A 110298-nucleotide genomic window follows, 5' to 3' on the forward strand; every position below is an offset into this window, starting at 1 on the left:
ACGGCGTGAGCATCCTCGGCGTAGACCACCACATAATTCGATCGGACGACCATTTCCCGCGTGCCGGCGATGCGATCACTCCGGTAGAGCCGCGGGTGCTCCGACAACCGCGCGACCTTGACCTCGATGTCGTCCTTCAGGCGCTGGGCGGCATCCGGATTGTCGTCCGAGACGTAATCGACGATCGCCAGCAGGTCCGCACGGGCGGTCTCCCGCCACTCAAGAGCGGGCACGACGCTTGCGGTCGATGATCGCCTGAGCCTCGTCCATGACCTGCCGGTGCGGGACGGCTGGGCGCGCGTCCGCCAGCGCCTCATGGACCTTGGCCCGGAACCAGGCATCATAGGCTTCCGGGTCGGCCGTCAGGCCGACCGGCAGCGCGCCCTCCTTGGCAATGCGGGTCAGGAGAATGCGCACGGCATCCGAGAGGGTCAGGCCGAAATTCGCGAGCGTCTGCGCCGCATCCGCCTTCAGCTTGTCGTCCACGCGGATGTGGAGCATCGAGGTGTGTGCGACCATCGACCGGTTCTCCTTACGGCTCCTGGCGTCTATATCGCATTTGAGATACAGCCGCTCAGCCCTTGTTCAAGGTCCTTGGGCCGGGCTTCGGCTGGGGCTGACCTCCATCCGCCGGCGGATCGCGCTCGGCGGCAGGCGGTAGACCTCGGCGAAGACGGCGTTGAAGCGGCGCAGGCTGCCGAAGCCCGCGCGCATCGCGACCTCGGTCATCGTCAGGTCGGTGCCGTCGAGCAGGCGCTTCGCGCGCTGCACGCGGGAGGTGCGAAGGACCTGCATCGGGCTGGCGCCGACATGCCGCGCGAAAAGGCGGCTGAGGTGCCGCGCGCCGATGCCGACGCGGGCGGCCAGCGCCTCCACCGAGGCGCCGTCGTGGTCGAGCGCGCCTTCGGCGATCAGCCGCAGCGCGCGCTCGGCCGTGGTGCGGGAGCCGTTCCAGGCCGGGGAGAAGGGCGCGGTCTCCGGCCGGCAGCGCAGGCAGGGGCGGAAGCCGTCCGCCTCCGCCGCGGCGGCGGAAAGGAAATAGGTGACATTCTCCGACCGTGCCGGCCGCGCCGGGCAGACCGGGCGGCAATAGATGCGGGTGGTGCGCACCCCCGTGAAGAAGCGCCCGTCATAGCTGGCGTCCCGCGCGAGCCTCGCCCGGTCGCATTCGGTGAAGTCCAGCATTGCTCCCCCCTGTCGCGTCGCGGGGCATGCCGGGGACGGAGTCCGATTCCGGCGAGCCGCGGGCGGCCGTCAAGGCTACTCGTCCCCTGCGATCACCGCGAATGAGGCGTTCGGCATGGGAGATGCGCCCAATGATCAGGGCAGGGCGGGCGCGCTGCGGCCCGCCGCGCCGCGCCCCGGTCCCTTCTTCGGCTGGCGGGTGGTGGGGGCTGCCTTCATCGTCGCGGTCTTCGCCTGGGGCGTCGGCTTCTACGGTCCCTCGGTCTTCCTGCATGCGCTGCATGCGGAGCGTGGCTGGCCGGTCTGGCTGATCTCGGCCGCCATCACCTGCCATTTCCTGCTCAGCGCCCTCATCGTCGCCCGCCTGCCGGCACTGCATCGCCGCTTCGGCCTGGTGGCGGTGACGCGGGCCGGCGGCATCGCGGCCGGGCTCGGTGCGCTCGCCTGGGCGTTGGCGCCGGTGCCCTGGCTGCTCTTCCCGGCAGCGCTCATCAGTGGCGCGGGCTGGGCGGCGACCAGCACCGCCGCGATCAACGCCATGGTCGCACCGTGGTTCGAGCGCCGGCGGCCCGCCGCGCTTTCCATGGCCTATAACGGCGCGAGCATCGGCGGCGTGGTCTTCTCGCCGCTCTGGGCGATGCTGATCGCGGGCCTCGGCTTCGCCGCCGCGGCGGCGATCATCGGCGCCGCGATGGCGCTCTGCCTCTGGTGGCTCGCCGGTCGCTATTTCCAGCGGACGCCGGAGGCGCTCGGGCTGCGGCCGGATGGCGAAGAGGCGGGCGCGGCGGGGGCTGCGGCGAAGGACGGGGAGGAAGGGCGGCGATCCCTGGCGGCTGATAATGCGGCCTGGCGGGACCGGCGCTTCGCCACGCTCTCGATCGGTTTCGCGCTCGGCCTCTTCGCGCAGATCGGCCTGATCGCGCATCTCTTCTCATTGCTGGTTCCGGCGATGGGCGAAGCAGGCGCCGGCGCCGCGATGAGCCTCTTCACCGGCTGTGCGGTGCTTGGGCGCCTGCTGCTCGGCGCCATGCTGCCCGCGGGTGCGGATCGCCGCATCGCCGCCGCGCTGAATTTCGCGGTGCAGATCGCGGGCAGCCTGATGCTGCTCGCCTCGGGCGGGACTTCGGTGCCGCTGCTGCTCGCGGGCTGCGTCTTCTTCGGCCTCGGCGTCGGCAATCTCGTCTCGCTGCCGCCGCTGATCGCGCAGACGGAATTCGCGCGGGCCGATGTGGCGCGCGTCGTCGCGCTGGTGACCGCGGTCAACCAGGCGGCGTTCGCCTTCGCGCCCGCTGTCTTCGGCGCACTCCGGGACCTGGCCGGCGGGAACACGACCTCCATGCTCGCCGCGGCACTGGTGCAGGTGGCCGCGGCCGCGGTGGTGCTGGCCGCGCGGCGGACCAGGGCGTGACTGGCGCTTGCCTGGAGCGGAGCGGTTCCCCGATATCGAATACCCTGGCAGTCTTGCGGCCTAGAGGAGATCGCCATGTCCGCCGCCGCAGCCCTTTTCGCCATCCTCGGCGCCTTGCTGGTCGGCGTGATCAGCCCGGGCCCGAGCTTCGTCCTGGTCTCCCGCATCGCCGTCACCCGCTCCCGCCTGCACGGGCTGGCGGCGGCGCTCGGCATGGGCATCGGCGGCACCATCTTCGCGGGCCTCGCGCTGCTCGGCCTCGCGGCGCTGCTGAGCCAGGTGGAATGGCTCCACCTCTCGCTGAAGATCGCCGGCGGGCTCTATCTTGCCTGGCTCGGCATCCGGATCTGGCGCGGCGCCGGGGACCCGCTGGCGCCGGCGCAAGCCGATGCGCCGCAGGGCGCCTCGTTGTTCCGCTCCTTCTCCTTCGGATTGCTGACCCAGCTCAGCAATCCGAAGGCGGCGATCATCTATGGCAGCGTCTTCGCCGCCATGCTCCCGGCCTCGCCACCCACCTGGCTGGTCTCGGCCTTGCCGCCGCTGGTCTTCGCGATCGAGACGGCCTGGTACGCGATCGTCGCGCTGGCCTTCTCGGCCCGCCATCCCCGCGCGCTCTACCTGCGCGGCAAGCTCTGGATCGACCGGCTCGCCGGGGGTGTGATGACGGCACTCGGCCTTCGCCTCCTGCTCGATGCGGTCGGAACCCGGAGGCCCTGACGCGCGTCAGTCCACGGTCGCGCCGGAGGCGCGGATGATCGGCGTCCAGGTCGCGATCTCCTCCCGCACGAAGCGCTGCGCGTCGTCGAGGAAGAGGCGTCCGGGCGCGGTCGCCGTCTCGGCATAGCGGCGCTGCACCTCGGGCGTCGCCAGCGTCTCCCTGACAGCCTGCGCCAAGCGCTCGAGGATCGGGCGCGGCGTCCCGGTCGGGGCCGCGATGCCGGACCAGCCATCCACCACCAGGTCCGCAAAACCCTCCTCGCGGAAGGTCGGGATGTCCGGGAAGGCGGGCACGCGCTCGGGCCAGGTATGAGCCAGTGCGCGCAGCGCACCGCTGCGGATATTGGCACTCGCCGCCGTCAGGCTGTCGACCATCATCGGCAGCACGCCGGCCGCGATGTCGGTGACGACAGGCGCCGCGCCGCGATAGGGCACATGCGTCATCTGGATCCCGGCGGCCTGGAGGAAGCGGACCATCACGAGATGCGGCATGCCGCCGGTGCCGCTGGTGCCGTAGCTCAGCCCGTCCGGTCGCCGCCGCGCTTCCGCCACCAGCTCCGCCAGGCTGCGGATCGGCAGGTCGGGGCGCACCAGGATCAGGTAGGGCGTGCTCATGACCATCGCGACCTGGGCGAAATCCCGATCCGGGCTCCAGGCGGCGCGGTCGCCGTACAGCACCTTGCCGACCACCATGGCGCTGATAAGCGAGAGCACCAGCGTGTAGCCATCCGGCGCGGCGCGCGCGACCTGCCCGGTGCCGAGGGTGCCACCCGCCCCCGGGCGGTTCTCCACCAGCACCGTCTGGCCGATCCGGCGGGAGAGCTCGGCACTCAGGATGCGCGCGATGATGTCGGTGGTACCGCCAGGCGCGAAGGGCACGACGAGGCGGATCGGCTGGGCGTTCGGCCAGGGCGCCTGCGCGAAGGCCGGCGCCGCGAGGCCGGACAGCGCGGCGGCGCCGAGGCCACGGCGGGACAGCGTCATGATATCAGGCTCCTTGGCGAAGGTCATGGCGCGTCGGCCAGGATGCGCAGCACCGGCGCGACGGCGACTGCCGCGAAGACAGACAGTACGGGCATCTGGGCCTCGTCGTAATGGCCTGCGCCATGCAGCAGGTTGAGGGCGCCGAGCGTCTGCCCGTCCCAGCGGATTGGCAGGTTCACCGCGCCCTCGCAGCCAAGCGAGAGGATCAGCGCGTGATCCGGGAAGGCGCGGATGATGTCCGCGCGGTCGCGGCAGAAGCGCGGACGCCCTTCCTCAACCACCAGGCGGTGGAACTCGGTCTCGCGCCGCAGCGGTTTCTCGCCGAGGATCGGATAGGCCTCCGGCCGGCTGCTATAGGCGCGGCGGCTGACGCCGCGCGTCGCGTCCAGCACCAGCACGGTGAAGAGGCGATGGCCGACGGCCTCCGCCAGCGCCGCATCCAGCGCCGCCAGCCCGGTATGGGGCTGGCCCGCCGCCGCGAGCCCGGCCGCCGCGCGGCTCAGCGCCTCCATGCTCACGCCACGGTCTGCGCGGCGAGGTTCTTCGGCGCGCGCGTCAGCACCTCCGGCTTCGCCCCCACCACCACCGTGTCGTCGTGGCGGAAGCCGCCAAGGCCCCATTCATAGAGGCCCGGCTCCGCCGAATAGACCTCGTTCTCGAGCAGGGGGCGGGTGTTGAAGGCCATATCCTCGGGGAATTCATGGCCGAGCGTGCCCATGCCATGCCCGGTGCGGTGCAGGATGAGCTCGGCGCAGCCGGCGCGTTCGATCACCGCCTGTGCCGCGGCGTCGATCGCGCAGACCGGCTGGCCCGTGATGGCGGCCTCGCAGGCCGCCTCGTTCGCGGCGCGCGCCGTCTCGAACAGGAAGGCCTGGCGCGGGCTCGGCTTGCCGCAGAACCAGGTGCGCTCGTTCTCCACCACCAGCCCGTTCAGCCTGGGGATGACGATGTTGACCAGGCCATGCCCGGTCTCGATACGCTGGCCGGAGGAGCGGCCATCGCCATGCGGCGCGCAGCTCGGCGGGCCCGAGAGCGTCCAGCAGCGCAGGATCTCGAGCTGCTCGCCCGGGAAGCGGCGGGCGGATTCCTCGGCCATCGCGGCGGCCATCGCCATGTCCATCTCCTGCACCAGGCGGCCGGGGCGGATCGCTTCCCGGTAGCGGTCCTGCACCCAGTCGGTGAGGGCGGCGATCTCGCGCAGCAGGGCGATCTCCTCCGCATGCTTCACCCAGCGGAGCGCGCGGCAGCCGGCCGTGGCATTCTCGAGCTTCGCCTGCGGCAGCAGTGCTGCGGCGCGCGCCAGCATGCCGCCGGCGGCATCCGCGCCGATCCGTGCGCGCGCCAGGCCGGCGCGGCGCAACCGGTCCGCCACCATTTCCGGCCATTGCGTTACCAGCGGCAGGCGGCGGGCGAGGCGCGGATGCTCGGCGTAGAATTCGGCGTCCGCGACCCAGAGCTTCCCGGCCTCGGCGCCGAAGCGCCAGTGGTTGGTCGAGAGCTCGTTCAGGATGACGAAGGGCGCGCCGTTGCGCGGCACGATGCAGGCGATCGGCCGTTCCCAGGGCTGCACATCGGTATGGAAGTTGGTCACGAACTGGAAGAAATCGCTCTGGGTGAAGGCGAGGGCATCATAGCCTTCGCGGTCCATCAGGGCCTGCATGAGGCCGAGGCGGTGGTCGCGAACGGCGGTGCCGAGAAAGGCCATGGCGGCGGGTTCCCTTTCTTGTGGTGGGGTGTTCAGCCCAGGCGCAGGCCGCGCCGGCGGATGAAGGCGCCCCAGATCGCGCTGTCGCGCTCGAAGCTCTGGCGGATGGTCGCGGGGGAGCCCTCGATGGGGTCGAGATAGACCTCCCGCAGGCGCTGGCGCACCGCCGGGTCCCGCAGCGTCTTCTGCAGCGCTGCGTTCAGGCGCAGCACCGGCTCCTCCGGCATGCCGGCGGGGCCGACCAGCGCGTACCAGCCGGGCATGGTCGGCGCCTGCAGGCCAGCCTCGTGGAGCGTCGGCACATCGGGCAGGTCCGGCAGGCGGGCGTCGAGCAGCACGGCGAGCGGCACGATCGTGCCGCTGCGGATATGCGGCAGCAGGGACCCCACCACGCCGAGCATGCTGTCGGTCTCGCCCGCGATCAGGCTGTTGAAGGGCGAGACGGCGCTATAGGGCACATGCGTCAGGCGGATATCCGCGGCCTCGGCCACCATCTCCATGGCGAGATGCGTCGAATTGCCGTTGCCGGCGCTGGCGTAGGTCAGCTCCCCCGGCCTGGCGCGGGCACGTTCGAGGAATTGCGCCACCGTGGTGATGCCGCTGCGCTTGCTCGCGACCAGCATGAAGGGCGTGTCGACCACCGGCGCGACATAGGTGAAGTCCCGCACCGGGTCGTAGGAGAGGCTGGCATAGAGGAAGGGGTTGAAGGCGAACATCGAGACGCCGGCCAGCATGACCGCGTGGCCGTCCGGGCGCTGCTGCTTCAGGTAGGCGGCGGCGAGGTTGCCGTTGGCACCGGCGCGGTTCTCGATGATGACGGGCTGGCCGAGCTCGCGCGCCATGGCCTCGGCCAGAAGCCGCGCGACCACATCGGTCAGCGTGCCGGCGGCGAGCGGCACCACCATCCGGATGGGCTGGTTCGGGAAGCCCGGCCTGCCTTGCCCGAAGCCCGGAGAGGACGCACCGAGGGCCGCGGTGATGGCGGCGACGGGCAGGAGCCGGCCGAAGTCACGCCGTTGCATGGCTGCGGTTCCTTGTCAGGGGCTGCGATTGGCGAGCGGCACTACATTCTGGAAGCTCAATAAAAAACAGACTGACCTGTTTTTATTTTTCGGTCAAGATGCGATTCCGGGCCTCGGATCACGGCGGCTTGCGCGCCGCCCCGGGGTATTCGCGTCGTGCGATCCGCGGGAGAAGTGGGGATCGATGACAGGCACGGCGATGGATCAGGCGACGCGGCCCGAAGCGGCCATCGGCAAGCAGGCGCGCCGATCCGCGGAGATGCGGCGGCGGCTCTGCCAGGCGGCACTCGATGCCCTCTGCGAGGTCGGGTACGATTCACTGACCACCCCGATGATCGCGGCGCGCGCCGGCGTGTCGCGCGGCGCGCAGACGCATCACTTCGCCACCAAGGCCGACATGCTGGTGGGGGTCCTGGAATACCTGGTGCAGATCTGGGACGAGGCGCGGCTGGCCGCCTTCGGCGGCAAGGATCTCAGCGACGTGCCGTTCGACGTCTATCTCCGCTTCGCGTGGCGGGAGATCTTCGGCAAGCCGAGCTACATCGCGGCGCTGGAGCTGATGCTGGCGGCGCGGGTGGACAAGGCGCTCGGCGAGCGGCTGCGGCAGGTGCTCGATTCCATCGTGGGCGATCGGAACCTGCGCTGGCGCCAGTTGCTGCGGTTTCCCGATGTGCGGCGGGAGGAGCAGTTCCAGTACATGACGCTCTGCCTGCTCCGCGGCATGGCGATCCACGCGAGCTTCAACCGCGGCGACGACGTCAACGAAGCCGTCCTCGAAGCCTGGATCGAGATCGCGGACAAGCTGATCGCGATGGAGCGGCCTGGCGCGGGTGCGAAGTCCTCGAGGCGCGCGCGGAAGCCGGTGCCGCGCTGAACCTCAGGCTGGTATGCTCCGCCGCCGAGGCGCACGCGATCACAGGCGCTTTTCGAGCACGATGAACCGCAAGGCGCTGGGCAGCCCCGCGTCGCCACCGCCGAGGCCGGCGGTATGTGCCTCTCGCCTGCCGGTTGGCCGATAGCCGCGACGCTCATACCAGGCGACCAGATCACGCCGCGATTTGCTGACGACTATCCTCGCCTGGGTCGCGCTCCGGTCGGCGGCGAACTGCTCCGCATCTTCCAGCAGGGCGCGGCCGATCGCCGTTCTCCGGAACTCCGACGCGACGGCCAGCATCGAGATCGTGCAGGCCCCCATATCGTTCATCTCCACGGCGATGCAGCCAAGTAGCATCGGGAAGGTGCCGGCCCTCCGCACCAGGATGATTGTCGAAGCCCTGCCGATCATGGCTGCGGCCTCCTCCGACGTCATGCCCGGAAGCGGTTCCGCCGCTTCGATCCCTCCTCGGCGCGGCAGGCTCCAGTCAGCGCTGTCCAGGAGCTCCGCCACGGCTCGGGCATCGGCTGCCGTCGCAATCTCCGACCGCATGACCTTCTCCTGCCAGCCGTTACTCGCGGCTACGCATGGTCCCGGAACGCTTGCGGCGGCGCCATTGCCAGGCGAGCGCAAGGATCACCTCCGTCGCGAGAAGGAGGACCAGCACCTGGACGGCCAGGATTGAGGCATTGGCGTTCGGTGCGATGGATGCCGCGACATGTCCGACGCCGATGAAGAGCATGTTCCAGACGGCGATCCCCGCCATCGTCGCGGCGGTGAAGGATCTCATGTCGGCGCGGAACAGTCCGGCGATCACCGGAGAGATCAAACGGACGGTCGGGACCAGTTGCGAACCAAAGACCAGAAGCCGCTGGTGGCCGCGGAAGGAGACGAGCACGCTGTCGACCCGCTTCGACGACATCCCGGCGAGGCGGCCGACGGTCGTCAGCAGCCGATGGCTCCGGTCTTCATTGAGGGCAATGGTGAGTCCATAGAGCAGCAGGCACCCCGCAACACTGCCACCCATCGTTGCCGCAACGGCGGATGCCACCGGCCAGGCGCCGTCGGCGGCGGCGATGCCGATGGCGACGAGAACACCGTAGGAGGGCAGGATCGGCACGAAGCGCTCAGCCAGGCCAAGGGCGAAAAGGCCGGCGATGCCGTATGCCGCGATGCACGTCATGAGGACGCCGAGCGGGTCCATGGGACACTCCCATCCTTTCAAAGCGGCTTGCCGCTACGCCTGATCCGGCGCCGTCCGCGGATGGAACGGATGCCCTGCGGCCAGGCGTGGCTGGCGCCGGCTGATGCGGTAGACCGCAGCGGGCGGGATATTGGCGAGTGCCCGGCCGATATGGGTCGCCTTCAGTCCCAGCCGGTCGAGCAGCGCACGCGGTATCGGACAGGTCGGGCCATAGGTGAATTGGTAGAAGGCGCCGTCCGGCCGCAGCTTGGCGAAAGCGCCGTCCAGGATGGCGATGACCTTGCGCGGCGGCATCGACAGCACCGGCAGGCCGCTGACGACGGCACCGGCCGGCGTGCCGCCAAAGAGCTCGACGCCCTTCAGCCGGGAGGCATCCATCCAGAGGGTGCGGGCACGCGGAAATCGGTGGTGCAGCTTGACCGCGAATTCCGATCCGTACTCGATCAGCGCCAGCTTCTCCTGCGCCACGCCCCGCGCAATCAGGGCGCGGGTGAAGGCGCCGGTGCCGGGCCCGAGCTCCACGACCGGCCCCGTCTCCGCGGAGATCTCCGAGGTGATGAGGCTCGACAAGGCTCGCCCGGACGGCAGCATCGCCGCAACGCGCAGCGGATTGCCGAGCCACGCCCGGAAGAAGCCGAATGCATCGGCGAAGGTGCTGTCGCTCATCGGTCCGCCCCTGGTCTATCGTTGTGATCGGCATCGTCATGTCGAAGCCTGTCGTCCGGCTTCGGCGCGGCGCCCATCGCGCCGCCATGGCGCGCGAGCCGGTAGGTCCACACCCGCGCCGGCCAGAGATTCCACCAGAACAGCCCCGCTGCCCTTGCCCGAAGCCCGCGCCTTGGCATCGGAATGGGAGAGCGCGGGATGCCGGCGATCTGGACGAAGGGCGCGCCTGACAACGCGGCATGCAGGCAGCCCAGCACCAGGCGCAGCCGCTGTCGTGCCGGACGGAGCATCAGAGGCGTGCCGGAGACGATGGCAGCCGCGGGCTGCCGCAGCCTTCGCAGCAGGCCCGGCGCGGCATAGGCATCCGTCTGCACCACCCGGGCGGCAGGCCAGCGCCTGCGCAGCGACGCGCAAAGCCTGGGATCGGCCTCGATCAGCACGAGGCGCGCGGGGATCACCCCGTGCTCCACGAGCGCTGCCGTCATGGCGCCGATGCCGGGCCAGAGCACGACCACCGGCCCGGATCGGCCGGGATCGATCCGCGCCGCCACCGCCCGCGCCAGTGCGGGGCCGGTCCAGTCGAACATGTCGTCGTCCAGAGCACTGGGCCGGGCCCGGAGGAGGACGCCGCCGGTGCACCGCGGCAACTGCGCGCCAGGGACGGAACTCATGCCGCGTTCTCGCGCAGGACGCTGCGGGTGCGCCTCTCGCCGATGGTCTCGGTGACCGCGAGCGGCAGCGAGCGCAGGCGACGACCGGTGGCGGCGTGGATCGCGTTGGCGATGGCCGCGGCGACCGGGACGATGCCGGGCTCGCCGGCCCCGCCCGGTGGCAGGTCGCTCGGCACCATCTCCACCACCACCTCGGGCGCGTTGCGAAGCCGCTGCATGGGGAAGTCGTGGAAGTTCGATTCCACCACGGCGCCGTCTTCGATGGTGATGGCGCTCATCAGCGCCGTGGTGACGCCGAAGAGGATGCCGCCTTCCATCTGCGCGGCCACGGCATCGGGGTTCACGACGATGCCGACGTCGATCGCGCAGAACACACGGTCGACGGTGACCTCGCCATCGGCCGCCACGGTGACCTCGGCGACCTGGGCCACCACGCTCTCATAGGCTTCCTCGATGGCGATGCCGCGTCCGCGCCCGGGCGGCATGGGCATGCCCCACCCGGCCAAGGCCGCCACGCGGTTCAGCACGGCGAGGTGGCGGGGGCTGTCGCGCAGCAGTGCCCGCCGATAGGCCACCGGGTCCGCCCCCGCAGCGGCCGCGCATTCGTCGACGAAGGATTCGGCGAAGAAGGTGTTGAAGGAAAAGCCGTTCGAGCGCCAGGCGCCGATCGGCATGTGGCTTGGCACATGCTGGCTGCGCACGCGCCGGTTCGGGAAGCTGTAATGGGCCTTGTCCAACCCCTCGAGCGTGAACCGGTCGCCGCGCGCGCTGCCGCCATTGCCGAAGGGGAGATTGCGGCTGGCTGCGGATTGCTGCATCGCCTGGGCGGCGACGCGGGCATCATAGGCGATGGGCAGGCCGTCCGGCCCGAGGGCCGCGCGCAGCCGGGCGGCGGCATGGCTGCGGAACACGCCGCGCCCGATATCCTCCTCCCGCGACCACATCAGCTTGACGGGACGTCCCCGGTGCCGCGCCGCCAGGAAGGCCGCCTGGACAACCACGTCCATTTCGCTCCGGCGTCCGAAGGCACCGCCATTCATGGTGATGTGGCAGGTGACGGAAGATGGATCGACATTAGCCAGGCCGGCGCCCCTGTTGACGCCCCAGCGCATGAACAGCGGCGACTGCGAGGGACACCAGGCTTCGGCGGCGCCATCGCCATGGATGATGACGGTCGCGTTCATCGGCTCCATGCAGGCATGGGCCAGGAAAGGGGCCGTGTAGGTCGCTTCGACCACCCGCGCCGCGCCGGGCCGGAAACCCGCTTCGACATCGCCCTCCGCCAGATGGATATACGGGTCGTCGCTGTCGAGCGCGGCGTGAAGCGACGCGGCGAGGCCAGCGCTCGTCACCCCGTCCGCTTCGGTGCGCGTCCACTGGACGTCCAGACGCTGTGCCGCCGCCTCGGCCTGCCACCAGGAGCCCGCGACCACCGCCACGCTCCGCCCGTCGATGACGGCGACGTCGATGACGCCCGGCTGGGCGCGGACCTCGGCCGCATTGACCAGGCGCGCAACGCCCGCCCCGAACACAGGTGCCTGTCGGATCGCCGCGTGCAGCATGTTCGGCAGCACCACATCGGCGCCGAACACCGGCTCTCCCCTGACCTTGCCGGGCAGGTCGACGCGGGGCTGCGACCGGCCGATCAGTCGCCAGGCGGAAGCCGGCCTGAGGACGGGCTCGCGCGGCGGCGGCACCGCGGCGGCATCGCGTGTGAGAGCGCCATAGGGGATGCTGCGACGGGAGGCGCCGTGGTGGACGAAGCCGTCGGAGGTGGTGAGTTCGCCAACCGGCACGCCCAGGCGCGCGGCGCCTGCCGTGACCAGCATGTGGCGCGCCGCGGCACCCGCGATGCGCATGGGGAACCACAGGCCCATCGTCGAGCTGGAGCCAGCGGTGTTCATCAGGGGCAGCAGGCCCAGCGCACGCTTGGCCGCCCACATGACGGGGCCATGCGCATCTTCTGGGCGTGTCCGCAGCGGCGCGGCGTAGTTGGTGTAGACCGCCAGTTGCTCGACCGGGTGCTCGACGCTGATGAGGTCGTCGAAGGGGATGTCCAGCTCCTCGGCCACCAGCATGGCGAGCCCGGTGTGGATGCCCTGGCCCATCTCAGTCCGCGGTGCCTGGATCACCACGCGGCCGTCGGCGTGGACGGCGACAAAGGCGTTGAGCACCGCGCGATTGCCGTCGACGAAGCCGTCAGGCCCGTCCATGTCGACGGTCGCGAGATAGCCGACACCACCCACGGCGGCGACCAGGGCGGTGCCGCCCACGGCCGCGCCGGTGAAGAGGAAGCCGCGGCGGGAGAGGAAGCGGGGCATGGCGGGCTCCTCAGCCCTGGGCCTGCGCCGCGGCGGCACGATGGATGGCGCGACGGATGCGCGGATGGGTGCCGCAGCGGCAGATGTTGGTGATGGCCTCGTCGATCTCCGCGTCGGTGGGCCGGGGCGTGTGCGCCAGCAGCGCCGTGGTGGCGATGAGGAAGCCCGGCTGGCAGAAGCCGCATTGCGGCACCTGCTCGTCGAGCCAGGCCTGTTGCACGACGGACAGCGTGCCGTCCGCACGCGCGAGGCCTTCCACCGTCACCACCGATGCACCGGCGATCGCGCCGAGAGCGACCGTGCAGGAGGGCGTCGACTCGCCGTCGATCAGGACGCGGCAGGCACCGCATTGGGCGACGCCGCAGCCGTATTTGGGGCCAAGCAGGCCCAGATCTTCGCGCAACACCCACAGGAGGGGCTTGTCGTCTTTCCCGGAGATATCCACGGGAGAGCCGTTGACCGTGAGGGACACCATGATGGCCTCTGCTGTCTCGCTGCTGCTCATGCGCCGTCGGAAAGAACCGCGGCGAAATTCCGAGGGATCGCTGACTGCGATTGGTTACTCGAAGCGGGCTTTGGTCAGCCTCTCGGAGATCTGCCAAAGGCGCGCAGCCGCGGCGGCGTCCTTGGCCAGCGGCGGCACCTTCGCTTCCGCCGGATGCCCGCGCATCTCGCTCATCTTGTCCGGGCCGTAGTAGGTGCCGCCCCGCGCCTCGGGTGAGGTGGCGGCGAACAGCGTCGGGAGCGCGCCCTGATCGGCCGGCTGGAACAGGAACCACAGGAATGTGCGGGCCATGCCGGGAGCGCTCCAGCGACCGGCGCCGTTGTGCAGAAGGTCCGTCCGCGAGATGCCGGGATGAGCGGCGGCGCTGGCGATCCCCCAGCCATCGCGGTCGCTGCGGCGCTGAAGCTCGAGCGCGAACACGAGTTGCGCGAGCTTCGATTGGCCATAGACCGCCATCGGCTGGTATCGGCGCTGCGCCTGGAGATCGTCGAAGTCGATTTTGGCACTGCGCGCCGCGAGGCTGGAGACCGTCACCACGCGGGGCTTGCTGCCCTCCCGGAGCAGGGGGAGGAGCTGCGCCGTCAAGGCGAAGTGACCGAGATAGTTGGTGCCGAACTGCAGTTCGAAACCGTCAGCGGTTTCCTGCCGCTTCGGCGGCGTCATCACCGCGGCGTTGTTGATGAGCACGTCGAGACTGGTGCGCTTCGCCCGAATTCTCTCTCCGAAGACGGCGATCGACGCCAGGTTCGCGAGGTCCAGCTGCTCGAAGCTGACCTTCGCGTCGGGGACAGCCTTGCGGATAAGGCCTATCGCCTCGGTGCCCTTGGCGGTGTTCCGGCCGGCCAAGATCACCTCCGCACCGGCACGGGCGAGGGCCAAGGTATCCTCGAAGCCGAGGCCGCCCGTGCCGGTGACGACGACGGAGCGTCCTCGCTGGGGCGGAATGTCGGCTGTGGTCCATTTTGCCATGTCGCTGTCCTTGCTGGGGCGCCTTGCCAGCCCGGGCGAGGCTTCCTGCCGCCTTGCCGAAACTTAATATATAGAAGAGTGACTAGTCAGTCAATAAGGGAGCAGGATTGCCCCGCTTCAAGGACCCAATTTCCTGGCTGGGCATCAAAGGAGCCGAGGACGTTGGAATGCGCTGCGACGGTGCAGACCGCGCGCGGCACGCCGCCGCGTCCGTCGAGCATGCAAGGCGGGGTGACGCTGCGGCATGGGCGGGATAGGCCTGGGCTGATGTAGGCGGCAGGGCTGATCCACGGCTGACCTATAAGTCTAATTGCGCGACCAGACACTCTCTTATGTGTTACGGAATGTGAGGACGAGCGGCATGGCGAGGCCGAGAAGCGACGAACGGCGAAGCGCAATCCTGGCGGCGGCGATCCGCGTCATCGCCGCCGAGGGGCCGAGTGCGGCGACGGCGGCGATCGCCAAGGAAGCCGGCGTCTCCAACGGCTCACTCTTCACCTACTTCGGGACGAAGGCCGACTTGCTGAACCAGCTCTATCTGGACATCAAGAAGGAGATGGGCGCCGTCATCCTGGAAGGGCTTTCGACCGAAAGCGACCTCCGCAGCCAGATGCTCCACGTGTGGCGCCATTGGCTCCGCTGGGCTATGTCCTGCTCTGAAAAGCGCCGGGTTCTCGCGCATCTGAACGTATCGGACGATATCACCCCGGAGACCCGAAAAGTCGGCCACCAGGCCATGGTCGGCATCGAGGCGCTGCTGGAGCGGAGCCGCCAAAGCGGCGCGCTGCGCAATGCTCCACTCATATTCGTCGCGGCGCTGGTGAACTCGATTGCGGATACGACGATCGACTTCATGATAAGGGATCCCGCCAATGCCGGCGCGCATTGCGATGTCGGCTTCGAGGCGGCATGGAAGGTGCTCTCGTAGTGTCCTGAGTGGCCCGCCTACACCGCCGGCGGGTTGAGCCGCGCGAAGCCCTCCTGCCGGTAGTAGGGAAAGTAGGGGTAGGGCGCGGTGACGGCGCTCGCCGCATCGAGCCGCGCGACCTGCTCCTGCGTCAGCGACCAGCCGACGGCGCCGAGATTCTGGCGGAGCTGCGCCTCGTTGCGCGCGCCGATGATCACCGAGGCGACGGTCGGGCGCCGCAGCAGCCAGTTGATGGCGATCTGCGGCACGCTCCGGCCGGTCTCCTCGGCCAGCGCATCGAGCACGTCGATGATGTCGTAGAGCTTCGCGTCATCCACGGGAGGGCCGAGCGTCGCCGTCTCGTGCAGCCGGCTGCCCTCCGGCAGCGGCTGACCGCGGCGGATCTTGCCGGTCAAGCGGCCCCAGCCCAGCGGGCTCCAGGCGAGCGCGCCGACGCCCTGGTCGAGGCCGAGCGGCATCAGCTCCCACTCATAGTCGCGCCCGACGAGCGAATAGTAGACCTGATGCGCGACATGGCGCGGCCAGCCATGCCGGTCCGCCAGCGCCAGCGACTTCATGAGCTGCCAGCCGGCGAAGTTGGACGCGCCGATGTAGCGGAGCTTGCCGGCGCGGATCAGCGCATCCAGCGTCGACAGCACCTCCTCGATCGGCGTGCGGGCATCGAAGGCGTGGAGTTGCAGCAGGTCGATGTAATCGGTGCCGAGGCGGCGCAGCGCATCCTCGACCGCGCGGATCAGGCGCGGGCGGGAGGAGCCGGCATCGTTCGGCCCGTCGCCCATCGGCAGCGACGTCTTGGTGGAGATGATCACCTGGTCGCGCCGGCCCTTGATCGCCTCGCCCAGCACCGTCTCCGACGCGCCGTTGGAATAGACATCGGCGGTGTCGAAGAGAGAGACGCCGGCGTCGAGGCAGATATCGACCAGGCGGCGGGCTTCCGTTGCATCGGTGGTGCCCCAGGCGCCGAACAGCGGCCCGCTGCCGCCGAAGGTGCCGGCGCCGAAGCTGAGCGCCGGGACCCTGAGGCCGGAGGCGCCGAGATGACGGTATTCCATGATGTGCAGTCCTGATGACGGAGGGGATTCAGGCTTCGGCTGCGCGTGGGCCGGCGTCCGCCGCGCTCCGCGCCCGCTCCAACCGCAGCGCGAGGAGGGCGACGGCGAGGGCGGCGATCGGGAAGATGACCGCGACCCAGGTGACGGCATGCAGGCCGCCGGTATCGAGCGCGACGCCGCCCACCCAGGCGCCGAGGGCGTTGCCGAGGTTGAAGGCGGCGATGTTGAAGCTCGACGCCAGGCTCTTCCCCGCGCCCTCGGCTTTCTCCAGCACCCAGAGCTGCAGCGGCGGCACCGTCGCGAAGCCGGCGGCGCCGAGAAGGCCGACGAAGAGCACCGCGGCGATGCGACTTTCGATGGTGACTGCCATCAGCAGCAGCACGACGGCGAGTGCCGCGAAGCTGCCGAGCAGCGCCGGCACCAGCCGCCGGTCGGCGGCGCGGCCGCCGAGCAGGTTGCCGATGACGAGGCCGCCGCCGAAGACCAGCAGGATCGGCGAGACCGCGTCGATGCCGAAGCCGGTGATGCCGGTCAGGATCGGCGCGATATAGGTGAAGACCGTGAAGACACCGGCGAAGCCGAGCACCGTGGTCAGCAACCCCAGCAGCACCGGCAGCCGGCCCATGGCGCGGAAATCGGCGCGCCAGTCGGACGCCTCGGGCGCCGCGCGGTCGCGCGGGACCGCGAGCGCGATGATCGCCAGCGCCACGACGCCGACCAGCGTCACCGCCCAGAAGGTGGCGCGCCAGCCGAGATGCTGGCCGAGCCAAGTGCCGAAGGGCACGCCGAGCACGGTCGCGACGGTGAGGCCGGTGAACATGATGGCGATCGCGGAAGCGCGGCGATCGGGCGCCACCAGGCCGGTCGCGACCACCGAGCCCACGCCGAAGAAGGTACCGTGCGCGAAGGCGGTCAGCACGCGGGCGCCCATCAGCAACCCGTAGCTCGGGGCCAGGGCGCAGGCGAGGTTGCCGATGGTGAAGATCCCCATCAGCACCAGCAGCGTCGTCTTGCGCGGCCAGTTGGCGGTCAAGGTGGTGAGCAGCGGCGCGCCGGCGACGACGCCGAGGGCGTAGCCCGAGATGAGCAGGCCGGCCGCGCTGGTCGAGACGCCGAGATCGGCGCCCACCTCGATCAGCAGGCCCATGATGACGAATTCGGTGACGCCGATGCCGAAGGCACCCGCGGTCAGCGCATAGAGGGCGAGAGGCATGAGGATTCCCCGGAGCGGCTGTGTTGCGGTGCGAGATGGACCCAGGGCTTCCGGTGCGCTAGACGCCTGGTAAGAACATCATTTGTGAGTTGAGTGCATCAATGGAGCCGCTCGAGCGTCTGACCGGAGGGCCGAATGGCCCGGAGGTCTGAATCGGAGGCGCCATCGACCAGGCGTCCGATGACCGGAGGGCCGAATGCCCGGAGGTCTGAATCGGACGCGCCATCGACCAGGCTCAATCGCTCCGGGGAGATGGAGGTCTTCGTCCGGGTGGTGGAGGCGGGCGGCTTCTCCGCCGCCGCGCGGGATGCGGGCATGACGCCCTCCGCGGTCAGCCGGCTGGTGGCGCGACTGGAGGCGCGGCTCGGCGCCCGTCTGGTCAACCGCTCGACCCGGCGCCTGCAACTCACTGCCGAGGGCGCTGCCTTCCACGAACGGGCGATCCGGGTGCTGGCGGACCTCGAGGAGGCGGAGCGGGCGGCCGGCGCCGGTGTGCGGCCGGCCGGACCGGTCCGGATCAACACCAGCGCCTCCTACGCCATCCATGTGCTGGGACCGCTGCTGCCGGAGCTGATGGCGGCCTGGCCCGGCATCACCTTCGACATCGTACAGACCGACCGGGTGGTCGATCTGCTGGCCGAGCGGGCCGACATCGCGATCCGCGGCGGGCCGATGAAGAGCTCGGCCCTGGTGGCACGGCGGCTCGGCGAGACACCGCAGATGATCGTCGCCTCGCCCGCCTACCTCGCGCGCCACGGCATGCCGGAAAAACCGGCCGATCTCGCGCGCCATGTCCGGCTCGGCTTCGGCTATGCGCGGGCGCTGGAGGGCTGGCCCCTGGTGGGCGAGGCGGGGCTGCTGCCGGCCGGGCAGCGGGTACGGTCCAGCGATGGGCACGGCCTGCAGCAACTCGCGCTGGCCGGGGTCGGGCTGGCGCGCCTGTCGCTGTTCACGCTGCGCTGGGACCTGGCAGCCGGGCGGCTGGTGCCGGTGCTGGAGGCCTACAACCCGGGCGACCGGGAGCCCTTCCACGCCGTCCATCTCGGCCAGGGCGGCCCGCTGCCGGCGCGCATCCGGGTGGTGCTGGATTACCTGGCGGAACACGGACGTGTCGGTTGAGGATTGGCTGGCCAATGAAACGTGACCGGCCATTGTGGTCGCGGCACGATTGATTCATGCGCCGGTTCCTGCTTGCTTCGCCGCCCGAAGCACCAGGGAACCGCCAATGCCCCGCTATCCGAAGGCGCGACTCGTCGCGCTGCCGATCCTGGCCTCGCTCGTTTTCTTGCCGGCAGCGCCGCCGGCGATGGCGCAGCAGGGACCGGCGGCCGGCATCCAGGGCGGTGCGGCCCCCTTCGCGGTGCGGCCGCAGGATGCCGCGAACTTCCCGCCGCTACAGCCGGACCAGCCGGTCGCGGTGCAACTCCGTCCGCGCCAGTCGGCCTTCTTCCGCATCGCCCCGGAGGCCGGGGGGGATGTGGTGGTCATCACCCGCCGGCTCGGCCGCGGCACCGACACAGTGCTCCAGGTGCTGGACGGGAACGGCCGCAGCATCACCGAGGATGACGATGGCGGGGACGAGCAGCTCGCTTCCCGCGTCGAGATCGCGGCCGGCGACCGCGCTGCGCTGGTCCGGGCGGGCATCCTGGGCGATGGCGGCGGCAGTTTCGAGGTGCTGCTGACCCGCGCCGCGCCGGCGCCGCCGCAGAATTTCGCGATGACGCTGGGGCAGGCGGCGGCAAACCAGACACCGGTCGCCACCGGCCAGGCGATCCCGATCCGGCTGCGGCGCAACCAGCAGGCCTTCTTTCGCCTGCCGGAAGGCGACCTGCTCGCTTTCACCCAGAACCTCGCCCGCAACACCGACACCGTCCTCGCGCTGCTCGACGGCGCCGGGCGCGTGCTGGTGGAGGATGACGATGGCGGGGAAGGGCTCGCGTCGCTGGTCGAGGTCGCTGCCTCCCAGCGGCGGCCGTTGTTCCTGCGGGCGGGCATCCTCGGCAATGGCGCCGGCCAGTTCGAGCTGATGGTGCAGGCCGCGCCGCCGGCGCCGCCGGCCGATTTCCCGACCACCCTGGTCGAGGCGGCGACGCGGCCGGCGCTCTCGGTCGGCCAGACGACGCGGCTGACCCTGCGGCCAAGGCAGGCCGCCTATTTCCGCCTGCCGGAGGGGGAGCGCGACCTGGTCGCCCTGACCCGCGGCCTGAGCCAGGGCGCCGATACCGTCCTGGCCCTGGTCGATGGCAGCGGCCGGATGCTGTCGCAGGATGATGACGGCGGCGATGAGCAATTGGCGTCCCGGGTCGAGATCTCGGCGAGCCACCGGCAGCCGCTGTTCCTGCGCGCCGCGCTGCTCGGCAACGAGGGCGGCAGCTTCGACCTGGCGCTGGAAGCCTTCGTCGCGCCGCCACCGCCCAATTTCCCGACCAGCGTCGAGGCGGCCAATGCCGCGCCCCCGCTGGCCGTCGGGCAGCAGGTGCCGATCCGGCTCACCGCCGGGCAATCCGCCTATTTCCGCCTGCCGGATGGCGATCTGATCGCGCTGACCCGGGCGCTGGTGCGCAACACGGACACGGTGCTGGCGGTGCTGGACGCGCAGGGCAATGTGGTCGCCGAGGATGACGATGGCGGCGGCGGCCTCGCTTCCCGCATCGAGATCACGGCCGGCGAGCGGCGGCCGCTGATCCTGCGTGCCGGCACGCTGGATGGCGGCGCGGGCGGCTTCGAGCTGGTGCTGGAGGGCGATGCGCCGCAGGCCGGCGGCGGCACCGCCTTCCCCACCTCGCTCGCCGCCGCGGCCGCGGCGCCGGTGCTGGGGCTGGGCGAGCCGGTGGCGATCCGGCTGCGGCGTGGCCAACAGGCCTTCTTCCGGGTGCCGGAGGGTGCGATCGCGGCCTTGACCCGCAACCTCCAGGACAATACCGACACGGTCCTGGCGCTGCTGGACGAGACCGGTGCGGTGCTGGTCGAGGATGACGATGGCGGCGGCGGCCTCGCCTCCCGCCTCCTCATCGAGGCCGAACGCAAGCGGCCCCTCTTCATCCGCGCCAGCGTCTTCGGCGACAGCACCGGCGGTCGTTTCGAACTCATGTTGGAAAGGGCGATGCCCCGCTAAACGACCCGGGGACCGAAATGACAACCGGTCCTCAATCGCGTGAAGGGAACCCGGGCGCGCACGGCGCGCCCCGCGCGCGACGGACCGTTTGCGCCGGAACCGCCCTGGATGCGCGAAGCCAAGGGCGGCGGATGCCGCCCGCCCGGCGTCTGAGGGTTGCACTATAGGTTTCCGGTGGCTATCTGGAGGGTTCGGCGGCACCCGCCCACCCATTGCATTCCGGAGCCTCCATGGCACGCGTCACGGTCGAAGACTGCATCGTCAAGGTCCCCAACCGGTTCGACCTCGTTCTGCTGGCGGCGCAACGCGCCCGCAACATCAGCCGCGGCGAGGAGCCGACGCTGGAGCGGGATGATGACAAGAATCCCGTCATCGCGCTGCGCGAGATCGCCGACGAGACGATCGAGTTGGCCCCGCTGGAGGCCGACCTGATCAAGTCGCTGCAGCGGGCCCCGGAGCCGGAGCCGGCCGAGGAGGAGGTGCTCGACCTCATCGCGACCGACGAGAATATCTTCGGCGTCATGGATGTGAACGAGGAGCAGCTTCCCGAGGCGAGCGCCGAGGACCTGTCCCCCGACGACATCGAGGCGGCGATCGCGGCCGAGCTCGGCGGCAAGCGGTAACCGAGCGTCCGATGACCGGAGGGCCGATTGGCCCGCAGGTTTGAATCGGCCGCTCGACCAACTCAGGCATGGCCCGCGATGCGGGCCGGTGAGGAGAAGCCTTGAGGACGGGTGACGCGATGGCCGGTGGATCGCCTCCGCCCGCCCGCGCGCCCGAAGGCCTGGCGGCGGGGACGGTGCCGTCCCCGGGCGTCGCCCTGGCCCGGATCGTCGGCGCCTATGACCCGCGCGCCGACCTGCCGCTGATCGAAGCGGCCTATGCGCTGGCCGAGAAGGCCCACGCCCCCCAGAAGCGCGAGAATGGCGAGCCCTATATCGTCCACCCGCTGGCGGTGGCCGAGATCCTGGCCGGCTATCGGCTGGATCAGGGCAGCATCATCACCGCCCTGCTGCACGACGTGGTCGAGGACACGCCGATCGGCCTGCCCGAGATCGAGAAGAAGTTCGGCCGCGAAGTCGCGCGCCTCGTCGACGGCGTGACCAAGCTGACCCGGCTGGAGCTGCAGTCGGAGCGCACCAAGCAGGCCGAGAATCTCCGCAAGCTGGTCCTCGCGATGAGCGAGGATATCCGCGTGCTGCTGGTGAAGCTCGCGGACCGGCTGCACAACATGCGCACGCTGGCCGCGGTGCCGAAGCCGGAGAAGCGGCGCAAGACGGCGCGCGAGACGCTCGAGATCTACGCGCCGCTGGCCGAGCGCATCGGCATGGATGCGCTGAAGACCGAGATCGAGACCCTCGCCTTCCGCGAGATCGACGCCGACGCCTGGGCGACGATCGCGGCGCGCCTGACCTTCCTGCGCGGCCAGGGCGCCGACCTGATCGAGGCGATCGAGGCCGATGTGAAGCGCGTGCTGGGCGATGCCGGCGTCACCGTGCTGGACGTGATCGGGCGCGAGAAGTCGCCCTATTCCATCTGGCTCAAGATGCAGAAGAAGAACGTGGCGTTCGAGCAGCTCTCGGACATCATGGCCTTCCGCGTGATCGTCGCCGACAAGGCGGATTGCTATGCGGCGCTGGGCGCGATCCATTCCGCCTATCGCGTGGTGCCCGGGCGCTTCAAGGACTACATCTCGACGCCGAAGACCAACGGCTACCAGAGCCTGCACACCGGCGTGACGGTGCCGGAGCGGCGCAATGCCAAGATCGAGGTGCAGATCCGCACCCGCGAGATGCATGAGGTCGCGGAATTCGGCGTCGCGGCGCACTGGATCTACAAGCAGGGCGATACCGCCGCGAAGGACCGGAAGCGCTTCACCTGGGTGCGCGACCTGCTGGAGATCCTGGATGCCGCGAACGATCCGCAGGACTTCCTGGACCACACCAAGCTGGAGCTGCATCGCGACCAGGTCTTCTGCTTCACGCCGAAGGGCGACCTGATCGAGCTGCCGCGCGGCGCGACGCCGGTCGACTTCGCCTATCAGGTGCACAGCCAGGTGGGCGACGCCTGCGTCGGCGCCAAGGTGAACGGCAAGATCGTGCCGCTGCGCCACCAGCTCGAGAATGGCGACCAGATCGAGATCATCACGGCGCGTGGTGGTACCCCCAATCCGCAGTGGGAACGCTTTGTCGCGACCGGCAAGGCGCGGGCGCGGATCCGCCGCTTCGTCCATGCCCAGCAGCGCAGCGAGCACCAGGACGCCGGACGGGCCGCGATCGCCAAGGCGGTGCGGGCGGAAGGGCTCGACTATTCCGAGAAGCTGATCGAGCCGGCGGTGAAGGCGCTGAAGCAGCCGGATTTCGCGACGCTCTGCGTCGCGGTCGGTGCCGGCAACCTCTCGGCGCGCGAGGTGGTGCACGCCGCGGTGCCGGAGCTGAAGGGCCCGCCGCGCGCCGTCGACACGCTGCCGCTGGCGCGGCCGCGCGGGCGGCTCGGCGCCGGGCCGGCGCTGATGCAGCCGGGCAAGGGGGAGAAGTCGAGCTCGGCGCGCCGGGATTCGGCGATGGGCATCAGCGGGCTGGTCGCCGGCATGGCGGTGCATTTCGCCGGCTGCTGCCATCCGCTGCCGGGCGACCGCATCGTCGGCATCGTGACCACCGGGCGTGGCGTCACCATCCACAAGAACGACTGCCATTCGCTGGAGAGCTTCTCGGCGACGCCGGAGCGTTTCATCGACGTCGACTGGGAATACGACGCCGCGCCGCGCGGCGTGCATGTCGGCCGCATCGAGGTGGTGACCGAAGGCAGCACCGGCTCCAACGCGCTGGCCGGCGTCACCACCGCGATCGCCAAGCAGGAAGGCGCGGTCACCAGCCTCAAGATCACCAATCGGGCCGCCGAATACTGCGAGCTGCTGGTGGATGTGGAGGTGCGCGACCTGAAGCATCTCGGGACCATCATCGCCGCACTGCGCGCCTGCCCCGGCGTCACCGGGGTGGAACGGGCGCGGAGCTGATCGCCGGTCCGATCGCGGAGCCCCGGAATGCAGCGCAGCGGAATGAGGAGCGGAGCGTGAATCGGCCCGGCCAAAATACGCCATGATCATCGGCCTCGGCAGCGACATGGTGGATATCCGCCGCATCGAACGCGTCATCGGGAAGCATGGCGACCGCTTTCTCGAACGCATCTTCACGCCGCTCGAACGCGCGAAGGCGGCGAAGCGGACGGAGCGCATCCGGGTCGCGACCTACGCGAAGCGCTTCGCGGCGAAGGAAGCGGCATCCAAGGCGCTTGGCACCGGCTTCCGTGCCGGGGTGTTCTGGCGCGACCTCGGCGTGGTGAACCTTTCCTCCGGGGCGCCGGCGATGCGCATGACCGGCGGCGCGGCGGCGCGGCTGGCCGCGATCACGCCGCCGGGGCACGCGGCCCAGGTGGCGCTGACCATGACCGACGAATATCCTTACGCCCAGGCGATGGTGGTGATCACCGCCGTGAAGCTGCCGTAAGAATGGGCCGCCATTCCTTGACATCGCGGGCTTGGCAGGGCTTCCCTCCGCCAGACCGTGGCCGCGGCTGGCATCCAGGAGCCTGTCTGGGAATGGCGCGAGGAGGACTGGCGAGGGATTTTTCGCGCATGTCGTGCCGGTCGACGCAGCCGATGCTGGTGGCATCGGCGAGGCGGCCGGTGCGGCAGGGGCGGAAAAGACCCGGCAGGCCGACCCGCGGCCATTCCCAGACAGGCTCCTAGCCCGCGCAGCGCGGCTGAAACACGGGCGAATCACTCATGCGGGCGAAATCCTCTTCCATGGCGAAGAAATCGGGCGGCTGGGGCGAGAGCATCAAGACGGTGCTCTATGCCGGCCTCATCGCGATCGGCGTGCGCACCATCGCCTTCGAACCGTTCAACATCCCCTCCGGCTCGATGATCCCGACGCTGCTGGTCGGCGACTATCTCTTCGTCTCCAAGTACAGCTACGGCTATTCGCGGCATTCGATACCGTTCAGCCCCAACATCTTCTCCGGCCGCATCTTCGGGCGGTTGCCGGACCGCGGCGACGTCGCGGTGTTCAAGCTGCCGCGCGACGGCACCACCGACTACATCAAGCGCATCGTCGGCCTGCCCGGCGACCGCATCCAGGTGCGCCAGGGCATCCTCTACGTGAACGGCGTGGCGGCGCGGCGCGAGCCGCTCGGCCCCTATACGATCGAAGGCGATGGGCCGCGCATGACGGTGCGCTGGTACCGCGAGACCTTCCCGGGCGCCGGGCAGCAGCCGCACCAGATCCTCGAGACGTCGGACGACATGCCCTTCGACAACACGCCGGAATTCGTGGTGCCGGCGGGGCATGTCTTCGCTATGGGCGACAATCGCGACAACAGCCTGGACAGCCGGGCGCAGAGCGCGGTGGGCTTCATCCCGGTCGAGAACCTGGTCGGCCGGGCGGAGTTCATCTGGTTCTCGGTCGACGGCTCGACCTCCATCTGGGAGGTGTGGAACTGGCCCTTCGCCATCCGCTGGGGCCGGCTTTTCACGCCCGTCCGATGACGCCGCTCGAGGTCCGGATCGGGCATCAATTCGCGCAGCCGGCGCTGCTGGAGCAGGCGCTGACCCATCGCTCGGCCGCCGATCCGCGCCGGGCGCAGCTCGATTCGAATGAGCGGCTGGAGTTCCTGGGCGACCGGGTGCTCGGCCTGGTCATGGCCGAATGGCTGGCCGAACGCTTCCCGGAGGAGCGGGAAGGCGCGCTGACGCGGCGCCTGTCGCAGCTCGTCGCCTGGGAGATGCTGGCCCGGGTCGCCGAGGAGATCGGGCTGCGCGGTGCGCTCCGCGTGCCACCTTCCGAGGGGCGCGCCGGGCTGCTGGACCGCGCCAGCGTGCTGGCCGATGCGATGGAGGCGCTGCTCGGCGCCGTCTATCTGGATGCCGGGCTGGACGCGGCGCGCGGTGTCGTGAAGCGGGTGTTCGGCGCGCATCTGGAAGCCGCGCTGAAGCCGCCGGTCTCGGCCAAGAACCGGCTGCAGGAATGGACGCTCGGCCGGGCCAAGGGGCTGCCGGACTACACGCTGGTGTCCGCGGCGGGACCGGCGCATGCGCCGCTGTTTGTCGTGCGGGTGACCGCGGAAGGCCGCAGCGCGGAAGGCCTCGGCAGTTCGAAGCGGGAGGCGGAGCAGGCGGCAGCCGAAGCCTGGCTGGCGGAGGTACCGGCATGAGCGACGAACAGCGGACGCGCTGCGGGCTGATCGCCATCGTCGGCGCGCCCAATGCCGGCAAGTCGACATTGGTGAACGCGCTGGCCGGGACGAAGGTGACGATCGTGTCGCCCAAGCCGCAGACCACGCGCTTCCGCATCCGCGCCGTGGTGATGCGGGATCGGGCGCAGCTCATCCTGGTGGACACGCCGGGCATCTTCCAGCCGCGCCGGCGGCTCGACCGCGCCATGGTCGCGGCCGCTTGGGGCGGGGCCAAGGACGCCGACGTGACCTTGCTGCTGGTCGACGCCAAGACCGGCATCACCGAGCGGCTGGAGGCAATCCTGGAGGGGCTGGCGAAGCAAAAGCACCGGGTCTGGCTGGCGCTGAACAAGACCGACCTGATCGACCCGCCGGCGCTGTTGCCGCTGGCGGAGAAGCTGAACGCGGCGCTCAATTTCGAGCGCACCTTCATGATCTCGGCCGAGAAGTCCCGCGGCCTCGATCGGCTGCTCGACGACATGGCGGCGGTGGTGCCGGAAGGCCCCTGGCTGTTCCCGGAGGACGAGCTCTCCGACCTGCCGAACCGCATGCTGGCCGCCGAGATCGTGCGCGAGCAGATCCTGCGCCAGACGCATGAGGAAGTGCCGCACCACGCGACGGTCGAGACCGAGAGCTGGCAGGAGCGGGACGACGGCAGCGTGCGGGTCGATTGCACGATCTATGTCGGGCGGGCCACGCAGAAGGCGATCATCATCGGCGACAAGGGCAGCCGGGTGAAGGAGATCGGCCGCCGCGCGCGGGCCGAGCTGGTTGCGCTGCTGGAACGGCCGGTGCACCTGTTCCTCAATGTGAAGGAACGCACCGGCTGGGACGAGGAGCGGGCGCGGATCCGCGCGATCGGGCTGGAGGACGAGGGGTGACCGAGCCCGATGGCCGGAGCGCCGAAGGGCGCGGAGGTCTGAATCGGGCGCACACTACGCAGCACCCCGCGCGCCCGGCCTGGATCAAGGCTTGGGCCGTGCTGGCGGCGCTGGCCTGCGTCTGGGTCGCGGCGATGCTGCTGACGCCGGAGCATTGCAACATCCTCAGCCGCTGTGACTGGTACAGCGACATCGGCATCGGGATCATCGGCGCACCCATCATCCTGGTGGCGCTGCTGCTGGCGCTGATCCTGTCTGCCGTCGCATGGTGGCGGAAGGCCTGAGCGTGGAGTGGAGCGCGCCGGCCATCATCCTCTCCGCCCGGCCCTACGGGGAAGGCGGCGCGGTGGTGAACGTCATCACCCGCGAGCACGGGCGCCACGCCGGGCTGGCGCGGGGCGGCGCCTCGCGCGGGCAGGCAGCGCTCTGGATGGCGGGGAACATGATCGAGGCGCGCTGGGTCGGGCGCCTGGCGGAGCAACTCGGCACGCTGTCGGGCGAGATGGTGCATCCCGCGGCGGCGTTGGCGATGGAGGATCCTCTGGCGCTGGCGCTGCTCTCCTCCGCCTGCGCGGTGGCCGAAGCGGCGCTGCCGGAGCGCGCCCCGCATCCGGTGCTGTTCGAAGGGCTGGTGCGGGTGATCTCGCTGCTGGTGCGGGGGCCGGAGGCCGCCATGCCGGATTATGTGCGGTGGGAGGCGCTGCTGCTGGCCGAGCTCGGCTTCGGGCTCGACCTCTCCTCCTGCGCGGCGAGCGGGGCGACGGAAGGGCTCGCCTATGTCTCCCCAAAATCGGGCCGTGCGGTCAGTGCGGAGGCCGGCGCGCCCTGGGCCGACCGGCTGCTGCCGCTGCCGAGGTTCCTGCGCGACGATGCCGTGCTGGCGATGCCCGCCGACTGGCATGCCGGGCTGCGCCTGACCGCGCATTTCCTGGAACGCGACGTCTTCCACGCCCAGAACCGCGCCGTGCCGGAAGCGCGGCAGCGGCTGCAGGACCGCGTCGCGACCCTGGTCTAGGCAGGTGACGCCAAGGGCTTTCCCTTCTCGACGGTGTAGGTGATCGCAAGTTTGGTCGCGCGCGGGCCGTTCTTCACCCCGTGCGCGGTCTCGGCAGGGATCTGGAAGCCCTGGCCGGGGCCAACCACGCGATCGGGGCTGCCGGCGACCTGCACCGTGCATTCGCCCTCCAGCACATAGGCGGATTCGATGCCGGGATGGGTGTGGCGCGCGACCTCGGCGCCCGGCGCGACCTCGGCCGCGACCAAGATGACGACATGGGTGCCGCCCGGCAGCTCCGTCTGCTGGAGGATCGTGCGGGTGACGCCGGATGTCGCCTGGGCCGCGGCCTCGGTGGCCGTGAGGCTGGCGACGGCGGCGCAGACGGCGCAGCCGATGACGAATCGTCTCGAACGCATGGATGGACGCTCCCCGTGTCCTGCCCCCGGTTCCGGGAGATTGAAGTGCTGCCGGCAGGCTAACACGTGGCGCGCAGCGCGCGCTTGGTGTATCCCCGCGCCCGGACGAGAACGAAGCGCGAATCACCCCGGATGCCCGACGACCTGCCCACTCTTTCCGATGGCGGCGAGACCCGCGAGACCAAGCTCTCCGACGCGCTGTCGGAGCGGTATCTCGCCTATGCCATGTCCACCATCACGGCGCGCTCGCTGCCGGATGTGCGGGACGGGCTGAAGCCTGTCCATCGCCGGCTGCTCTGGGCGATGCGCCAGCTCAAGCTCGATCCCGCTTCGGGCTTCAAGAAGTGCGCGCGTATCGTCGGCGATGTGATGGGCAAATACCATCCGCATGGCGACGCCGCGATCTATGAGGCGATGGTGCGGCTCGCGCAGGAATTTGCGTCGCGCTACCCGCTGGTCGAAGGCCAGGGCAATTTCGGGAATATCGATGGCGATGGCGCCGCGGCCATGCGCTACACCGAGGCACGGCTCACCGAGGTGGCCGAGGCATTGCTCGCCGGGATTGAGGAGGATGCGGTTGATTTCCGCACCACCTATGACGGCGAGGAGAAGGAGCCGGTGGTGCTGCCGGCCGCCTTCCCGAACCTGCTCGCGAACGGCGCGAACGGCATCGCCGTCGGCATGGCGACCAGCATCCCGCCGCACAATGCGGGCGAGCTCTGCGACGCGGCGCTGCTGCTGATCGAGAATCCTGGGGCGACGGTCGATGAGCTGCTGACGCTGGTGAAGGGGCCGGACTTCCCGACCGGCGGCGTGCTGATCGAGCCTGCCGAGAGCATCCGGGAGGCTTATGCGACCGGCCGTGGCGGCTTCCGCCTGCGCGCGCGCTGGGAGCGGGAGGAGATGAAGGGCGGCAGCTACCGCGTCATCGTCACGGAGATCCCCTATCAAGTGCAGAAGTCGCGGCTGATCGAGCAGGTCGCGCAGCTCATGGAGGAGAAGAAGCTGCCGCTGGTCGGCGACATCCGCGACGAGAGCACCGATGTGGTGCGCGTGGTGATCGAGCCGAAATCGCGCAACGTCGATGCGCCCGTGCTGATGGAGAGCCTGTTCCGCGCGACCGCGCTGGAGAGCCGTATCAGCCTCAACATGAATGTGCTGGACGCGGCGCGCACGCCCCGGGTGATGAACCTGCCGGAGGTGCTGCGCGCCTGGCTCGACCACCGGCATGTGGTGCTGGTGCGCCGGACCGAGCATCGGCTCGCCGCCATCGCGCGGCGGCTGGAAGTGCTCGGCGGCTATCTGATCGCCTATCTCAACCTCGACGAGGTGATCCGCATCATCCGCGAGGAGGACCGCCCGAAGGAAGCGCTGATGGCACGCTTCGAGCTCACCGAGGTGCAGGCGAATGCCATCCTCGACATGCGGCTGCGCTCGCTCCGCAAGCTCGAGGAGATGGAGATCCGGAAGGAGCACAAGAAGCTGACCACGGAGCAGAAGTCCCTGCAGGGGCTGATGGGCTCCGAGGCGAAGCGCTGGCGCGCGATCGCGGATGAGATCGCGGCGACGCGGGAGAAGTTCGGCAGCGGCGCGCTGGGCGCACGGCGTACGGCGCAGGGCGCCGCGCTGCCGGCGGTGATGGTCGACGAGACCGCCTTCGTGGAGCGCGAGGCGATCACCATCATCCTGTCGGAGAAGGGCTGGATCCGCGCGCAGAAGGGGCATCTGCCTGAAGACGCGGAGCTTCGTTTCAAGGAAGGCGACGAGCTCAAGATCGCGGTGCATGCGGAGACCACGGACCGCCTGGTGCTGATCGCGACCAATGGGCGCGCCTTCACGCTGAAGGCGGATGCGCTGCCGCGCGGGCGCGGCGACGGGCAGCCGGTGCGGCTGATGCTCGACCTGACGAACGAGGACGACATCGTCACGTTCTTCGTCCACCGAGATGGGACGCGCTACCTGGTCGCGGCGACCGATGGGCGCGGCTTCGTGGTCAAGGGCGAGGAGTTCCTGGCCGAGAAGCGCACCGGAAAGCAGGTGCTGGTCGTCGAGGCCGGCCGCGAATGCGCGCTCTGTGTGCCGGTCGAAGGCGACCATGTCGCGGTGACCGGCAGCAACAACCGCTTGCTGGTCTTCCCGCTGGAGCAAGTGCCGGAGATGGCACGCGGCCGCGGCGTGCAGCTTCTGGCGCTGAAGGATGGCGCCGAACTGGTCGACGCCGTGATCTTCACGCTGAAGGACGGCCTCTCCTGGCGGCATGGCAACGGGATGAAGGTGGAAACGGACCTGCGCCTCTGGCGGGGCCAGCGCGCCGGCGCCGGCAAGGCACCGCCAGACCGCTTCCCGCGCAGCCGTCGCTTCGCCGGATAACCGGGGCCGGAACCTACCCCGCCGCGCGCAGCCCGAGCCGCTGGATCACCGCGATCCAGCGCGCGGCCTCGCGGGCCTGCAGCGCCGCAAATTCCTCGGGCGTGCTGCCGACGAATTCGATGCCCTGCATGTCGAGATTGGCGCGGCCTTCCGGTACCGCGATCGCCTGGCGGATCGCATCCGCGATCGCCCGCGCGCGCTCGGCCGGGAAGCCGGCCGGCGCCACGACGCCGGTCCAGCCGAAGCATTCCGCGCCGGGCTCGCCGGCTTCGGCGACGGTCGGCACATCGGGCAGCAGCCGGTTGCGCACTTCGGTCGTCACCGCCAGGGCACGGATGCGGCCATCCTGCGCGAAGGCGAGGGATTCGGCGAAGGTGTCGAAGCAGACCTGGATGCGGCCGGCCGCAAGGTCGAGAGTCATTTGTCCGAAGCCGCGATAGGTGACGTGCTCAATGTCGAGGCCGTGGCGCGCCTTCAGCTCCTCCATCGCGAGATGGGTCACAGTGCCGGGGCCGATCGATCCGTAGGAGAGGCGGCCCGGATTAGCGCGGGCGTGAGCGATGAAGCCGCCGAGGTCGGTGACCGGCAGGGCAGGATGTACGGCGATCACGAAGCCGGTGCGGAAGATTTGGGAGATGGCGGTGAAATCGCGCGTCGGGTCGTAGGCGAGCGCCGGGTTCAGCGCGCGCGCGGTCGTGGTCGGGCCGCCGAGCACGGCACCTAGCGTATGCCCATCGGTCGATTGCGCAACGGCCTGGGCCGCGATGGCGCCGCCGGCGCCGGGGCGATTCTCGACCACGAAGGGCCGCCCGAAGGTGGCGCTGAGCGCCGGCGCGATGGCACGCGCGATCAGGTCGCCAGCGCCACCGGCTGGGAAGCCGACCAGCATGCGCACCGGCCGGTCCGGCCAGGGCGCCTGGGCAACAGCGACGCGGGAGGTCATGGCGACCAGCGAGGCGCCGACGATACGGCGGCGGCGGAGATGGCCGAGGGCGGCCTGCTGCGGGCGAAGGGCGGGAAGGGGCATGGTCACACCTATGGTTTCGCGGCTGGCGCCGCGGATTGGGGTGTGCCTCGCGCCTTGATGGTTATTGCTTGCGAAGCGCGCATGACAATGCCCGACGGCGTCGCGTGCTGTCCATGGTCCAATAATGACGATGGCGCCGAGCCTCGACGCTGCCGATGCCGTGCTGGGCCATTGCTTAACGGACCAGCTCCTCGGTCATGGCCGGCCCTCCACCGGCGCGGCGCATCGCGATGCCGGGAAGTCTACAGCACCGCGTCGACGTAGTAGGCAACGCCCTCATACTTGAAGTTCGGAAGATGTTCCTGGACGTTTGCCTTCTCATTCGGGTCGGCCGTATAGAAATGGACCCCGGCGCTTGTATTGTAAAATCGATGCAAGGCCATGTGGGCGTCCCCGTCACCATCTGTCGGCTGCGAGAAAGCCTTGTATGCTGTACCCTCATATTGATAATTCGGCAGATTCTTCATGACATCGTTGGCCTCCGCAGCGCTCGCCGTGTAGAAATGGGTCCCGGTCGAGCGATTGTAGAAGCGGAATATACTCATATCGCCGCCGGCATCGCTGGTGCCGGCGAATGAGGGGCCTTCGAACTGGTAGTTGGGAAGGTTCTTCTGAATACTGTCACGCTCGGATGCCGACGCGGTGTAGAAATGCGTTCCTGTCGATTTATTCAAAAAGCGAAATATGATGACCTCGTCGGCAGGAGAAACCGTGCTGGCGGAAACGCCGAAGAAATCCTGCACGGTGACATCCTGATCGCGGAAGATCAGAACTTCGACATTCCTGAAGACATCCGTCCCGTCGCGTGAGGCGACGCTGTCCTTGATCGTGAAGGTGCTGCCGGAGACCGAGAATTCGCGGTAGTCGGAGCGATTGCCCAACAGCACCAGCGTATCCCTGCCGGATCCGCCGTCGATGGTGTCGTTGCCGGCATTCCCTTGGATTCTGTTGTTCAGGACATTGCCGATGATGATGTCGTCCGCGGTGCCGGCCACGACATTTTCGATCAGGCTGGCGGTATTGCCCTGATGCAGCAGCGCATTGAAGACATTGCCGCGCGCGTAATGGCCGTCGCCGAGATAGGCGAGCTGCGTGTTCGAGATCTTCGACCACCCCCCGGGATTGAGGTCGACGTTCAGGGCGGTCGTGTAGTTGGAGTAGTCGTAGGTGTCATTGCCGCCGCCGTCCCAGATCGTCAGGAAAACGCGGTTCGAGGCGCCACCATTGCCATCACCCGGCGCACCCTGTCCGGCACCGTCGATGAACATCTCGCCGGTGATGGGCGACCATTTGTAGGTCGTATTGCCGCTGTTGGTGCTGTAATTGGCACCATACATGAACTGCAGTGCCGCGATATCCAGCATCATGTAGCCTTGCGGAAAGCCATAGGTCTCGTTGCTGACACCGCCAATCGCCTTTCCGGGGTAGCTCCGGTAGGTCATGATGCTGAATTCATGGCTGTCCAGGTCGGCCGGTAACGCGACGCCGGATGGGCCACCCGACTCATGCCCGTGCTTCAACCCCAGGCCGTGGCCCAGTTCGTGGAGGAGGGTGTGATAGGCGTAATTGCCGATCTTCACCTGCCGGTAGTCGGCCGAGGTCCCATCATACTGCTTGCCGAACCAAACATCGCTGCCCTGGGCGCCATTGTAAGGATAATAGGAAAAGGCCGTGCTGGGGATGGAACTGGCGGCCACGCGAATCACGGCGTCGCCGTTGCCATTGTCAACGAAAGTCAAATTCGCAAAGGACGAAATCGATCCGTAGCGCTGGACGAATCCGCTCCGCGCGGAATCACCGGTCAGTATCCAATCCGTCGCTGCAGCCTGGCTTTCCGATGCGGCCCTGAAGCCAGTCACAGCTTCGCTGTAATCGGTGCCGTATACTGCTGCGCTGGTCGGGAAGCTGAAGGTGATGACGGTCGTCGCATATTTCTGGCCGTAGAGAATGCCGTCGATGCCGTTGTTGAAGCTGCGTCCGGTAGAGATCACGGCAAGGCTCGGACCGGCCGGGGCATTGGCGGACTGGATGGTTTCTTCGCCTCCGGCCGCGTTGTCGCCGTCGGCTTGGCTCCGGAAGCACCCGCATTGGCATCCCGACCCGTGATCAGGCCAAGGAATACTGACATTGTCTATGGAAAAACTATCAATTTGAAATTTGGAGACGTTCGAAGTCATGGCTACGCCCGCCTTTCGTCGCACCTGACGCATTAAAACAAAAAATGGTTTGGAGAACGTAAAAGACATTCGAAGAGTCGTAAATCCATGTCTCGATATCAATTTTGAGTCGGAATGATGCCGGCGAATTTAGGCGGGCGTGACCGCGCAAGCCCGAGGCAGGGATGGGCTGCGGAAGCCCGCTGCCGATCACGTCAACGAAGGGGAAGGGATGCCGGGCCGCTCTGGCTCAGGGCGTCGAAACCCGCCCTTGGAGCAGATACCGATCAGGTGGAATCACCTGATCGGGTGAAGACGCCACTGCAGCATAAGGGCGGGATTGGTGAAGCGGAGCGATTCCGCTGGAGCATGATCGGTTGCAGGGAAATCACCAAAAAGCGTGAATCACGCCGCCAAATAAGTGGCTGGGGCGCGATCGCCTAGCGCACCGCTTCGTGCGCGCGCACCGGCAGATCCGAATCCTCGAGTGGCCGCCAGGCACCGGCGGTCAGGATCTCGCTCGGGCGGAAGCGCTCCTTGTAAGCCATCTTGCGGCTCTGCGGCACCCAATAGCCGAGATAGACATAGGGCAGTCCCAGCGCGCGCGCGCGGGCGATCAGCCAAAGGATGGCGTAGGTGCCGAGCGAGCGACGGTCCTCGCCCACATCGAAGAAGGAATAGACGGCGGACAGGCCATCGCTGAGCCAGTCGGTCAGGCAGGCCCCGATCAGACGGTCTGCGGCATCGCGGAACTCCACCATGCCGGTGGTGATCGGCGTGTCCTCGACCATCGCGCGGTAGTCGTAGAATCCCATTGCAGCCATGTCGCCATCGCTGTGGCGGATGCGCTGGTAGCGCTGGAACAGGGCGAATTGCTCGGCGGTGACCCGCGCCGGGGTCTCGCGGCCGATCAGGTCGGCATTGGCGCGGCGGATGCGGCGCTGGGTGCGGTCCGGGGCGAAGGCGTCGGCGACGATGCGGATCGGGATGCAGGCCTGGCAGCCTGGGCAGACCGGCGAATAGGCGATGTTGTGGCTGCGCCGGAAGCCGGCACGGGAGAGCCGGTCATGCAGCGTCTCCGCCTCGCCGCCCGAAAGCTCGGTCACAATCTTCCGCTCCGTCCGCCCGGCCAGATAGGGGCAGGGAAGCGGGGCGGTGGTGTAGAAGAACTGCGGACGTTTCGTCGGGCGCTGATGCATGGGTCGTCGGGCAGTTTCGGGCGCGGCGGCGCGCAAATCAACAGCCTCCGTATCCCGGCCGCATCATGGCCGCAGCGCGGCCGCAGCACCGCCGCTGCCCAGCCCATCAAGGCGCAGCACCAGCCCGTCACGCCAGGCCGGCAACAGGTCGCCCCAATGGCGGCTCATCGGATGGCCGGACTGGCCGGTGGCGATGACCGCGAGCGTATCGTCGGGGTCGGAAAGGTCGAAGACGGCGCGCAGCCCGGCGCCATGGATGGCGCGGAAATCCCCCTGATCCGTGCGGAAACCGGCGCGCAGCAAGGTTTCCCCATCGCCGGCGGTGGGCGCCTCCAGCCGGGTGAGGGCAGCGAGCGCGGGGATGAAGCGCAGCAGCGGGTGCTCGAAGCGGGCGGCATGGGCCATGCCCCAGCGCCAGGACGCAGGATCGGCGCCGTAGGTGGCGGCGAGGCCACTGACGGCACGGGTCAGCGCTTCGGTCCCGAGCGGGCCGCAGCCGCGGCCGCCGCACCAATGCGCCAGCCGCCCGTCCAGCACCTGGGCGAGGAATTCATGGGATGGGATGTGGGCATTCTCCGGCAGGCCGGCGCGCGCCATCACGGCGCGGCCGAACTCCCGCAAGAAAGCGTTGAAGATCAGCGGCTGCGGCAGGTCGGCGCCCATCCGCCCATCCCAGGCGAGGAGCAGGTCGTGGGCGGCACCGGCGGCGCCCGCCGGCCGCGGCAGGGCCGCGATATGCGGGATCAGGTCGCGGGCCAGCACCGACAGGGTATCGACCTGCATGGCGGCGAAATCGGCCGGGCCGTGGCGGTCCCGCTCCGCCAGCAGCTCGCCGATGCGGCGGAACCGCCAGTCGCCGGGGAAGGCGTGGCCGAGGAAGACCGGATGGCCGGGCGGCGCCGGGCGGCTGTTGGCATTGGCGATCCAGCCGGAGGCCGGGTTCTCGACATGCGGCATGGCATCGAAGGGGACGAAGCCGGACCAGCCCTGGGCGGGGTTCCAGCCTTCGAAGGGCCCGGTGCCGTCGCCGGAGCGCCGGACCGGCGTGCGGCCGGTCAGATACATGGCGATGTCGCCCTGCCGCGTCGCGACCAGGAGGTTCTGCGGCGGCGAGGTGATGAGCGCCGCGGCCGCCCGCGCCTCGGCCAGGGTCGCGGCGCGGTTCAGCGCATGCAGCCCGGCGGCGGCGGTGTCGCGGGGCGCGAGGTTCGCCATGGCGAGCGCGATGAGCGGGGCGGGCGGAGCGCCGGGCTGCGGGGTATCCAGGTCGTTCAGCACTGGGCCATGTATGGTCTCGCGCACCGTCAAGGTGACCGGGGCGGCGCCGCGCACGGCGATGGTCTCGGTGCGGGTGGCGAAGGGCCGGGGGCCGCCCGGCGCGGCGTAGCCGCCCGGCACCTCCCGCTCCAGCGCCAGGTCCTGGGTGTCGGAGGTGGTGGTGGTGAAGCCCCAGGCCAGGTCGCTGCTGCGGCCGATGACCACGAAGGGCACGCCGGGCGCGGTGGCGCCGGCCAGTACCCGGCCGCCCGGCAGCTCGATCCGCACGAGGTACCAGAGGATCGGCGCGCCGAAGCCGAGATGCGGGTCGGAGGCGAGCAGAGGCGTCCCGGTCGTCGAATGCGCGGCGGTGACCGTCCAGGCGTTGGAGGCGGTGGCGGGCAGCGGCGCATCCTCCCCGAAGCGGGGGACCAGGCCGGCGAGGCGATCGAGTGCCGCGGTGCCCGCCGGGGCCAAGGCCTGGCGCTCCGGCAGGTCGGGCCGGCCGGGGCTGCCATCCGATGGCCAGAGCTCGGCAAGGCGCTCCGGCGGCAGCCGGGCGGCAAGGCGCATGCGGTCGAACTCGGTGCGCCAGTCGCCCGAAAGCCAGAGGCCCATCACCTTGCCCCAGAGCAGGCTGTCGGCAGCGCGCCAGGGCTCCGGCGCGCCGAGGGCGATGAATTCCGGCGCGCTGAAGCGGCCGTGCTCGCCGATCCAGGCGTTCACGCCCTCGGCATAGGCATCGAGTGCGGCGCGGGTCTCGGGTGGCAGGCTGGCGAGATCCGCTTCCGCCCGTTGCGCGAGGCCGAGCAGGCGGGAGAAGCGGTCGACGCGCAGGGTGGCGCTGCCCGCGATCTCGGACAGGCGGCCGGCGGCACCGCGGCGCATCATCTCCATCTGGAACAGCCGGTCGCGCGCGTGCAGCCAACCGACGGCGCGCCAGGCATCGGCCTCGTTCGCGGCGCGGATCGTCGGGATGCCATGCATGTCGAAGGCGATGGCGACCGGGCGGTTCAGCGCCGGGATGCGGGCCTCGGCACGGTCCGGCGGCAGCGTCCACCAGACCAGCGCCAGCGCTCCGCCGATCGCGAGCACGAAAAGGAGTGCAAGCGCGAGGATGCCCCGCGCGAGCCAGGAGAACAGCGTCCGCATGGCGCGCAAGATGGGGCCGGGTGCGGCCTTGCGAAAGCGCGGGTTTGCGAAGTTCCTGCCCTGGCGGGCAGGATGGTGGGGAAGGAGGCCTGCCATGCGCCGCACTCTGTTCGCCTTCGCGGTCCTGATCCTCGGTGGTTGTGCCAGCGCGACATTGCCGTTGCCTTACACGCCGGCGGCGGCACCGGCGCAGGAGCCCATCGCGCGCGCGAGCCTGGCGATGGGGGAAGTGACCGATCGGCGCGACATCCGGGACCGCCGCTGGGTGGGCAATATCCGCGACGGCTTCGGCACGCCGCTGAAGCGCCTGCGCTCGGACCTGCCGGTCGACACTGCCGTGGACCGTGCCTTCCGGGAGGCGCTGCTACGGCGCGGGCTGCTGGCGCCCGTCCAGGGTGCGCGTCTTCGCCTCGACATCGTGATCGACGCCCTGGATGCGAATCAGCTCTCGCGGCGGGAAGCGCGGGTGGTGCTGCGCCCGGCGCTGGTCGAGGTGGCGAGCGGGGCGCATCTCTGGACCACGGAAATGCGGGTGGAACGGGTGGAAGGGCGGGCGACGCTGACGCCGGCCGGCGTCTATGGCTCGCTCGAGGATCTGCACGCGCTGATGGTGCGGGTGCTGGCGGAGGCGGTGGACAAGGTGCTGGACGATCCCGGCCTGCGCGAGGCGCTGCGGCGGGCGCCGCGCGGAGGCTGATCCCGGCACTGCGCCAGCGGCGGCGCGAACGGGGCCTTGCCGCATCCGTCGCCATGGCCTGAACTCCGCCTCCGATCCGCCCCCGAAGGCAGGACAGGAGGAAACCGCCGATGCCGTCCACCCGACGCGCCTTGCTCGCCGCCATGCCCGCTGCCCTCGCGGCGCCCGCGATCTGCGCACAGGAGGGCTTTCCGAACCGGCCGGTGACGCTGATCGCCGGCGGCACCGCGGGGGGGCCGACCGACGTCATCACCCGGCTGGTCGCCGAAGGCATGGCCCGCCATCTCGGCCAGCCGGTCGTCGTGGAGAACGTCGCGGGGACGGTGTTCTCGGCCGGGCGGGCGCGGCAGGCGCGGGCGGACGGCTACACCATCCTGAACACCAATGTCGGCTTCGCGGCGAGTGCCACGCTCTACCGCCAGCTTCCCTACAGCGTCACCGAGAGCTTCGCCCCGCTCGGCCTCGCCTCCAAGGCGGCGATGATGCTGGTCTCGCGGCCCGGCTTTCCCGCGGAGAACGTCGCGGAATACGCGGCGGTGATGCGGCGGGAGGGCGACAAGCTGAACCTGGCGCATTCCGGCATCGGCTCCTCCTCCCAGCTTTGTGCCATGCTGCTGCAGCAATCGGTCGGCGCGCAGGCGACCGCGGTCGCCTATCGCGGCAGCGCTCCGATCACGACCGAGCTGATGGCCGGGCGCGTCGATATCTTCTGCGACCAGGTGACGAACACACTGCCTTTCATCCAGCGCAACAGCTTCCCCGCCTATGCGGTGACGAGCGAGGCGCGGGTGCCGGGGATCGAACGGCTGCCGACCATGACCGAGGCCGGGATGCCGGGCGCCACCATGACCACCTGGCACGGGCTTTTTGCCCAGGCGGAGGTGCCGGAGCCGATCCAGGAACGCCTCTCGGAGGCGCTGCGCGCGGCGCTCAGGGAGGCACGGCTGCTGAGCCGTTTCGCGGATCTGATCACCGCGCCCGCCACCCAGCAGGAGGCGACGCGGGAATTCCACCGCCGCTTCCACGCCGAGGAGGTGGCGCGCTGGCGCCGCGTGGTGGAAACGGCGGGCGTCTACGCCAACTGATCGTGTCGGCTCAGCCGTCCACGCTGACCCCCGCGTCGCGCACCACCGCCGGCCACCTCGCGGCTTCGCGCTGCACGAGGTCGTCGAGCGCCGCCGGCGTGCTGCCGACCTTCTCGAAGCCCTGGCGTGCCAGGAAATCGCTGGTCCCGGGTGTGGCCAATGCGGCGAGAACGGCGGCGTTGATCTGTCCGATGATCGGCGGCGGGGTGCCGGCGGGCGCGAAGAGGGCCTGCCAACTGTCCACCACGACGCCCGGCACCACCTCGCGCAGCGACGGCACCTCGGGCAGGAAGCGGGAGCGCTCGGTCGCCGTCACGCCGAAGGACCGCAATTGGCCCTGGCGGATATAGCCGAGCGCCGCCGGCAGGGTCATGATTCCGGCCTGCACCTGGCCCGCGAGCACCGCCGCGGCCGCCGGCCCGCCACCGCGGAAGGGGACATGGACCAGCGGCACGCCGGCCGCGCCGAGCATCGCGACCGCCAGATGGCCGGAGGTGCCGGGACCCGCCGAGGCGACGTTGATCGTCCCCGGCCGGGCGCGGGCCAGCGCCACCAGCTCCGGCAGGTCGCGGGCGGGGACATCCGGATGCACGATCAGCACCTGGGTCAGCAGTGCGATCAGGCTGATGCCGGCGAAATCGCGCACCGGGTCGTAGGTGACGCGCATCAGCGCCGGGTTCACGGTCAGCGGCTCGCTGGCGAGCATCAGCGTATGGCCGTCCGGCGTGCTGCGCGCGGCGGCCTCGAAACCGATATTGCCGCCGGCGCCGCTGCGGTTCTCGACCACGATCTGTTGACCGAGGCGCACATCATTGGCGAGGCCGCGCGCCAGGATGTCGAGGCTGCCGCCCGGCGCGAAGGGCACGATGATGCGCACCGGCTTGTCGGGATAGGTCGCCGCGCGGGCGCGTCCCGGCAGGGCCGGCAGGGCGGCGCTGAGGGTCATCAAGGCCCGTCGTGTCGTTCGCATCATTCGCTCTCCGCGTGTCGGTTCGTGCCGCGGCGTGCGTTCCTCCGTCGCGGCCGCGCATGGCGGCCATCCGTCGTCAGTCAGTCATCCCGCTTGCATCACGGCCGGGCAATGGTGCGGATAAGCTCGACCACCGCCTTGTGGGCGGCGAGTGCGATGCCATCGACATTCGGATCGATGATCCCATCCACCGAATTGATCAGCCCGATCTCGGCGCCGCGCAGCAGCAGCCGCTCCTCGAGCTCGGGCGTGTGCATCAGCGCCGGATCGCCGAGGCGCCTGGCCATGGCGGCGACGATGCCGTAGCAGCCCCAGTTCGAGCAGGCGGCGGTGACCAGCACATCGGCCGACGTGACGGCGCCGATGCGCTCGCCGTGTGGCACATGCCGCTGGACGGCCTCCGGCACCAGCCCCATGCCGATCTCGTTGCCGCCATCGCCGACCGCGACCGAGGGGATGCCGCGCCGCAGCGCCTCGTCGAAGACATGGTCGACACGGGCGCGGCCATGGCCGAAATCGACCCCGCGCATGTTGCAGTAGATGCCCTGCGCGTTGCGCCCGACGCGTTCGGTCGAGAAGACCAGCGCCGGCTGCAGCTCGTCGAGCAGCGGCGCGGCGGCGGCGAGGCCGGCGGCGTCCTCGATCGGGTAGTCGCGCAGCACCGCGACGGCGAGGCGGCCGCCGGGCTGGGTGGTGCGCTTCGCCTCCTCCATGGTCACGATGCTGAGGCCGGCACTGGTCAGGATCTGGCCGATCGGGCTGAGCAGGGAGTTCTCGGCGATCAGCACCGGGATGGCGCGGCGCGCCAGAGAGAGCGCGCGTGCCACGGCCGCGAGGCCCGCCGGGCCGTCATTCTCCCCGATCGCGGGCGAGACCCAGGCGCGCGAGACCGACCCGGTGGTGACCAGGACGGTGGCACCTTCCGGCACCGCGAGCAGCGCCTCGGCCGCGGCGCCGACCAGGGAACGGCCGAGCTTGCCGCGCGCCGCCCGGTACAGCGCCTCGACGCCGCGCCCACCGATATCGATGTTCACCAAGCGGTCGATCCGGTCCTCGAAGGTCTCGGCGCCCATGCGGTTCAGGCTCCGGAGGCATGCATGCCGCAGCAGCTATGCGCGGCGGGGCCAAGCAGCAGACGGGTGACCTTGCCCGGTGCGGCGATGAGCGCCGCCAGATCGGTGAGCCGGGCATCCACCGCCTCGGCCACGGCCTGCGCCCCACCGGCCCGGCGCATCGCCTCGGCGGCCGGCTTCAGGCGCAGCGACACCTGGGCGCCAGGCTGGCCGCTGGTGTTCACCGTCAGGATGCCGTTCTCAGCCAGCAGCAGCATCCCGAGCGCGGCCGAGGCCTCGCAGGGGACGATGGCGGGCCGCGTGCCGGCGCGCTCCCGCGCGATCGCGAGGATGTCGTCCTCATGCACCAGCGGGCCGATATCCGTGGCCCGCACCCGCAGGGCGCCGAGGCGGGCGGTCAGCGCAGCGGTGATCTCGAGGCCGGCCGCGACCTCCTCCCGCAGCCGCGCCTCGCTGTAGCGTTCGAGCGCCCGCAGCACGGCGAGCGCGATCGGCGCGCGCGCTTCCTGTCCCAGCTCGCCCGCCTTGGCCTCGACCCGGGCGACGAGGTCGGCCCGGCCGGCCATGAAGCCGGCGCGCGGCCCCTCCAGCCCGGCCTTGTCGCAATTGCTGATCGCGAGATCGACGCCGAGGGCAAGGCTGCGTGGGCCGCCATGCAGCGTCGGGCGCAGCCGCGCGCCGTAGCCGTCGTCCAGCATCACCGGGACGCCGGCGAGGCGTCCCAGCGCCACGGCCGCCTCCAGCGCGGGGATCGGCAACCAGGCGAGCGTGTTGGTGACGCTGGTGACCAGCAGCAACTGGACCTCCGGATCGGCCAGCGCTTCTTCGACCGCGGCGAGATCATCGGTTTCGATGAAGCGGGCGCCGGCGAGCGCCGCGCCGCGTGCCGCCGAGGTGTGGGAGCGGGCGCCGCGCGGCACGAAGGAGACGACCGAGCCATCGCCGACCAGCGCCAGCATCGCCGCCACCATGCCGGCGCTGGTCCGGTTGAAGACCGCGACGCCGCTCTCGGCATCGCCGCCGAGATGCGCGCGGATGGCGGCGTGCAGCTCGGGCTCGAAGAGCGCCGATCCGATCCATTCCTCGGAGAGCAGGTCGAGATCCTCGGGGCGCAGCCGGAAGTCACGCTGGTTGCCGGTGAAGATGCTGATGGAATCACTCCCGAAGCGGGCGATCCGGTCACGGATGACGCGCTTCGTCTGGGTGAGCTTCAGCGCCTCGTCCGTGGAGGAGCTCAGGATGCGGCCACGCGCATAGCCGACGATGCGGTCGATCGGATTGCCGAAGCGGTCCGATCGCGGCGCCGCGGTGATGGACGGGTCGCCTTGCAGGATGGACATCCTATCGCTCCTCACCGGCCCCCCCGGGGGCGCTGTTTGTGACAGGCGAAAGATCGACGCTAGGGATGGGGGACATTAAGGTCCATCACATTCGGCTTGACCTTCAGTGAAGCAAAGCTTCACGTTTTATGGGAAAGGGGGCGATCGATGCTCGACGCTGGACGCCTGCGCCTCCTGTGGGAGCTGGCGCATCGCGGCACGATGGCCGCGGTGGCGGAGGCACGGTTGATCTCGACCTCCGCCGTGTCACAGCAACTCGCGCAGCTCGAGCTCGAGTGCGGTGCCGCCTTGCTGCGGCGGGAGGGCCGGCGCGTGCGCCTGACGCCCGTAGGCGAGCGCCTGGTCCGCCATGCCGAGCGGCTGATGGCGGTGATGGAGGAGGCGGAGGCCGATCTCGCGACCGGGCGCCGGGAGATCGCGGGCAGGGTGCGCGTCGCAGCCTTCCCGTCGGCGGCGGCGGCGCTGATGCCCAGGGCGGTGCTGGCCCTGCGGCAACGCCATCCACTGCTGGTACTGGAACTGCGCGATGACGGCGCCAGGGTGGGCTTGCCGGAGCTGCGCGGCTGGCAGTTGGACATGGTCCTGGTCGACCGGATCGGCCGCTTGCAGGAGCCGCTGGACCCGCAGATCGAGCTGCTGCCGCTGTTCAGCGACGCCTTGCACGCGATGCTGCCGCGGGATCATCCGCTGGAACGGCGCCCTTTCATCGCGCTCGCCGACCTCGCGGATGAGAGCTGGTCGCTAAACGATGGCAGCAGCGTCTTCCATCGCGCGCTGCTCGACGCCTGCCGGGAAGCGGGCTTCACACCGCGGATCGTCAGTGCCTGCCGCAGCATCGAAGTGACGATGGCGATGGTCGGTGCCGGTTGTTCGATCTCGATCCAACCCGGCCTTTGGGCGCGGCGCTACCAGGGTGCGATCGGCGTGCGCCCGTTGCGGCCCCTTATCGAACGGCATGTTTCGGTCGCGATCCGGCACGGCAGCCTGGCGCAGCCGGCCATTGCCGCTGCGGTCTCGGCCTTGCAGGATGCGGCCGCCGCGCTCGGCGGCGGAGCATCGGCGGAACCGGGCCCGGCGTGGCTGCCGGATGCCGCGACGACAGGACCCTGCGCATGAAGATCCCGACGCTGCCCTTCACCGCCACCGACTGGTCGGCGGTGCCGGCGACGCGCCATGCCGGGGAGACCGGGCATGCGCTGTGGCGGACCTTCACGATCGGCGATCTCAGGGTGCGGGTGGTGGAGTATTCGCCGGGCTACCTGGCCGACCATTGGTGCGACCGCGGCCATGTCCTCTATGTGCTGGAGGGCGAGCTGGAGACCGAGCTGCGCGACGGGCGGCGCTTCACGCTCCGGCCGGGCCATGGCTACCAGGTCTCGGATTTCGGCGACGCCGCGCACCGCTCCTCGACCCGGGACGGCGCCAAGCTCTTCATCGTGGACTGATACCAGCGGTCGCAATCATTGACACGATTGCGACCCCCTCAAACGCCGGGCGGGCGGCATCCGCCGGCCTTGGCGTCGTGCGAAGAGCACGCCTCATGGCGTGACGCCGCACTTGCGGCGGGCCGCATTCGCGGCCTCGGACCGGTCAAGCGACCGGTCCGTTGCTATGAGATCGGCACCCGGTCCGGAGCGGACCGGGCGCTGCGGGCTCTCAGCCCATGTTCACCATGATCGTCTTCTTGTGGGTGAAGTGCTCCAGCATCGCCTCCAGCGAAGCTTCCTTGCCGAGGCCGGAGGACTTCACGCCGCCATAGGAGAGGTTGGCCTGCACCACCAGGTTCTGGTTGATCTGCACGAGGCCCGCCTCCAGCCGGTGCGCGAGGTCGAGCCCGATCTTCAGGTTGTTGGTCCAGAGGCTGGCGGCCAGGCCGTAGTCGCTGTCATTCGCCTCCGCCAGCACCGCCTCCGCGTCGTCGAAGGGCTGCATGACGGTGACCGGGCCGAAGATCTCCTCCCGCACCAGCCGGCTCTGGCCGGTCAGGCCGGTGAAGATCACCGGCTGGATAAACAGGCCCTTCTTCAGCGCGGGATCGGTCGGCATCGCGCTGCAGACATGCGCGGTGGCGCCCGGCGTCGCGGTGCCCTCGGCGATGAAGGCCTTGACCTTCTCGAGCTGGCCTTCGCTGACGATGGTGCCGATATCGGTCTTCTCGTCCAGCGGGTCGCCCATGACCATCTTGTTCACTGCATCCTTCATGGCGGTGACGAAGCGGTCGAAGATCGGGCGCTCGACATAGATGCGGCTGGCCGCCGTGCAGCTCTGGCCCTGGCGGGTGAAGCGCATCGAGGTCAGGGCGCCGGCCACGGTCTTGTCGAAGTCGCAATCGGCGAAGACGATCATCGGCGACTTGCCGCCGAGCTCGAGCGTCAGCGGAATCAGCTTCTCGGCCGCCGTGCGGGCGACGATCTTCCCGGTCTCGACGCTGCCGGTGAAAGTGACCTTGCGGACCAGCTTGTGCTCGACCAGCGGCGCGCCGCATTCCGGGCCGAAGCCGCTCACCATGTTGAAGCAGCCGGCCGGCAGGATGCGGTTCAGCAACTCGCAGATGCGGAGCACCGCGAGCGGCGCTTCCTCGGCCGACTTCACCACCACCGTGTTGCCGGCGACCAGCGCGGGCGCGATCTTCAGCGCCATCAGCAGCATCGGCACGTTCCAGGGGATGATCGCGCCGACGACACCGAGCGGCTCCCGCACCGTGACCGAGAGGACGTCCGGGGCGAAGGGCACGCTCTCGCCCTTCAGCTCGCCGCCGAGGCCGCCGAAGAATTCGAAGATATCGGCGACGACATTGGCCTCGACCCGGCTTTCGGTGCGCAGCGCCTTGCCGGTCTCGAGCGCGATCAGGCGGCCGAGCTCATCGGCATGCGCCTTCAGCAGCGCCGCGCATTGATGCACCAGCGCGCCGCGCTTGCGGGCGGGGACCTTCGCCCAGGCCTTCTGCGCGCGGGCGGCGTCCTGCACGGCGGCGTCGACATCCGCGGCATCGCCCTCGGCCGCGGTCGCGACCTCGGCGCCGGTCGCGGGATTGACCACCGGGAAGGTCTTGCCGGAGCGGGCGGGGACGAAACGGCCGCCGATGAAATGAACGCCGGAGAGCGCCTTCGCCAGCGCGAAGGGGTCTGTGGACGGCGCTTCGGGCGTCTTCAATGGCGTGTCGAGCATGGCGGATCCTCCGGTCGATCGGTCGGGAAGATGCGTCCGCCGGCGCGGCGGCGCAACCGGGCGAAGGGCGGGCCGTTTTCCGTGGATGACCTGTGGAGGACAGATCATGGCGAAGCCGATGACCGACGACGAAGCCCGCATCAGGGTCCGCGAGGTGATGGACGAGATCGGGACCGCGATGTTCGTGACCGTGGACGAGCAGGGGCGGCTGCGATCGCGGCCCATGCAGCAGAAGGGCATTGGCGAGGATGGCCGGACCGTCTGGTTCTTCACCGCTTCCGGCAGTCCGAAGGCGGAGGAGATCGGTCACGACGGCCGCGTCCTGCTCGCCTATGGCGGCTCGGGCCGCAGCCATTATTGCTCGGTCTACGGTCAGGCGCGGATCGAGCGGGATGTCGCGCGGCAGAAGGCCCTCTGGAGCGAGGCGGACCGGGTCTGGTTTCCGCAGGGGCCGGAAAGCCCGGATCTGGTGCTGATCGCCGTCGAGATCGATGGCGCCGAATACTGGGATCCGGCCTCAAGCGTGGCGCTCTTCGCCTATGGCTATCCCAGGGCGCTGCTGACCGGCCGTCCCGCGGAGGGCGGCGAGGCGCGCAAGGTCGCCTTCCGCCACTGATCCCTGCGGCTGGATGCCGCACCAGGGATAATCCCGCCCCCTCGGGCTGCTGTACCAGAGGCCGCTGCAGCAGCCGCACAGGGTTGCGGAGGCGAGGGCAAGGACCGCCAGACGACAGAGCATGTTTGCGGGCTCCCGGGTGACGGGCGATGATACCGGGATCAGTTCGATCCGGCGACGTCCTGAGCGGCGCCGCATGGACAGGGGCGCGCGAGGTGCTAAACGCAAGGCGGAACTCCTTGCCGAGAGAAGCATCATGAGCCAGCAACCAGCCGGTCCCCTTGCGGGTCTGCGCGTCCTCGACCTGACCCGCGTTCTCGCGGGCCCGACCTGCACGCAGATGCTGGGCGACCTCGGCGCCGAAGTGATCAAGATCGAGCGCCCGGAAGCCGGCGACGACACCCGCGGCTTCGCGCCGCCCTTCTGGCCGGAGACCAAGGAGAGCGCCTATTTCCTCGGCGTGAACCGCAACAAGAAGAGCGTCACCCTGGATATCGCCAAGCCCGCCGGGCAGGCGATCATCCACCAGCTCCTCGAGAGCTGCGACATTCTGGTCGAGAACTTCAAGGTCGGCGCGCTGGCGAAGTATGGCCTCGGCTGGGAACAACTCCACCCCAAGTACCCGCGGCTGATCTACTGCTCGATCACCGGCTTCGGACAGACCGGCCCCTACGCCCCGCGCCCCGGCTATGACAGCCTGATCCAGGCGATGGGCGGCGTGATGTCGCTGACCGGGGAGCCGGATGGGCTGCCGCAGAAGGTCGGCGTCCCGGTCGCCGATCTCTTCGCCGGGCTCTATGGCTGCGTCGGTGTGCTAGCGGCGGTGAATCATCGCCACGCGACGGGCGAGGGCCAGCAGGTCGATATCGGCATGATGGATACCCATGTCGCCTGGCTCGCGAACCAGGGCATGAACTACCTGGCGACCGGGGAGAACCCGCCGCGGCTCGGCAACCAGCATCCGAACATCGTGCCCTACCAGGTCTTCCCTTCGAAGGATGGGCACATCGTCCTCAGCGTCGGCAACGACCCGACCTTCGAGCGCTTCTGCAAGCTGGTCGGGCGCGAGGACCTGCTCGCCGATCCGCACTTCGCGACCAATGCGAAGCGGGTCGAGAACCGCCAGCTCGTGACCGACACGCTGACGCCGGTCATGCAGTCCCGCACCACCAAGGAATGGGTGGAGACGCTGGAGGCGGCGAAGATCGGCTGCGGGCCGATCAACAAGCTGTCGGAAGTCTTCGCCGATCCGCACATCGTGGCCCGCAACTGCGTGGTCGAGATGGAACATGCGAGCGGCGCCACGGTGAAGGTCATCGCGAACCCGGTGCGGCTCTCGGCGACGCCGCCGACCTATCGCGCCGCGCCGCCGACGCTCGGGCAGCATTCGGATGAGGTGCTGGCGGGGCTCGGCCTGACGGCCGAGGAGATCGCGACATTACGTGCCGGCGGCGTGGTGTAACGCCTCATGCGCCATGGCGCGGTGCGTTGGCTGGCCGCCACCGGCTTCCACACCCTGCGCTGGGTGGAATGGGGGCCGGAGGATGGTGCGCCGGTGCTCTGCGTCCATGGCCTGACGCGCAACGGGCGCGATTTCGACCCGCTGGCCCGGGCATTGGCAGCCGAGGGCCGACGGGTGATCTGCCCCGACCTGCCGGGGCGCGGCGCCAGCGACTGGCTGCCGCGCGGCGACCTCTACCAGCCGCCGGTCTATGTGGGCGCGCTGGCGCATCTGCTGGCGAAGCTCGACGCGCCCGCTGTGGACTGGGTGGGGACCTCGCTCGGCGGCATCTGCGGGATGCTGGCGGCGGTGATCCCCGGCCATCCGATCCGGCGAATGGTGCTGAACGATGTCGGCGCCTTCATCCCGAAGGCCTCACTGGAGCGCATCCGCGACTATATCGGCGTCGAGGGCGACTTCCCGGACCTCGCCGCGCTGGAGCGGCACCTCAGGCGCGTGCATGCGAGCTTCGGGGCGCTGAGCGACGCCGAGTGGGCGCATCTGGCCGGGCATTCGGCGCGGGCCGCGGAAGGCGGCGCGGTGCGGCTGCACTACGACCCCGCGATCGCGGTCCCGATGCTGAAGGGGCCAGTCGAGGCGCTGGAGCTCTGGCCGATCTGGAATGCCATCACCCTGCCGGTGCTGCTGATCCGCGGCGCCGAGAGCGACCTGCTGCCGGCCGACACCGCCGAGCGCATGGCGACGCGTGAGGGCGTGCGGCTGGAAGTGATCGAGGGCGCGGGGCATGCGCCGGCGCTCATGGACCCGGCGCAGATCACCATCGTGGCGGATTTCCTGCGCGGCTGATATCGGCGGGCGTTACGCCTTCGGCCCCTCCATCGAACGCCATTGCCGCGCCGCCTGCAGGGCCTCCCAGTTCGGCGGGATATCGGGTGGCGACCAGATCGGCATGCCCGCGATCAGGCTGCCGAGGAAGACCAGCTTGGTGAAGACCGCCAGCACCAGGCCGCAGAGCCCGATCCAGAACTGGGCCCGGCGCTGACTCCAGCGTTCTTCGATCAGGCTGTGCAGCAGGCGCCCGCCGTCGAGCGGATAGGCCGGCAGCATGTTCACCACCGCGAGCCCGATATTGATGCCGCCGATCCAATACAGGGCCCGCGGCACCACCGGTGGCGGCAAGGGCGGCGGCCTGGTGAAGATCGCCTCACTTGGCACGTTCGGGGCAGCCACGAAGACCTGCATGAGCAGCCAGGCCAGCGCCAGGCAGGTTCCACCGAGCAGCAGGTTGACCAGCGGGCCTGCCAGGATGATCCGCCGCTCGATGGCGCGGCTCCATGCCCAGCCACCGATCACCGCTTCTCCGCCGCTGGCATGCAGCCGGATCTGGGTCGGGATCAGGCCGAGCCGCCGCGCCATCAGCGCATGGCCGAGCTCATGCGCCAGCACTGACAGCATGATGGCCGGCGCCACCAGCGCCGCGGTCCAGCGGCCGTTCACCCCATGTGTCCAGAGCGGCAGCGTCAGCAGCAGGGCGACGAGGGGCGCGCTGGCATGCACCCAGATCGGCGGGAGGCCGGGCAGGCTGAAAGCCAGCCCATCATCCTTCCAGCGCATCAGCTCCTCAGATAGGGCGGCACCTTCGCCAGCTCGGCGCGGAACCGGCCGAGCTTCCGCAGTAGGCGCTGCGCGAAGGTCAGTGCGCCCGGCGGCGGGGCGGGCAGGGGGGCCAGGCCCGCGGCCTCCATCGCGCCGAGCAGCCCGAGCCGCGCGCTCCGGGCACGGACCAGGCGCCACCAGGCACGGGCGGCATCATTGGCATCCTCGGCGTGGCGGAAAGCAAGCAAGGCATCCACTTCGGCGCGTTGGGCGCGCAAGGCGGTGATATCGCGCGGGTCGCCGCCCGGGATCGGCGGGTGCCACGGCGGCGTGTAGCCAGGTTGCATGGCGCGGGGGAGTTTCTCTTCTTCGTCGTCAGGGCGCGTGGTGCTGTTCACGCTCCGCCGCGGCCTGTCTGGGCGTGCTCACGCGCGTCTGTCCGTGTGCGGCTATCCACGTCTGCTTGGGCGTGCTCACGCACGACGCAAAACCTCCGCCGCCTCCACCGCGAAATAGGTCAGCACGCCGGCGGCGCCTGCCCGCTTGAAGGCGATCAGGCTCTCCAGCACCGCGCGTTCGCGGTCGAGCCAGCCATGGTCGGCCGCACCCGCGATCATCGCATACTCGCCGCTCACCTGGTAGGCGAAGGTCGGCACGCCGAAGCGTTCATGCACGCGCCGGACGATGTCCAGATAGGGCATCCCCGGCTTCACCATCACCATGTCGGCGCCTTCGGCGAGGTCCATCGCGACCTCCCGCAGCGCCTCGTCGGAATTAGCGGGGTCCATCTGATAAGTCTTTTTGTCGCCGCGCAGCGTCTTGCCGGCGCCGAGCGCGTCGCGGAACGGGCCATAGAAGGCGGAAGCGTATTTCGCGGCATAGGACATGATGCGGGTATGGATCAGCCCCTTGGCATCGAGTGCCGTGCGGATCGCGCCGACACGGCCATCCATCATGTCGGAGGGCGCGATGACGTCGATGCCGGCCTCGGCCTGCACCAGCGCCTGCACGGTCAGGATCTCCAGCGTCTCGTCATTGGCGACGTAGCCGTCGCGGATCACGCCGTCATGGCCATGGTCAGTGTAGGGGTCGAGTGCGACGTCGCCGATCAGGCCGAGATCGGGGAATTCACGCTTCAGCAGCCGCGCCGCGCGGCATATCAGGTTCTCGGGGTTCTTGGCCTCGGTCCCCTCGGCGTCCTTCTTCGCGACGGGCGTCATGGGGAAAAGGGCGAGTGCGGGGATGCCGAGCTTCACCGCGTGTTCGACATGGCCGGCGATGCGGTCGACCGTGACCCGCCTCACCCCGGGCATGGAAGGGACGGTGCTTTCCGCATTCTGCCCTTCCATGACGAAGATCGGCCAGATCAGGTCCGAAACGGTGAGCGCGTTCTCGGCCACCAGCCGCCGCGTCCAGCCATCGACGCGGTTGCGGCGGAGGCGGGTGCTGGGAAACTGGCCGAGGGGCGTGCTCATGGTCGTTCAGGCCTTGGTTGCGGCATCCAGCGCCTGCGTGAGGTCGGCGAGGATGTCGTCGATATGTTCGATGCCGACCGACAGTCTGACATAGCCGGGGGTCACGCCGGAAGCCGCCTGCTCCTCGGCGGTGAGCTGGCTGTGCGTCGTCGTCGCCGGATGGATCGCGAGGCTTCGCGCATCGCCGATGTTCGCGACGTGGTACAGGAGCTTCAGCGCCTCGATGAAGGCGCGGCCGGCGGGCGCCCCGGCCTTGAGCTCGAAGCCGAGCAGCGCGCCATAGCCGCCGCGCAGCGTCGCGTCGGCGCGGCGCTTCGCTTCACCATTCTGAAGGGAGGGATGGATTACGGTGGCGACCGCGGGGTGTTCGGCCAGGAAGGCGGCAACGCGATTGGCATTGGCGCAATGGCGTTCGATGCGCAGCGGCAGCGTCTCCAGCCCCTGCAGGGTCAGGAAGGCGTTGAAGGGCGCGAGCGGGGCACCGAGATCACGCAGCAGGCAGGTACGGGCACGGATGATGTAGGCGATCGGACCGAGCGGCTTCACCGCCTGGGTCCAGACCGCGCCGTGATAGCTGGGGTCGGGCTTGTTCAGGGTCGGGAAGCGGTCGCCATGGGCCTCCCAGTCGAAATTGCCGCCGTCGACGATGATGCCGCCGATCGAGGTGCCATGGCCGCCGATGAACTTGGTGGTCGAATGCATGACCACGGCCGCGCCGAGTGCCAGGGGCTTGCAGAGCACCGGCGCCGCCGTGTTGTCCATGATCAGCGGGATGTCCATGGCGCGGCCGATGGCCGCGACCTCCGCGATCGGGAAGACCTGCAGCTTCGGATTGGGCAGGGTTTCGGCGTACCAGGCGCGGGTGCGGGCGTCGGAGGCGCGGCGGAAGGCATCCGGGTCGGCGGGATCGACGAAGCGGGCCTCGATCCCGAATTGCTTCAGGGTATTGGCGAACAGGTTCCAGGTGCCGCCATAGAGGTCGGTGCTGCTGACGATGTTGTCCCCCGCCTGGCAGAGGTTCAGCACGGAGAAGGCGGTGGCGGCCTGGCCGGACCCGAGGGCAAGGCCGGCGACGCCGCCTTCCAGCGCCGCGACGCGCTTTTCCAGCACGTCGACGGTCGGGTTCATGATCCGCGTATAGATGTTGCCGAGTTCGGCCAGCGCGAAAAGGCGTTCCGCGTGCCCCGTGTCCTGGAACTGGAAGCTGGTGGTCTGGTGGATGGGGACCGCGACCGAGCCCGTGGAGGGATCGGCGCGCCAGCCGGCATGCAGCACCTGGGTTTCGGGGTTCGTGCTGTCGGTCATGATCGCGTTGCTCTCCCTGGGGCGTTCGAGGCGGAGACTAGGTGTGGCGCGAGCTGCGCGCCAAGCCTTCTGGCACGGTGGAGAAAGGTTTGGCGTGACCGTCGTCACCCCCAGGACAGGCTTGCGCCCGGGCGGCCGCTTTGCGAAGGGTTGCGTATGCATCTTCTGCGACTCTTGGTGGTGGCGGTGCTTGCCTTCATGGGCTGCTCCGCCGCCGCCCAGCCCGGCGCCGTGATGGGCGACGGGCATGTCGCCATTCCCGGTCCCAATGGCATCACGCTGCGGGCCCTGCTGCTGCCGGCGCAAAGCGGTGAGCCCGGCGTGCCCGTGCTGGCCTTCCACGGCTGCGGCGGCCTGGGGCGGGCGGATCGCCCGATCCGCCTGCCGGCGCGGGAGCGCGATTGGGCGACGCGGCTGACCGCGCTCGGGCATCCCGTGCTCTTTGTCGACAGCTACGGCAGCCGCGGCCGGCGCGAGGCCTGCGAGGGCGGCAGCCGCGGGGTCGAGCCGGAGACGGTCCGCCGCGCCGATGCCCTGGCGGCCGCGAACTGGGCTTCAGGCCAGCCCTGGGCGGAACCGGGCGGGGTGGTGCTGCTCGGCTGGGCGCATGGCGGCAGCGCGGTGATCTCCGCCGCGGCACCGCCGCTGCCGGAAGGCGCGATCCGCGGCGTCATCGCCTTCTACCCCGGCTGCAACCGGCTGTTGCAGGACGCGCCGGAATGGCAGGCCGCGGTGCCGCTGCTGATGCTGCTGGGCGAGGCCGACGACTGGATGGCCGCCCGCTACTGCCAACGCCTGGCCGGGCGGGCGCCCGCCAATGTGGATGTCGTGGTCTATCCCGGCGCCCATCACGGCTTCGATGCCGCCAATGCACCGTTGCGGGAGCGGATGGGTTTGGCGGGCACCTCCCGCGGCGGCGGCGTCGCCACCACCGGGACCGATCCGGCGGCGCGGGCGGACTCCCTGCGCCGGGTACCGGAATTCATCGCTGGGCTGCGCCCCGTAGGCGGCTGAATCGGTTTTGCGCGCGGTAACGGCGTGTTAGACCCCCGCCATGAAAGCTGCGGAAACTCCCATCGCGATCGGCGCCGACCATGCCGGCCTGCCCTTGAAGGCGGTCCTGCGCGCAGCGCTGGAGGAGGCCGGGCACCCGGTGCTCGACCTCGGCACCCATGGGCCGGAGAGCGTGGATTACCCGGATTTCGGGCGGGCGGTGGCGGAGGCGGTGGCCGGCGGGCAGGCCCGCTTCGGCGTCGTCGTCTGCGGCACCGGCATCGGCATCTCGATCGCCGCCAATCGCAACCCGGCGATCCGCTGCGCCCTGGTGCATGACGTCACCGGCGCGCGGCTGACGCGCGAGCACAATGACGCCAATGTCGTCGCCTTCGGTGCCCGGATGATCGGCCCCGAGGTGGCGCTGGACGCGCTCCGCACCTTCCTCGCCACCCCCTTCGCCGGCGGCCGCCACGCGCCGCGCGTCGCCAAGCTGAGCCCGGACCGGAACGAGACGCCATGAACGAACAGAGTCCCGCCTTCACCCATGCCCGCTTCTTCGAAGCGTCGCTGTCGGAGACGGATCCGGCGCTGTTCGATGCGGTCCGCCAGGAGCTGGCGCGCGAGCAGGACGGCATCGAGCTGATCGCGTCCGAGAACATCGTCTCCCGCGCGGTGCTGGAAGCGCAGGGCTCGGTCCTGACCAACAAGTATGCGGAAGGCTATCCGGGCCGCCGCTATTATGGCGGCTGCGAGGCGGTGGACATCGCCGAGGAATATGCGATCCGCCGCGCCTGCGAGCTGTTCGGCTGCGGCTTCGCCAATGTGCAGCCGCATAGCGGCGCGCAGGCGAACCAGGCGGTGTTCTTCGCCCTGATGCAGCCGGGCGACACCTTCATGGGCCTCGACCTCGCGGCCGGTGGCCACCTGACCCATGGCTCGCCCGCCAACCAGTCCGGCAAGTGGTTCAAGGTGGCACCCTATACGGTGCGGCGCGAGGACCAGCAGATCGACATGGAGGAGGTGGCGCGCATCGCGCGGGAGGCGAAGCCCAAGGTCATCGTCGCCGGCGGGTCCGCCTATTCCCGCTTCTGGGACTTTGCCCGCTTCCGGGCGATTGCGGACGAGGTCGGCGCCTATTTCATGGTGGACATGGCGCATTTCGCGGGCCTCGTCGCCGGTGGCGCGCATCCCTCGCCCTTCCCGCATGCGCATGTGGTCACCACGACGACCCACAAGACGCTGCGCGGCCCGCGCGGCGGCATGATCCTGACCAATGACGAGGCGCTGGCGAAGAAGTTCAACAGCGCCGTCTTCCCAGGCCTGCAGGGCGGGCCGCTGATGCATGTGATCGCCGCCAAGGCCGTCGCCTTCGGCGAGGCGCTGAAGCCGGAATTCCGTGCCTATGCCCGCCAGGTCGTGAAGAACGCCCAGGCGCTGGCGGAGACGCTGAAGGGCCAGGGCCTCGACATCGTCACCGGCGGCACCGACAACCACCTGATGCTGGTGGACCTCAGGCCGAAGCGGCTGACCGGCAAGGCCGGCGAGGCGGCGCTGAACCGCGCCCACCTGACCTGCAACAAGAACGCCATCCCCTTCGATCCCGAGAAGCCGATGGTGACGAGCGGGGTGCGCCTCGGCTCCCCCGCCGGCACGACCCGCGGCTTCGGGGAGGCCGAGTTCCGCGAGATCGGCGCCCTGATCGGGGAGGTGCTGGATGGGCTCGCCCGTGCCAATGACGCGGCCGCCAACTCGGCCGTGGAAGACAGCGTGAAGGCCAGGGTGCTGGCGCTCTGCGGCCGCTTCCCGATCTACGCGGGCTGAGCGGGAAAGGCGCCGCACCATGCGTTGTCCCTTCTGCGGCGCCGAGGATACCCAGGTGAAGGACAGCCGTCCGGCGGAGGAGGGCGGCGCCATCCGGCGCCGGCGCTTCTGCAGCGTCTGCAGCAATCGCTTCACCACCTTCGAACGCGTGCAGCTCCGCGAGATCACGGTCATCAAGACCGATGGCCGCCGGGTGCCCTTCGACCGCGAGAAGCTGGCGCGCTCCGTCCGGGTCGCGCTGCGCAAGCGCCCGGTCGAGGAGGACCGGATCGAGCGCATCGTCAACGGCATCCAGCGCAGGCTCGAGACCGAGATGGAGGCGGAGGTGAATTCGCGCCAGATCGGCGAGATCGTCATGGAAACGCTGCGCGGCGTCGACCAGGTCGCCTACGTGCGCTTCGCCAGCGTCTATCGGAATTTCAACGAGGCGAAGGACTTCCAGTCCTTCCTCGGCGAGCTGGGCAAGCCGCCGAAAGGATAGGGCAGGGGTGCGATGATCGTCGTCATCCCGCTGCTGGCCGTGCTGGCGATCGTCTTCGGCCCGATGCTCTACGTGCGCTGGACCATGGCGCGGCATGGCAGCGACCGGCCCGACTTCCCCGGCACCGGCGGCGAACTGGCGCGCCACCTGCTGGATGAGGCCGGGCTGCAGCATGTGCCGGTGGAGCGCGTCGCCGCCGGCGACCACTACGACCCCGTCGCTCCAGCGGTGCGCCTCGGGGAGGACCATTTCGACGGCCGATCGATCACCGCCGTCGCGGTCGCGGCGCATGAGGTCGGGCACGCCGTGCAGCATCGCGACGGCATGGCGATGTTCGGCCTGCGCATGCGGCTGGTGCGGATCCTGATCGCGACCGAGCGCACGGCCTATGTGATCCTGCTGCTGGCGCCGGTGCTGGCCTTCTTCACCCGCTCGCCGCCGCTGATGTTCGCGCAACTCGCGCTCTTCGTCGCGGTCATGGCGCTCTCCGTCATCGTGCATCTCGTGACGCTGCCGGTCGAATTCGACGCCAGCTACCGCCGCGCATTGCCGGCGCTGGCGGCCGGCTATCTCGCCGGCCCCGACGTGGGACGGGCGCGGTCGGTGCTCCGGGCCGCGGCCTTCACCTATGTGGCGTCCGCGCTGATGTCGCTCCTGAACATCGCGCGCATCGCAAGGGTGTTCCGTTGAGTTTGGGCCTGCCGGGGGCCAGGCCTTCCGGCTAGTAAGTCCCAACGATGACGGCGGATGATCTTTCCCACATGCGGGCGGCGCTGGCGCTCGCCCGGCGCGGGCTCGGCAATACCTGGCCCAATCCGGCGGTCGGCTGCGTACTGGTGAAGGACGGGCGGGTGGTCGGGCGCGGCTGGACCCAGCCTGGCGGCCGGCCGCATGCGGAGACCGAGGCGCTGCGCCGTGCCGGCCCGGCGGCGCGGGGCGCCACCGCCTATGTGACCTTGGAACCCTGTTCCCATTGGGGGCGCACGCCGCCCTGCTGCGATGCCCTGACCCAGGCCGGCGTCGCCCGCGTGGTCTGCGCCATGCGCGATCCGGACAGCCGTGTCGATGGCCGCGGCTTCCTGCGGCTGCGCGAAGCGGGCATCTCAGTCGAGGAAGGCCTCTGCGGGGCCGAGGCGCGGGCGGTGAACGCCGGCTTCATCAAGCGGATCCTGCATGGCCTGCCGCTGGTGACGCTGAAGCTGGCGACCACCCTCGATGGCCGCATCGCCACCGGCACGGGCGAGAGCCGCTGGATCACCGGGCCGGAGGCGCGCCGGGCCGCGCATGGGCTGCGGGCGCAGCATGATGCGGTCCTGGTCGGCTCCGGCACCGTGCTGATGGACGATCCGGAGCTGACGACGCGGCTCCCTGGCGCCAAGCCGGTGGCCGATCTCCGGGTCATCGCCGACGCCCGGCTGCGCACCCCGGCCACGGCACGGCTGGTCGTGACCGCGCGGTCCGTGCCGACCTGGCTGATGACCGCGCCCGGGCACCCGCCGCCGGCCCTGGCCCCTTTCCAGGACGCCGGGGTCGAGGTGCTGAAGGTGCCCCGCGCCGAAGGTGGGCTGGAGCTCCGGGAGCTGTTGCGGGCGCTGGCCCGGCGCGGCGTGACCCGGGTGCTGGCGGAAGGTGGCGCCGGCATCGCCGCGGCCCTGCTGCGGGAAGGGCTGGTCGACCGGCTCGCCTGGTTCCATGCACCGGGGGTGATGGGGGGCGACGGCATGCCCGCCGCCTATCCCCTGCCGGTGACAAGCCTTGCCGGGATGCCCAGATTCCGCCGGATCGCGAGCCGGGCGCTCGGGGCCGACCTGCTCACTGAATTCGAAGCCGAGGAGCGATAAGGGATGTTCACGGGAATTATCGCCGCACTCGGTACCGTGCGGCAGGTGCTGCCGATCGGGGAGGGGCAGGACATGCGCCTCGTCATCGGCGCCTCGCCGGAGTTCCTGGCGGAGCCGGCGCCGGCGCTGATCGGCGCCTCCATCGCCTGTTCGGGCGTCTGCCTGACCGCGGTGCGCTTCGGCGCCGACGAATTCGACGTCGACGCCTCGGCCGAGACGCTGTCGAAGACAGTGCTGGGAAGCTGGGTCGCGGGCACCCGGGTCAATCTGGAGCGGTCGCTCAGGGTCGGCGACGAATTGGGCGGGCACATCGTCTCCGGGCATGTGGACGGGGTGGCGGAGGTGATCTCGGCGACGCCCGAGAATGCTTCGGTCCGCTGGCGCTTCCGGCTGCCGAAAGGGCTCGCGCGCTTCGTCGCTTCCAAGGGCTCCATCGCCATCGACGGCGTGTCGCTCACCGTGAACGAGGTTGACGGCGACGTTTTCGGGGTGAACATCATCCCCCACACCTCGGCCGTGACCACAATTGGCACCTTGCAGCCGGGAGCCCGGGTGAACATCGAGATCGACATGCTCGCGCGATACGTCGCGCGCCTGCAGGAGCACCAGGCGTGACCAGCATCACGACGACGCGCACAGCACTCTCCGACTTCGTGGCCCCCACCGAGGACCTGCTGGAGGAAGCGCGGGCGGGGCGCATGTTCATCCTCGTCGACGACGAGGACCGCGAGAACGAGGGCGACCTCGTCATCCCCGCGCAGTTCGCGACGCCGGATGCGATCAACTTCATGGCCAAGCATGCGCGCGGGCTGATCTGCCTGGCGATGACCAAGAATCGGGTCGAGCAGCTCGGCCTGCCGCTGATGGCCCAGGCCAACGGCACCCGGCATTCGACCGCCTTCACCGTCTCGATCGAGGCGAAGGATGGCGTCACCACCGGCATCAGTGCGGCCGATCGCGCGCGCACCGTCGCGGTCGCGATCAACCCGGAGCTCGGGCCCGAGCATATCGTGACGCCCGGCCATGTCTTCCCGCTGGTGGCGCGCGAGGGCGGCACGCTGGTGCGCGCCGGCCATACCGAGGCGGCAGTCGATTTCGCGCGGCTTGCGGGGCTCAATCCCTCGGGCGTGATCTGCGAGATCATGAACGACGACGGCACCATGGCGCGCATGCCGGACCTCGTCGCTTTCGCGCAGCATCACGGGCTGAAGCTCGGCACCATCGCCGACCTCATCGCCCATCGCCGCCGCACCGAGCGGCTAGTGAAGCGGGTCGAGGAAGGCACAATCGAGCATGCGGTCGGCGGCGACTGGCGCATCATCGTCTATGCCTCTTCGATCGAGGATGGCGAGCATGTGGTGCTGGTGAAGGGCGACATCACGACACCCGGGCCGGTGCTCACCCGCATCCACGCCGCCGGGCTGCTGGCCGACCATATCTCCGGCCGCGGCATCGCCGAGCTGCACAGCGCGATGCGGATGATCGCGGAGGCCGGGCGTGGCGTCGTCGTGCTGCTGCGTGATTGGCGGCTGACGCATCTCTCGGAACAGGTGCGCGCCGGGCGGGAACGCAAGCCGCTGACGCCGCGTATCCGCGACTACGGCATCGGCGCCCAGATCCTGGCTGATCTCGGCCTGCGCGACATCATCCGCCTGTCCAATTACCCACGCCCGGTCGTCGGCCTCGAAGGCTACGGCCTGACGGTCGTCGAATCGCGGCCGATCCCGCTGGAGCAGACATCATGAGCACCGCTGACGCCCCGGAGCGTAAGGCCGCGACCCTGCCTGGCGATCCGCCGCGCATCCTGGTGATCGAGGCGCCCTATTACCGCACCGTGGTCGAGGGCATGCGTCACGGCGCCGAACGCGTGCTGGCCGAGCTCGATGCTGAGGTCGAGGTGGCGGAGGTCGCCGGCGCCTATGAGCTGCCGGCGGCGCTGCGCCTGGCGCTGGAGGCGCAGGGCGTGGAAGACGGGCCGCAATGGGACGGGTTCCTGGTCCTCGGCTGCGTGGTAAAGGGCGAGACCGACCACTACAGCTTCATCTGCGACGCAGTCTGCAAGGGCATCATGGATATCGCGGTCGAGACCGGGGCGCCGATCGGCTTCGGGTTGCTGACCGTAGACAACTTGACGCAGGCCGAGGCGCGCTCCGCCGACGATCGGCACAACAAGGGCATCGAATGCGCGCATGCGGTGATCGGCCAGATCGCACTGGCGCGCCGCTGGGGGCTGCAATGACCGAACGCCGCCCGAAGCCGGCGGGACGCCCACGCACTGGCGCCCGCGTCGCTGCCGTTCAGGCCCTGTTCCAGAGCGAGCAGACGGGCGAGAGCCCGGAGGCGGTGATGGACCAGTTCGTGCGCCACCGCCTGGGTCCGATGGAGGATCGTGGCTTCGAGGACGGGCGGGTGACGGATGCGCATGTGCCGCTGTTCACCGCCGTGGTCCGCGCGGTGGCACGCGATGGCGATCGCGTCGATGCGCTGATCCGCGACCGGCTGGCGCGCGACTGGACGCTGGAGCGGCTGGATCCGGTGCTGCGTGCCTTGCTGCGCGCCGCGGCGGCGGAGCTGCTGACGCCCAAGGACCCACCGGCGCGCGTCGTCATCAACGAATACCTCGACATCGCGCGCGGCTTCATGGACGAGCAGGCGGCACGCTTCGCGAATGGCGTGCTCGACGCGCTGGCGCATGAACTGCGCCCGGCGGAGTTCAAGGTTGTATGATGACCTCAAGCGCCGGCATCCGCCGGCTTGGCTTGCGCGCTGTCAGGGCGGTATTGGCGGCAGCGGTCGGTCGCGCGCGGGCCGCATTCGCGGCCTCGGGGCATCGGCTTCGCCTCGCCGCCGCATGAGCGGGTGGCGGCCTGCGGCCGCGGGGTGTTGGACGCGGATGGTGCGGGTGCTTCGTCGTCGTGAGTGATCTTCCTCCCGAATTCGCTTTGATCGGGCGGCATTTCCGGCCGTTGGCCGGGGAGGGGGCGCTCGATCTGACCGACGACGCGGCGGTGCTGGCGCCACCGGCGGGGCGGGAGCTGGTGATCGCCGCCGATGCGATGGTCGCCGGCGTGCATTTCCTGGCGGACGACCCGCCGGAGACCATCGGGCGCAAGCTCCTGCGCGTGAACCTCTCCGACCTCGCGGCGATGGGCGCGGTGCCGCTCGGCTACCTGATGACCACGGCCTTCCCGAAGGATATCGAGGATGGCTGGATCGCCCGCTTCGCGGCCGGGCTGGCGGCGGATCAGCGCGAATTCGGCTTGTCCGTGTTGGGCGGCGACACGGTCGGTACCCCGGGGCCGATGACATTGTCCCTGACCATTCTCGGCCATGTGGCGCCGGGGGCCGCGCTGCGTCGCGCCGGCGCCAGGCCCGGCGATGATCTCTGGGTCTCGGGCAGCATCGGCGACGGGGCGCTCGGGCTGCGCGCGGCGCGTGGGCAATTGCCTGATACGGACGGGTTCCTGGCCGGCCGCTACCGGGTGCCACAGCCGCGCGTCGCGCTGGGTCTGGCGCTGGTCGGGCTGGCAACGGCGGCGATGGATGTCTCGGACGGGTTGATGCAGGACCTCGGGCATCTCTGCCGCGCTTCGGGTTGTGGCGCCGAGGTGCTGGCCGATGCGGTGCCGCTGTCGGATGCGGCGCGCGCTGCCATCGCGGTCGATCCGGGACTGAGGCCGCTGCCTTTCGGCGGCGGCGATGACTACGAACTGCTGTTCGCCGCGCCGCCCGCCAAGGCGCAGGAGATCCAGGCCGCCGCCGCTGCCGTCGGCATCGCTGCCACGCGCATCGGGCGCTTCGTCGCGGGCCATCCCGCGGCGAGACTGCTGGACGCGAAGGGGGCCGAGGTTGCGCTTCCGCGCGGGGGATGGAGCCACTTCTGATGCCGGGTCAGAACCCGAGGACCACCGTCTGGCTGCTCTTCTTCTGCCAGGCGCTGATGAACGCGACCATGGTCGGACAGGTCGCGATGGGCGCGCTGATCGGGCATTCGCTGGCCGAGGACAAGGCGCTCGCGACCTTGCCCATGGCCGTGCAGATGACCGCTGTCATGGTGGCCTCCATCCCGGCCAGCTTGCTGTTTGCCCGCTTCGGGCGCCGCGCCGGCTTCGTGCTCGGCGCGCTCTTCTCTATCACGGGATCGCTCACCTTCGCGGCCGGCGTCTGGCAGGGCGACTTCGTCCTCTACTGCGCCGGCGCGGTGCCGGCGGGATTGGGCTTCGGCATCGCCCAGCACTACCGCTTCGCCGCCGCCGAGGTGGCGCCGCCCGATTATCGTGCGCGGGCAATCGCGCTGGTGATGGCAGGCGGCGTGCTCTCCGCCATCTTCGGGCCGGAGCTGGTGAAGCACACGCGGGAGCTCGTGGCGCCGACGCTCTTCCTCGGCACCTACCTCGTCATCGCCTGCCTGCCGCCGATCGTGCTGCTGCTGCTGACCATCACCCGGCTGCCGCCTGCGCCGGCCCGGCCGAAGACCCGCACGCCGCTGATCGAGATCATGCGCCGGCCGGCCTTCATCGCCGCCGCCGGCAGCGGCCTCGTCGCCTATGGCACTATGAACCTCGTCATGACCTCGACTCCGATCGAGATGATGCTCTGCGGCTTCGGCGTCGACGCCAGCGCGACGGTCATCCAGATCCATGCCTTCCTGATGTTCGCCCCGGGCTTCGTCACGGGACGGCTGATCCAGCGCTTCGGCATCCGCCCCATCATCGTCGCCGGCGCACTGCTGACCATGGGCTGCGTCGCCGCCAGCGTCGCCGGCGTCAGCTTCGCGCATTTCGGCATCGCGCTCGGGCTGCTCGGCATCGGCTGGAACTTCATGTTCGTGGGCGCGACCGCGCTGTTGGCGACCAGCCACACGGCGGAGGAGCGGGTGCGCGCCCAGGCGGCGAATGACTTCATCGTCTTCGGCACCGTCGCCTGCACCGCCTTCCTCTCGGGCGCGATCCACGCCAAGGCGGGCTGGGCCGCGCTGAACCTGATGCTGCTGCCGGCGCTCGCGCTCGCCCTGGGGCTGGTCGCCTGGCAGGCCATGCGGTCCAGGCGGGCCGCGACCGCCTGACGGCGCCGTCTGCATCACCTTGTCCGTATATCTATGATGCAGACCTGGAGCGGCTCGCCCTCCCGGAGCCGGGCGTGTTGCTGGGCATTTTTCGCGGGCAAGGATCACTGGTAGAGCCATCCCGGTGGGAAATGGCGGCTCGAGATGTCCTGTCAAATTCCACTTGACCGGACAACACGAATGGCTCCTCTATCCCGGCAAACGCTTGGGGCAGGGGAGGAAACAGTGCGCAACCGTACTCGTGCGGGAAGCGAACCGCCGTCGCGGCCGCGCCTCCCGGCGCTGCGCCGTCGGGACGTCCTGGCGGGGCTGCTCGCGACGCTACCAGTGGCGGGCCAGGCGTCGGCGCAGGCCTATCCGTCGCGGCCGGTCAGGCTCATCATTCCCTTTCCGCCGGGCAACCTCGCGGATCTCACGGCGCGGCTGGCCGCGGAGGAGGTCCAGCGCCGCCTCGGCCATGGCTGGGTGGTCGACAACCGCGCCGGCGCCAGCGGGGCCATCGGCATCCGCGCCGTCATGCAGGCGCCGCCGGATGGCTACACGCTGCTGCTGAGCTCGCTGTCGCCCATCGTGGTGAACCCGGTACTCACAGCCAATCCGGGCTACGACCCGCTCGCTGACCTCGCGCCGATCCTGCTGATGGGCTGGACCGGCTATCTGCTTGTGTGCAGCCCGGACTTCCCCGCGACGACGCTCGCCGAAGCGGTGCGCGTGCTCCGCGCCGCGCCGGCCGGCCGCTATGCCATGGCGACGCCCGGCACCGGCACGGTGACGCATCTCGCCTCCGAGCAGTTCATGCTGCAGACCGGGACGCGGATGGAGACGGTGCCCTATCGCGGCAGCGGTGCGGCCCTGATGGATGTCGCGAGCGGCCGCGTCGCACTGATGATCGACGCCATGAGCACGTCCCTGCCGCAGGCCCGCGGCAGCCAGGTGCGGGCGCTCGCGGTGGTGCAGCAGCGCCGCTCGCCCCTCGCGCCGGAGATCCCGGCGATCTCCGAGCTCGGCGTCCCGGAGGTCGCTGGCATGGAGGTGCGGGCCTGGACCGGCCTGCTCGGCGCGGCGGCGACGCCGCCCGAGGTGGTGGACTACTGGAACCGGGAGCTCGGCAAGCTGCTCGCCGACCCCGCCGTCACCCAGCGCTTCGCCGCCCAGAACGTCGAGGTCGCGCCGCCCGCGCCGGCCGCAGGCTTCCGCGCGATGATCGAAGCGGAGCTGGCCCGCTGGCGGCAGGTGGTGCGCGACGCGCGGATCGAGGTGCAGTAGGCGACCCCGGGCTGAATCGCGATTCGCCTAAGCTCTCCGTGGCGACCAGCCGTAAGCCTTCGCGCAGGCGCCGCCCATGAGCATGGCCCGCTCGTTGTCGCTCAGGCGGTCCGTGCGGAGAAAGGGCTCGACGGCCTGCTCGTAGTTGACGACGGCGAAGGCGCGCGTCCAGTCCGTGCCCCACAGGCAGCGATCGAAGCCCCAGGCATCGAACACGCGGGCCAGCGGGTCCCAGATGTCCTGAAATGGATAGGGCTCCCGGGACAGCGTGCAGGCGCCGCTGACCTTGATCACCGCGTTCGGGCGCTTGGCGAGTTCCAGCACCTTCGGGAGGTCGGCCCAGGGCTGCGGCGGCGCGGGCGGCACGCGCGGTTGCAGGATGCCGAGATGGTCGATGATGAAGCGCGTCTCGGGATGGCGGTCGATGATGGCGGTGCCCGCGTCCAGATTGTCCCAGCACAGGATGTTGACCGGAAAATCGTGACGCACGGCGGCACGCAGGATCCGGTCGAGGCCCGGGTCGTTCGGGTCGCGCCCCGCCTCCTTTGGCAGCATGATGCGGATGCCGACCGCACCCGGCGTCTTCTTCCAGTCAGCGATGACATCGGCCACCGCCGGATCATCCGGATCGACCGGCTTGACGATGGCGAGCCGGCCGGGATGGGCGCGCTGCACCTCCACCGCATAGCTCGCGTCGTAGCGATACATGGAAAAGGCGGAGATGAAGATCGCGCCATCGACGCCGACCTTGTCCATCGCCGCCACCATCTCGTCACCCGTGACGTGATCGGGCCAGTTCGGCACGGTGTGCCAGGGTCGCTTCGCGGTGTTCGCCTCATAGGCGTGGACCTGCGAGTCGATGATGGTCATCGGGGACGCTCCTCCTCTGTGCCGCGCAGCTTGGCGAGCACGGAAGGTTTGTGTCCAGAGGGCCCAGGCTGCAGGCTGCGCGACAAGCCGCTGCAGGAGCCATCCCCATGCAATTCTTCGGACCGCCGGATACCGGCGAGGCACGTCCCTTCAGCCGCGCGGTGAAGACCGCCGGCATGGTGTGGGTTTCCGGACATTCGGCACCGCACGATCCGGCGCGCGGCATCCATCGTGGGGAGACCGCGGCCGATGAGGTGCGCAACGCGCTGAATTTTATCGCCGGCCTTCTGGCCGAGGCCGGCAGCAGCCTCGATCGGGTGGTCCAGGTCACCATGCTGATCAGCGATCGCGCCGACTACGCCGCCTGCAACGCGGAATACGTGAAGCATTTTCCGAATGGCCTGCCCGCGCGGCACACCGCCCTCTTCGGGGTACCGACCGAGGCGAAGGTAGGCTTCGCCTGCATCGCCCTGGCCGATTAGTCGGCGGCCCTGGTTCCTTTGGACAGGGCTCTGATCTAGGCTGCCGTCGAACGCCCCATCACCGGCTCCACGCAATGCAATTGCGAAGGATGTCGCATGAGATTAGCGGACAAGGTCGCCGTCATCACCGGCGCTGCCTCGGGCATCGGCCAGGCCAGCGCCCGGCTCTTCGCGGCCAACGGCGCGCGCTTGCTGCTGGTGGACCGCGAAGCGGCGCTGCTGGAGGATCTCGCCACGGAACTCCGCGCGCAGGGCCATGAATGCCTCGTCCGCGCCTCCGACGTCGCCGCCCCCGGTAGCGCGGACGCGGATGCCGGCGCCGCGCTCGAGGCCTGGGGTCGGATCGACGTTCTGCTCACCGCGGCCGGGATTTCCCCGGGCGGCACCGCGACCACCACATCGATCGAGACCTGGCAGGCGGTGATGCGCACCAATGTGGAGGGCACCTGGCTCTGGGCGCGCGCGGTGATCCCCGCGATGCAGGCGCGGCGTGCCGGCAGCATCATCACCATCGCCTCCCAGCTCGCGCGCGCCGGCGGGCGCAACAACATCGCCTACATCACCTCCAAGGGCGCCATCCTCGCCATGACCAAGACCATGGCGCTGGACTACGCGCCGGATGGCATCCGGGTGAACGCGCTGCTGCCCGGCGCCATCGAGACACCGCTCCTCCGCCGCAGCTTCGGCCGCGCCGCCGATCCGGATGCCGCGCGGGAGGCCTCCCGCGCCCGCCATCCGCTGGGCCGTCTCGGCCGGCCGGAGGAGGTGGCCGATGCCGCCCTCTACCTCGCCGGCGATGCCGCCGCCTTCACCACGGGGCTGGAGCTGGCGGTCGATGGCGGCTGGCTTGCCGGCTGATGGATCAGGGAGAGCAGCAATGAGCCGACTCATCACCCCGTCTCAGGTCGAAGCCTATCGGCGGGACGGCATGGTCTTCCCGCTCGACGCTTTCCCACCGGAGGAGGCGGAGCGCTATCGGCAGGCGCTGGTCCGCTGCTGTGCCGAGGCCGAGCGGCCGACCAGCGAGGCCGGCATCCGCCAGCCCTCCAACCGGGTCAAATCCTACCTGCTCTTTCCCTGGGCCGCCGAACTGATCCGCCACCCCGCCATCCTGGATGCGGTCGAAGCGGTGATCGGCCCGGACATCCTCACCTTCCACAGCACCATCTGGTGGAAGCCCGCCGGCAGCGCCGGCATCGTGCCCTGGCACCAGGACGGCACCTATTTCGGCCTGGCGCCCTTCGAGCATGTCACGGCCTGGATCTCGCTCACCGGCAGCGACCTCGAGATGGGCTGCGTGGAGGCGCTGCCCGGCTCCCACATCGCCGGCCAGCGGGCGCACCGGGACCGCAAGGACCCGAACATCATGCTCTCCCGCGGACAGAGCGTGGCGGATGCGGTGGATGAGGGGCAGGCGGTGCCGATGATCCTGCGGCCCGGCCAGTTCTCCCTGCACCACACCATGCTGCTGCATGCCTCCCGCCCCAACCGCTCGACGCATGACCGCATCGGGATCGGCATCTCCTACGTGCCGACGCACGTGCGCCATATCGGCGAGACCCGGCTGTCAGCCACGCTGGTGCGGGGTGAGGACCGCCACGGCCATTTCGAGCCGGAGCCCCGACCGAAGGCGGAGGGTGATCCGGCGGCCATCGCCGCCCATGCCGAGGCGATCGGACGGTTCTGGACGGCCAGCGAAGCCATTCCCGAGATGGCGCTGGTGCACTGACCAGCGCTGGGAGCCCGGCCGGGAAGCGAAGCTATGATCCGCGCCCGCGATAGTGCAATTCGACCCAGAGGTGGAAAAGAGGCACGCATAGGGTCGAACCACTCACCAAGAAGAGGAAGATCCTTGCGTCAGAGTCCATGCGTGGAAAGATCGCGTTCGTCGCGATAAGCGGCAGCGCTGCCCATGCCAGGCAGCGCCAGAAAATCTGCCGGTGATTTTGCAGCTCGGCCCTGCCGTATCGGATGAATACTGTCGATAGGTGGAGGAATTTCACCAGGGCAATGGCGCCCATACCGGCCAGGATGACGATCGCACCGAACAGCGCCAATGCTCGCAGGACCTCTCCGTCCACACCTGACCCATCGAAGACGGCGACGGCCGACATGGCGCTCATGGAAACGAGCATGAACAGGGATCCAAAGCCATAGAGGAGCGCCCAGCCCGTCAAGGCGACAATCGGAATGAGCGCAAATACGATGAACTCGAAGGCATAAAGAGTTCGGCTAAATCTGTCCGCGACAGACCTTGTGTTTCTCACGCCGTGGCTGCCCTTGGCTGTCCCGCGGCGTCAGAATAGCTCGGTGCGGCCCGTTCGGCGGCATCCCTCGAAGGCTGCACGTCGATCTGCCTAGCCCTGCCGCTGCAGCGTGAGCGCGTAAGTGAAGCGGTCGGCCGGGTGCAGGTTGAAAGCCACTTCCACGAGTTCGCCGTTGGCCAGGCGATAGGCGCGGCGGATGCCGATCGCCATGCTGCCGGGCGCGCAGGCGAGTTCGGCCGCGATCGCCTCCGGCATCGGTTCGGCGCGCAGCACCTGCTGCACCTCGCCGATGCGGACGCCGTACATCTCCTCGATCCAGGAATAGATGGTGCCGGATCGGCGGCCGATCATCAGCCCGATGCCCGCGTAATCCGAAAGGACGAAGACCTCGGTCCAGCAGATTGGCGCCTCCTGGCCGGCGACGGTCCGGAAGCCCTCGACCCGCAGCCAGCGCTGCCCGACCGAGCAGCCGAGGCGGGCAGCGAGCGCCGCATCGGCGGTGACGAGGCCGCTCTTGTCGACCTCGTAGCGGGCCTCGGTCGCGTATTGCAGCAACTCCTCCACCGAGGCGATCGAGGAGGTGTAGAGCGGCGGCGCCGCGCGGCGGACGACCGTGGTGCCCGCCCCCTGGCGGGAGGCGACCAGACCCTCCTCGCGGAGTTGCCGCAAGGCTTCGCGGATGGTGTGCCGGCTGACCCCGAAGCGGCGGCAGAGCGCGTCCTCGGTCGGCAGCTTCTCGCCGATCGCGCGGGCGCCGGAGAGGATTTCCTGCCGCAGCGCGTCGATCACTGTCCGGTAGAGGGGCGGGCTGTCCCCGCCGGCCTCCCGCTCTTTGCGCACGCTGTGCCCGACCATTACCCGATCCTGGTTTGTCAGAACAAGCTGGCCAGTCGAGAAGGCAGCGTCAACGTCCCCGTGCTGGGCCGGCGGCCGGCAGCTCCCCAGCTTCCATGGCCGGCGATGTCCGGCCAATTTTGTCTTGTCCGTACAACTTGGTCGTGGCAGATGCTCGTCAGGACCAGGGAGGAGGGCCGCCATGAACGCTGTCACCAAGCCGCACGCGTTGGACGAGGGCGATGCGGCGCAGCTCATGCTCGCGATCGACCGTTGGGTCGAGCGGGAGGTGAAGCCGATCGTCAAGGACTACGACCACGCGGACCGCTACCCGACTGACATCGTCGAGCAGATGAAGGCGCTCGGCCTGTTCGGCGCGACCATCGGCGCCGAGTATGGCGGACTCGGCCTTCCGGCCCGCACCTATGCGGAGATCGTCATGCGGATCTCCTCGGTCTGGATGGCGATCACCGGCATCTTCAATTCCCACCTCATGCTGGCGCTCGCGATCGAGAAATTCGGCACCCCCGCGCAGAAGCGCGCCTGGCTGCCGCGGCTCGCGACCGGGGAGGTCCGCGGCGGCCTGGCATTGACCGAGGCCGATGCCGGGACCGACCTGCAGGGCATCCGCATGACGGCGCGGCGCGATGGCGACCACTATGTGATCAATGGCGCGAAGACCTGGATCTCGAACGGCATCGAGGGCAACTGCGTCGCCCTGCTGGTGAAGACCGATCCGCATGCGCAGCCGCGCCACCAGGGCATGAGCCTCTTCATCGCGCCGAAGCAGGACGGCTTCCGGGTCGGCCGCAAGCTCGAGAAGCTCGGCTACAAGTCGATCGACAGCGCCGAGCTCATCTTCGAGGACTACCGGATTCCGGCCGACCACCTGATCGGCGAGGTCGAGGGGCAGGGCTTCTACCAGGCGACGGGCGGGCTCGAGCTCGGCCGCATCAACGTCGCCTCGCGCGGCGTCGGCATCGCGGAGGGTGCGCTGCGGCTCGCCACCGAATATGCCCAGATCCGCAAGACCTTCGGCAAGCCGATCTGCGAGCACCAGGCGATCCAGTTGAAGCTCGGCGAGATGGCGACCCGCGCGCGCGCCGCGCGGCTACTGACGCTCGACGCCGCCGATACCTTCGACCGCGGCGAGCGCTGCGACATGGAGGCGGGGATGGCGAAGTACTTCGCCTCCGAAGCAGCACTCGAGAACAGCATCGAGTCCATGCGCATCCACGGCGCCTACGGCTATTCGAAGGAATTCGACATCGAGCGGCTCTACCGCGACGCGCCGCTCACCTGCATCGGGGAGGGGACCAACGAGATGCAGCGCATCATCATCGCCAAGCAGCTCATCAAGCGGAACCCCGTGGCATGAGGCCGCTCGAGGGCATGCGGGTCGTCGCCGTCGAGCAATACGGCGCCGGCCCCTATGGCACCATGTTCCTCGCCGATCTCGGCGCGGAGGTGATCAAGATCGAGAATGCGGAGACCGGCGGGGATCCGGCCCGGCATGTCGGGCCGCACATGCTGGGCGCCGCCGACAGCCAGTATTTCCAGGCCTGGAACCTGAGCAAGCGGAGCGTCGCCCTCGACATCAAATCCCCCGATGGGCGGCGCCAGTTCCAGGCGCTGGTGCAGGGCGCCGACGCCGTGGTGAACAATTTGCGCGGCAGCCTGCCGGCGAAGCTCGGCATCGACTATGCGGGGCTGCAGGCGGTGAACCCGGCCGTGGTCTGCCTGCACATCTCCGCCTATGGCCGCGACAATGAGCGCGCTTCCTGGCCGGGCTACGACTACCTGATGCAGGCCGAGGTCGGGCTGATGAGCCTGACCGGGGAGCCGGATGGGCCGCCTTCCCGCGTCGGCGCCTCCATGATCGACACGATGACCGGCATGACCGGCATCATCGGCCTGTTGAGCGCGGTGCTGCGGGCCCGGCAGACCGGCATCGGCTGCGACGTCGACACCTGCCTCTTCGACGTGGCCATGCACCAGCTCTCCTATTCCGCGATGTGGTACCTGAACGAGGGCGACGCGTCCCGCCGCCTGGCGCGCAGCTCCCATCTCTCGCTGGTGCCGGTGCAGACCTTCCCGACCGCGGATGGCTGGATCTTCGTCATGTGCATGACGGAGAAGTTCTGGCAGCTCTTCTGCGAGGGGATCGGTCGGCCGGACCTGCCGGAGGATCCGCGCTTCGCCGGCTTCACTGCCCGCCGGGAGAATCAGGCGGCGCTCACCGCGGTGCTGGACGCGGCGCTGCGCCAGGCCCCGACCGCGCATTGGCTGAAGATCCTCGGCGGCCTGCTGCCAGTCGCGCCCGTGAACGACCTGGCCGAGGCGCTCGACAGCGATTTCGTCCGCGCGAAGGGTATGGTGCAGAGCATCTCACATCCCGCGAAATCAGCGATGAAGGTGCTGGCGAACCCGCTGAAGATCGATGGCGTCCGCCCCGGGCAATCGGCCTGCGCCTCGCTCGGCGCCGACAATGCCGCCTTGCTCGGCCGGCAGGTCCCGGCATGAAGCTCGAAGGGCTGCGCGTCGTCGATCTCTCCTGGTTCCTGCCGGGACCTTATCTGACCTTGGCGCTGGCCGATCACGGCGCGGAGGTGATCAAAGTGGAGCCGCCGGGTGAGGGCGATCCCGGCCGCCGCATCGGGCCGCCGGATGGCCGCACCGGTGTGTTCTTCCGTAACCTGAACCGCGGCAAGAAGAGTTTGGTGCTCGACCTGAAGCGGGACGAGGACAGGAAGACGCTGCTCCGTTTCTGCGACACCGCCGATGTCGTCGTCGAATCCTTCCGCCCCGGCGTCGCCGCCCGGCTCGGTGTCGGATACGAGCAGGTCAGCCAGCGCAATCCGGGTGTCGTCTATGTGTCGATCAGCGCCTTCGGCCAGGACGGCCCCTATCGGGGGCGGCCGGCGCATGACCTGGCGCTAGAAGCGGTCAGCGGCGTGCTCAGCCTCACGCTCGGTGATGATGATCGGCCGGCCATCCCCGGCATCCCCGCCGCCGATATCACCAGCGCGCTGCAGGGCCTCTCGGGCGTGCTGATGGCGCTGCTGCGCCGCGTCAGCACGGGCCGCGGCGACTATCTCGACATCGCCATGCATGACGCGCTGGTGGCAGCCTGCGCGAATGTCGTCGGCCCGACCTTCGCCGAGGATCGGCAGCCGGCCGTGAAGCAGGAACGGACCACCGGTGGCGCCGCCTTTTACCGCATCTACGACACCAGGGACGGACGGCAGCTCGTGCTCGCGGGGCAGGAGGAGAAGTTCGTCGATACGCTGCTGGGCGCGCTCGGTCGGCGGGATCTCGCGGCGCTCTGCGCCCGCGGGCCCGGCCCGCACCAGCAGCCGGTGATCGAATTCCTGCAGGCGACTTTCCGCCAGCGCGACCTGCGGGACTGGCTCGACTGGCTTGGCGGCCTCGATGTCTGCTTCGCACCGGTGAACACGCTGCCTGAGGCCTTCCGGGACCCGAACCTGCTGGCGCGCGGGATGGTGCTGGTGGACGCGGATGGCCGCCGCCACATCGCGCCGGCCGTCCGTTTCCGTGATGAGCCGGCGCGCCCATCCCTGCGGGAGCCGTTGCATGGCGAGCACACGGCGACGTTGCGGGCTGCCCTCGATACCCCCGCCTGACGACGGCAAACAGGAGACGCAACATGGTCGGCATCGCGAAGCAGGTCGGGCCGCAGCGCTGGCGGGAGAGCTTCGGCCGCTACTATGAGGAATTCGAGGTCGGCGACGTCTACGAGCACCGGCCGGGTCGCACCATCTCGGAGACAGACAACACCTGGTTCACCCTGCTGACGATGAACACCCATCCGCTGCATTTCGACACCGCCTTCGCGGCCAGGTCGGAGTTCGGGCGGCCGCTGGTGAATTCCTGCCTCACGCTCTCCATCGTCGTCGGCATGAGCGTCAGCGATCTCAGCCAGAAGGCGGTCGGCAATCTCGGCTGGAACGACATCCGCCTGACCGCGCCGGTCTTCGTCGGCGACACGATCTATGCCGAGTCCGAGGTACTGGCGAAACGCGAATCCGCGAAGCGGCCGACTCAGGGTATCGTCACCGTGCGCACCACGGGGAAGAAGGCTGATGGTACCGCCTTCATGAGCTTCGAACGCACCATGCTGATCCCGAAGCGCGGCCACGCCGTGGACGACATCGCCGATTACTAGTGTCCTGCCCGCAAAGTTCGCTGCGGTTCGCAGCGAGCGGAGCGGATAAGCAGGCCACTGAAAACAAAGTCTGGTGTCCCATTGCGGTCCAGGCGCTGGATTCCGAGGCGCTCCTCGCCCAATCTGTCGGGGGCGCAGTCGCCGCGCCGGGGCGGATATCGATGGATACGACGGTACAGAAGGCGCTCACCATCCTCGAGGTACTGGCGCGCAGCGATACGCACCGGGGCATCACCGAGCTGGCGGGCGAGCTCGGCCTCAGCAAGAGCAACGTGCACCGGCTGCTGAGCACCCTGATCCAGCTCGGCTATGTCGCGAACGAGGATGGCCGCTACGGGCCGACCAGCAAGCTCTGGGAACTCGGGTCGCTGATCATCGGCCGCTACGACGTTCGCCGGCTGGCCCGCCCCATCATGGAGGTCCTGGCGCGGCAGAGCGGGGAGACGGTGCATCTCTCGGTGCTCGATGAGATCAGTTGCGAGGTCGTCTATATCGACAAGATCGAGAGCGGGCAGGCGGTGCGCGCCTATTCCGAAGTGGGCGGCCGCGCGCCCGCCCATTGCGTCGCCACCGGCAAGGCGATGCTCGCGGAGTTGCCGGATGCGGCACTGCTGGCGCTGGAGGGCCGGCTGGTTCCGCATACGCGCCGCAGCATCGCGACGGTGGAGGAGCTGTTGCGCCAGGTCGCGCAGATCCGGCGCGACCGCTTCGCGGTCAATCACGGCGAATGGCGGGACCAGGTGCGCGGCGTCGCTTCCGTCATCCGCGGCGCCGATGGGCGGGTGGCCGCGGCGATCGGCATCTCGGGTCCGGCCGGCCGGCTGACGCAGGACTTCATCCGCCGCACCGCACCGATGGTCGTGGAGGCCGGCGACACCGTGTCCCGCCTGATGGGCGGCAGCCGGCCGGCGGCCCACGTCGCTTGACGGTCCTCTGGGGTGCAGGGCATTCTGATATTAGGAATGATATTCTGAATATCAGAACACGCATTGCGCAACCGGGGAGAGCGCCAGGTGCACGCAGGCAGGCTCGCCGATTTCATAGCCGCGATGACCCGCGTGGCGGAGGATGTGCCGGACGGGCCGGCGCGCATGGCCGCGGCGCGGCCGCTGCTGCAGCGCCTGATCGCCGTGGATGACTGGCTGCCGGACGCCTGCGCGGCGCCGCACCCGCAATTCTATCGGCAGTACCTGCTGCACCGCGATCCGGACGCCCGCTTCTCCCTCGTCAGCTTCGTCTGGGGGCCGGGGCAGGCGACGCCGATCCATGACCACACGGTCTGGGGCCTGATCGGCATGCTGCGCGGCGCGGAGATCGGGACGCCCTATGCGCTGGACGCCGAGGGCCGGCCAGTGCCGAGCGGCCCGGCGGTGCGGCTGGAGCCCGGCGCGGTCGACGCGGTGTCGCCGGAGATCGGCGACATCCACAAGGTCGCCAATGCCTTCGCCGACCGCGTCTCCATCAGCATCCACCTCTATGGCGCCGATATCGGTGCGGTGCGCCGCCATGTCTTCGACCCGGCCGGGGGCGTGAAGGACTTCGTCTCCGGCTACTCCGACATCGCGGTGACACCGGCCTGATGCCGGTCGAGCTGACCCTGCGGGACGGGGTCGGGACCCTCGTCCTCGCGCGGCCGGAGCGTGGCAATGCGCTCGGCCCCGAGCTCGTCGCGGCGATCGGCGGCCGCTTCGATGAAGCACTGGCCGCCGGCGCACGGCTGGTCGTACTGCGCGGCGCTGGGCGGCATTTCTGCACCGGCCTCGACCTCTCGGATCTGGAGACGGTGTCGGAAGGCGACCTCGCGCTGCGGGTGATCCGGATCGAGTTGCTGCTGCAGAAGATCCACGCCTCGCCGGTGACCACCCTGGCGATTGGGCAGGGGCGGATCTTCGGCGCCGGTGCCGATCTCTTCGCCGTCTGCGACCACCGGCTGGCCCTGCCCGATGCGCGTTTCGCCTTCCCGGGCCCCGGTTTTGGGCTCGTCCTCGGCACCGGGCGGCTGGCGGGGCTGGTGGGCGATGGCCGGGCCAGGGCGCTGCTGCTGGCGGGCGAGGCCATCGGCCCGGAGGAGGCGCTGGCCCTCGGCCTCGCGACCGCGATGCCGGCCTCCGTCGAGGATGCAGTCGCCGCGGCGCAGCGGGACGCCGCGCGGCTCGACGCCGCCACGGTCGCCATGCTGCATCGCCGCACCCGGCGCGCCCACGACGCGGCGGATCTGGCTGTGCTGGTACATTCCCTCGCGCGGCCGGGGCTGAAGGCGCGGGTCCAGGCCTATCGCGCGGGCGTGCTGGCGAAACGCCCCAGGCCGGACTGACGGGCGCGCGCCGGCCGGGCTATCCGCAGGCATGCAAAGCGCATTGCAGCTCTGCCCCCTGTCAGGCCATGCGGCCGATCCCCTAAGCTCCGCAGGGCAGGGAAACGCCGGTCGGCTCGTTGGACCGGAGAGAAATGGCAGAAATCACAACATTGGCCCTCAACGGGCTCGCCTGGGGACTGATCGTCGCGCTCATCGCGCTCGGCCTTTCAGTGATCTTCGGGCTCCTCGACGTCATCAACGTCGCCCATGGCGACTTCTTCATGGTCGGCACCGTGCTCGCCTGGGTGGCGGTGGACGCGACCGGCAGCTTCGCCGTGGCGCTGGTGCTGGTGCCGATCCTCGGCCTGCTGCTGGGCGCGCTGACCGAACGCATCGCGATCCGCCCGGTGCTGTCGACCATCGTGCTGACCGTCGTCTCCACCCATGGCCTCGGCATCCTGATGCAGGAAGGCGTGCGCGCCACCTTCGGCGCCACGCCGCGGCGGCTGGTCGCACCGGTGGGCGGCACCATCACCTTGCCCGGCGATGTGCAATACGACGTCTATCGCCTGGTCGCGGCGGGTGCGGCGGCGCTGGCGCTGCTCGCCTTCTTCGCCTTCCAGCAGCGCACCCGCTTCGGCACCTGGATGCGCGCCGTCCGGCATGACCGGGAGACGGCGACGACGCTCGGTATCCCCGTGGCCCGCGTGCAATTGCTCACCTTCAGCATCGGCGCTGGCCTGGCGCTGCTCGGCGGCGTCATCGCGGCCCCGATCACCACGGTCGATTTCCGCGCGGGGATCGAGATCCTGCCGACCTGCTTCATGGCCGTCGTGGTGGGCGGCCTCGGCAACCTGCCGGGCACCGCTGCCGCCGCGGTGCTGCTCGCGGTGACCGAAGGCGTGGTCAGCGCCTTCCTGGACCCGAGTGCCGCCCGCATCGTCAGCCTCTGCCTGATGTGCGCCGTCCTCTTCCTCCGGCCGCACGGCCTCTTCGCGGGGGCCCGCGCATGAGCGCGCTTGCCGTCAATCGCGGCCTGACCGCGCTGCTGCTGGCGCTGCTGATGGTCGCGCCCTGGCTGCTCGCCTGGATGGAGAGCGAGTTCTGGCTCACGGTCCTCACGGAAATCCTGATCTGGGGCCTGTTTGCCGCCTCGGCCAATCTGCTGTTCGGGCAGGTCGGCCTGCTCTCCTTCGGCCAGGCGCTCTATTTCGGCTTCGGCATGTACGGCGTCGCGATCGGGATCGACCGCTTCGGCCTCGGGCTCTGGCCCGCCATGGGGCTCGGCGTCGCGGCGGCGATCGTCATGGCGGCCTGCGCGGGTGTCGTGGCTGTCAGGCTTACCTGGCACTACTTCGCCATCATCACCGTCGTCTTCTCGCTGATCTTCTACTTCCTCGCGCTGCGGCTGAAGCCGATCACCGGCGGCGATGACGGGCTGTCCTTCGCGGCACCGGCGATCATGGACCTGGGCGGGCTGCGCCTCTCGCTCACCGACGACGCGACGCAGTACTGGTTCGTGCTGCTGATCGTCGCACTCGCCTTCGCGGTCCAGGCCCGGCTGCGGTCGAGCGCGCTCGGCCGCGCCTTCGCCGCGGTGCGCGAGGGGGAGCGCAAGGCGGCGCTGCTCGGCATCGACGTGCTGCGGGTGCGCTGGATCGCCTTCGTCATCGCGGGCGGGCTCGCGGGGCTCGCCGGTGCGCTGTTCGCGCTTTACGGGCGCTACGCCTCGGCGACGCATATGTACTACACGGTCTCCGGCGAGGCGGTGGTCTGGACCGTGCTCGGCGGCGCCGGGACGCTGCTCGGGCCGCCGATCGGCGCCGCGCTGCTGATCCTGGTGCGAGAGGAGCTCTCCGGCATCTGGGAACATTACCCGCTGATCGTCGGCGCGCTGACGATCGCCGTCGTGGTCTTCGCGCCCAAGGGCATCGCCGGCGGCTGGAACGCCCTGCTGGCGCGGGTGACCGGGCGATGAGCGCGGTGCTGGAACTCGACGGTGTCTCGCGCGTCTTCGGGGGGCTACGCGCGGTCGATGGCGTGACCCTGACGGTGGGCTCGGGCATCACCGCGCTGATCGGGCCGAACGGTGCCGGCAAGACCACGCTGTTCAACCTCATGTCCGGCCTGCTGCCGGTCAGTGCCGGCCGCATCCGCTTCCGCGGCCAGGACATCACTGGGCTATCAGCGCATCGGCGCGCCCGGCTCGGCATGGCGCGCACGCTCCAGATCAAGCAGGTCTTCGCCGGCCTCACCGTGCTCGACAATGCCTGGATCGCGGCGCGGCAGCGCCACCGGCCGCTCGATCCCTTCCGCCGTGCCTCCCGCGACCGCGTGACCCGCGCGGCCGCGGAGGAGGCGCTGGACGCGATGGGCCTGCTGCCGCTCGCCGCGCGGGAGGCCGGGAGCCTCGCCTATGGCGATGTCGCGCTGCTCGAGATCGCGATGGCGCTGGCGACCCGCCCCGCCCTGCTGCTGCTGGACGAGCCGGTCTGCGGCATGTCCCCCGCCGAGACCGAACGCACCGTGGCCCGCATCCGCGCCGTCAGTGCGACCACCGACGTGCTGATCGTGGAGCACGATATGGATGTGGTCTTCGGCCTGGCCGACCGCGTCATCGTGCTGGCCGAAGGCCGCGTGCTGGCCGACGGCCCACCCGCCGCCATCGCCCGGAACCCTCAGGTGCGCGAAGCCTATCTCGGCGAGGAGGACGCGGCATGAGCGCCCCCCTGCTGGAAGTCCGCTCGATCGCCGCGCGCCTCGGCCGCGTCCCCGTGCTCTCGGACGTCTCGCTCAGCGTTCCGGCGCGCGCGGTGGTGGCGCTGCTCGGCCGCAACGGCGTCGGCAAGACGACGACGCTCCGCACGGTCATGGGCACCGTTGCCGCGACCGATGGCCGGATCGGCTTCGCCGGGCAGGATATCACCCGCCTCGCGGCGTATCGCCGTCCCGCGCTCGGCATCGGCTATGTGCCGCAGGGGCGCGGCATCTTCCCGCTGCTGACGGTGCGGGAGAACATGCGCCTTGGCCTGCGCGGCGCACCCGACCCGACGGTGGAAGAAGGCTTACTGAGCCGCTTCCCGCGGCTCCGGGAACGCCTGGCGCAGAAGGCCGGCACCATGTCCGGGGGCGAGCAGCAGATGCTCGCCATCGCCCGGGCACTCATGACCCAGCCGAAGCTGCTGATCCTCGACGAGCCGACCGAGGGCATCATGCCGCGCCTGGTCGCCGAGATCCGGCGCTTCATCGCGGAGATCGCGGCGAGCGGCATCGCCGTGCTGCTGGTGGAGCAGAACCTCAAGGCCGCACTCGCCATCGCCGATCATGTCGTGGTGATGGAACGCGGCCGCACCGCCTTCGCCGGCCCACCCGGCACGCTCCGCGCCGATGCCGATCTCGTGCACCGGCTGCTCGGCGTCGGCATCCCCACGTGAATCCCATGAAAGGACAGGCTCCGATGACGAACCGTCGCAGTTTCCTGCAGACCGCGCTGGCCGGCGGCGCCGCCTCGGTCTTCATCACGCGCGATCTCTATGCGCAGGCCTCCGGCCCGATCGTGATCGGGCACCAGATCGAGTTGACCGGCGGATTCTCCTCCTGGGGCTATTGGCATGACAAGGCGGCCAAGGCGGCCGCCAAGCTGATCAATGATGGCGGCGGCATCGCCGGGCGGCGACTCGACCTCGTCACCGAGGATAGCGAGAGCAACCCGGCGACGGGCGCGCGCAAGCTGCGCAGCCTGGTCCAGCGCAATCGCGCCGCCTTCATCCAGGGCTCGGTGCATTCGGGCGTGATGCTGGCTTCGATCCCGATCGCGACCGAGCTGAAGACGGTCTACTTCTCGACCGGCGAGGCGACGGAGGCGACGGGTTCGCGCGGATCGCGCTGGGCCTTCCGCACCGGCTCCGACACCTATTCCCTGGCCGGCGCCGCGGCGCCCTGGGCCTTCGCCAATCTCGGCAAGACCTGGACGATGATCTTCCCCGACTATGCCTGGGGCCACAGCCACCATCAGGAGCACAAGGCGGTCATCGAGCGGCTCGGCGGCAAGGTGCATGACCCGATCGCGGTGCCGCTCGACGCCCGCGACCTGCTGCCCTACCTGACCCGCATCCCCCAGGACACCGAGGTGCTGTTCAGCGTCTTCTTCGGCGCCCAGTCGGTCGCCTTCTACACCCAGGCCAAGTCCATGGGCCTTGAGCGCACGATGAAGATGTACAGCGTCTCCGGCACCATCGAGGCGATCGCGCCCGAGGACATGGACGGTGCGGCGGAAGGCGTCACGGTGGTCGAGAATTTCCCGCGCTCGCTGGCCGCCAAGGACGACGAATTCCATCGCGAGCACCTGCGGCTGATGGAGGTGGATGGCGTCCATGCGCGGGAGGCGAACAGCCGCCGCGTCTATGCCAAGAGCCACGCCTGGCAGGCCTGGGAGAACATGTTCCTGCTGAAGGCCGCGGTCGAGGCCTCGGGCTGGCGCACCAAGCGCGACGACCCGGCGCTGGTCGCCGCGCTGGAGGGGATGGAGATGCCGAACAGCCTGGCGCACCCGCAGGGCGCCAAGACACTCCGCAAGCAGGACCACAGCGGCATGGTCGACACCTATATCAGCCGGGTCACAGGGAATGAGCTGAAGCCAGTGCAGAAGGTCGCGAAGGAGACGCTGGCCACCGCCCTGCCGCCGCGCTTCGACTTCAGCACCCAGGCGCTGTGATCCCCATGACCCCATCCGTCACGCCGCGGCCGGTCACGGTCGCCGCGGTCCATGCGGCGCCGGTCTGGCTCGACGCCGATGCCACGGCTGACAAGGCCGTTGCCCTGATCGCGGAAGCCGCTGCCGCCGGTGCGCAGGCCGTGGTCTTCCCGGAAAGCTTCATGCCAGGCTTCCCCGCCTGGGCGTCGCTGGCGCCGCCGATCCGCACCCATGACTTCTTCCGTGCCTTTGCCGCGGCGAGCGTGCGCGTGGACGGGCCGCAGGTCGCGCGCATCCGGCAGGCGGCGCGGCGGCATCGGGTGCTGGTCTCGCTTGGTATCTCGGAATCGACCGAGGTCTCGGTCGGCTGCCTCTGGAACAGCAACCTGCTGATCGGCCCGGACGGCGCGCTGCTGAACCATCACCGCAAGCTGGTGCCGACCTATTGGGAGAAGCTGGTCTGGGCGCCGGGCGATGGCGCGGGGCTCCGCGTCAGCCAGACCGAATTCGGCCGCGTCGGCATGCTGATCTGCGGGGAGAACACCAACCCGCTCGCCCGCTATGCCCTGATGGCGCAGGGGGAGGAGCTGCATTTTGCGTCCTTCCCGGCGATCTGGCCGACCCGCCCGCCCGGCGAGACCCATGCCTACGACATCGAGGAAGCGATCCGGGTGCGCTGCGCGGCGCATGCCTTCGAAGCCAAGTGCTTCGTCGTCGTTGCCTCCAACGTGCTGGACGAGGCCGCGATGCGCCACCTCGCGACGCTCGGGCCGGAGGCCGAGCGGGTCGTCGCCGGCACCCCGCGTGCGGTGTCGCTGGTGATCGGGCCGGATGGCCGCCAGATCGGCCAGTCGCAGCGGGAGGAAGGCATCCTACTGGCGACCATCGACCTCCGCGACTGCGTGGAGCCGAAGCAGTTCCACGACGTGGTCGGCTACTACCAGCGCCCCGATGTGTTCCAGCTCCAGGTCAACCGCACGGCCCTGCAGGCGGCCGGCTTCGGGGATGCCCGGCCGCGCCAGGCGCCCCCCGATCCCGACTGGCAGGACGTCGCCTAGGAGCCTGCTTTAGAATGGCTGCGGGGCGTTCTGGCGGATCTTTTCCGCCCCTGGCACGCCGGCCTCCTCACCGATGCAACCAGCATCGGCTGCGTCGGCCAGCGCACCAGGGACGAAAAATCCTTCGCCAGCCCACCGCCGCACCATTCTAAAGCAGGCTCCGACGCTACACACTGCCGCGCATGGCGGTGCGCGGCTTCGACTGGGACAATCTACGCTTCTTCCTGGAGCTCGCGCGGCAGGGGCGCCTCGCCCCCGCCGCGCGGCGGCTGCGCGTCGACAGCGCGACGGTCAGCCGCCGCGTCTCCGAGCTGGAGCGGCAATTCGACACCAAGCTCTTCGACCGCACCGATGGCGGCTTCGCGCTGACCGATGCCGGCCGCCGGCTGCTGCCGCAGGCCGAGGGCATGCAGCAGCTCGCGGAGGAGGCCGGCGACCTCCGGCCCGAACGCCTGGCCGGCCGCGTCCGGGTCGCGACCATGGAAGGGATCGCGAGCCAGTATCTGTCCCGCCTGCTGCCCGGCCTCCGCGCCCGGCATCCGGCGTTGCTGGTCGAACTCGTGACCTCCGCCGCTCTCATCAACCTGACGAAGCGGGAGGCGGATATCAGCCTCTCCTTCGTGCCGCCGCGGGGGCCGAAGCTGTCGATCCGCCAGATCGGCGCCTTCGCGTTGTTCCTCTATGCCGCTCCCGCCTACCTGGCGGCGCGCGGCACGCCCGCGGACGCAGCCGCCCTCGCGGCCCATGACTTCGTCGATTACGTCGAGGACCTGGTGCAGATCCCGGAGGTGCACTGGCTGCTGGACGTAGTGCCGGAGCCGAACGTGGTCTTCCGCTCCTCCTCCATGTTCGCCCAGCAGACGGCGGCGGCCTGCGGGGCCGGGCTGGTGCTGCTGCCGAGCTTTGCCGGCGCCCGCGATGCGCGGCTGGTGCCCGTGCTGGCCGACCAGCTCCAGACCGAGCGCCCGATCTGGCTCTCGGTGCATGAGGAGCTGGCGGAGATGCCGCGCGTCCGCGCCGTCGCCGCGCATATCGAAGCCGCAGTCCGTGCCGACGCGACGAACCTCCTGCGCCCGCGCTGGCCGGCGGCCTGAGGGGGCGCAGTCCCGGGATGGGCTTTGCCCCTCCCGGACCCACCCCACCAGGAGCATAGATGCTCCTGGACCTGCTTCACTTGGTGCCCTGATTGCCAAGAGGGCCGCCCCCGAAGCGGGGCGGCCCTCTTGGCAATCAGGGCGCTAAAAATGACCGGGGTGCAGGGGCCCTAGGCTCCTGCCGGGTGAGGTCCGGAGAGGGCAGAGCCCTCTCCGGGACGGCGCACCCCTACAGCACGTTCGCGATCGGTGCCGGGATCCAGGCGTAGCCGTCGCCGGCCTTCACCACGTTGCCGCGGCCGGGCCAGGGGAAGTGGTAGGACACGACCTGGTGGCGGTCGGTCGCCAGCATGTCGAGCATGCGGACGCGGGTCCGTGCGGCCTGGTCGGGGTCACTGTCGAAGGCGAATTTCCAGTTCGGCCGCTGCAGCAGCAGGACGTGATGATGGGAGAGGTCGCCCGTGTTGACGATCGTGCGGCCGCCTTCGCTGATCGCATAGGCGGTGTGGCCGATGGTATGGCCGGGGATGGCAATGGCGCGGATGCCGGGCGCGATGTCCTGGCCGTCGCGGGCCATCACCATGCGGTCGCGATAGGCGTTGAGGTTCTTCTTCGCGCCGTCGATGAAGGCGGTCATGAATTCCGGGCCGCGCTTGTTGGCGTCGTCGGTCCAGAAGCGGAGATCGGCTTCGCTGAGCGCGACCTGGGCGTTCGGGAAGTTGCGGTTGCCATTGGCGTCGACCAGCGCCCAGCAATGGTCGCAATGGGCATGGGTGAGGGCGACGAGGTCGATCTGGCCGGGCTCGATGCCGGCGGCGCGCATATTGGCCAGCAGTCGGCCGGTGGTCGGGCCGAACATCTGGCTGGCGGCGCCCATGCTCTCGCCCATGCCGGTGTCGAAGAGCACGAGCTGGCGGCCGGTATTGACGATCAGCACGTTCTGTTCGAGCGGCAGGTGGTCGGTCGGCAGGAAATTGGCGGTGAGCAGGCCTTCCATCTCGGCCTGCGACACGCCGATGAAGCCTGAGCTCGCCGGGCGGATCGGCAGCGGGCCGTCGGAGACGACGGTCATCTCGTAGCCGCCGTGGCGGAAGCGGTACCAGGCGGGGGCGGCTTCGTTGCGCATCGGGGCCGCGGCGAAGGCCTCGGCGGTGATGTGCGGCACGACGAGCGCGGCGGCGCCGGCGCCGAGCAATGCACGACGGGAGAGGGTGGGCATCGGGTTTCCTCCTGGTCATTGGCCTCGCGAGCAGATCGCCGTGGGGCGGAAATCGCCTGCAGGCGCGGATCTGTTCGCCAGATATTTTGGTACGGTTGTGGAGGCTATCACTCGCGCAACTTTGCGCGCCATTGCGGTGCGCGGCGATGCAGCATTCGTGACCGGCGTGAGTGCCGTTCGGAGGTCTGCATATGATCGGGTTCAGGATCGGGCGCGTCCTGCTGTGCGGGGCGCTTGGCGGCGCCTTCATGGCGGGCGTGGTGACGGCGGGCGGCGCCCTCGCGGCGGCCTGCCTGGCGAAGAAAGTCGCGGACGCGCGCTGCGCCGCGCGGTCCGCATCGAAGCAGGACGCGGAGCTCAGCCCGGGATGATCGCCGTGGCCTCGATCTCCAGCAGCGCCGCGGGCTCCAGCAGGGCAGCGACGCTGACGATGGTGATCGCCGGATAGTGCCGTCCCATCACGCTGCGCCAGGCGGGGCCGAGCTCGCGGAGCGCGGCGCGGTAGAGATCGAGGTCGGTCACGTACCAGGTCAGGCGGGCAATGTGCTCGGGCGTGCCGCCGGCTTCCCGGACCAGGGTGACGATGTTGCGCAGTGCCTGCAGCGTCTGGGCGGTGAAGCCCTCCGCGAAGCGGCCATGCTCGTCGGCGCCGACCTGGCCGCTCATGACAGCGACGCGGCCGGCGCCGGCCAAGCCATGGGCATAGCCATGCGGCTCGGGCCAGAGCGGTGGCTGGATCGGAGTGAGTGCCATGGGCCGCATGATGGGCGCGGGACCTGTCGTCCTGCAACGGGGCGGTTAGGATAGGCGCCAGTGGCTCGGGGAGGGTGCCGGGGATGCATGTGCTGATCGCGGGCGGGGGCGTGGGCGGGCTGACACTGGCCCTGTCGCTGCGGGAGCGTGGCATCGGCTGCACCGTGCTGGAAGCGGCGGAACAGGTGCGGGAGCTCGGGGTCGGCATCAACACCCTGCCGCATGCGATCGCGGAGCTGGCGGCGCTCGGGCTGCTGCCGGCGTTGGATGCGGCGGCGGTGCGAACGCGGGAGCTGCGCTACCTCAACCGCTTCGGACAGGAGATCTGGCGGGAGGCCCGGGGCGAATATGCCGGGCATCCCGCGCCGCAATTCTCGATCCATCGCGGAAGGCTGCACGGCGTGCTGTGGCGCGCGGTGGAGGAGCGGGTCGGCCTGGTGCGCACCGGGGCGCGGGTGGAGGGTTTCACCCAGGACGACGCCGGCGTGACGGTGACGCTCGCGGATGGCCCGCAGCTCCGGGGCGATGTGCTGGTCGGGGCCGACGGCATCCATTCGCGGGTGCGGGCGATCCTGCATCCGGCGGATGGCGGCATAAGCTGGAACGGCATCCAGATGTGGCGTGGCGCGGTGGACTGGCCAGCATTCGAGGGCGGCGACTGCATGGTGGTCGCCGGCGACATGAGCGAGAAGCTGGTGCTCTACCCGATCGGCGCCGGCGCGGCGCCGGGGATGCGGCTGACCAATTGGGTGGTCTGCGTCCGCCAGGGCGACGCGACGCAGCCGCCGCCGCGGCGGGAGGACTGGTCGCGGCGCGGCAGCCTCGAGGAGCTGCTGCCGCATGCGCGGCGCTTCGCCATGCCGATGATCGATGTCGAGGCGCTGGTGCGCGCGACGCCGGAATTCTTCGAATACCCGATGTGCGACCGCGACCCGCTGCCTTTCTGGACCGTGGGGCGCGTGACGCTGCTCGGCGATGCCGCGCATCCGATGTACCCGGTGGGATCGAACGGCGCGTCCCAGGCGGTGCTGGATGCGCGCTGCCTGGCAGCGCTGCTGGCGGGGGGCGATGCAGCGGCGGCCTTGGCCGCTTACGAGGCCGAGCGGCTGCCGAAGACGGCCGAGATCGTACGCAGCAACCGCCGTGGCGGGCCGGAGCGCATCGTGGATGTGGTGAGCGAGCGTGCGCCGAACGGCTTCGCGCGGATCGAGGATGTGATCGCGCGGGAGGAGCTTGCGGCGATCGCCGGGGGCTATGCGCGGATCACGCGTTGAGGGGGAGAGAGACAGTTCCAATGGCCGGCAGTTTCGAGGTGCGCGTGGATGCGCGGGGCGTCGCTTATCTGACGCTCGACCACCGGGCGAAGCTCAACACGCTGAACGCAGCGTTGATGCGCGAGGTGATCGGCGCCATGGCGGCGCTCCGCGAACGCGAGGATTTGCGCTGCGCGGTGCTGACCGGGGCAGGGGATCGCGCCTTCATCGGCGGCGCCGACATCCGCGAGATGGCGGCGGTGGAGACGCCGGCGGAGGGCGAAGCCTTCATCCGCCTGGTGCACGGCGTCTGCGACGCGATGCGCGCGCTGCCGGTGCCGGTGATCGCGCGCATCGAGGGTTTCTGCCTGGGCGCGGGGCTGGAGGCGGCTGCCGCCTGCGACCTGCGCATCGCGAGCGAGGCCGCGCGCTTCGGTATGCCGGAGGTGCTGGTCGGCATCCCCTCGGTCGTCGAGGCGGCCTTGCTGCCCGGGCTGATCGGCTGGGGCCGCACAAGGCGCCTGCTGCTGCTCGGCGAGACGATCGACGCCGCCGAGATCGCGGAATGGGGGTTTCTGGAACGTGTGGTGCCGGCTGCAGCGCTCGATGCCGCGGTCGAGGAATGGATCGGAAAAATCCTCGCTGCCGGGTCGCGCGCGATCCGCAACCAGAAGGCGCTGATCCGCGAATGGGAGGATCTGCCGGTGAAGGACGCGGTCGCCGCCGGCATCCGCGCCTTCGCGCGGAGCTGGGAGAGCGAGGAGCCGCGCCGGATGATGGGCGGCTTCCTTGAGCATCTCGCGGCGCGGAAAGGGTAACGCTACCCGGCGGGCGGGGGGAGGAACTCCACCTCGTGCTCCGCCGCGATGCGCACCACCTCGGCCGGATCCGGCACGTTGTGGATGCGGGTGAAGAGGGTGTGCAGGCTGCGCGCCGGGGTGACCCAGAAGAGCGCGCGCACCGGGGCGTTGCTCTTGTTGAAGATGCCATGGCTCTGGCCGCGCGGCAGGCGGATCAGGTCGCCGGCGCGGGCGGAGGCGGGGCTGCCGTCCAGCAGCAGCTCGAACTCGCCCTCCAGCACGCGGATGAACTCCTCCTGCGTCGCATGGATGTGCGGCGGCACGAAGGTGCCGGGCGGGAAGAGGGTGTCGAAGGCGAAGCAGCTCTCGGTGTGCGCCACCGGGCGATAGGTCTGGCCAAGGATGTTCCAGACGGTGCCGCCTTCGCTTTCGCCGGCGCGGGTGACGCCCGCGGTGAGGGTGCTGCTCATGCGTTCTCTCCCAGGTGAAGATGGCCACGCGCCTCCGCGGAGGCAGCGAGGGCGGTGCTGTCGCCGCTCCAGACAACGCGCCCCTTGGCGATGATCGCATGCCGGTCGGCGATGCGCATCACGGCGGCCAAGTTCTTGTCGATCAACAGGATCGCCAGGCCCTCCGTCTTCAGCCGCGCCAGGACCTGCCAGATCTCGGCCCGGATCAGCGGCGCCAGGCCCTCCGTCGCCTCGTCCAGGATGAGCAGCTTCGGGTTGGTCATCAATGCGCGGCCGATCGCCAGCATCTGCTGCTCCCCGCCCGAGAGCCGGGCGCCGGGATTGCCGCGGCGCTCGGCAAGGCGAGGGAACAGAGCATAGACCCCCGCCAGGTCCCAGCGGCCGGGGCGGGCGGTCGCGACCAGATTCTCCTCGACCGTCAGGGTCGGGAAGATCTGCCGGCCTTCCGGCACCAAGCCGAGCCCGCGCTGCGCGATGCGATGCGGCGGCAGGCCGGTGAGGGGCACACCGTCGAAGGTGACGCGGCCACCGCGAGCCGGAAGCAGGCCCATGATGGCGGAGACGGTGGTCGTCTTGCCCATCCCGTTGCGGCCGAGCAGCGCCAGGACCTCGCCGGCGCCGATCCTGAGGTCGACGCCGAACAGCACCTGGCTGTCGCCATAGCCGGCGGCAAGACCCTCGACACTCAGCACGGGATCTCCTCCTCGCCGAGATAGGCGGCGCGAACGGCGGCATCGGCACGGATCGCGGCGGGCGTGCCGGTCGCCAGCACGCGTCCCTGCTCGAGCACGGTGACGCGGTCGGCCAGCGCGAAGACCGCGTCCATGTCGTGCTCGACCAGCAGGATGGCATAGCGGTCGCGCAGCGCGCGCAGGATGGCGATGAGGCGCGCGGTCTCCTCCTGGCCGGCGCCGGCCAGCGGTTCGTCCAGCAGCAGCGCGCGCGGCTCCGTCGCCAGCGCCAGTGCCAGTTCGAGCTGACGCTTTTCACCATGGCTGAGCGCGCCCGCCTGCATCGTGGCGCGTTCGGCGAGGCCGACGGCCTCCAGCGCCGCCATCCCCGCCGTGTTCAGCGTCGCATCGCGCGCCGCCGCGCGGAAGAAGCGGAAGGAGGAGCCGTGCCGGCGCTGCGCGGCCAGCGCTGCGTTCTCCAAGGCGGAAAACCCCGACAGGATGCTGGTGATCTGGAAGCTCCGCGCCAGCCCGGCCCTGACACGGGCGGGGAAAGAGAGGCGCGTGATGTCGCGCCCGCCGAAGATCACCCGGCCCGCATCGGGCGCCACCGTGCCGCTGACCTGGTGGATCAAGGTGGTCTTGCCGGCGCCGTTCGGGCCGATGATGGCGTGGATCTCACCCATGCGCAGATCGAGCGACACGCCATCGGTCACGGCAAGGCCGCCATAATGCTTGCGCAGCCCGTCGAGGATCAGCAGGGGCTCAGCCACGATGGCGCCCCGCCAGGCCATGCGGCAGGAAGATCACCGCGAGGATCAGCAGCGGGCCGAAGATTAGCCGCCAATGCTCGGTGAGCGTCGCGAGCTGCTCCTCCGCCACGACGAAGGCGGCAGCACCCAGGATGGCGCCGGGCAGGCTGCCGACACCGCCGAGGATCACCATGAACAGCAGCTCCCCGCTGCGCTGCCAGGCGATGGCGGACGGGGCGACGAACTCCGTCGCATTGGCCATCAGGAAGCCGGCGAGGCCAGCGACGGCGCCGGCGATCGCATAGGCCGCCAGGCGATAGGCATAGGGCGCGAAGCCCATCGCCTCGGCGCGTTGCGCGTTCTCCCGCGTCGCGCGCAGCACGCGGCCGAAGCGGGAGGCGAGGATCGCGCGCAGCAGCAGCCAGGCACCGGCGAGCAGCGCAAGGCAGAGATAGTGGAAGGCGAGGCGGTTCTCGAGCAGCCGGTGTCCGGCGATCTCAGTACGCGCATAGAGCGTGTAGCCGTCGTCGCCGCCATAGGCCGCGAGGGAGGAGGCGGTGAAGAAGGCCATCTGCCCGAAGGCGAGCGTGATCATGATGAAGTGCACGCCGCTGGTGCGGATGGCGATGGCGCCGGTCAGCAGCGCGAAGAGCGCGGCGGCCGCGACGGCGGCGGGCAGCACCAGCAGCGCCTCCGTCACGCCATGCGCGTCGAGGATCGCGACCGCATAGCCACCGACGCCGAGCATCGCGGCATGGCCCAGGCTGACGAGGCCGGCACCGCCCACCAGGAAGCCGAGGCTGAGTGCCGCCAGCGCCAGCACCATGGCGCGCGCCATCAAGGTGAATTCGTAGCTGCCGGAGAAGCCGAGCCAGGGTGCCGCGGCCAGCAGCGCCAGCAGCAGCGCGGGCGACCACCGCATCATCCGCCGCGGACCGGGAAGAGCCCGGCAGGGCGGAAGGCGAGCACCGCCGCCATCGCGACATAGACCAGCATGGAGGCGATCGCGGCCCCGGCCTGCCGGGCGCTGGAGGCATCGAGGATGAGCCGCATCAGGTCCGGCATCAGCGATCGGCCGAGCGTATCGATCAGCCCGACCAGCAGCGCCGCGATGAAGGCGCCGCGGATCGAGCCGATGCCGCCGATGACGATGACGACGAAGGCAAGGATCAGCACGGTGTCGCCCATGCCGGGCTCCACCGAGAAGATCGGCGCTGCCATGACCCCGGCGAAGCCCGCCAGCATCGCACCGGTCGCGAAGACCAGGGTGAAGAGGCGGCGGACATCGACACCGAGGGCGGCCACCATGCGCGGGTTGGTGGCGCCGGCGCGGATCAGCATGCCGACCTTCGTGCGCTCCACCACCAGCCAGAGCAGGCCGGCGGTCGCGAGCCCCGCCGCGATGATCGCGATGCGGAAGACCGGGTACTGCAGGCCGGGCATGATGGTGATGCCGCCATCGAGCAGCGCCGGCACCGGCAGCTCGCGCGGCGCGGTGCCCCACACCGCCTTCACGCCCTGGTTCAGCACCAGGATGACGCCGAAGGTCGCCAGCACCTGCGCCAGGTGATCGCGCGCATAGAGATGCCGGAAGACGAGCACTTCCAGCAGCAGCCCGATCGCGAGCGAGCCCAGCAGCGCCAGCGGCAGGGCCAGCCAGAAGCTGCCCATGATCGCCGCGAAATGGGCGCCGAGATAGGCGCCCAGCATGTATTGCACGCCATGCGCCAGGTTGATGAAGTCCATCACCCCGAAGACCAGCGTCAGCCCGGCCGCGACCAGGAACAGCAACACGCCGAGCTGCAGCCCGTTCAGCGCCTGGACGAGAAGAAGCGTCCCGCTCACCGCATCCGGCACTCGGCGGCATAGGGATCGGTGCTGTTCTCCAGCACCTTGCGCACCGTCTCGGTCTGGAACTTGCCGTCCGGGCGGCGTGCGACCTGGCACAGCCAGAAATCCTGCACCGGGTAGTGGTTGGCGCCGAAGCGGAAATTGCCACGCACGCTCTGGAAATCGGCAGCGCGCAGCGCGGCGCGCAGGGCGTCCTTGTCGGCGGTGCTGCCGCCGGTGCGCTTCAGCGCGCTGTCCACCAGCATCGCGCCATCATAGGCCTGGGCGGCATAGGTCGCCGGCACGTAGCTGAACTGCGCCTCGAAGTCGCGAACGAAACGCTGGTTCGCCTCGATCGGCATGTTTGGCGCCCATGAGGCTGCCGAGTAGAAGCCGAGCGCTGCTTCGCCCTGCGCCGGCAAGGTCGCCTCATCGACCGTGAAGGTCGAGAGGAAGGGGATGTTCGCGAGCCCGGCCTGCCGGTACTGGCGCACCAGGTTCACCCCGAGCCCTCCCGGCATGAAGGTGAAGATCGCATCCGGCCGTGCCGCCGCGATCTTCGCGAGCTCGGCCGAGAAATCGAGCTGGTTGAGCGGCACGAAGACCTCGTCCACCACCTCACCCCGGAAGCGGGACTTGAAGCCGGCGACGGCGTCGCGTCCGGCCTGGTAGTTCGGCGTCATGACGAAGACGCGGCGGTAATTGCTGTCCTGTGCCGCCTGGCCCATCACCGAATGAACCTGGTCGTTGTTGTAGCTTGTCGTGAAGAAGAAGGGATTGCAGCCGCGCCCGGCGAAGGTGGAAGGACCGGCATTGGTCGAGATCAGGAAGGTGTTCGCTTCCGTCACCGGCCGCATCACCGCGGCCAGGATGTTGGAGAAGACGACGCCGATCACGAAATCCACCCGATCGCGCTCGATCGCGGCGCGCACCTTGGTGACCGCGACCTCCGGCCGCAGCTCGTCATCGATCAGCACGACCTCCACGGGCCGGCCGCCGAGCCGGTTGTCCAGGTGCCGCAGCGCCTGCTGGAACCCGTCGCGGAGCTGGGTGCCGAGCGCCGCCTGAGGACCAGTCAGTACCGCGACCAGGCCGATCTTCACCGGGGTACCCTGCGCCCGCGCCAGCATGGGCGCGGCGAGCAGCCCCGCGCTTGCGCCCATCAGCCCGCGACGTCCGATCCCTGTCATCGCCCCTGTTCTCCCCGGCATGTCATCCCCTCGGCGATAGACCGCAAGCGCCGCCGTTCCGCAAGGCTATGGCAGGCGCGCCATCGCCGCCGCGCGCCCGACCAGCGGGTGCGCCGGATCGGCGAAGGGGGCCAGCACCGTGAAATGGTCGGCGCCGGGCACGGCCTCGCTGCTGCCGCCCCAGGCCGCGGCGAAGTCGCGCGTCTGGCGGAGATATTCCGGGCTCTCCTCGCCACCCACCACGGCATGCATGGGAATGCCCGGGGAAGGGAGCAAGCGCGGCGAGAAGGCGCGCGCCGTCGTCCTGTCCAGATCCATCGCCGCGACCACGCTGGTGCCGAGCAGGGGTTCCAGCTCGAAAAGGCCGGAGACCGGCAGGATGGCGCCGACCAGGCGTTCCGGCAGGCGAGCGTCGATGGCGCGCCAATCGGTCGCGGCGAGCATCGCCGCCAGATGTCCGCCGGCGGAATGCCCCATCGCCAGGATGCGCCGCCCCGTGAGCCGGTGCAGGGCGAGCGCGGCCGCGCGCGCCTGCTCGACGATCGCGGCGAGCGGGACAGCGGGCGCCAGGTCATGCGTCGGCACCGCCGCGCTCACGCCCCGAGCCACGAGCCCGGCCGCGCAATGGCTGACGAAGGATCCGTCCAGCGCCTGCCAATAGCCGCCATGGATGAACATCGCGACCGGTTGCCCCTCCGCCGGGCCGAACAGGTCGAAGCGCTGGCGCTCCCCGGGGCCATAGGGCATGGCCAGACGGCTGCCCGCCGGCGCCGCCGCGCGGAAGGCGGCGGCATCGCGCGCCCAGCCGGCGATGATTGCGCCATGGCCCGGCACCCGGGCGCGGTTGTTGTATTCGCGCTCTGCGTCGAATGGGACTTCAGCATCCATGGGCGGCATTCCGCATGGCATCGCCGCGCACGGCAAGCCAGGATCGCGGCATGCGCATCTACCTGGCCGGGCCGGAGGTCTTCCTTGCTGACGCGGACGCCGTCGCCGCCGGCAAGAAGGCGGTCTGCGCCGCGCATGGGCTGGCCGGCGTCTTCCCCTTGGATCTGCCCCTCGCCCCCGAGGCTGCGTCGCTCGAAGCGCATCAGCGCATCTACCGCGCCAATGAGGCACATATCCGGAGCTGCGACGCGCTGATCGCCAATCTGACGCCGTTCCGCGGCCCCTCCGCCGATGCCGGCACTGCCTATGAGCTCGGCTTCATGCGGGCGCTCGGGCGGCCGGTGCTGGCCTATACCAATATCCTCAGCGACTTCGCCGGGCGGACGCTGGCGCATCTCGGCCCGCATCTCCGCCGCCGCCCCGACGGCGCCTGGGAAGACGACCAGGGCATGGGCATCGAGGAGTTCGGCCTCGCCGACAACCTGATGCTCGATGGCGGGGTGATCGAGGCCGGCTTCCGGGTGGAGCGCCAGGATGTGCCGGAGGCGCAGCGCTGGCACGACCTCACCGCCTTCACCCGCTGCGTCCGCAGCCTCGCTGCAACGCTTGCGCGCTGACCCTCACAGCGCTTTCGCCGCCTCCAGCACCTGCGCGGCGTGCTCGGCGGGCTTCACCTTGCGCCAGATCTTCGCGACCTTGCCGTCCGCGCCGATCAGGAAGCTGCTCCGCTCCATGCCCATGTACTGGCGGCCATACATGGATTTCTCGACCCAGGTGCCATAGGCGTCGGCAAGCTTGTGCTCGGGGTCGGAGGCGAGCGGGAAGTCCAGGCCGTACTTCTTCGCGAACTTCTCGATCGGCGGCAGCGCATCGGGCGAGACGCCGATGACCGTGAGCCCGAGCTTGCCGAGTTGGGGCAGCGCTTCCTGCACGCCGCAGGCCTGGGTGGTGCAGCCGGGCGTGTCGGCCTTCGGGTAGAAGTAGAGCAGGTAGGGCTTGCCCTTCAGCGCCGCGCTGCTGACCTCGCGCCCACCACTGGCCGCCAGCTTGAAGGCCGGCGCCTTGGCGCCTTCGACGAGCTCCGCCATCAGTTCTGATCCCCCGCAATGACCGGCGCGCCAATGCGCCGCTCGAAGATGGCGCGCACCTCGGCGGCCGTCTCCCGCATCTGAGCGCGGAGGCCGGGGAGGTCAATCGCCGGCTCCCGCAGCAGCGGTGCGGTCGTGCGCAGCAGCGCGGCGGCGACCGTCTCCGGCAGCGCCTCTTCCCGCGCACGGCCGACGGTCAGGCGCAGCAGGCCGGTGATGCCGCGCCAGAGCTTCTCCGCCCGGATCAGCGCCTCGGCTTCCTCCGCCGGCAGGATCCGCTGCTTCGCCAGCGCGGCGATGGCGGCGCGTGTCTGGGTCGCCAGCACTGCGGGCATGCGGTGCGCATGCGCGAGCTGCAGCGCCTGGGCGACGAATTCCACCTCCACCAGGCCCCCCGGCGCCAGCTTCAGATCCCAGGGGCCTTCCGGTGGCAGGTCGCGCAGCATGCGGCCGCGCATGGCGGCGGCATCGGGCAAAGCGCGCCTGGCGAATTCGGCGCGGGTCAGGGCGGCGCGGATCGCGGCGGTGATGCGGCGCGCCAGCGCGGCGGGGCCGGCGATCACCCGCGCCCGGGTCAGCGCCATCCGTTCCCAGGTCCAGGCGCTCTCCGCATGGTAGCGTTGGAACGCGCCGAGCGAGACCGCGACCGGCCCTTTGGAGCCGGAGGGGCGGAGGCGCATATCCACCTCCCACAGCTTCCCATTGGCGCCGGGTGCGGTGATCGCGGCGACCACCTGATTGGCCAGCCGGCCGAAATACTGCGACGGCGGCAGCGCTCTCTGGCCGCCTGTGCTGGTTTCGGCCGCGGGGTCATGATCATAGATCAGCACCAGGTCGAGATCGCTGCCGGGCAGCATCTCCCGCCCGCCGAGCTTGCCGAGGGCCACGACGCAAAGCGCGCCGCCCTTCACCTTGCCTTGGCGCTCGGCGAAATCGGCGACCACATGCGGCAGCAGCGCGGAAACCGCGGCGGCCGCGAGATCCGATCGCGCCTCGCCCGCGACATCGGGATCGATCAGGCCTTCCAGCGCGGCCGCGTCGATCTCGAAGTTGCGCTCCATGGCGAGGCGCCGGGCGGCCTCCATCGCTTCCTCGACATGCCGTGCATCCTTGATCAGCGCCGGCAGGGAGCCCGCCACGGCAGCCGGGCTGATGCCGCCCGGCTGACCGGAGAGCAGCCCCTCCAGCGCCGCCGGGTTGCGCGCGAGATGGTCGGCAAGCTGCGGTGCGGCGCCGAGAATACCCGCGAGCCTGTCGAGCAGCGCCGGGTTGCGGGTGAAGAGGCTCAGCACCTGCACCCCGGCGGGCAGGCGCATCAGCATCGCATCGAAGCGCGCCAGCGCCGCATCCGGCTCGCGCTGGCGCGCGAAGGCGGCGAGCAGCACCGGCATCAGCGCGGTCAGCAGCTCCCGCGCTCTTTCGCTGCGCGTGGCGCGCGGGCGGCCGTGATGCCAGCCGCGCACCATGGCAGCGACTCCGGCGGCATTCTGATAGCCCATGGATTTCAAGGTCGCGATGGTCGACGGGTCGTCCTCGACGCCGGTGAAGACCAGATTGCCGCCGTCATGGCTTTCCGCGAGATCGGGTGCCGCTTCGAAGAGGCCGCCATAGTGGCGCTCGACCCGCCTCAGATGGGCGGTGAAGGCGGCGGCGAAGACCTCCGGCCCCTCGAAGCCGAGGAAGCTCGCGATGCGGGCGAGGCCCTCGATATCCTCCGGCAGGCGATGGGTCTGGCGGTCCGCCACCATCTGCAACCGATGCTCGACATTGCGCAGGAAGACATAGGCATCGGCGAGATCGGCCGCGGCGCGGCGCTCGACCCGCCCGGCGCCGGCCAGCGCCGCGAGCGCGCCGAGCGTCGTCGGGTCGCGCAGCGCCGGGTCGCGGCCGCCCCAGATCAGTTGCAGCACCTGGGCGGTGAACTCGATCTCGCGGATGCCGCCACGGCCAAGCTTCACGTCGTGACCGGCGACCTGCACGCTGTCATGCGCGCCCTTGGCCGCCTTGTGGACATGGATCTGGCGCTTGATGGAATGGATGTCGGCGACGGCTGCGAAATCGAGGTGCCGGCGCCAGACGAAGGGCCGGATCTCGCGCAGGAAGCTGTCGCCGAGCGCGCGGTCGCCGCCGACCGGGCGCGCCTTGATCATCGCGGCGCGTTCCCAATTCTGCCCCATTGATCCGTAATAGGTGATCGCCGCCGGGATCGAGACCGCGAGCGGCGTCGCCGCGGGATCGGGACGGAGGCGGAGATCGGTGCGGAAGACATAGCCTTCCGCCGTCCGCTCCTCCATCAAGGTCACCAGATCGCGCGCGAGACGAACATAGAGCGCGCCCGCCCGGTCGGCATGATACGCTGCCGCCTCCGGGTCATAGAGAACCATGAGGTCGATATCCGACGAGTAGTTCAGCTCCCGTGCGCCGAGCTTGCCCATGCCGAGGATGGTCAGGCCCGCACCCCGTGCGACCGCCTTCGGATCGCGCCGGCTGCCACCGGGCAGACGGAGCTCCCCCCTGGCAGACGCTTCGCGCAGGAGATGCGCGACGGCCATGTCGAGCGTTGCCTCCGCGAGGTCGGACAAGGCGCCGGTGACCCGATCGAGCGGCCAGAGGCCGGCGATGTCGGCGGTTGCCGCGATCAGCGCCGCCTGGCGCTTGACCCGGCGCAGCAGGCCGCCCACGGCGGCGCGCGGCGCGGCGGCATCGCAGCGCGCCAGCGGGTCCAGCGCCACCGTCATGGCGTCGTCCGGGCCGCGCTCGGCCAGTCGCAGCAGGCTGGGCGATTCGCGGAGCGCCAGCTCGGCCAGATAGGGGCTGTGACCGCCGAGGGCGGCGAGCAGCGCCTGACCCGCCTGGCTGCCGGCATAGGCGCGTTCGGCGCTGCCGCGCTCGGCGAAATCCTCGACCAGGCGGTCGGCCGCCTGGCGGTCGTAGGGGCGGGGCAGGCCCTGGGTCCGGGGATCGGGATCACGTGGCATGGTCGGGGAGGGAAGGCGTGAGCGGGGCGAACGGTCAAGCCGCAACCCCGCGACCGGCGCCCCCGGAGCGCCCGAGCCGGGCTGCCGGCCGGCGCCGGCGGCTGCATTGGTCCGGGCATGTCTGCGGCGCGATGCTGACCCTGACGGCTGCGCTCGGGCTGATCCTGGCGACGGTCGCCTGGCGGCTGGCGCAGGGGCCGGTGGACCTGCCCTTCCTGGCGGCCCGGATCGAGGCCGCCGTGAATACCCCCGACAGCCCCACCCGCCTCGAGATCGGGCGCGCCAGCATCGCCTGGGGCGGCTGGCGGGACGGGCACGCTTCGCCCTTCGAGATCGTGCTGCGCGACATGCGCGCGCGGGAAGCCGGCGGGACCTTGCGCGCCGAAATGCCGGAAGCCGCCGTCTCCCTCTCGCTCGGCTGGCTGCTGCGCGGGGAATTCGCGCCACGGGTCGTGGAGCTGCGCCAGCCCTCGCTCCGGGTGTTCCGGGCCGAGGACGGATCCTGGGCGCTCGACCTCGGCAGCCTGGCCGAGCAGGGCGAGGCGCCGCCGGAGGAGCTCCCGGCCGAAGGGCCGACGGCCGCCGCCAAGATCTTCGCCGACCTGATGCGCCCAGCCTCGGAGGACAGCCCGGTCGCCGCCCTCCAGGCGGTGACCCTGACCGGTGGCCGGGTGCAGGTGCTGGACCGGCAGCTTGGGCGGAGCTGGACGCTCGATCGGCTGGATCTGCGGCTCAGGCGGCGGACGGCGGGCGGCATCAGCGGTCGCGGCCAGGCGATGCTGCGCCTCGGCGATGAGGTGGTGCCGATCGGGGTGACCGCGGAGGCGACCGGCAATCCCGGACGCATCACCGTCGGCGTCGCGCTGCCTGCGGTGCAGCCGGCGGCGCTCGCGCGTGCCGTGCCGGCGCTGGCGCCGCTGGCGGCGCTGGATGCCGGCGTGGCCCTGGAAGCCGATGCGGTGTTCGACCTCGATGGCAACCCGCTCAGCGTCGAGACACGGCTGCAGGCCGGCGCCGGCGCCGCCAACCTCGGCGAAGGGCGGCGGGTGGCGATCGCCGGGATCGATGTCCGGGCGCGTTTCGAAGGCGACAGGCTGACCTTCGGGCCGGCACGGCTGTCGCTGCCACGCGGCCCCGGCGGCAGCGCGCCGGAGATCCGGCTGCAGGGGCAGGCGCAACGCGCCGAAGGGATCTGGCAGGGCGGCCTCGAGGTCGCGCTCGATGCGATCGCGCTGGGTGATCTCGCGCAGTACTGGCCGGAGGGTGTCGGGCGCGGCGCGCGGCGCTGGATGACCGAGAACATCACCGCCGGCACGGCGCGGAACGGGCAATGGCGGGTCGAAGCCGAGGTGCCCGAGGCGCTGGATGATGTCCGCGTCACCAGCCTCGCCGGCCGGATCGAGGTCGAAGGCGCGACCGTGCACTGGCTGCGTCCCGTGCCGCCGGCCGAGGATGCGCGCGGCACCGCCGAGTTCGGGCTCGACGAGATCAACGTCCGGCTCACCGGCGGGCGGCAGCAGGGCGGCATCACCGTGCGCGACGGCGCGCTCCGCTTCTACGCCTTCTCGACCGGGCGCGAGGAGACGGAGATGAACGTCCGCGTCGCGGGCTCGGTCGCGGAGGTGATGGCGCTGCTGCGCCACCCACGCCTCAAGCTGTTCGAGCGCCGGCAGACGCCGCTGCCCGAGATGAGCGGGCAGGTGACGGAGGCGCGGGTCGCGATCGCCTTCCCGCTGATCGACGCGCTGCCGATCGAGCGGCTTCGCATCGGCGTGCAGGCGCGGCTGGAGCAGGTCCGGATCGCCCGCGCGCTGCTCGGGCAGGACATCGCCCGCGGCACCTTCGATCTGATCGCGGATACCGACGGCCTGCGCATCCAGGGCAATGCCCAGGTGGCTGAGGTGCAGGCGCGGCTCGGCGTCGAGATGGATTTCCGCTCGGGCAACGCCCAGCAGGTGGTGACGCGGGAGAGCCTGGCGACCCGGGCGGAGGCGCGGCAATTGGCGGCGCTCGGGCTCGACCTGCGCGGCATCGCCGATGGCCCGGTGGCGCTGGAAGCGCGGCAGGAGACGCGGCGCAACGGCCAGGCGCGGATCGCCCTGCGCGCCGACCTGCGCGAAGCCGCGTTGACGCTCGATGCCATGGGCTGGGGCAAGGCGCGCGGCCAGCCCGCGGCGCTGGAAGCCGCGCTGCGGCTGCAGAGCGGCGCCGTCCAGGCGCTGGAGAGCGCGCGCTTCGAAGCGCCCGATGCTGTCGTCCGGGTACGCGCCGGCGCCTTCCGCGGTGGGCTGCCGGAGCGGCTGGAGATCCTGGAAGGGCGGCTCGGCGAGAGCCGCTTCCAGGGCGAGCTGCGCGCCCCGCGCGCATCCGGCGCGCCCTGGGACGTGTCGCTGAACGGGCCGGTGCTCGACCTGCACGGCGCGTTGGAACGGCAGTCCGCGGCGAGCGGCGGTGCCGAAGGCGATGCCGACCCGAGCCCCCCCTTCGCCGTCGATCTCCGCTTCGACCGCGTGTTGCTTGGCCCGGGGCGGGAGCTCTCCGCGCTCGCGGCCCGTGCCCAGGTGGATGAGCGCGCGGTGGTGCGGGACGCGCGCGCGACCGGACGCGCCGGCACCGGCGCCTTCGAATTCGCGATGATTCCGACCGGCAGCGGTGCGGCGGCGCGGCGCAACGTCACCCTGACCGCCGCCGATGCCGGCGCCCTGCTGCGCGCCTTCGACGTGGTCCGCGCCATCGACCGCGGCCGGTTGTCGATGACCGCGGCCTATGAGAGCAACCGCCCGGGCGCCGCCCTGCGTGGCCAGGCCGAGATGACGGATTTCGCGGTCCGCGACGCGCCCGCCTTTGGCAAGCTGATGCAGGCGATGACAGTCTACGGGCTGTTCGAGGCCGCATCCGGACCAGGGCTCGGCTTCTCGCGGCTGGTCGCGCCCTTTGTCCTGACGCCGGACGCGCTGATACTGGAAGACGCGCGGGCCTTCTCCGCCTCGCTCGGCCTGACCGCGCGCGGGCGGCTCGACCGCCGGCAGCAGAGCATCGACATGCAGGGCACCATCGTGCCCGCCTATGTGTTCAACACCCTGCTCGGCAACATCCCGCTGCTCGGGCGACTGTTCAGTCCGGAGCGCGGCGGTGGCCTCTTCGCCGTCACCTACCGGATGCGCGGGCCGCTCGCCGATCCGGCGGTCAGCGTGAACCCACTCTCCGCCCTGACCCCCGGCTTCCTGCGCGGCATCTTCGGCATCGGCGACAGCGGCCCCGACCTCGGTTCTGCGGCGCGGTGAGAGCGCGTCCTGGGGAAGGCTCCGCCTTCCCCAGACCCCATCCGCCAGGAGGATAGATCCTCCTGGACCTGCTTCACTTGGTGCCCTGATTGCGAAGGGGGCTTCCGGCGCCATGCGCCGGAAGCCCCCTTCGCAATCAGGGCTCTAAAAGTCAACGGGGTCCAGGGGCCTGTAGGCTCCTGGCGGGTGGGTCCGGGAGGGCGGCGCCCTCCCGGGATGCGCCTCACCCCGCGCGGACCAGGACGTGGCGCTTGCGGCCGAAGGAGAGTTTGGTGACCTCCTTCGCTGGCAGGGTAATGGCGGCGTCGGTCACCGGGACGTCGTCGATGCGGATGGCGCCGCCGGCGACGGCGCGGCGGCCTTCGCCCTTGCTGGTGGCGAGGCCGGCGGCGACCAGGAGGTCGAGCAGCGGTGCCGGCAGGGCATGGGTGATGCTCGGCAGGGTCTCGGCGGCCTCGCCTTCCTCGAAGGTGCGGCGGGCGGTCTCGGCGGCTTCCTCGGCGGTGGCGCGGCCGTGCAGCAGGGCGGTCGCCTCGGTCGCCAGGATCTTCTTCGCCTCGTTGATCTCGGCGCCGCCGAGGGTGGCGAGGCGGCGCACCTCGTCCATCGGGAGTTCGGTGAAGAGGCCGAGGAAGCGGCCGAGATCGGCATCCTCGGTGTTGCGCCAGAACTGCCAGTAGTCATAGGGCGAGAATTTCTCGGCGCTCAGCCATTTCGCGCCGGAGGCGGTCTTGCCCATCTTGGCGCCGGAGGCGGTGGTGATCAGCGGCGTGGTCAGGCCGAAGGCGTCCTTCTGGTCGGCGCGCCGCACCAGCTCCGCCCCCATGATGATGTTGCCCCATTGATCGGACCCGCCCATCTGCAGCGCGACCCCGTGACGCCGGGACAGTTCCAGGAAGTCGTAGGACTGCAGCAGCATGTAGTTGAATTCGAGGAAGCTGAGGTTCTGCTCGCGGTCGAGGCGCAGCTTCACGCTGTCCAGAGTCAGCATTCGGTTGACCGAGAAGTGCCGACCCACGTCGCGCAGGAAGGGGATGTAGAGCAGCCGGTCCAGCCATTCGGCATTGTCCAGCATGACGGCGTCGGTCGGCCCCTCGCCGAAGCGGAGGAAGCTGTCGAAGACGCGGCGGATGCCGGCCTTGTTGCGCTCGATCTGCGCGTCGTCGAGCAGCGGCCGCGCCTCGTCGCGGAAGGAAGGGTCGCCGACCTTGGTGGTGCCGCCGCCCATCAGCACGACCGGCCGGTGCCCGGTCTTCTGCATCAGGCGCAGGATCATGATCTGCACGAGGGAGCCGACATGCAGGCTGTCCGCCGTGGCGTCGAAGCCGATATAGCCCGCCACCGGTCCGGCCTTGAGGCGCGCGTCCAGCGCCTCCGCATCGGTCACCTGGTAGACATAGCCGCGCTCCTGGGCGATCGCCAGGAAGTCGCTGCTGGGCTTGCTGCTCACGGTCTCGGTTCCTTGACTGGCCAACCCGGGACTTCCCCGGGGGCGGTCGGACTAGCACACTCCAAAAATGCTTAGAACCATCGGGCTGATGAGCGGCACCTCCCTCGACGGGGTGGATGCCGCGGTGGTGGAAACGGATGGGGAGCGGATCGGCGCGCTGGGCAAGCGGCTGACCCTGCCCTATGCCCCGGCGCTGCGGCGCGACCTGCGCCTGTTGCTGGACCGGGCGCAGACCGGGATCGAGCCCGAGGACCCCTTCCTGCGCGATGTCGAGCGCCGCCTGACCGAGCGCCACGCCGAAGCGGTGGCGGCGCTGGACGCACGGCCGGAGCTGATCGGCTTCCACGGCCAGACCATCCTGCACCGGCCGCCGCGCGGCGATGGCCCGCTGGGGCGAACCTGGCAGATCGGCGATGCCATGCTGCTGTCGCGGCTGGCCGGGACGGCGGTCGCCTATGATTTCCGCAGCCAGGACGTGGCGATGGGGGGCCAGGGTGCGCCGCTGGTGCCGATCTTCCACCAGGCCATGGCCGCCGCCCTGCCGAAGCCGCTGGCGGTGCTGAACCTCGGTGGTGTCGGGAACCTGACCTTCCTCGGCCGCGACGGCGCGCTGGTCGCCTTCGACACCGGTCCGGCGAATGGCCCGCTCGACGATTGGGCGCGCAAGCACACCGGGCGCGACCATGACGAGGGCGGGCGGCTGGCGCTGGCCGGACGCGCCGATGGCGACGTGCTCGGCCGGCTGCTGGCGCATCCCTTCCTGGAGCAGCCGCCGCCGAAATCCCTCGACCGGCTGGATTTCGACCGGGCGCTGAAGGAGGCCGGGGCCCCGGCGCTGAGCCCGGCGGATGGCGCGGCGACGCTGGTCGCCTTCGCCGCGATCGCGGTCGCCGCGGCCGGGCGGCACCTGCCGGAAGCGCCGTTGCAGTGGCTGGTCTGCGGGGGCGGCCGGCGCAACACGGCGCTGATGCGGGCCCTCGCCTCGGCGCTGGAGGCGCCGGTGCGTGCGGTCGAGATCGCCGGCTGGGACGGCGACGCGCTGGAGGCGCAGGCCTTCGGGCTGCTGGCGGCGCGGGTGGCGCGCGGCTTGCCGATCACCTTCCCCGGCACCACCGGCGCGACCCGGCCTTTGCCCGGCGGACGTCTCCTCGGGTTGGCGTAACCTCGGCGCGTCCTATTGCAGCGCAATCTGGTTGTCGCCGAGCACGGCCTTGTAGCGATCGACCTCGGCGGCAACGAAGCGGCCGAATTCGGCGCCACGCCGGGTGGCGACGATGGTGCTCGCATCCTCGAGCATGCGAAGGACCGCCGGCGCCTGCATGGCCCGGTCGACGGCGGCGGCGGCCGTGCTCAGGATGGCATCCGGCAGGCCGGCCGGGCCGAAAAGCCCGACCCAGCTCATGGCGTCGATCTCGCCATAGCCCTGTTCATGCAGCGTCGGGAGGTCCGGGAAGCGGCCGATCCGCGCCATGGTGGCCGCGGCGAGCGGGCGGAGCTTGCCCTCGGCGATCTGCGGCGCGACCGCGGCGACGCCGTCGATCGCCATGGCGACGCGGCCCGCGAGCAGGTCCGCCATCGCCGGCGCACTGCCGCGATAGGGCACGTGGGTCAGGTCGAGCCCCGCCGCTTCGGCGAACATCGCGCTCGCCAGATGATGGACCGAGCCGATGCCGGCGGAAGCATAGGTGATGCTGCCGGGCTGCGCCCGCGCCGCAGCCACCAGGTCAGCGGCGCTCCGGAACGGCGATGCTGCGGGCACCACGAGCATGTGCGGGTGCTGGGCGACCTGGGCGATCGGGGTGAAGTCGCGCACGGGGTCATAGGGCAGGTCCCGGAACAGGGCTGCGGCGACGGCGTTGGGCGTGGAATGGCCGAGCAGCAGCACGGAGCCGTCCGCGGGCGCCCGGGCCGCCGCCGCCGAGGCAAGGGTGCCAGAGGCGCCGGTGCGGTTCTCCACGACGAAGGGTTGGCCGAGGGCCGCCGCCATGGGCTCGGCGAGGGCGCGGGCCACGATGTCGGCGAAGCCACCGGGGGCGAAGCCGACCAGCAGGCGCACCGGCCGCTGCGGCCATGCGGCCTGGGCGCGGAGAGGGGCCGCGCGCAGCAGCGTGGCGCCGCCGAGAAGCGCGCCTGCCGCGAAATGCCGCCGCATCATCATCATATATCGTCCTGCCGAAGGCGGCAGGAAGCCCGCCGCGCTGGAATGCGCCGGTGCGCGGTGTCTCGTCCCAGGATGGGAGGCTAGAGCAGATCGCCGGAGGGCGGAATCGCCCGGGGCGTAAATCTGCTCGCCCAAAACAATGGGGAGCATTTGAGGTGAGCCCAAGCGAACGGAAAATGCTCTCCGCAGGCACCGTGGCCGCGGCAAGACCCTGAAACGAAAAACGCCGGCCATGAAGACCGGCGCTTTCAACGGCTTACGCCGCGTTCTTCAGTCGGCGGCGAGCGCCATGCGGTTGCGGTTTAGCGCGGTCATGACATGGTCCTCGACCGCATCGGCCACCTGGGCGGTGCCTTCGGGGTTGAAGACATGACCGGCGCCGGGCAGCACCCGGTAGTCGAGCTTGATGCCCTTCTGGGTATTGAGCTTGTCGACCAGCTTCCGGACGCTCGCTTCCGGCACCAGTTCGTCGTCGGCGCCATGGAACATCAGGCCGTTGCAGGGACAGGGCGCCAGGAAGCCGAAATCATAGTGGCTCGCCGGCGCGCTGATCGAGACGAAGCCGCCCATCTCCGGCCGGCGCATCAGCAACTGCATGCCGACATAGGCGCCGAAGGAATAGCCCGCGACCCAGAGCGAGGACGCGCTGGGGTTCACGGCCTGGAGGAAGTCGAGCCCCGCCGCCGCATCGCTGATCTCACCGATGCCGCCGTCATAACGGCCCTGGCTGCGGCCGACGCCGCGGAAGTTGAAGCGCAGCGTGGAGAAGCCCATCGCCTGGAAGCGCTGATACAGCGCATGGACGACGCGGTTGTTCATGGTCCCGCCGTGCAGCGGGTGGGGGTGCAGGATGAGAGCGACCGGGGCATTGGCCCGCTTGGCGTGGTGGTAGCGGCCCTCGAGCCGCCCATCGGGCCCTGCGAACATGACTTCAGGCATCGCTCTCTTGCGTCCTTTGCTTGGGCATCCGGCGGTCTCCGCCACGCGGTCGGGCTGGGGGCCCGACGGCGCGGCGGCGGCCCGCCGGCCGCCTGTTCAGGAACCCTGTCGTCAGATCGCCGCCGCTACGCCCGCGCCACCGCTTCCGGTGAGCGCAACCCGCCCCTGCATCCGGCGGCAATTGACCGGCCTGATCGCGAACAATAGCATCCGGCCGCTTCTGAACGGCCTTCGCCAAAGGTGCCGGTTGAGCCGATGCGGATTGCACGGAGGCTCGGTCGGCGATCGGTCGCGATGATCTCGAGGCGGTGGCCGGTCAGCTCTGGTTCGATCGGGCGGGGTAGGCGAAGAATAACGTCCCAGGGTGGGTTCCGGCCCCCCGGGAGCGCGAAATATACGGAGGGGATAGGCTTTTTCCTACCGAAATCCGGGCATAGCCCCCATGTGAACATGGCTGGTCCGGAAATTTCGCAACAAAGGCGTCTCGCGAAGGTTGAGCGGACAATGAGGCTTTCGACCCGGAGTCGCTACGCGGTGATGGCCATGGCCGACTTGGCGGCCCGCGGCGGAGCGCCTTGCGGCCCCCGCGGCGGCGCGCCCTGTGGCATCGAGCGGCCGGTTTCGCTGACCGAGATCGCCGGCGCCCAGCTTCTTTCGCTGGCCTATCTGGAACAGCTTTTCGGCCGTCTCCGCCGCGCCGGGCTGGTGGCCTCGGCGCGCGGGCCGGGCGGCGGCTACCGGCTGGCCCGGCCGGCCGCCGAAATCGGGATCGGGGAGATCGTGGAAGCGGTGGACGAGCCGATCGCTGCGACCCGCTGCGACGATGGCGGGCCGGGCTGCCTCGCCGGCGAACGCTGCCTGACGCACGACCTCTGGGCCGAGCTCGGCGAGCAGATCCGGCTCTTTCTCTGCGGCGTCACGCTCGCTGATGTGGTGGCGGGCGACGTGCGCGGCCGGGCCATCGCGCCGCGCATCTGCGAAGCCGCACGTCGCGCGGGGAGCGCGGATTAAACCTATGCGCCGCGGGAGTGCCGATTGAGCTATCTCGACGCGAACGCCACCGAGCCGCTGCGGCCCGAGGCGCGGGCAGCGGCGATCGCGGCGCTCGACCTAGCCGGCAATCCTTCCTCGGTCCATGCCGAGGGCCGCGCCGCGCGGCGGGTGCTGGAAGCTGCGCGGGAGGCGATTGCGCGTCGCTTCGGACCCGGGGCCGTGGTCTTCACCGCCGGCGGCACCGAGGCCAACGCGCTGGCGATCCGCGGGCTCGCGGCCGGGCGGCGGGTGCTGGTCGGCGCCACCGAACACCCGGCGGTGCTGGCGGCGGCGACCGGGGGCGTCACGCTGCCCGTCGATGGACGCGGCATCATCGCGCTGGAGGCGCTGGAGGCCGCGCTACTGGAGGGGCCGGCGCTGGTCTGCCTGATGGCCGCGAACAATGAGACCGGCGTGCTGCACCCGATCGCCGAGGCGGCGGCGCTCTGCCGCGACGCCGGGGCGCTGCTGCATGTTGATGCGGTGCAGGCCGCCGGCCGGGTGACGCTGCCCGAGGCCGGCGACAGCCTGGCGCTCTCCGGCCACAAGCTCGGCGGCCCCAAGGGCGCGGGCGCGCTGCTGCTGCGCGGCGGGCTGGAGCCCGCGCCGCTGATCGCCGGCGGCGGCCAGGAGCGCGGGCGCCGCGGCGGCACCGAACCGCTGCCGGCGATCGCCGGCATGGCGGCGGCGGCCGAGGCGCCAATGCCGGATCTCGCGCCGCTCCGCGATGCGCTGGAGGCTCGCCTGCGTATCATCGCGCCCGAGATCGTCATCGCCGGCGACGGCGCACCGCGCCTGCCCAATACATCCTGCATCGCACTGCCCGGGGCGGCCGCCGAGACGCAGGTGATCGCGCTCGACCTGGCGGGCGTCCGGGTCTCGGCCGGCGCCGCCTGCTCCTCCGGGAAGGTCGCGCGGTCGCATGTGCTGGCGGCGATGGGCTGGGGGGAGCTGGCGGGCTGCGCCATCCGCGTCTCGCTGCCCTGGAACGCGACCGCGGAGGATGTGGAGCGCTTCGTCGAAGCCTGGGCCGCCATGCGTGCCCGCCTCTCGCGCCGCGCGGCATAAAGACCCATCTTCAGGGCCATGACGCGCCCGAACCGCCCGATTTACCTCGACAACCACGCGACGACGCCGGTCGATCCCCGCGTGCTGGCGGCGATGCGGCCCTGGTGGGAGGAGAATTTTTCCAATCCCGCCAGCATCGAGCATGTGATGGGCCGCGCCGCCGAGGCCGCCGTGGAAGAAGCCCGCGCTGATGTCGCGGCGCTGATCGGCGCCGAGGCGCGGGAGATCGTGCTGACCTCGGGCGCCACCGAATCGAACAACCTGGCGATCAAGGGCGCCGCGCGTTTCGCGGCGGCGCAGGAGAGCCCGCGCCGCCGCGTCGTGACCGTCGCGACCGAACACAAATGCGTCCTGGAAAGCGTGAAGAGCCTGGCTGCCGAGGGCTTCGAGCCGGTGATCCTGCCGGTGCAGGCGAGCGGGCTGCTCGACCTCGACGCGTTGCGCGCGGTGGTGGACGAAGGGACGCTGTTGGTCTCGGTCATGGCTGTCAACAACGAGATCGGGGTGGTGCAGGACCTCGCCGCGATCGGCGCCATCGCCCGCGCCGCGGGCGCGTTGTTCCACACCGACGCGGCCCAGGCCGCCGGGCGTGTCCCGCTCGACGTCAATGCCATCCAGGCCGATCTGCTCTCGCTCTCCGGGCATAAGATCTATGGGCCGAAGGGGATCGGGGCGCTTTATGTCCGGCGCCGGCCGCGGGCCCGCATCGCGCCGCTGCTCTCGGGCGGCGGGCAGGAGCGGGGGCTCCGCTCCGGCACCCTGCCGGCGCCGCTGGTGGTGGGCCTGGGCGAGGCGGCCCGGATCGCGGCCAGCGAGGGCACGCTCGATGCCGGGCGCATCGCCGGGCAGCGCGACCGGCTTCTGGCCGCGCTCCAGGCAGGCGTGCCGGGCCTCGTGGTCAATGGCGATGCCGAGCGGCGGGTCGGCGGCAACCTCAACCTGACCTTTCCGGGCGCGGTTGATGCCCAGGCGATCATGGCGGCGGTGCCGGAGGTCTGCGTCTCGACCGGATCGGCCTGTTCCTCGGCCGAGATCGAGCCTTCCTACGTGCTCAAGGCGCTCGGCCTGCCGGAGGACCGGGCCAGAGCGACCTTGCGTATCGGGATCGGGCGCTTTACCTCGCCTGCCGATGTGGACCAGGCCGCCGCCCTGCTGGCGGAGGCCTGGCAGCAGGCTGCCTCGGGACAGACGGAGCGATAGGGCCCTTCATGCCGAAGATGGTTTTCGTGGAGCGTGACGGCACGCGGCGCGAGGTGGATGCGCCGAACGGGCTTTCGGTGCTGGAGATCGCGCACAAGCACGGCATCGATATCGAGGGCGCCTGCGAGGGCAGCCTCGCCTGTTCGACCTGCCATGTGATCGTCGAGCCCGGCTGGTTCGGCAAGCTGGTGAAGCCGACCGAGGACGAGGAGGACATGCTCGACCTCGCCTTCGACCTGCAGGAGACCTCGCGGCTCGGCTGCCAGCTCATCATGACCGATGCGCTGGACGGGCTGGTGGTGAAGCTGCCATCCGGCACCCGCAACGCGGGGGGATGAGAGCCCGTATGGCCATGGATCTCGACTGGCGGAGTTTTGGGCGTGAGGGCGGCCTGTTCCGGCGCCTGCGCGGCGCCGCCGGCGAGGCCTGGGGCGGCTATACGTGGCATCCTTTCGTGCGCGGGCTCTCCGACGGCATGCTGCCGCTGCCCGCCTTCCGCCATTACCTGATCCAGGACTACCTGTTCCTGATCCATTTCGCGCGTGCCAAGGCGCTGGCGGTGGTGAAGGGCGAGAGCCTCGCCGCCATGCGTGACAAGGCGAAGGCGGTGCTGGCGATCCTCGACGAGACGAAGCTCCATCTGCAGTACTGCGCGGAATGGGGCCTCGACGAGGCCGCGGTGATCGCGACGCCGGAAACGGCGGAGACCGTCTCCTACACGCGCTGGGTGCTGGATCGCGGGCTCGCCGGCGACATCCTCGACCTGGAGGTGGCGCTCGCCCCCTGCACGGTCGGCTATGGCGAGGTGGCGCTGCGCATCCTGGCCGACCCTGCGCGCCTTCGCGACGGCAATGCCTATGAGAGCTGGATCGCGGCCTATTCATCCCCGGACTACCAGGCGATGGCGCGCGCCGCGGCGCAGCGGATCGACGCGCTCGGCGACAGCCATGGCGGCGAGGCACGTTTCGCGCGGCTGGCCGCGGATTTCGCGGAAGCCGCGCGGCTGGAGCAGCGCTTCTGGCAGCAGGGGCTGGACGTCGCGCGATGAGGATTCTTGTCGCCATGTCGGGCGGGGTCGACAGCTCGGTGGTCGCCGGGCTGATGGCCGAGGCCGGGCATGAGGTGATCGGCGCGACCTTGCAGCTCTACGACCACGGCGCCGCGACGTCGCGCAAGGGCGCTTGCTGCGCGGGGCAGGATATCCTGGATGCGCGGCGCGTCGCCGACCGGCTCGGCATCGCGCATTACGTGCTGGATCGCGAGAACCGCTTCCGCGACGCGGTGATGCGCGACTTCGCCGACAGCTACGCGCGCGGCGAAACGCCGATCCCTTGCGTGCGCTGCAATCAGACGGTGAAGTTCACCGACCTGGTCGATCTCGCCCGCGATCTCGGCTGCGAGGCGCTGGCGACCGGTCACTACGCGCGCCGCATCGACACGCCGGAGGGGCCGGCGCTGCTGCGCGCCGCCGATCCGGTGCGCGACCAGAGCTACTTCCTCTTTGCGACGACGCGCGAACAGCTCGCCTTCACGCGTTTCCCGCTCGGCGAGATGCCGGACAAGGCGGCGGTGCGCGCCGTCGCGGCGCGGCTCGGCCTTGGGGTCGCGGAGAAGCCGGATAGCCAGGACATCTGCTTCGTGCCGCAGGGCAGCTATGCCGATGTGGTGGCGAAGCTCCGCCCGGATGCCGCGGCGCCCGGCGAGATCGTCGATGCGGAGGGCCGGGTGCGCGGCACCCACAAGGGCATCGCGCACTACACGGTGGGGCAGGGCCGCGGCCTCGGCATCGCGGTCGCCGATGGTGAAGAGCGGCTCTATGTCGCCGCCGTCGATGCGCCGCGCCGGCGCATCACCGTCGCACCCCGCACCGCGCTGCCGGTGACCGATGCCCGCGCCGGCGAGGCCAATTGGCTGGTGACGCCGCCCGCCGCACCGGTCCGCGCACAGATAAAACTGCGCGCGCGGGAAGTGCCGCAGCCCGCGACCATCGCCTGGGACGCTGCGGCGGGCGAGATCGCGATCGCGCTCGACGCGCCGGGCATCGTCGCACCCGGCCAGGCGGCGGTGATCTATGATGGGGACCGCGTGCTCGGCGGCGGCTTCCTCAGGGCCCGGCTGGCGCGGGCGGCCTGAGGGTTCCGAAAAAGCGCCTGATACGATTGACAGGAGGGGCGCCGGGGCTCTACTCCGCGCCCTCCATGGCGGTGTAGCTCAGCTGGTTAGAGCACGGCACTCATAATGCCGGGGTCGGCGGTTCAAGTCCGCCCGCCGCTACCATGGATCCCAATCCCCGATATCGAAGTGACGGCGAGCAGGACCCTCAGCGGCCTGTCAGGCGTCCCGACAGCATGGACGAGCCCCTTCCGGCGCGGCGCCCGCACAGGCAAGATGTTACGGAAGCGGCACGCAAGGGACCGGCCATGGCGACGAGGGCCTATCAAGGCAGCAGCACGGAGCGGCGCCCGGGACGCATGGAGCGGATCCTGCCCTGGATCTTCCTCCTCACCGGGTTGGGGCTGTTGGGCGGGGCGGGCTTCGCCGCCTGGTCGGAGATCAGCTTCCGCGGCGTGGCGGCGGAGACGGATGGGCGTGTGGTGGAATTGCGGCCCAGCACCAGCCGCGACCGGGACGGGCGGGTCTCCACCACTTATGCGGCCGTCTTCACCTTCACCCTGCCCGATGGCTGGGTGGTGCGGGTGCCGTCGGGGACCTCCTCCAACCCGCCGTGCTGCTCGGTGGGGGAGGTGGTGCGCGTTCGCTATGACCCGCAGCGGCCGGAGCGGGCGCAGATGGTCGGCTTTCTGTCGAGCTGGCTGGTGACGTTCATTCTGGGCGCGCTCGGCGTGGTGTTCACCGGCGTCGGCTTCGGCACGCGGGCGCTGTTCGGCAGCAGGTCGAAGGGCGTCGGCCTGCCATGGGTCGAAGTGCCCTTGGCGGGGCTGCGGCGAGATTCCTCGCCCTCCGGGCCGCGTTGGGTGGTGCAGGCGCGATGGACGGACCCGCGGAGCGGCGCATCGCGGCTGTTCGAGAGTGAGCCACTGCCCTTCGACCCGGTGCCGCAGATGCAGAACATGCGGGCGGTACAGGTCCGCTTCGACCCGGCGCAGCCGCAAGGGGAGTACCAGATGGACCTGTCCTTCCTGGAGGAGCCCGCCGTCTGAAACGGCGCCGCGCCTCCGGCGCCGGGTGATCAGCCGCTCTCGCGGAGGATCAGCTCGAACCCGACATCGACCCGGCGCGGCCCGGACGGGTCCAGCACCAGCCGGGCGGCCGCCTGGCCGATCGTCGTGCCGTGTACGCGGATGGTGCTCAGCCGCGGCGTGGTGAGCTGGCCCATCTCCAGATCGCCAAGCCCGACCACGGCGACGTCCTGTGCGCTGGCCGGCCCGCTCCGCGCCAGCCCGGCATCCCTGAGCGCTGCCAGCAGGCCGATCGCCAGCGCATCATTGGCCGCGAAGACGCCATCGACGCCCGCGAGGTCGGGCAGGGCGCCGGTACCGGCCATGGCGCTCCGGTCCAGGAACAGGCGTCGCGGCTCGGGGAGGCCGAGTTCGAGCGCCGCTGCGCGGAAGCCGTCCCAGCGCCGGCCGGCACGCGAATCCGGGCCGCCGATGAAGGCGAGGCTGCGGCGGCCCGCCGCGGCCAGGTGGCGCGCCACGGCATCGCCCGCCGCATGGTTGTCGAAGCCGGCGACCGCGTCGATCGGCGCCGCCGGCAGGTCCCACATCTCGACGACCGGGATGCGGGCGCGCCGCAGCATCGCGGCCCCCGCCTCGGTCGCCGGCGATCCGATCAGCATCAGCGCTTCCGGACGCCGGGCGAGCAGCGCCATCAGCAGCCGGTCCTCCCGCACGGGATCGTAGTTCGACTGCGCCAGGATGACCGCGAAGCCCAAGGGCTCCAGCACGTCCGACAGGCCCTGGACGGTGTCGGCGAAGATGGAATTGGCGATGGTCGGCACGATGACGGCGACCGAATTGGTGCGCGCGCTGGCGAGTGACCCCGCGAC

General features: G+C 70.2%; 112 protein-coding genes and 1 tRNA gene (2 of these 113 only partly in view). 66 read left to right on the forward strand and 47 right to left on the reverse strand.

Translation table 11 applies throughout. From position 1 onward, the window contains the following. The 3 genes from GXW71_RS01855 to GXW71_RS01865 all read right to left on the reverse strand — a co-directional run. Positions 1-233, reverse strand: partial view of a type II toxin-antitoxin system RelE/ParE family toxin gene (locus tag GXW71_RS01855; protein ID WP_211850687.1) — the 5' portion only. Its footprint begins 64 nt before the window's first position; the window shows 233 of its 297 coding nt (coding positions 1-233); its start codon is at positions 231-233; its stop codon lies beyond the left edge, outside the window. Then, the gene (locus GXW71_RS01860; RefSeq protein ID WP_211850688.1) at positions 220-519 is read right to left on the reverse strand and encodes a type II toxin-antitoxin system RelB/DinJ family antitoxin; all 300 of its coding nucleotides are present in this window, start codon (positions 517-519) and stop codon (positions 220-222) included. Before GXW71_RS01860 ends, GXW71_RS01855 begins: the two co-directional genes overlap by 14 nt. 66 nt (positions 520-585) lie before the next feature. After that, the gene (locus tag GXW71_RS01865; RefSeq protein WP_211850689.1) at positions 586-1185 is read right to left on the reverse strand and encodes a bifunctional transcriptional activator/DNA repair enzyme AdaA; all 600 of its coding nucleotides are present in this window, start codon (positions 1183-1185) and stop codon (positions 586-588) included. 115 nt (positions 1186-1300) lie between these two features. On the opposite strand from GXW71_RS01865, the gene GXW71_RS01870 reads away from it, so the two are divergent. Together GXW71_RS01870 and GXW71_RS01875 are read left to right on the forward strand one after the other, a co-directional pair. After that, positions 1301-2593 (forward strand): MFS transporter, encoded by a 1293-nt coding sequence (locus tag GXW71_RS01870; protein ID WP_211850690.1) that lies wholly within the window; start codon positions 1301-1303, stop codon positions 2591-2593. Positions 2594-2668: 75 nt separating this feature from the next. Further along, entirely contained in the window at positions 2669-3310 is a 642-nt protein-coding gene (locus tag GXW71_RS01875; protein WP_211850691.1) for a LysE family translocator, read from the forward strand. A 6-nt stretch (positions 3311-3316) separates the two neighbouring features. Here GXW71_RS01875 and GXW71_RS01880 read toward each other — a convergent pair whose 3' ends face one another. Genes GXW71_RS01880 through GXW71_RS01895 form a run of 4 tightly spaced genes read right to left on the reverse strand, consistent with a single transcriptional unit; the run spans position 3317 to position 7021 of the window. Beyond that, positions 3317-4294 (reverse strand): Bug family tripartite tricarboxylate transporter substrate binding protein, encoded by a 978-nt coding sequence (locus tag GXW71_RS01880; protein ID WP_211850692.1) that lies wholly within the window; start codon positions 4292-4294, stop codon positions 3317-3319. Positions 4295-4317: 23 nt separating this feature from the next. Continuing rightward, on the reverse strand, positions 4318-4806 hold the full coding sequence (locus GXW71_RS01885) for a GAF domain-containing protein (protein WP_246526220.1): 489 nt from the start codon (positions 4804-4806) through the stop codon (positions 4318-4320). A 2-nt stretch (positions 4807-4808) separates the two neighbouring features. After that, positions 4809-5999, reverse strand: a complete 1191-nt coding sequence (locus tag GXW71_RS01890; RefSeq protein WP_211850694.1) for a M24 family metallopeptidase — start codon at positions 5997-5999, stop codon at positions 4809-4811. Positions 6000-6031: 32 nt separating this feature from the next. Continuing rightward, the gene (locus tag GXW71_RS01895; protein WP_211850695.1) at positions 6032-7021 is read right to left on the reverse strand and encodes a Bug family tripartite tricarboxylate transporter substrate binding protein; all 990 of its coding nucleotides are present in this window, start codon (positions 7019-7021) and stop codon (positions 6032-6034) included. 184 nt (positions 7022-7205) lie between these two features. Between GXW71_RS01895 and GXW71_RS01900 the strand changes: the two genes are divergently transcribed. Continuing rightward, positions 7206-7895 (forward strand): TetR/AcrR family transcriptional regulator, encoded by a 690-nt coding sequence (locus tag GXW71_RS01900; protein ID WP_211850696.1) that lies wholly within the window; start codon positions 7206-7208, stop codon positions 7893-7895. 39 nt (positions 7896-7934) lie between these two features. Here GXW71_RS01900 and GXW71_RS01905 read toward each other — a convergent pair whose 3' ends face one another. From GXW71_RS01905 to GXW71_RS01935, 7 genes are all read right to left on the reverse strand, one after another. Further along, positions 7935-8447, reverse strand: a complete 513-nt coding sequence (locus GXW71_RS01905; RefSeq protein ID WP_211850697.1) for a GNAT family N-acetyltransferase — start codon at positions 8445-8447, stop codon at positions 7935-7937. Between the two features lie 19 nt (positions 8448-8466). Next, on the reverse strand, positions 8467-9099 hold the full coding sequence (locus tag GXW71_RS01910; RefSeq protein WP_211850698.1) for a DedA family protein: 633 nt from the start codon (positions 9097-9099) through the stop codon (positions 8467-8469). Positions 9100-9132: 33 nt separating this feature from the next. After that, positions 9133-9765 (reverse strand): class I SAM-dependent methyltransferase, encoded by a 633-nt coding sequence (locus tag GXW71_RS01915; RefSeq protein WP_211850699.1) that lies wholly within the window; start codon positions 9763-9765, stop codon positions 9133-9135. Then, the gene (locus GXW71_RS01920) at positions 9762-10352 is read right to left on the reverse strand and encodes a class I SAM-dependent methyltransferase (protein WP_211850700.1); all 591 of its coding nucleotides are present in this window, start codon (positions 10350-10352) and stop codon (positions 9762-9764) included. Before GXW71_RS01920 ends, GXW71_RS01915 begins: the two co-directional genes overlap by 4 nt. Before the next feature lie 80 nt (positions 10353-10432). Beyond that, positions 10433-12757 (reverse strand): xanthine dehydrogenase family protein molybdopterin-binding subunit, encoded by a 2325-nt coding sequence (locus GXW71_RS01925; protein ID WP_211850701.1) that lies wholly within the window; start codon positions 12755-12757, stop codon positions 10433-10435. A gap of 10 nt (positions 12758-12767) precedes the next feature. Continuing rightward, positions 12768-13232, reverse strand: coding sequence for a (2Fe-2S)-binding protein (locus GXW71_RS01930; RefSeq protein WP_211850702.1), 465 nt, complete (start codon positions 13230-13232; stop codon positions 12768-12770). Positions 13233-13316: 84 nt separating this feature from the next. Next, positions 13317-14231: an SDR family oxidoreductase gene (locus GXW71_RS01935; RefSeq protein WP_211850703.1), complete on the reverse strand. Its 915-nt coding sequence runs from the start codon at positions 14229-14231 to the stop codon at positions 13317-13319. Between the two features lie 310 nt (positions 14232-14541). Here GXW71_RS01935 and GXW71_RS01940 point away from each other — a divergent pair, with 310 nt between their 5' ends. Beyond that, the gene (locus GXW71_RS01940) at positions 14542-15159 is read left to right on the forward strand and encodes a TetR/AcrR family transcriptional regulator (RefSeq protein WP_211850704.1); all 618 of its coding nucleotides are present in this window, start codon (positions 14542-14544) and stop codon (positions 15157-15159) included. A gap of 17 nt (positions 15160-15176) precedes the next feature. Here the strand turns inward: GXW71_RS01940 and GXW71_RS01945 are convergent, their stop codons facing one another. Next, a complete protein-coding gene (locus GXW71_RS01945) occupies positions 15177-16211 on the reverse strand; it encodes an aldo/keto reductase (RefSeq protein ID WP_211850705.1) in 1035 nt (344 codons plus the stop codon). A 28-nt stretch (positions 16212-16239) separates the two neighbouring features. After that, positions 16240-17424 carry an MFS transporter gene (locus GXW71_RS01950; RefSeq protein ID WP_211850706.1) on the reverse strand — a complete coding sequence of 395 codons (1185 nt, stop codon included), beginning with the start codon at positions 17422-17424 and terminating at the stop codon, positions 16240-16242. Positions 17425-17604: 180 nt separating this feature from the next. Between GXW71_RS01950 and GXW71_RS01955 the strand changes: the two genes are divergently transcribed. From GXW71_RS01955 to recO, 10 genes are all read left to right on the forward strand, one after another. After that, positions 17605-18543: a LysR family transcriptional regulator gene (locus GXW71_RS01955; RefSeq protein ID WP_211850707.1), complete on the forward strand. Its 939-nt coding sequence runs from the start codon at positions 17605-17607 to the stop codon at positions 18541-18543. A gap of 106 nt (positions 18544-18649) precedes the next feature. Further along, positions 18650-20539: a hypothetical protein gene (locus tag GXW71_RS01960; RefSeq protein ID WP_211850708.1), complete on the forward strand. Its 1890-nt coding sequence runs from the start codon at positions 18650-18652 to the stop codon at positions 20537-20539. A 230-nt stretch (positions 20540-20769) separates the two neighbouring features. Then, complete coding sequence (gene rpoZ, locus GXW71_RS01965; protein WP_211850709.1) at positions 20770-21162, forward strand: DNA-directed RNA polymerase subunit omega; 393 nt, start codon at positions 20770-20772, stop codon at positions 21160-21162. A gap of 119 nt (positions 21163-21281) precedes the next feature. After that, complete coding sequence (locus tag GXW71_RS01970; RefSeq protein ID WP_211850867.1) at positions 21282-23555, forward strand: RelA/SpoT family protein; 2274 nt, start codon at positions 21282-21284, stop codon at positions 23553-23555. 82 nt (positions 23556-23637) lie between these two features. Then, positions 23638-24045 carry a holo-ACP synthase gene (gene acpS, locus GXW71_RS01975; RefSeq protein ID WP_211850710.1) on the forward strand — a complete coding sequence of 136 codons (408 nt, stop codon included), beginning with the start codon at positions 23638-23640 and terminating at the stop codon, positions 24043-24045. Between the two features lie 299 nt (positions 24046-24344). Then, positions 24345-25085 (forward strand): signal peptidase I, encoded by a 741-nt coding sequence (gene lepB, locus GXW71_RS01980; protein WP_211850711.1) that lies wholly within the window; start codon positions 24345-24347, stop codon positions 25083-25085. Next, on the forward strand, positions 25082-25750 hold the full coding sequence (gene rnc, locus GXW71_RS01985; RefSeq protein ID WP_211850712.1) for a ribonuclease III: 669 nt from the start codon (positions 25082-25084) through the stop codon (positions 25748-25750). The genes lepB and rnc overlap by 4 nt, the downstream gene beginning before the upstream one ends. Beyond that, positions 25747-26652 (forward strand): GTPase Era, encoded by a 906-nt coding sequence (gene era / locus GXW71_RS01990; protein WP_211850713.1) that lies wholly within the window; start codon positions 25747-25749, stop codon positions 26650-26652. Before rnc ends, era begins: the two co-directional genes overlap by 4 nt. Then, positions 26649-26936, forward strand: coding sequence for a hypothetical protein (locus tag GXW71_RS01995; protein WP_211850714.1), 288 nt, complete (start codon positions 26649-26651; stop codon positions 26934-26936). The genes era and GXW71_RS01995 overlap by 4 nt, the downstream gene beginning before the upstream one ends. A 2-nt stretch (positions 26937-26938) precedes the next feature. Further along, the gene (recO, locus tag GXW71_RS02000; RefSeq protein ID WP_211850715.1) at positions 26939-27667 is read left to right on the forward strand and encodes a DNA repair protein RecO; all 729 of its coding nucleotides are present in this window, start codon (positions 26939-26941) and stop codon (positions 27665-27667) included. Here the strand turns inward: recO and GXW71_RS02005 are convergent. Beyond that, positions 27664-28065 carry a cupin domain-containing protein gene (locus GXW71_RS02005; protein ID WP_211850716.1) on the reverse strand — a complete coding sequence of 134 codons (402 nt, stop codon included), beginning with the start codon at positions 28063-28065 and terminating at the stop codon, positions 27664-27666. The genes recO and GXW71_RS02005 overlap by 4 nt on opposite strands. A gap of 132 nt (positions 28066-28197) precedes the next feature. Between GXW71_RS02005 and parC the strand changes: the two genes are divergently transcribed. Further along, positions 28198-30435, forward strand: coding sequence for a DNA topoisomerase IV subunit A (gene parC, locus GXW71_RS02010; RefSeq protein ID WP_211850717.1), 2238 nt, complete (start codon positions 28198-28200; stop codon positions 30433-30435). Between the two features lie 13 nt (positions 30436-30448). On the opposite strand, the gene GXW71_RS02015 is transcribed toward parC, so the two are convergent. The 4 genes from GXW71_RS02015 to GXW71_RS02030 form a co-directional block, all read right to left on the reverse strand. After that, positions 30449-31462, reverse strand: coding sequence for a Bug family tripartite tricarboxylate transporter substrate binding protein (locus GXW71_RS02015; RefSeq protein WP_211850718.1), 1014 nt, complete (start codon positions 31460-31462; stop codon positions 30449-30451). Positions 31463-31704: 242 nt separating this feature from the next. Next, the gene (locus tag GXW71_RS02020; RefSeq protein WP_211850719.1) at positions 31705-33639 is read right to left on the reverse strand and encodes a M10 family metallopeptidase C-terminal domain-containing protein; all 1935 of its coding nucleotides are present in this window, start codon (positions 33637-33639) and stop codon (positions 31705-31707) included. A gap of 419 nt (positions 33640-34058) precedes the next feature. Continuing rightward, positions 34059-34817 (reverse strand): arginyltransferase, encoded by a 759-nt coding sequence (locus GXW71_RS02025; protein WP_211850720.1) that lies wholly within the window; start codon positions 34815-34817, stop codon positions 34059-34061. A 63-nt stretch (positions 34818-34880) separates the two neighbouring features. Beyond that, entirely contained in the window at positions 34881-37226 is a 2346-nt protein-coding gene (locus tag GXW71_RS02030; protein ID WP_211850721.1) for a penicillin acylase family protein, read from the reverse strand. Between the two features lie 94 nt (positions 37227-37320). On the opposite strand from GXW71_RS02030, the gene GXW71_RS02035 reads away from it, so the two are divergent. Together GXW71_RS02035 and GXW71_RS02040 are read left to right on the forward strand one after the other, a co-directional pair. Further along, a complete protein-coding gene (locus tag GXW71_RS02035) occupies positions 37321-37923 on the forward strand; it encodes a hypothetical protein (RefSeq protein ID WP_211850722.1) in 603 nt (200 codons plus the stop codon). A 110-nt stretch (positions 37924-38033) separates the two neighbouring features. Next, positions 38034-39008 carry a tripartite tricarboxylate transporter substrate-binding protein gene (locus GXW71_RS02040; RefSeq protein ID WP_211850723.1) on the forward strand — a complete coding sequence of 325 codons (975 nt, stop codon included), beginning with the start codon at positions 38034-38036 and terminating at the stop codon, positions 39006-39008. Between the two features lie 10 nt (positions 39009-39018). On the opposite strand, the gene GXW71_RS02045 is transcribed toward GXW71_RS02040, so the two are convergent. The 3 genes from GXW71_RS02045 to GXW71_RS02055 all read right to left on the reverse strand — a co-directional run bounded on the left by GXW71_RS02045 (position 39019) and on the right by GXW71_RS02055 (position 42391). Next, complete coding sequence (locus GXW71_RS02045; RefSeq protein WP_211850724.1) at positions 39019-39954, reverse strand: Bug family tripartite tricarboxylate transporter substrate binding protein; 936 nt, start codon at positions 39952-39954, stop codon at positions 39019-39021. A gap of 122 nt (positions 39955-40076) precedes the next feature. After that, a complete protein-coding gene (locus tag GXW71_RS02050; RefSeq protein ID WP_211850725.1) occupies positions 40077-41051 on the reverse strand; it encodes a glutamate cyclase domain-containing protein in 975 nt (324 codons plus the stop codon). 5 nt (positions 41052-41056) lie between these two features. Then, positions 41057-42391: a PLP-dependent aminotransferase family protein gene (locus GXW71_RS02055; RefSeq protein WP_211850726.1), complete on the reverse strand. Its 1335-nt coding sequence runs from the start codon at positions 42389-42391 to the stop codon at positions 41057-41059. A gap of 96 nt (positions 42392-42487) precedes the next feature. Here GXW71_RS02055 and GXW71_RS02060 point away from each other — a divergent pair, with 96 nt between their 5' ends. Next, positions 42488-43507, forward strand: a complete 1020-nt coding sequence (locus GXW71_RS02060) for a LysR family transcriptional regulator (RefSeq protein WP_211850727.1) — start codon at positions 42488-42490, stop codon at positions 43505-43507. Continuing rightward, positions 43504-43836 carry a DHCW motif cupin fold protein gene (locus GXW71_RS02065; protein ID WP_211850728.1) on the forward strand — a complete coding sequence of 111 codons (333 nt, stop codon included), beginning with the start codon at positions 43504-43506 and terminating at the stop codon, positions 43834-43836. The genes GXW71_RS02060 and GXW71_RS02065 overlap by 4 nt, the downstream gene beginning before the upstream one ends. Positions 43837-44047: 211 nt before the next feature. Here the strand turns inward: GXW71_RS02065 and GXW71_RS02070 are convergent, their stop codons facing one another. After that, positions 44048-45559, reverse strand: coding sequence for an aldehyde dehydrogenase family protein (locus GXW71_RS02070; RefSeq protein ID WP_211850729.1), 1512 nt, complete (start codon positions 45557-45559; stop codon positions 44048-44050). Between the two features lie 106 nt (positions 45560-45665). Between GXW71_RS02070 and GXW71_RS02075 the strand changes: the two genes are divergently transcribed. From GXW71_RS02075 to GXW71_RS02085, 3 genes are all read left to right on the forward strand, one after another. After that, positions 45666-46175 (forward strand): pyridoxamine 5'-phosphate oxidase family protein, encoded by a 510-nt coding sequence (locus GXW71_RS02075; RefSeq protein ID WP_211850730.1) that lies wholly within the window; start codon positions 45666-45668, stop codon positions 46173-46175. A 256-nt stretch (positions 46176-46431) separates the two neighbouring features. Beyond that, a complete protein-coding gene (locus tag GXW71_RS02080) occupies positions 46432-47637 on the forward strand; it encodes a CaiB/BaiF CoA transferase family protein (protein ID WP_211850731.1) in 1206 nt (401 codons plus the stop codon). Positions 47638-47643: 6 nt separating this feature from the next. After that, positions 47644-48483: an alpha/beta fold hydrolase gene (locus tag GXW71_RS02085; protein WP_211850732.1), complete on the forward strand. Its 840-nt coding sequence runs from the start codon at positions 47644-47646 to the stop codon at positions 48481-48483. A 12-nt stretch (positions 48484-48495) separates the two neighbouring features. On the opposite strand, the gene GXW71_RS02090 is transcribed toward GXW71_RS02085, so the two are convergent. The 4 genes from GXW71_RS02090 to GXW71_RS02105 form a co-directional block, all read right to left on the reverse strand. Next, on the reverse strand, positions 48496-49251 hold the full coding sequence (locus tag GXW71_RS02090; RefSeq protein ID WP_211850733.1) for a metalloprotease: 756 nt from the start codon (positions 49249-49251) through the stop codon (positions 48496-48498). After that, positions 49251-49631: a hypothetical protein gene (locus GXW71_RS02095; protein ID WP_211850734.1), complete on the reverse strand. Its 381-nt coding sequence runs from the start codon at positions 49629-49631 to the stop codon at positions 49251-49253. The genes GXW71_RS02090 and GXW71_RS02095 overlap by 1 nt, the downstream gene beginning before the upstream one ends. A gap of 75 nt (positions 49632-49706) precedes the next feature. Then, positions 49707-50708 carry a porphobilinogen synthase gene (gene hemB, locus GXW71_RS02100; protein WP_211850735.1) on the reverse strand — a complete coding sequence of 334 codons (1002 nt, stop codon included), beginning with the start codon at positions 50706-50708 and terminating at the stop codon, positions 49707-49709. Positions 50709-50714: 6 nt separating this feature from the next. Continuing rightward, a complete protein-coding gene (locus GXW71_RS02105) occupies positions 50715-52013 on the reverse strand; it encodes an O-acetylhomoserine aminocarboxypropyltransferase/cysteine synthase family protein (protein WP_211850736.1) in 1299 nt (432 codons plus the stop codon). 156 nt (positions 52014-52169) lie between these two features. Here GXW71_RS02105 and GXW71_RS02110 point away from each other — a divergent pair, with 156 nt between their 5' ends. The 13 genes from GXW71_RS02110 (at position 52170) to GXW71_RS02170 (ending at position 63483) form a co-directional block, all read left to right on the forward strand. Next, positions 52170-53027, forward strand: a complete 858-nt coding sequence (locus GXW71_RS02110) for a dienelactone hydrolase family protein (RefSeq protein ID WP_211850737.1) — start codon at positions 52170-52172, stop codon at positions 53025-53027. Between the two features lie 40 nt (positions 53028-53067). Then, positions 53068-53529, forward strand: a complete 462-nt coding sequence (gene rpiB / locus GXW71_RS02115; RefSeq protein ID WP_211850738.1) for a ribose 5-phosphate isomerase B — start codon at positions 53068-53070, stop codon at positions 53527-53529. Further along, on the forward strand, positions 53526-54830 hold the full coding sequence (glyA, locus tag GXW71_RS02120) for a serine hydroxymethyltransferase (RefSeq protein WP_211850739.1): 1305 nt from the start codon (positions 53526-53528) through the stop codon (positions 54828-54830). The genes rpiB and glyA overlap by 4 nt, the downstream gene beginning before the upstream one ends. A gap of 19 nt (positions 54831-54849) precedes the next feature. Then, a complete protein-coding gene (gene nrdR, locus GXW71_RS02125; protein WP_211850740.1) occupies positions 54850-55311 on the forward strand; it encodes a transcriptional regulator NrdR in 462 nt (153 codons plus the stop codon). A 12-nt stretch (positions 55312-55323) separates the two neighbouring features. After that, positions 55324-56001 carry a zinc metallopeptidase gene (locus GXW71_RS02130; protein ID WP_211850741.1) on the forward strand — a complete coding sequence of 226 codons (678 nt, stop codon included), beginning with the start codon at positions 55324-55326 and terminating at the stop codon, positions 55999-56001. Between the two features lie 47 nt (positions 56002-56048). Then, positions 56049-57152, forward strand: a complete 1104-nt coding sequence (gene ribD, locus GXW71_RS02135; protein ID WP_246526207.1) for a bifunctional diaminohydroxyphosphoribosylaminopyrimidine deaminase/5-amino-6-(5-phosphoribosylamino)uracil reductase RibD — start codon at positions 56049-56051, stop codon at positions 57150-57152. Positions 57153-57155: 3 nt separating this feature from the next. Next, positions 57156-57767: a riboflavin synthase gene (locus GXW71_RS02140; RefSeq protein WP_211850742.1), complete on the forward strand. Its 612-nt coding sequence runs from the start codon at positions 57156-57158 to the stop codon at positions 57765-57767. A 5-nt stretch (positions 57768-57772) separates the two neighbouring features. After that, on the forward strand, positions 57773-58897 hold the full coding sequence (gene ribB / locus GXW71_RS02145; RefSeq protein WP_211850869.1) for a 3,4-dihydroxy-2-butanone-4-phosphate synthase: 1125 nt from the start codon (positions 57773-57775) through the stop codon (positions 58895-58897). Further along, positions 58894-59391: a 6,7-dimethyl-8-ribityllumazine synthase gene (gene ribH / locus GXW71_RS02150; protein ID WP_211850743.1), complete on the forward strand. Its 498-nt coding sequence runs from the start codon at positions 58894-58896 to the stop codon at positions 59389-59391. Before ribB ends, ribH begins: the two co-directional genes overlap by 4 nt. After that, positions 59388-59879, forward strand: coding sequence for a transcription antitermination factor NusB (gene nusB, locus GXW71_RS02155; protein WP_211850744.1), 492 nt, complete (start codon positions 59388-59390; stop codon positions 59877-59879). The genes ribH and nusB overlap by 4 nt, the downstream gene beginning before the upstream one ends. A 188-nt stretch (positions 59880-60067) precedes the next feature. Beyond that, positions 60068-61036 carry a thiamine-phosphate kinase gene (gene thiL / locus GXW71_RS02160; protein ID WP_211850745.1) on the forward strand — a complete coding sequence of 323 codons (969 nt, stop codon included), beginning with the start codon at positions 60068-60070 and terminating at the stop codon, positions 61034-61036. Beyond that, positions 61036-62217 carry an MFS transporter gene (locus GXW71_RS02165; RefSeq protein WP_246526208.1) on the forward strand — a complete coding sequence of 394 codons (1182 nt, stop codon included), beginning with the start codon at positions 61036-61038 and terminating at the stop codon, positions 62215-62217. The genes thiL and GXW71_RS02165 overlap by 1 nt, the downstream gene beginning before the upstream one ends. A 225-nt stretch (positions 62218-62442) precedes the next feature. Continuing rightward, positions 62443-63483 (forward strand): Bug family tripartite tricarboxylate transporter substrate binding protein, encoded by a 1041-nt coding sequence (locus GXW71_RS02170; protein WP_211850747.1) that lies wholly within the window; start codon positions 62443-62445, stop codon positions 63481-63483. Positions 63484-63510: 27 nt separating this feature from the next. Here GXW71_RS02170 and GXW71_RS02175 read toward each other — a convergent pair whose 3' ends face one another. Next, entirely contained in the window at positions 63511-64353 is an 843-nt protein-coding gene (locus GXW71_RS02175; protein ID WP_211850748.1) for an amidohydrolase family protein, read from the reverse strand. A gap of 107 nt (positions 64354-64460) precedes the next feature. On the opposite strand from GXW71_RS02175, the gene GXW71_RS02180 reads away from it, so the two are divergent. The 3 genes from GXW71_RS02180 to GXW71_RS02190 all read left to right on the forward strand — a co-directional run bounded on the left by GXW71_RS02180 (position 64461) and on the right by GXW71_RS02190 (position 66564). Beyond that, positions 64461-64835 (forward strand): RidA family protein, encoded by a 375-nt coding sequence (locus GXW71_RS02180; protein ID WP_211850749.1) that lies wholly within the window; start codon positions 64461-64463, stop codon positions 64833-64835. A 96-nt stretch (positions 64836-64931) separates the two neighbouring features. Further along, the gene (locus tag GXW71_RS02185) at positions 64932-65693 is read left to right on the forward strand and encodes an SDR family oxidoreductase (protein ID WP_211850750.1); all 762 of its coding nucleotides are present in this window, start codon (positions 64932-64934) and stop codon (positions 65691-65693) included. 19 nt (positions 65694-65712) lie between these two features. After that, complete coding sequence (locus GXW71_RS02190; RefSeq protein ID WP_211850751.1) at positions 65713-66564, forward strand: phytanoyl-CoA dioxygenase family protein; 852 nt, start codon at positions 65713-65715, stop codon at positions 66562-66564. Positions 66565-66595: 31 nt separating this feature from the next. Here GXW71_RS02190 and GXW71_RS02195 read toward each other — a convergent pair whose 3' ends face one another. Further along, entirely contained in the window at positions 66596-67102 is a 507-nt protein-coding gene (locus GXW71_RS02195; protein ID WP_211850752.1) for a hypothetical protein, read from the reverse strand. Between the two features lie 90 nt (positions 67103-67192). Then, complete coding sequence (locus GXW71_RS02200) at positions 67193-67957, reverse strand: GntR family transcriptional regulator (protein WP_211850753.1); 765 nt, start codon at positions 67955-67957, stop codon at positions 67193-67195. Positions 67958-68138: 181 nt separating this feature from the next. Between GXW71_RS02200 and GXW71_RS02205 the strand changes: the two genes are divergently transcribed. From GXW71_RS02205 to GXW71_RS02270, 14 genes are all read left to right on the forward strand, one after another. Beyond that, complete coding sequence (locus tag GXW71_RS02205; RefSeq protein WP_211850754.1) at positions 68139-69314, forward strand: acyl-CoA dehydrogenase family protein; 1176 nt, start codon at positions 68139-68141, stop codon at positions 69312-69314. Beyond that, positions 69311-70459: a CaiB/BaiF CoA transferase family protein gene (locus tag GXW71_RS02210; RefSeq protein WP_211850755.1), complete on the forward strand. Its 1149-nt coding sequence runs from the start codon at positions 69311-69313 to the stop codon at positions 70457-70459. Before GXW71_RS02205 ends, GXW71_RS02210 begins: the two co-directional genes overlap by 4 nt. Beyond that, on the forward strand, positions 70456-71580 hold the full coding sequence (locus tag GXW71_RS02215) for a CaiB/BaiF CoA transferase family protein (RefSeq protein WP_211850756.1): 1125 nt from the start codon (positions 70456-70458) through the stop codon (positions 71578-71580). Before GXW71_RS02210 ends, GXW71_RS02215 begins: the two co-directional genes overlap by 4 nt. A 23-nt stretch (positions 71581-71603) precedes the next feature. Further along, on the forward strand, positions 71604-72122 hold the full coding sequence (locus GXW71_RS02220) for a MaoC family dehydratase (RefSeq protein WP_211850757.1): 519 nt from the start codon (positions 71604-71606) through the stop codon (positions 72120-72122). Positions 72123-72283: 161 nt separating this feature from the next. Continuing rightward, a complete protein-coding gene (locus GXW71_RS02225) occupies positions 72284-73048 on the forward strand; it encodes an IclR family transcriptional regulator (RefSeq protein ID WP_211850758.1) in 765 nt (254 codons plus the stop codon). 87 nt (positions 73049-73135) lie between these two features. Next, positions 73136-73702 carry a cysteine dioxygenase family protein gene (locus GXW71_RS02230; RefSeq protein WP_367617233.1) on the forward strand — a complete coding sequence of 189 codons (567 nt, stop codon included), beginning with the start codon at positions 73136-73138 and terminating at the stop codon, positions 73700-73702. Next, positions 73702-74436, forward strand: a complete 735-nt coding sequence (locus GXW71_RS02235; protein WP_211850759.1) for an enoyl-CoA hydratase/isomerase family protein — start codon at positions 73702-73704, stop codon at positions 74434-74436. The genes GXW71_RS02230 and GXW71_RS02235 overlap by 1 nt, the downstream gene beginning before the upstream one ends. Positions 74437-74570: 134 nt before the next feature. Continuing rightward, the gene (locus GXW71_RS02240) at positions 74571-75431 is read left to right on the forward strand and encodes a branched-chain amino acid ABC transporter permease (RefSeq protein ID WP_211850760.1); all 861 of its coding nucleotides are present in this window, start codon (positions 74571-74573) and stop codon (positions 75429-75431) included. Further along, entirely contained in the window at positions 75428-76396 is a 969-nt protein-coding gene (locus tag GXW71_RS02245) for a branched-chain amino acid ABC transporter permease (RefSeq protein WP_211850761.1), read from the forward strand. Before GXW71_RS02240 ends, GXW71_RS02245 begins: the two co-directional genes overlap by 4 nt. After that, positions 76393-77139, forward strand: a complete 747-nt coding sequence (locus GXW71_RS02250) for an ABC transporter ATP-binding protein (protein ID WP_211850762.1) — start codon at positions 76393-76395, stop codon at positions 77137-77139. The genes GXW71_RS02245 and GXW71_RS02250 overlap by 4 nt, the downstream gene beginning before the upstream one ends. Next, the gene (locus tag GXW71_RS02255) at positions 77136-77852 is read left to right on the forward strand and encodes an ABC transporter ATP-binding protein (RefSeq protein ID WP_211850763.1); all 717 of its coding nucleotides are present in this window, start codon (positions 77136-77138) and stop codon (positions 77850-77852) included. The genes GXW71_RS02250 and GXW71_RS02255 overlap by 4 nt, the downstream gene beginning before the upstream one ends. A gap of 23 nt (positions 77853-77875) precedes the next feature. Beyond that, positions 77876-79132 carry an ABC transporter substrate-binding protein gene (locus GXW71_RS02260; protein ID WP_211850764.1) on the forward strand — a complete coding sequence of 419 codons (1257 nt, stop codon included), beginning with the start codon at positions 77876-77878 and terminating at the stop codon, positions 79130-79132. Positions 79133-79137: 5 nt separating this feature from the next. Then, complete coding sequence (locus GXW71_RS02265; protein WP_211850765.1) at positions 79138-80169, forward strand: carbon-nitrogen hydrolase family protein; 1032 nt, start codon at positions 79138-79140, stop codon at positions 80167-80169. A 182-nt stretch (positions 80170-80351) separates the two neighbouring features. Beyond that, positions 80352-81263 carry a LysR family transcriptional regulator gene (locus tag GXW71_RS02270; protein ID WP_211850766.1) on the forward strand — a complete coding sequence of 304 codons (912 nt, stop codon included), beginning with the start codon at positions 80352-80354 and terminating at the stop codon, positions 81261-81263. A 229-nt stretch (positions 81264-81492) separates the two neighbouring features. Here the strand turns inward: GXW71_RS02270 and GXW71_RS02275 are convergent, their stop codons facing one another. Continuing rightward, entirely contained in the window at positions 81493-82482 is a 990-nt protein-coding gene (locus tag GXW71_RS02275; RefSeq protein ID WP_211850767.1) for an MBL fold metallo-hydrolase, read from the reverse strand. Positions 82483-82673: 191 nt separating this feature from the next. On the opposite strand from GXW71_RS02275, the gene GXW71_RS02280 reads away from it, so the two are divergent. Further along, on the forward strand, positions 82674-82853 hold the full coding sequence (locus GXW71_RS02280) for a hypothetical protein (RefSeq protein WP_211850768.1): 180 nt from the start codon (positions 82674-82676) through the stop codon (positions 82851-82853). On the opposite strand, the gene GXW71_RS02285 is transcribed toward GXW71_RS02280, so the two are convergent. Further along, the gene (locus tag GXW71_RS02285) at positions 82840-83235 is read right to left on the reverse strand and encodes a RidA family protein (protein ID WP_211850769.1); all 396 of its coding nucleotides are present in this window, start codon (positions 83233-83235) and stop codon (positions 82840-82842) included. The genes GXW71_RS02280 and GXW71_RS02285 overlap by 14 nt on opposite strands. An 83-nt stretch (positions 83236-83318) precedes the next feature. Between GXW71_RS02285 and GXW71_RS02290 the strand changes: the two genes are divergently transcribed. After that, positions 83319-84509, forward strand: a complete 1191-nt coding sequence (locus tag GXW71_RS02290) for a flavin-dependent oxidoreductase (protein WP_211850770.1) — start codon at positions 83319-83321, stop codon at positions 84507-84509. Positions 84510-84529: 20 nt separating this feature from the next. Continuing rightward, positions 84530-85306: an enoyl-CoA hydratase gene (locus GXW71_RS02295; protein ID WP_211850771.1), complete on the forward strand. Its 777-nt coding sequence runs from the start codon at positions 84530-84532 to the stop codon at positions 85304-85306. A 2-nt stretch (positions 85307-85308) separates the two neighbouring features. On the opposite strand, the gene GXW71_RS02300 is transcribed toward GXW71_RS02295, so the two are convergent. From GXW71_RS02300 to GXW71_RS02330, 7 genes are all read right to left on the reverse strand, one after another. Beyond that, positions 85309-85758, reverse strand: coding sequence for a cupin domain-containing protein (locus GXW71_RS02300; protein WP_211850772.1), 450 nt, complete (start codon positions 85756-85758; stop codon positions 85309-85311). Continuing rightward, positions 85755-86450 carry an ABC transporter ATP-binding protein gene (locus GXW71_RS02305; protein WP_211850773.1) on the reverse strand — a complete coding sequence of 232 codons (696 nt, stop codon included), beginning with the start codon at positions 86448-86450 and terminating at the stop codon, positions 85755-85757. The genes GXW71_RS02300 and GXW71_RS02305 overlap by 4 nt, the downstream gene beginning before the upstream one ends. Continuing rightward, on the reverse strand, positions 86444-87202 hold the full coding sequence (locus tag GXW71_RS02310; protein ID WP_367617234.1) for an ABC transporter ATP-binding protein: 759 nt from the start codon (positions 87200-87202) through the stop codon (positions 86444-86446). Before GXW71_RS02310 ends, GXW71_RS02305 begins: the two co-directional genes overlap by 7 nt. Then, positions 87195-88106, reverse strand: a complete 912-nt coding sequence (locus GXW71_RS02315; RefSeq protein ID WP_211850775.1) for a branched-chain amino acid ABC transporter permease — start codon at positions 88104-88106, stop codon at positions 87195-87197. Before GXW71_RS02315 ends, GXW71_RS02310 begins: the two co-directional genes overlap by 8 nt. Further along, the gene (locus GXW71_RS02320) at positions 88103-89026 is read right to left on the reverse strand and encodes a branched-chain amino acid ABC transporter permease (protein WP_211850776.1); all 924 of its coding nucleotides are present in this window, start codon (positions 89024-89026) and stop codon (positions 88103-88105) included. The genes GXW71_RS02315 and GXW71_RS02320 overlap by 4 nt, the downstream gene beginning before the upstream one ends. Further along, the gene (locus GXW71_RS02325) at positions 89023-90201 is read right to left on the reverse strand and encodes an ABC transporter substrate-binding protein (RefSeq protein ID WP_211850777.1); all 1179 of its coding nucleotides are present in this window, start codon (positions 90199-90201) and stop codon (positions 89023-89025) included. Before GXW71_RS02325 ends, GXW71_RS02320 begins: the two co-directional genes overlap by 4 nt. Positions 90202-90267: 66 nt before the next feature. Beyond that, entirely contained in the window at positions 90268-91089 is an 822-nt protein-coding gene (locus GXW71_RS02330) for an alpha/beta hydrolase (RefSeq protein WP_211850778.1), read from the reverse strand. A 50-nt stretch (positions 91090-91139) separates the two neighbouring features. On the opposite strand from GXW71_RS02330, the gene GXW71_RS02335 reads away from it, so the two are divergent. Then, a complete protein-coding gene (locus GXW71_RS02335; protein ID WP_211850779.1) occupies positions 91140-91706 on the forward strand; it encodes a nucleoside 2-deoxyribosyltransferase in 567 nt (188 codons plus the stop codon). A gap of 3 nt (positions 91707-91709) precedes the next feature. On the opposite strand, the gene bcp is transcribed toward GXW71_RS02335, so the two are convergent. Further along, on the reverse strand, positions 91710-92177 hold the full coding sequence (gene bcp / locus GXW71_RS02340) for a thioredoxin-dependent thiol peroxidase (RefSeq protein ID WP_211850780.1): 468 nt from the start codon (positions 92175-92177) through the stop codon (positions 91710-91712). After that, the gene (locus tag GXW71_RS02345; RefSeq protein ID WP_211850781.1) at positions 92177-95155 is read right to left on the reverse strand and encodes a bifunctional [glutamine synthetase] adenylyltransferase/[glutamine synthetase]-adenylyl-L-tyrosine phosphorylase; all 2979 of its coding nucleotides are present in this window, start codon (positions 95153-95155) and stop codon (positions 92177-92179) included. The genes bcp and GXW71_RS02345 overlap by 1 nt, the downstream gene beginning before the upstream one ends. Positions 95156-95286: 131 nt before the next feature. Here GXW71_RS02345 and GXW71_RS02350 point away from each other — a divergent pair, with 131 nt between their 5' ends. Continuing rightward, a complete protein-coding gene (locus GXW71_RS02350) occupies positions 95287-98439 on the forward strand; it encodes a YhdP family protein (protein WP_211850782.1) in 3153 nt (1050 codons plus the stop codon). Positions 98440-98662: 223 nt separating this feature from the next. On the opposite strand, the gene tyrS is transcribed toward GXW71_RS02350, so the two are convergent. Further along, positions 98663-99889 carry a tyrosine--tRNA ligase gene (gene tyrS / locus GXW71_RS02355; RefSeq protein WP_211850783.1) on the reverse strand — a complete coding sequence of 409 codons (1227 nt, stop codon included), beginning with the start codon at positions 99887-99889 and terminating at the stop codon, positions 98663-98665. Between the two features lie 67 nt (positions 99890-99956). Between tyrS and GXW71_RS02360 the strand changes: the two genes are divergently transcribed. After that, the gene (locus GXW71_RS02360) at positions 99957-101051 is read left to right on the forward strand and encodes an anhydro-N-acetylmuramic acid kinase (RefSeq protein ID WP_211850784.1); all 1095 of its coding nucleotides are present in this window, start codon (positions 99957-99959) and stop codon (positions 101049-101051) included. Positions 101052-101063: 12 nt separating this feature from the next. Here the strand turns inward: GXW71_RS02360 and GXW71_RS02365 are convergent, their stop codons facing one another. Beyond that, positions 101064-102050 (reverse strand): Bug family tripartite tricarboxylate transporter substrate binding protein, encoded by a 987-nt coding sequence (locus GXW71_RS02365; RefSeq protein WP_211850785.1) that lies wholly within the window; start codon positions 102048-102050, stop codon positions 101064-101066. 270 nt (positions 102051-102320) lie between these two features. Next, positions 102321-102989 carry an alpha/beta hydrolase gene (locus GXW71_RS02370; protein ID WP_211850786.1) on the reverse strand — a complete coding sequence of 223 codons (669 nt, stop codon included), beginning with the start codon at positions 102987-102989 and terminating at the stop codon, positions 102321-102323. A gap of 504 nt (positions 102990-103493) precedes the next feature. On the opposite strand from GXW71_RS02370, the gene GXW71_RS02375 reads away from it, so the two are divergent. The 8 genes from GXW71_RS02375 (at position 103494) to GXW71_RS02410 (ending at position 109450) form a co-directional block, all read left to right on the forward strand. Then, positions 103494-104000 carry an Rrf2 family transcriptional regulator gene (locus GXW71_RS02375; RefSeq protein ID WP_211850787.1) on the forward strand — a complete coding sequence of 169 codons (507 nt, stop codon included), beginning with the start codon at positions 103494-103496 and terminating at the stop codon, positions 103998-104000. A gap of 24 nt (positions 104001-104024) precedes the next feature. Then, positions 104025-105089, forward strand: a complete 1065-nt coding sequence (locus GXW71_RS02380) for a cysteine desulfurase family protein (RefSeq protein ID WP_211850788.1) — start codon at positions 104025-104027, stop codon at positions 105087-105089. Between the two features lie 18 nt (positions 105090-105107). Continuing rightward, complete coding sequence (locus GXW71_RS02385) at positions 105108-106289, forward strand: cysteine desulfurase family protein (RefSeq protein WP_211850789.1); 1182 nt, start codon at positions 105108-105110, stop codon at positions 106287-106289. An 8-nt stretch (positions 106290-106297) separates the two neighbouring features. Then, positions 106298-106627 carry a ferredoxin family 2Fe-2S iron-sulfur cluster binding protein gene (locus GXW71_RS02390; protein WP_211850790.1) on the forward strand — a complete coding sequence of 110 codons (330 nt, stop codon included), beginning with the start codon at positions 106298-106300 and terminating at the stop codon, positions 106625-106627. Between the two features lie 8 nt (positions 106628-106635). Next, positions 106636-107337, forward strand: coding sequence for a TenA family protein (locus GXW71_RS02395; protein WP_246526211.1), 702 nt, complete (start codon positions 106636-106638; stop codon positions 107335-107337). After that, positions 107334-108422, forward strand: coding sequence for a tRNA 2-thiouridine(34) synthase MnmA (gene mnmA, locus GXW71_RS02400; protein ID WP_211850791.1), 1089 nt, complete (start codon positions 107334-107336; stop codon positions 108420-108422). The genes GXW71_RS02395 and mnmA overlap by 4 nt, the downstream gene beginning before the upstream one ends. 67 nt (positions 108423-108489) lie before the next feature. Then, positions 108490-108566: transfer RNA gene (locus tag GXW71_RS02405), tRNA-Met, on the forward strand. Between the two features lie 143 nt (positions 108567-108709). Continuing rightward, positions 108710-109450: a DUF3592 domain-containing protein gene (locus GXW71_RS02410; protein ID WP_211850792.1), complete on the forward strand. Its 741-nt coding sequence runs from the start codon at positions 108710-108712 to the stop codon at positions 109448-109450. Positions 109451-109479: 29 nt separating this feature from the next. Here the strand turns inward: GXW71_RS02410 and GXW71_RS02415 are convergent, their stop codons facing one another. Then, positions 109480-110298 carry the 3' portion of a LacI family DNA-binding transcriptional regulator gene (locus GXW71_RS02415; protein WP_211850793.1) on the reverse strand. Its footprint extends 186 nt past the window's final position, so the window shows 819 of its 1005 coding nt (coding positions 187-1005); its start codon lies off the right edge, out of view; the stop codon is at positions 109480-109482.

The organism is Plastoroseomonas hellenica (assembly GCF_018129085.1).
Classification (GTDB): Bacteria; Pseudomonadota; Alphaproteobacteria; order Acetobacterales; family Acetobacteraceae; genus Plastoroseomonas; species Plastoroseomonas hellenica.

Bases quoted from the DNA above. Each gene is read 5' to 3' on its own strand.
- GXW71_RS01860 (WP_211850688.1), bottom strand. From the start codon at position 519: ATGGTCGCACACACCTCGATGCTCCACATCCGCGTGGACGACAAGCTG.
- GXW71_RS01865 (WP_211850689.1), bottom strand. From the start codon at position 1,185: ATGCTGGACTTCACCGAATGCGACCGGGCGAGGCTCGCGCGGGACGCC.
- GXW71_RS01870 (WP_211850690.1), top strand. From the start codon at position 1,301: ATGGGAGATGCGCCCAATGATCAGGGCAGGGCGGGCGCGCTGCGGCCC.
- GXW71_RS01875 (WP_211850691.1), top strand. From the start codon at position 2,669: ATGTCCGCCGCCGCAGCCCTTTTCGCCATCCTCGGCGCCTTGCTGGTC.
- GXW71_RS01880 (WP_211850692.1), bottom strand. From the start codon at position 4,294: ATGACGCTGTCCCGCCGTGGCCTCGGCGCCGCCGCGCTGTCCGGCCTC.
- GXW71_RS01885 (WP_246526220.1), bottom strand. From the start codon at position 4,806: ATGGAGGCGCTGAGCCGCGCGGCGGCCGGGCTCGCGGCGGCGGGCCAG.
- GXW71_RS01890 (WP_211850694.1), bottom strand. From the start codon at position 5,999: ATGGCCTTTCTCGGCACCGCCGTTCGCGACCACCGCCTCGGCCTCATG.
- GXW71_RS01895 (WP_211850695.1), bottom strand. From the start codon at position 7,021: ATGCAACGGCGTGACTTCGGCCGGCTCCTGCCCGTCGCCGCCATCACC.
- GXW71_RS01900 (WP_211850696.1), top strand. From the start codon at position 7,206: ATGACAGGCACGGCGATGGATCAGGCGACGCGGCCCGAAGCGGCCATC.
- GXW71_RS01905 (WP_211850697.1), bottom strand. From the start codon at position 8,447: ATGCGGTCGGAGATTGCGACGGCAGCCGATGCCCGAGCCGTGGCGGAG.
- GXW71_RS01910 (WP_211850698.1), bottom strand. From the start codon at position 9,099: ATGGACCCGCTCGGCGTCCTCATGACGTGCATCGCGGCATACGGCATC.
- GXW71_RS01915 (WP_211850699.1), bottom strand. From the start codon at position 9,765: ATGAGCGACAGCACCTTCGCCGATGCATTCGGCTTCTTCCGGGCGTGG.
- GXW71_RS01920 (WP_211850700.1), bottom strand. From the start codon at position 10,352: ATGTTCGACTGGACCGGCCCCGCACTGGCGCGGGCGGTGGCGGCGCGG.
- GXW71_RS01925 (WP_211850701.1), bottom strand. From the start codon at position 12,757: ATGCCCCGCTTCCTCTCCCGCCGCGGCTTCCTCTTCACCGGCGCGGCC.
- GXW71_RS01930 (WP_211850702.1), bottom strand. From the start codon at position 13,232: ATGGTGTCCCTCACGGTCAACGGCTCTCCCGTGGATATCTCCGGGAAA.
- GXW71_RS01935 (WP_211850703.1), bottom strand. From the start codon at position 14,231: ATGGCAAAATGGACCACAGCCGACATTCCGCCCCAGCGAGGACGCTCC.
- GXW71_RS01945 (WP_211850705.1), bottom strand. From the start codon at position 16,211: ATGGAATACCGTCATCTCGGCGCCTCCGGCCTCAGGGTCCCGGCGCTC.
- GXW71_RS01950 (WP_211850706.1), bottom strand. From the start codon at position 17,424: ATGCCTCTCGCCCTCTATGCGCTGACCGCGGGTGCCTTCGGCATCGGC.
- GXW71_RS01955 (WP_211850707.1), top strand. From the start codon at position 17,605: ATGACCGGAGGGCCGAATGCCCGGAGGTCTGAATCGGACGCGCCATCG.
- GXW71_RS01960 (WP_211850708.1), top strand. From the start codon at position 18,650: ATGCCCCGCTATCCGAAGGCGCGACTCGTCGCGCTGCCGATCCTGGCC.
- rpoZ (WP_211850709.1), top strand. From the start codon at position 20,770: ATGGCACGCGTCACGGTCGAAGACTGCATCGTCAAGGTCCCCAACCGG.
- GXW71_RS01970 (WP_211850867.1), top strand. From the start codon at position 21,282: ATGGCCGGTGGATCGCCTCCGCCCGCCCGCGCGCCCGAAGGCCTGGCG.
- acpS (WP_211850710.1), top strand. From the start codon at position 23,638: ATGATCATCGGCCTCGGCAGCGACATGGTGGATATCCGCCGCATCGAA.
- lepB (WP_211850711.1), top strand. From the start codon at position 24,345: ATGGCGAAGAAATCGGGCGGCTGGGGCGAGAGCATCAAGACGGTGCTC.
- rnc (WP_211850712.1), top strand. From the start codon at position 25,082: ATGACGCCGCTCGAGGTCCGGATCGGGCATCAATTCGCGCAGCCGGCG.
- era (WP_211850713.1), top strand. From the start codon at position 25,747: ATGAGCGACGAACAGCGGACGCGCTGCGGGCTGATCGCCATCGTCGGC.
- GXW71_RS02005 (WP_211850716.1), bottom strand. From the start codon at position 28,065: ATGCGTTCGAGACGATTCGTCATCGGCTGCGCCGTCTGCGCCGCCGTC.
- parC (WP_211850717.1), top strand. From the start codon at position 28,198: ATGCCCGACGACCTGCCCACTCTTTCCGATGGCGGCGAGACCCGCGAG.
- GXW71_RS02015 (WP_211850718.1), bottom strand. From the start codon at position 31,462: ATGCCCCTTCCCGCCCTTCGCCCGCAGCAGGCCGCCCTCGGCCATCTC.
- GXW71_RS02020 (WP_211850719.1), bottom strand. From the start codon at position 33,639: ATGACTTCGAACGTCTCCAAATTTCAAATTGATAGTTTTTCCATAGAC.
- GXW71_RS02025 (WP_211850720.1), bottom strand. From the start codon at position 34,817: ATGCATCAGCGCCCGACGAAACGTCCGCAGTTCTTCTACACCACCGCC.
- GXW71_RS02030 (WP_211850721.1), bottom strand. From the start codon at position 37,226: ATGCGGACGCTGTTCTCCTGGCTCGCGCGGGGCATCCTCGCGCTTGCA.
- GXW71_RS02035 (WP_211850722.1), top strand. From the start codon at position 37,321: ATGCGCCGCACTCTGTTCGCCTTCGCGGTCCTGATCCTCGGTGGTTGT.
- GXW71_RS02040 (WP_211850723.1), top strand. From the start codon at position 38,034: ATGCCGTCCACCCGACGCGCCTTGCTCGCCGCCATGCCCGCTGCCCTC.
- GXW71_RS02045 (WP_211850724.1), bottom strand. From the start codon at position 39,954: ATGACCCTCAGCGCCGCCCTGCCGGCCCTGCCGGGACGCGCCCGCGCG.
- GXW71_RS02050 (WP_211850725.1), bottom strand. From the start codon at position 41,051: ATGGGCGCCGAGACCTTCGAGGACCGGATCGACCGCTTGGTGAACATC.
- GXW71_RS02055 (WP_211850726.1), bottom strand. From the start codon at position 42,391: ATGTCCATCCTGCAAGGCGACCCGTCCATCACCGCGGCGCCGCGATCG.
- GXW71_RS02065 (WP_211850728.1), top strand. From the start codon at position 43,504: ATGAAGATCCCGACGCTGCCCTTCACCGCCACCGACTGGTCGGCGGTG.
- GXW71_RS02070 (WP_211850729.1), bottom strand. From the start codon at position 45,559: ATGCTCGACACGCCATTGAAGACGCCCGAAGCGCCGTCCACAGACCCC.
- GXW71_RS02075 (WP_211850730.1), top strand. From the start codon at position 45,666: ATGGCGAAGCCGATGACCGACGACGAAGCCCGCATCAGGGTCCGCGAG.
- GXW71_RS02080 (WP_211850731.1), top strand. From the start codon at position 46,432: ATGAGCCAGCAACCAGCCGGTCCCCTTGCGGGTCTGCGCGTCCTCGAC.
- GXW71_RS02085 (WP_211850732.1), top strand. From the start codon at position 47,644: ATGCGCCATGGCGCGGTGCGTTGGCTGGCCGCCACCGGCTTCCACACC.
- GXW71_RS02090 (WP_211850733.1), bottom strand. From the start codon at position 49,251: ATGCGCTGGAAGGATGATGGGCTGGCTTTCAGCCTGCCCGGCCTCCCG.
- hemB (WP_211850735.1), bottom strand. From the start codon at position 50,708: ATGAGCACGCCCCTCGGCCAGTTTCCCAGCACCCGCCTCCGCCGCAAC.
- GXW71_RS02105 (WP_211850736.1), bottom strand. From the start codon at position 52,013: ATGACCGACAGCACGAACCCCGAAACCCAGGTGCTGCATGCCGGCTGG.
- GXW71_RS02110 (WP_211850737.1), top strand. From the start codon at position 52,170: ATGCATCTTCTGCGACTCTTGGTGGTGGCGGTGCTTGCCTTCATGGGC.
- rpiB (WP_211850738.1), top strand. From the start codon at position 53,068: ATGAAAGCTGCGGAAACTCCCATCGCGATCGGCGCCGACCATGCCGGC.
- glyA (WP_211850739.1), top strand. From the start codon at position 53,526: ATGAACGAACAGAGTCCCGCCTTCACCCATGCCCGCTTCTTCGAAGCG.
- nrdR (WP_211850740.1), top strand. From the start codon at position 54,850: ATGCGTTGTCCCTTCTGCGGCGCCGAGGATACCCAGGTGAAGGACAGC.
- GXW71_RS02130 (WP_211850741.1), top strand. From the start codon at position 55,324: ATGATCGTCGTCATCCCGCTGCTGGCCGTGCTGGCGATCGTCTTCGGC.
- ribD (WP_246526207.1), top strand. From the start codon at position 56,049: ATGACGGCGGATGATCTTTCCCACATGCGGGCGGCGCTGGCGCTCGCC.
- GXW71_RS02140 (WP_211850742.1), top strand. From the start codon at position 57,156: ATGTTCACGGGAATTATCGCCGCACTCGGTACCGTGCGGCAGGTGCTG.
- ribH (WP_211850743.1), top strand. From the start codon at position 58,894: ATGAGCACCGCTGACGCCCCGGAGCGTAAGGCCGCGACCCTGCCTGGC.
- nusB (WP_211850744.1), top strand. From the start codon at position 59,388: ATGACCGAACGCCGCCCGAAGCCGGCGGGACGCCCACGCACTGGCGCC.
- GXW71_RS02165 (WP_246526208.1), top strand. From the start codon at position 61,036: ATGCCGGGTCAGAACCCGAGGACCACCGTCTGGCTGCTCTTCTTCTGC.
- GXW71_RS02175 (WP_211850748.1), bottom strand. From the start codon at position 64,353: ATGACCATCATCGACTCGCAGGTCCACGCCTATGAGGCGAACACCGCG.
- GXW71_RS02180 (WP_211850749.1), top strand. From the start codon at position 64,461: ATGCAATTCTTCGGACCGCCGGATACCGGCGAGGCACGTCCCTTCAGC.
- GXW71_RS02185 (WP_211850750.1), top strand. From the start codon at position 64,932: ATGAGATTAGCGGACAAGGTCGCCGTCATCACCGGCGCTGCCTCGGGC.
- GXW71_RS02190 (WP_211850751.1), top strand. From the start codon at position 65,713: ATGAGCCGACTCATCACCCCGTCTCAGGTCGAAGCCTATCGGCGGGAC.
- GXW71_RS02200 (WP_211850753.1), bottom strand. From the start codon at position 67,957: ATGGTCGGGCACAGCGTGCGCAAAGAGCGGGAGGCCGGCGGGGACAGC.
- GXW71_RS02205 (WP_211850754.1), top strand. From the start codon at position 68,139: ATGAACGCTGTCACCAAGCCGCACGCGTTGGACGAGGGCGATGCGGCG.
- GXW71_RS02210 (WP_211850755.1), top strand. From the start codon at position 69,311: ATGAGGCCGCTCGAGGGCATGCGGGTCGTCGCCGTCGAGCAATACGGC.
- GXW71_RS02215 (WP_211850756.1), top strand. From the start codon at position 70,456: ATGAAGCTCGAAGGGCTGCGCGTCGTCGATCTCTCCTGGTTCCTGCCG.
- GXW71_RS02220 (WP_211850757.1), top strand. From the start codon at position 71,604: ATGGTCGGCATCGCGAAGCAGGTCGGGCCGCAGCGCTGGCGGGAGAGC.
- GXW71_RS02225 (WP_211850758.1), top strand. From the start codon at position 72,284: ATGGATACGACGGTACAGAAGGCGCTCACCATCCTCGAGGTACTGGCG.
- GXW71_RS02235 (WP_211850759.1), top strand. From the start codon at position 73,702: ATGCCGGTCGAGCTGACCCTGCGGGACGGGGTCGGGACCCTCGTCCTC.
- GXW71_RS02240 (WP_211850760.1), top strand. From the start codon at position 74,571: ATGGCAGAAATCACAACATTGGCCCTCAACGGGCTCGCCTGGGGACTG.
- GXW71_RS02245 (WP_211850761.1), top strand. From the start codon at position 75,428: ATGAGCGCGCTTGCCGTCAATCGCGGCCTGACCGCGCTGCTGCTGGCG.
- GXW71_RS02250 (WP_211850762.1), top strand. From the start codon at position 76,393: ATGAGCGCGGTGCTGGAACTCGACGGTGTCTCGCGCGTCTTCGGGGGG.
- GXW71_RS02255 (WP_211850763.1), top strand. From the start codon at position 77,136: ATGAGCGCCCCCCTGCTGGAAGTCCGCTCGATCGCCGCGCGCCTCGGC.
- GXW71_RS02260 (WP_211850764.1), top strand. From the start codon at position 77,876: ATGACGAACCGTCGCAGTTTCCTGCAGACCGCGCTGGCCGGCGGCGCC.
- GXW71_RS02265 (WP_211850765.1), top strand. From the start codon at position 79,138: ATGACCCCATCCGTCACGCCGCGGCCGGTCACGGTCGCCGCGGTCCAT.
- GXW71_RS02270 (WP_211850766.1), top strand. From the start codon at position 80,352: ATGGCGGTGCGCGGCTTCGACTGGGACAATCTACGCTTCTTCCTGGAG.
- GXW71_RS02275 (WP_211850767.1), bottom strand. From the start codon at position 82,482: ATGCCCACCCTCTCCCGTCGTGCATTGCTCGGCGCCGGCGCCGCCGCG.
- GXW71_RS02280 (WP_211850768.1), top strand. From the start codon at position 82,674: ATGATCGGGTTCAGGATCGGGCGCGTCCTGCTGTGCGGGGCGCTTGGC.
- GXW71_RS02285 (WP_211850769.1), bottom strand. From the start codon at position 83,235: ATGGCACTCACTCCGATCCAGCCACCGCTCTGGCCCGAGCCGCATGGC.
- GXW71_RS02290 (WP_211850770.1), top strand. From the start codon at position 83,319: ATGCATGTGCTGATCGCGGGCGGGGGCGTGGGCGGGCTGACACTGGCC.
- GXW71_RS02295 (WP_211850771.1), top strand. From the start codon at position 84,530: ATGGCCGGCAGTTTCGAGGTGCGCGTGGATGCGCGGGGCGTCGCTTAT.
- GXW71_RS02300 (WP_211850772.1), bottom strand. From the start codon at position 85,758: ATGAGCAGCACCCTCACCGCGGGCGTCACCCGCGCCGGCGAAAGCGAA.
- GXW71_RS02315 (WP_211850775.1), bottom strand. From the start codon at position 88,106: ATGATGCGGTGGTCGCCCGCGCTGCTGCTGGCGCTGCTGGCCGCGGCA.
- GXW71_RS02325 (WP_211850777.1), bottom strand. From the start codon at position 90,201: ATGACAGGGATCGGACGTCGCGGGCTGATGGGCGCAAGCGCGGGGCTG.
- GXW71_RS02330 (WP_211850778.1), bottom strand. From the start codon at position 91,089: ATGGATGCTGAAGTCCCATTCGACGCAGAGCGCGAATACAACAACCGC.
- GXW71_RS02335 (WP_211850779.1), top strand. From the start codon at position 91,140: ATGCGCATCTACCTGGCCGGGCCGGAGGTCTTCCTTGCTGACGCGGAC.
- bcp (WP_211850780.1), bottom strand. From the start codon at position 92,177: ATGGCGGAGCTCGTCGAAGGCGCCAAGGCGCCGGCCTTCAAGCTGGCG.
- GXW71_RS02345 (WP_211850781.1), bottom strand. From the start codon at position 95,155: ATGCCACGTGATCCCGATCCCCGGACCCAGGGCCTGCCCCGCCCCTAC.
- GXW71_RS02350 (WP_211850782.1), top strand. From the start codon at position 95,287: ATGCTGACCCTGACGGCTGCGCTCGGGCTGATCCTGGCGACGGTCGCC.
- GXW71_RS02360 (WP_211850784.1), top strand. From the start codon at position 99,957: ATGCTTAGAACCATCGGGCTGATGAGCGGCACCTCCCTCGACGGGGTG.
- GXW71_RS02365 (WP_211850785.1), bottom strand. From the start codon at position 102,050: ATGATGATGATGCGGCGGCATTTCGCGGCAGGCGCGCTTCTCGGCGGC.
- GXW71_RS02370 (WP_211850786.1), bottom strand. From the start codon at position 102,989: ATGCCTGAAGTCATGTTCGCAGGGCCCGATGGGCGGCTCGAGGGCCGC.
- GXW71_RS02375 (WP_211850787.1), top strand. From the start codon at position 103,494: ATGAGGCTTTCGACCCGGAGTCGCTACGCGGTGATGGCCATGGCCGAC.
- GXW71_RS02385 (WP_211850789.1), top strand. From the start codon at position 105,108: ATGACGCGCCCGAACCGCCCGATTTACCTCGACAACCACGCGACGACG.
- GXW71_RS02390 (WP_211850790.1), top strand. From the start codon at position 106,298: ATGCCGAAGATGGTTTTCGTGGAGCGTGACGGCACGCGGCGCGAGGTG.
- GXW71_RS02395 (WP_246526211.1), top strand. From the start codon at position 106,636: ATGGCCATGGATCTCGACTGGCGGAGTTTTGGGCGTGAGGGCGGCCTG.
- mnmA (WP_211850791.1), top strand. From the start codon at position 107,334: ATGAGGATTCTTGTCGCCATGTCGGGCGGGGTCGACAGCTCGGTGGTC.
- GXW71_RS02410 (WP_211850792.1), top strand. From the start codon at position 108,710: ATGGCGACGAGGGCCTATCAAGGCAGCAGCACGGAGCGGCGCCCGGGA.